At 61.6% G+C, this 115,343-nt stretch carries 97 protein-coding genes (1 of these 97 cut by a window edge); 58 read left to right on the plus strand and 39 right to left on the minus strand.

The genetic code is table 11. The annotated features are described in order from the left end of the window. Positions 1–321 precede the first annotated feature (321 nt). Positions 322–1,695, plus strand: a complete 1,374-nt coding sequence (radA, locus tag E4656_RS16270; protein ID WP_135484369.1) for a DNA repair protein RadA — start codon at positions 322–324, stop codon at positions 1,693–1,695. 377 nt (positions 1,696–2,072) lie between these two features. Here radA and E4656_RS16275 read toward each other — a convergent pair whose 3' ends face one another. Beyond that, entirely contained in the window at positions 2,073–2,906 is an 834-nt protein-coding gene (locus E4656_RS16275; protein ID WP_167856097.1) for a cyclic nucleotide-binding domain-containing protein, read from the minus strand. Positions 2,907–3,080: 174 nt separating this feature from the next. Between E4656_RS16275 and E4656_RS16280 the strand changes: the two genes are divergently transcribed. Beyond that, on the plus strand, positions 3,081–3,494 hold the full coding sequence (locus E4656_RS16280) for a response regulator (protein WP_135484371.1): 414 nt from the start codon (positions 3,081–3,083) through the stop codon (positions 3,492–3,494). Here E4656_RS16280 and E4656_RS16285 read toward each other — a convergent pair. Beyond that, complete coding sequence (locus E4656_RS16285) at positions 3,382–4,074, minus strand: hypothetical protein (protein ID WP_135484372.1); 693 nt, start codon at positions 4,072–4,074, stop codon at positions 3,382–3,384. The two genes, E4656_RS16280 and E4656_RS16285, sit on opposite strands and share 113 nt — an antisense overlap. Before the next feature lie 134 nt (positions 4,075–4,208). Between E4656_RS16285 and E4656_RS16290 the strand changes: the two genes are divergently transcribed. The 3 genes from E4656_RS16290 (at position 4,209) to E4656_RS16300 (ending at position 5,594) form a co-directional block, all read left to right on the plus strand. Further along, a complete protein-coding gene (locus E4656_RS16290; RefSeq protein WP_135484373.1) occupies positions 4,209–4,811 on the plus strand; it encodes a hypothetical protein in 603 nt (200 codons plus the stop codon). An 82-nt stretch (positions 4,812–4,893) separates the two neighbouring features. Further along, entirely contained in the window at positions 4,894–5,313 is a 420-nt protein-coding gene (msrB, locus tag E4656_RS16295) for a peptide-methionine (R)-S-oxide reductase MsrB (RefSeq protein WP_205849248.1), read from the plus strand. Next, entirely contained in the window at positions 5,310–5,594 is a 285-nt protein-coding gene (locus E4656_RS16300; protein WP_135484375.1) for a hypothetical protein, read from the plus strand. Before msrB ends, E4656_RS16300 begins: the two co-directional genes overlap by 4 nt. Here E4656_RS16300 and E4656_RS16305 read toward each other — a convergent pair. Both E4656_RS16305 and E4656_RS16310 read right to left on the minus strand, forming a co-directional pair. Beyond that, complete coding sequence (locus tag E4656_RS16305; RefSeq protein WP_167856098.1) at positions 5,591–7,570, minus strand: ATP-dependent helicase; 1,980 nt, start codon at positions 7,568–7,570, stop codon at positions 5,591–5,593. The two genes, E4656_RS16300 and E4656_RS16305, sit on opposite strands and share 4 nt — an antisense overlap. Positions 7,571–7,710: 140 nt before the next feature. Continuing rightward, positions 7,711–7,932 carry an RSP_7527 family protein gene (locus E4656_RS16310; RefSeq protein WP_135484377.1) on the minus strand — a complete coding sequence of 74 codons (222 nt, stop codon included), beginning with the start codon at positions 7,930–7,932 and terminating at the stop codon, positions 7,711–7,713. 175 nt (positions 7,933–8,107) lie between these two features. Here E4656_RS16310 and gcvA point away from each other — a divergent pair, with 175 nt between their 5' ends. Beyond that, on the plus strand, positions 8,108–9,019 hold the full coding sequence (gene gcvA, locus E4656_RS16315) for a transcriptional regulator GcvA (RefSeq protein ID WP_135484378.1): 912 nt from the start codon (positions 8,108–8,110) through the stop codon (positions 9,017–9,019). After that, the gene (locus tag E4656_RS16320) at positions 9,016–10,464 is read left to right on the plus strand and encodes a methyltransferase domain-containing protein (protein WP_135484379.1); all 1,449 of its coding nucleotides are present in this window, start codon (positions 9,016–9,018) and stop codon (positions 10,462–10,464) included. Before gcvA ends, E4656_RS16320 begins: the two co-directional genes overlap by 4 nt. A gap of 10 nt (positions 10,465–10,474) precedes the next feature. Here the strand turns inward: E4656_RS16320 and E4656_RS16325 are convergent, their stop codons facing one another. Then, positions 10,475–11,035: a glutathione S-transferase N-terminal domain-containing protein gene (locus E4656_RS16325; RefSeq protein ID WP_135484380.1), complete on the minus strand. Its 561-nt coding sequence runs from the start codon at positions 11,033–11,035 to the stop codon at positions 10,475–10,477. Positions 11,036–11,245: 210 nt separating this feature from the next. Here E4656_RS16325 and E4656_RS16330 point away from each other — a divergent pair, with 210 nt between their 5' ends. After that, positions 11,246–12,565, plus strand: a complete 1,320-nt coding sequence (locus tag E4656_RS16330; RefSeq protein ID WP_135484381.1) for a DEAD/DEAH box helicase — start codon at positions 11,246–11,248, stop codon at positions 12,563–12,565. 20 nt (positions 12,566–12,585) lie between these two features. Here E4656_RS16330 and E4656_RS16335 read toward each other — a convergent pair whose 3' ends face one another. The 4 genes from E4656_RS16335 to tal form a co-directional block, all read right to left on the minus strand. Continuing rightward, a complete protein-coding gene (locus E4656_RS16335; RefSeq protein ID WP_167856099.1) occupies positions 12,586–13,026 on the minus strand; it encodes a universal stress protein in 441 nt (146 codons plus the stop codon). Positions 13,027–13,114: 88 nt separating this feature from the next. Continuing rightward, complete coding sequence (locus E4656_RS16340; RefSeq protein WP_135484383.1) at positions 13,115–13,630, minus strand: DNA-deoxyinosine glycosylase; 516 nt, start codon at positions 13,628–13,630, stop codon at positions 13,115–13,117. An 11-nt stretch (positions 13,631–13,641) separates the two neighbouring features. Beyond that, on the minus strand, positions 13,642–13,968 hold the full coding sequence (locus tag E4656_RS16345) for a DUF2288 domain-containing protein (RefSeq protein WP_135484384.1): 327 nt from the start codon (positions 13,966–13,968) through the stop codon (positions 13,642–13,644). Between the two features lie 97 nt (positions 13,969–14,065). After that, positions 14,066–15,019, minus strand: coding sequence for a transaldolase (gene tal / locus E4656_RS16350; RefSeq protein ID WP_135484385.1), 954 nt, complete (start codon positions 15,017–15,019; stop codon positions 14,066–14,068). 143 nt (positions 15,020–15,162) lie between these two features. On the opposite strand from tal, the gene xylB reads away from it, so the two are divergent. From xylB to E4656_RS16375, 5 genes are all read left to right on the plus strand, one after another. Continuing rightward, positions 15,163–16,632: a xylulokinase gene (gene xylB / locus E4656_RS16355; protein ID WP_135484386.1), complete on the plus strand. Its 1,470-nt coding sequence runs from the start codon at positions 15,163–15,165 to the stop codon at positions 16,630–16,632. Positions 16,633–16,643: 11 nt separating this feature from the next. Beyond that, positions 16,644–17,969, plus strand: a complete 1,326-nt coding sequence (gene xylA, locus E4656_RS16360) for a xylose isomerase (RefSeq protein ID WP_135484387.1) — start codon at positions 16,644–16,646, stop codon at positions 17,967–17,969. A 217-nt stretch (positions 17,970–18,186) separates the two neighbouring features. Further along, positions 18,187–19,221 carry a D-xylose ABC transporter substrate-binding protein gene (gene xylF / locus E4656_RS16365; protein ID WP_135484388.1) on the plus strand — a complete coding sequence of 345 codons (1,035 nt, stop codon included), beginning with the start codon at positions 18,187–18,189 and terminating at the stop codon, positions 19,219–19,221. Positions 19,222–19,288: 67 nt separating this feature from the next. After that, on the plus strand, positions 19,289–20,569 hold the full coding sequence (locus E4656_RS16370) for a sugar ABC transporter permease (RefSeq protein WP_135484389.1): 1,281 nt from the start codon (positions 19,289–19,291) through the stop codon (positions 20,567–20,569). Next, positions 20,566–21,381 (plus strand): ATP-binding cassette domain-containing protein, encoded by an 816-nt coding sequence (locus E4656_RS16375; protein WP_135484390.1) that lies wholly within the window; start codon positions 20,566–20,568, stop codon positions 21,379–21,381. Before E4656_RS16370 ends, E4656_RS16375 begins: the two co-directional genes overlap by 4 nt. Before the next feature lie 14 nt (positions 21,382–21,395). Here E4656_RS16375 and E4656_RS16380 read toward each other — a convergent pair whose 3' ends face one another. Next, positions 21,396–21,767 (minus strand): hypothetical protein, encoded by a 372-nt coding sequence (locus E4656_RS16380; protein ID WP_135484391.1) that lies wholly within the window; start codon positions 21,765–21,767, stop codon positions 21,396–21,398. Positions 21,768–21,784: 17 nt separating this feature from the next. Then, positions 21,785–22,975 carry an ROK family protein gene (locus E4656_RS16385; protein ID WP_135484392.1) on the minus strand — a complete coding sequence of 397 codons (1,191 nt, stop codon included), beginning with the start codon at positions 22,973–22,975 and terminating at the stop codon, positions 21,785–21,787. A gap of 249 nt (positions 22,976–23,224) precedes the next feature. Here E4656_RS16385 and E4656_RS16390 point away from each other — a divergent pair, with 249 nt between their 5' ends. The 12 genes from E4656_RS16390 (at position 23,225) to E4656_RS16445 (ending at position 39,499) form a co-directional block, all read left to right on the plus strand. Next, complete coding sequence (locus E4656_RS16390; RefSeq protein WP_135484393.1) at positions 23,225–24,493, plus strand: extracellular solute-binding protein; 1,269 nt, start codon at positions 23,225–23,227, stop codon at positions 24,491–24,493. An 83-nt stretch (positions 24,494–24,576) separates the two neighbouring features. After that, positions 24,577–25,524, plus strand: coding sequence for a carbohydrate ABC transporter permease (locus tag E4656_RS16395; protein ID WP_240754006.1), 948 nt, complete (start codon positions 24,577–24,579; stop codon positions 25,522–25,524). Between the two features lie 18 nt (positions 25,525–25,542). Next, positions 25,543–26,382, plus strand: coding sequence for a carbohydrate ABC transporter permease (locus tag E4656_RS16400; RefSeq protein WP_135484394.1), 840 nt, complete (start codon positions 25,543–25,545; stop codon positions 26,380–26,382). 12 nt (positions 26,383–26,394) lie between these two features. Then, positions 26,395–28,008, plus strand: a complete 1,614-nt coding sequence (locus tag E4656_RS16405; RefSeq protein ID WP_240754007.1) for a glycoside hydrolase family 43 protein — start codon at positions 26,395–26,397, stop codon at positions 28,006–28,008. 43 nt (positions 28,009–28,051) lie between these two features. Then, on the plus strand, positions 28,052–29,068 hold the full coding sequence (locus tag E4656_RS16410; RefSeq protein ID WP_135484395.1) for a Gfo/Idh/MocA family protein: 1,017 nt from the start codon (positions 28,052–28,054) through the stop codon (positions 29,066–29,068). 561 nt (positions 29,069–29,629) lie between these two features. Next, positions 29,630–31,597 (plus strand): acetate--CoA ligase, encoded by a 1,968-nt coding sequence (gene acs, locus E4656_RS16415; protein ID WP_135484396.1) that lies wholly within the window; start codon positions 29,630–29,632, stop codon positions 31,595–31,597. Continuing rightward, a complete protein-coding gene (locus tag E4656_RS16420; RefSeq protein WP_135484397.1) occupies positions 31,590–32,234 on the plus strand; it encodes a response regulator transcription factor in 645 nt (214 codons plus the stop codon). The genes acs and E4656_RS16420 overlap by 8 nt, the downstream gene beginning before the upstream one ends. 113 nt (positions 32,235–32,347) lie before the next feature. Then, the gene (ptsP, locus tag E4656_RS16425; protein WP_135484398.1) at positions 32,348–34,828 is read left to right on the plus strand and encodes a phosphoenolpyruvate--protein phosphotransferase; all 2,481 of its coding nucleotides are present in this window, start codon (positions 32,348–32,350) and stop codon (positions 34,826–34,828) included. Continuing rightward, entirely contained in the window at positions 34,821–35,810 is a 990-nt protein-coding gene (gene pfkB / locus E4656_RS16430; RefSeq protein ID WP_135484399.1) for a 1-phosphofructokinase, read from the plus strand. The genes ptsP and pfkB overlap by 8 nt, the downstream gene beginning before the upstream one ends. A 14-nt stretch (positions 35,811–35,824) precedes the next feature. Next, positions 35,825–37,267, plus strand: a complete 1,443-nt coding sequence (locus tag E4656_RS16435) for a fructose-specific PTS transporter subunit EIIC (protein WP_135484400.1) — start codon at positions 35,825–35,827, stop codon at positions 37,265–37,267. Between the two features lie 252 nt (positions 37,268–37,519). Next, positions 37,520–38,485 carry a hypothetical protein gene (locus tag E4656_RS16440; protein WP_135484401.1) on the plus strand — a complete coding sequence of 322 codons (966 nt, stop codon included), beginning with the start codon at positions 37,520–37,522 and terminating at the stop codon, positions 38,483–38,485. A 30-nt stretch (positions 38,486–38,515) separates the two neighbouring features. Further along, the gene (locus tag E4656_RS16445) at positions 38,516–39,499 is read left to right on the plus strand and encodes a substrate-binding domain-containing protein (protein WP_135484402.1); all 984 of its coding nucleotides are present in this window, start codon (positions 38,516–38,518) and stop codon (positions 39,497–39,499) included. Positions 39,500–39,506: 7 nt separating this feature from the next. Here E4656_RS16445 and E4656_RS16450 read toward each other — a convergent pair whose 3' ends face one another. After that, the gene (locus E4656_RS16450; RefSeq protein ID WP_135484403.1) at positions 39,507–40,364 is read right to left on the minus strand and encodes a substrate-binding periplasmic protein; all 858 of its coding nucleotides are present in this window, start codon (positions 40,362–40,364) and stop codon (positions 39,507–39,509) included. Positions 40,365–40,493: 129 nt separating this feature from the next. Here E4656_RS16450 and E4656_RS16455 point away from each other — a divergent pair, with 129 nt between their 5' ends. Further along, entirely contained in the window at positions 40,494–41,255 is a 762-nt protein-coding gene (locus tag E4656_RS16455; RefSeq protein WP_135484404.1) for a polyamine aminopropyltransferase, read from the plus strand. Between the two features lie 35 nt (positions 41,256–41,290). Here E4656_RS16455 and E4656_RS16460 read toward each other — a convergent pair whose 3' ends face one another. Continuing rightward, positions 41,291–44,764: a PAS domain-containing hybrid sensor histidine kinase/response regulator gene (locus tag E4656_RS16460; protein ID WP_135484405.1), complete on the minus strand. Its 3,474-nt coding sequence runs from the start codon at positions 44,762–44,764 to the stop codon at positions 41,291–41,293. 170 nt (positions 44,765–44,934) lie between these two features. Here E4656_RS16460 and E4656_RS16465 point away from each other — a divergent pair, with 170 nt between their 5' ends. From E4656_RS16465 to E4656_RS16510, 10 genes are all read left to right on the plus strand, one after another. Further along, positions 44,935–45,216: a DUF4212 domain-containing protein gene (locus E4656_RS16465; RefSeq protein WP_135484406.1), complete on the plus strand. Its 282-nt coding sequence runs from the start codon at positions 44,935–44,937 to the stop codon at positions 45,214–45,216. Positions 45,217–45,234: 18 nt separating this feature from the next. Then, a complete protein-coding gene (locus E4656_RS16470) occupies positions 45,235–47,001 on the plus strand; it encodes a sodium:solute symporter family protein (RefSeq protein ID WP_135484407.1) in 1,767 nt (588 codons plus the stop codon). Between the two features lie 161 nt (positions 47,002–47,162). Beyond that, positions 47,163–49,010 (plus strand): DUF294 nucleotidyltransferase-like domain-containing protein, encoded by a 1,848-nt coding sequence (locus tag E4656_RS16475; protein WP_167856100.1) that lies wholly within the window; start codon positions 47,163–47,165, stop codon positions 49,008–49,010. Positions 49,011–49,103: 93 nt separating this feature from the next. After that, positions 49,104–49,793 carry a 3'-5' exonuclease gene (locus E4656_RS16480; RefSeq protein ID WP_167856101.1) on the plus strand — a complete coding sequence of 230 codons (690 nt, stop codon included), beginning with the start codon at positions 49,104–49,106 and terminating at the stop codon, positions 49,791–49,793. 156 nt (positions 49,794–49,949) lie between these two features. Further along, positions 49,950–51,518 (plus strand): methyl-accepting chemotaxis protein, encoded by a 1,569-nt coding sequence (locus tag E4656_RS16485; protein WP_167856102.1) that lies wholly within the window; start codon positions 49,950–49,952, stop codon positions 51,516–51,518. Between the two features lie 417 nt (positions 51,519–51,935). Continuing rightward, complete coding sequence (locus E4656_RS16490) at positions 51,936–53,762, plus strand: ABC transporter ATP-binding protein (RefSeq protein WP_135484482.1); 1,827 nt, start codon at positions 51,936–51,938, stop codon at positions 53,760–53,762. A gap of 42 nt (positions 53,763–53,804) precedes the next feature. Then, positions 53,805–55,328 carry an ABC transporter substrate-binding protein gene (locus tag E4656_RS16495; RefSeq protein ID WP_135484411.1) on the plus strand — a complete coding sequence of 508 codons (1,524 nt, stop codon included), beginning with the start codon at positions 53,805–53,807 and terminating at the stop codon, positions 55,326–55,328. A 73-nt stretch (positions 55,329–55,401) separates the two neighbouring features. Then, positions 55,402–56,325 carry an ABC transporter permease gene (locus tag E4656_RS16500; protein ID WP_135484412.1) on the plus strand — a complete coding sequence of 308 codons (924 nt, stop codon included), beginning with the start codon at positions 55,402–55,404 and terminating at the stop codon, positions 56,323–56,325. A 3-nt stretch (positions 56,326–56,328) separates the two neighbouring features. Then, positions 56,329–57,186, plus strand: a complete 858-nt coding sequence (locus tag E4656_RS16505; protein ID WP_135484413.1) for an ABC transporter permease — start codon at positions 56,329–56,331, stop codon at positions 57,184–57,186. Next, positions 57,183–58,943, plus strand: a complete 1,761-nt coding sequence (locus tag E4656_RS16510) for a M14 family metallopeptidase (RefSeq protein ID WP_240754009.1) — start codon at positions 57,183–57,185, stop codon at positions 58,941–58,943. Before E4656_RS16505 ends, E4656_RS16510 begins: the two co-directional genes overlap by 4 nt. On the opposite strand, the gene E4656_RS16515 is transcribed toward E4656_RS16510, so the two are convergent. Continuing rightward, positions 58,940–59,266, minus strand: a complete 327-nt coding sequence (locus E4656_RS16515; RefSeq protein WP_135484414.1) for a GIY-YIG nuclease family protein — start codon at positions 59,264–59,266, stop codon at positions 58,940–58,942. The two genes, E4656_RS16510 and E4656_RS16515, sit on opposite strands and share 4 nt — an antisense overlap. 69 nt (positions 59,267–59,335) lie before the next feature. On the opposite strand from E4656_RS16515, the gene E4656_RS16520 reads away from it, so the two are divergent. The 3 genes from E4656_RS16520 (at position 59,336) to putP (ending at position 65,484) form a co-directional block, all read left to right on the plus strand. Continuing rightward, positions 59,336–60,115 (plus strand): AraC family transcriptional regulator, encoded by a 780-nt coding sequence (locus E4656_RS16520; RefSeq protein ID WP_135484415.1) that lies wholly within the window; start codon positions 59,336–59,338, stop codon positions 60,113–60,115. A 620-nt stretch (positions 60,116–60,735) separates the two neighbouring features. Continuing rightward, positions 60,736–63,915, plus strand: a complete 3,180-nt coding sequence (putA, locus tag E4656_RS16525; RefSeq protein ID WP_135484416.1) for a bifunctional proline dehydrogenase/L-glutamate gamma-semialdehyde dehydrogenase PutA — start codon at positions 60,736–60,738, stop codon at positions 63,913–63,915. A 111-nt stretch (positions 63,916–64,026) separates the two neighbouring features. After that, positions 64,027–65,484, plus strand: a complete 1,458-nt coding sequence (gene putP / locus E4656_RS16530) for a sodium/proline symporter PutP (RefSeq protein ID WP_135484417.1) — start codon at positions 64,027–64,029, stop codon at positions 65,482–65,484. Positions 65,485–65,851: 367 nt separating this feature from the next. Here putP and E4656_RS16535 read toward each other — a convergent pair whose 3' ends face one another. The 5 genes from E4656_RS16535 to E4656_RS16555 form a co-directional block, all read right to left on the minus strand. Then, on the minus strand, positions 65,852–66,874 hold the full coding sequence (locus E4656_RS16535; protein ID WP_135484418.1) for an ABC transporter ATP-binding protein: 1,023 nt from the start codon (positions 66,872–66,874) through the stop codon (positions 65,852–65,854). Beyond that, the gene (locus tag E4656_RS16540) at positions 66,871–67,857 is read right to left on the minus strand and encodes an ABC transporter ATP-binding protein (protein WP_135484419.1); all 987 of its coding nucleotides are present in this window, start codon (positions 67,855–67,857) and stop codon (positions 66,871–66,873) included. Before E4656_RS16540 ends, E4656_RS16535 begins: the two co-directional genes overlap by 4 nt. Positions 67,858–67,882: 25 nt before the next feature. After that, positions 67,883–68,836, minus strand: coding sequence for an ABC transporter permease (locus tag E4656_RS16545; RefSeq protein ID WP_135484420.1), 954 nt, complete (start codon positions 68,834–68,836; stop codon positions 67,883–67,885). Positions 68,837–68,865: 29 nt separating this feature from the next. Next, on the minus strand, positions 68,866–69,840 hold the full coding sequence (locus E4656_RS16550; RefSeq protein WP_135484421.1) for an ABC transporter permease: 975 nt from the start codon (positions 69,838–69,840) through the stop codon (positions 68,866–68,868). Between the two features lie 121 nt (positions 69,841–69,961). Continuing rightward, positions 69,962–71,551 (minus strand): ABC transporter substrate-binding protein, encoded by a 1,590-nt coding sequence (locus E4656_RS16555; RefSeq protein ID WP_135484422.1) that lies wholly within the window; start codon positions 71,549–71,551, stop codon positions 69,962–69,964. A 310-nt stretch (positions 71,552–71,861) separates the two neighbouring features. Here E4656_RS16555 and E4656_RS16560 point away from each other — a divergent pair, with 310 nt between their 5' ends. Beyond that, on the plus strand, positions 71,862–72,254 hold the full coding sequence (locus E4656_RS16560; RefSeq protein ID WP_135484423.1) for a hypothetical protein: 393 nt from the start codon (positions 71,862–71,864) through the stop codon (positions 72,252–72,254). A 673-nt stretch (positions 72,255–72,927) separates the two neighbouring features. On the opposite strand, the gene E4656_RS16565 is transcribed toward E4656_RS16560, so the two are convergent. From E4656_RS16565 to E4656_RS16585, 5 genes are all read right to left on the minus strand, one after another. Further along, a complete protein-coding gene (locus E4656_RS16565; protein WP_135484424.1) occupies positions 72,928–73,695 on the minus strand; it encodes a FadR/GntR family transcriptional regulator in 768 nt (255 codons plus the stop codon). 17 nt (positions 73,696–73,712) lie between these two features. Next, positions 73,713–74,735 carry an ABC transporter ATP-binding protein gene (locus E4656_RS16570; protein WP_205849251.1) on the minus strand — a complete coding sequence of 341 codons (1,023 nt, stop codon included), beginning with the start codon at positions 74,733–74,735 and terminating at the stop codon, positions 73,713–73,715. Then, a complete protein-coding gene (locus tag E4656_RS16575) occupies positions 74,732–76,663 on the minus strand; it encodes a dipeptide/oligopeptide/nickel ABC transporter permease/ATP-binding protein (RefSeq protein WP_135484425.1) in 1,932 nt (643 codons plus the stop codon). Before E4656_RS16575 ends, E4656_RS16570 begins: the two co-directional genes overlap by 4 nt. Positions 76,664–76,671: 8 nt before the next feature. After that, positions 76,672–77,631 carry an ABC transporter permease gene (locus E4656_RS16580; RefSeq protein WP_135484426.1) on the minus strand — a complete coding sequence of 320 codons (960 nt, stop codon included), beginning with the start codon at positions 77,629–77,631 and terminating at the stop codon, positions 76,672–76,674. Positions 77,632–77,716: 85 nt separating this feature from the next. Continuing rightward, positions 77,717–79,273 (minus strand): ABC transporter substrate-binding protein, encoded by a 1,557-nt coding sequence (locus E4656_RS16585; RefSeq protein ID WP_240754010.1) that lies wholly within the window; start codon positions 79,271–79,273, stop codon positions 77,717–77,719. Positions 79,274–79,460: 187 nt separating this feature from the next. On the opposite strand from E4656_RS16585, the gene E4656_RS16590 reads away from it, so the two are divergent. The 3 genes from E4656_RS16590 to E4656_RS16600 are packed head-to-tail and all read left to right on the plus strand — an operon-like array spanning position 79,461 to position 82,413. Further along, positions 79,461–80,153 (plus strand): DUF1028 domain-containing protein, encoded by a 693-nt coding sequence (locus E4656_RS16590; RefSeq protein WP_135484428.1) that lies wholly within the window; start codon positions 79,461–79,463, stop codon positions 80,151–80,153. Continuing rightward, on the plus strand, positions 80,150–81,382 hold the full coding sequence (locus E4656_RS16595) for an allantoate amidohydrolase (protein ID WP_135484429.1): 1,233 nt from the start codon (positions 80,150–80,152) through the stop codon (positions 81,380–81,382). Before E4656_RS16590 ends, E4656_RS16595 begins: the two co-directional genes overlap by 4 nt. Then, positions 81,379–82,413: a M20/M25/M40 family metallo-hydrolase gene (locus E4656_RS16600; protein WP_135484430.1), complete on the plus strand. Its 1,035-nt coding sequence runs from the start codon at positions 81,379–81,381 to the stop codon at positions 82,411–82,413. The genes E4656_RS16595 and E4656_RS16600 overlap by 4 nt, the downstream gene beginning before the upstream one ends. Before the next feature lie 13 nt (positions 82,414–82,426). Here E4656_RS16600 and E4656_RS16605 read toward each other — a convergent pair whose 3' ends face one another. Next, entirely contained in the window at positions 82,427–82,648 is a 222-nt protein-coding gene (locus E4656_RS16605; protein WP_135484431.1) for a hypothetical protein, read from the minus strand. 205 nt (positions 82,649–82,853) lie between these two features. Between E4656_RS16605 and E4656_RS16610 the strand changes: the two genes are divergently transcribed. Further along, a complete protein-coding gene (locus tag E4656_RS16610; protein WP_135484432.1) occupies positions 82,854–83,522 on the plus strand; it encodes a hypothetical protein in 669 nt (222 codons plus the stop codon). 6 nt (positions 83,523–83,528) lie between these two features. Here the strand turns inward: E4656_RS16610 and E4656_RS16615 are convergent, their stop codons facing one another. The 6 genes from E4656_RS16615 to E4656_RS16640 form a co-directional block, all read right to left on the minus strand. Next, on the minus strand, positions 83,529–83,717 hold the full coding sequence (locus E4656_RS16615) for a hypothetical protein (RefSeq protein ID WP_135484433.1): 189 nt from the start codon (positions 83,715–83,717) through the stop codon (positions 83,529–83,531). A gap of 196 nt (positions 83,718–83,913) precedes the next feature. After that, the gene (locus E4656_RS16620; RefSeq protein WP_135484434.1) at positions 83,914–85,200 is read right to left on the minus strand and encodes an ABC transporter substrate-binding protein; all 1,287 of its coding nucleotides are present in this window, start codon (positions 85,198–85,200) and stop codon (positions 83,914–83,916) included. A gap of 11 nt (positions 85,201–85,211) precedes the next feature. Beyond that, the gene (locus tag E4656_RS16625; RefSeq protein WP_135484435.1) at positions 85,212–86,246 is read right to left on the minus strand and encodes a LacI family DNA-binding transcriptional regulator; all 1,035 of its coding nucleotides are present in this window, start codon (positions 86,244–86,246) and stop codon (positions 85,212–85,214) included. A 148-nt stretch (positions 86,247–86,394) separates the two neighbouring features. After that, positions 86,395–87,558: a carbohydrate ABC transporter permease gene (locus E4656_RS16630; RefSeq protein ID WP_135484436.1), complete on the minus strand. Its 1,164-nt coding sequence runs from the start codon at positions 87,556–87,558 to the stop codon at positions 86,395–86,397. Between the two features lie 10 nt (positions 87,559–87,568). Beyond that, positions 87,569–88,570, minus strand: a complete 1,002-nt coding sequence (locus E4656_RS16635; RefSeq protein WP_135484437.1) for a carbohydrate ABC transporter permease — start codon at positions 88,568–88,570, stop codon at positions 87,569–87,571. Between the two features lie 141 nt (positions 88,571–88,711). Further along, the gene (locus E4656_RS16640) at positions 88,712–90,061 is read right to left on the minus strand and encodes an ABC transporter substrate-binding protein (protein WP_135484438.1); all 1,350 of its coding nucleotides are present in this window, start codon (positions 90,059–90,061) and stop codon (positions 88,712–88,714) included. A gap of 318 nt (positions 90,062–90,379) precedes the next feature. Between E4656_RS16640 and E4656_RS16645 the strand changes: the two genes are divergently transcribed. From E4656_RS16645 to E4656_RS16660, 4 genes are all read left to right on the plus strand, one after another. Continuing rightward, positions 90,380–91,246 carry a YicC/YloC family endoribonuclease gene (locus tag E4656_RS16645; protein WP_135484439.1) on the plus strand — a complete coding sequence of 289 codons (867 nt, stop codon included), beginning with the start codon at positions 90,380–90,382 and terminating at the stop codon, positions 91,244–91,246. 19 nt (positions 91,247–91,265) lie between these two features. After that, positions 91,266–91,895, plus strand: coding sequence for a guanylate kinase (gmk, locus tag E4656_RS16650; RefSeq protein ID WP_135484440.1), 630 nt, complete (start codon positions 91,266–91,268; stop codon positions 91,893–91,895). A gap of 76 nt (positions 91,896–91,971) precedes the next feature. Continuing rightward, complete coding sequence (gene rpoZ, locus E4656_RS16655) at positions 91,972–92,190, plus strand: DNA-directed RNA polymerase subunit omega (RefSeq protein ID WP_135484441.1); 219 nt, start codon at positions 91,972–91,974, stop codon at positions 92,188–92,190. A gap of 140 nt (positions 92,191–92,330) precedes the next feature. Beyond that, positions 92,331–94,454 carry a RelA/SpoT family protein gene (locus E4656_RS16660; protein WP_135484442.1) on the plus strand — a complete coding sequence of 708 codons (2,124 nt, stop codon included), beginning with the start codon at positions 92,331–92,333 and terminating at the stop codon, positions 94,452–94,454. Positions 94,455–94,484: 30 nt separating this feature from the next. Here E4656_RS16660 and glnK (E4656_RS16665) read toward each other — a convergent pair whose 3' ends face one another. From glnK (E4656_RS16665) to glnK (E4656_RS16675), 3 genes are all read right to left on the minus strand, one after another. Then, positions 94,485–94,823 (minus strand): P-II family nitrogen regulator, encoded by a 339-nt coding sequence (glnK, locus tag E4656_RS16665; protein WP_135484443.1) that lies wholly within the window; start codon positions 94,821–94,823, stop codon positions 94,485–94,487. Positions 94,824–94,984: 161 nt separating this feature from the next. Further along, a complete protein-coding gene (locus tag E4656_RS16670; RefSeq protein ID WP_135484444.1) occupies positions 94,985–96,214 on the minus strand; it encodes an ammonium transporter in 1,230 nt (409 codons plus the stop codon). A gap of 20 nt (positions 96,215–96,234) precedes the next feature. Further along, entirely contained in the window at positions 96,235–96,573 is a 339-nt protein-coding gene (glnK, locus tag E4656_RS16675; RefSeq protein WP_135484445.1) for a P-II family nitrogen regulator, read from the minus strand. Between the two features lie 427 nt (positions 96,574–97,000). Between glnK (E4656_RS16675) and E4656_RS16680 the strand changes: the two genes are divergently transcribed. Continuing rightward, positions 97,001–97,264: an accessory factor UbiK family protein gene (locus E4656_RS16680; RefSeq protein WP_135484446.1), complete on the plus strand. Its 264-nt coding sequence runs from the start codon at positions 97,001–97,003 to the stop codon at positions 97,262–97,264. 4 nt (positions 97,265–97,268) lie between these two features. On the opposite strand, the gene E4656_RS16685 is transcribed toward E4656_RS16680, so the two are convergent. Next, a complete protein-coding gene (locus E4656_RS16685; protein ID WP_135484447.1) occupies positions 97,269–99,473 on the minus strand; it encodes an ATP-binding protein in 2,205 nt (734 codons plus the stop codon). 145 nt (positions 99,474–99,618) lie between these two features. Between E4656_RS16685 and E4656_RS16690 the strand changes: the two genes are divergently transcribed. Beyond that, the gene (locus E4656_RS16690) at positions 99,619–100,752 is read left to right on the plus strand and encodes an ABC transporter substrate-binding protein (protein ID WP_135484448.1); all 1,134 of its coding nucleotides are present in this window, start codon (positions 99,619–99,621) and stop codon (positions 100,750–100,752) included. A gap of 105 nt (positions 100,753–100,857) precedes the next feature. Next, the gene (locus E4656_RS16695) at positions 100,858–102,354 is read left to right on the plus strand and encodes a YifB family Mg chelatase-like AAA ATPase (RefSeq protein ID WP_135484449.1); all 1,497 of its coding nucleotides are present in this window, start codon (positions 100,858–100,860) and stop codon (positions 102,352–102,354) included. On the opposite strand, the gene E4656_RS16700 is transcribed toward E4656_RS16695, so the two are convergent. After that, the gene (locus E4656_RS16700; RefSeq protein ID WP_167856103.1) at positions 102,351–104,036 is read right to left on the minus strand and encodes a putative bifunctional diguanylate cyclase/phosphodiesterase; all 1,686 of its coding nucleotides are present in this window, start codon (positions 104,034–104,036) and stop codon (positions 102,351–102,353) included. The two genes, E4656_RS16695 and E4656_RS16700, sit on opposite strands and share 4 nt — an antisense overlap. Positions 104,037–104,318: 282 nt before the next feature. On the opposite strand from E4656_RS16700, the gene rep reads away from it, so the two are divergent. Further along, positions 104,319–106,340, plus strand: coding sequence for a DNA helicase Rep (gene rep / locus E4656_RS16705; RefSeq protein ID WP_135484451.1), 2,022 nt, complete (start codon positions 104,319–104,321; stop codon positions 106,338–106,340). A gap of 54 nt (positions 106,341–106,394) precedes the next feature. On the opposite strand, the gene E4656_RS16710 is transcribed toward rep, so the two are convergent. Beyond that, positions 106,395–107,120: a hypothetical protein gene (locus E4656_RS16710; RefSeq protein WP_135484452.1), complete on the minus strand. Its 726-nt coding sequence runs from the start codon at positions 107,118–107,120 to the stop codon at positions 106,395–106,397. A 102-nt stretch (positions 107,121–107,222) separates the two neighbouring features. Here E4656_RS16710 and E4656_RS16715 point away from each other — a divergent pair, with 102 nt between their 5' ends. Further along, the gene (locus E4656_RS16715; RefSeq protein ID WP_167856104.1) at positions 107,223–108,407 is read left to right on the plus strand and encodes a PQQ-dependent sugar dehydrogenase; all 1,185 of its coding nucleotides are present in this window, start codon (positions 107,223–107,225) and stop codon (positions 108,405–108,407) included. Here E4656_RS16715 and E4656_RS16720 read toward each other — a convergent pair. After that, entirely contained in the window at positions 108,388–108,819 is a 432-nt protein-coding gene (locus tag E4656_RS16720; protein WP_135484454.1) for a hypothetical protein, read from the minus strand. The genes E4656_RS16715 and E4656_RS16720 overlap by 20 nt on opposite strands. Before the next feature lie 146 nt (positions 108,820–108,965). Between E4656_RS16720 and hslR the strand changes: the two genes are divergently transcribed. The 4 genes from hslR to gshA all read left to right on the plus strand — a co-directional run bounded on the left by hslR (position 108,966) and on the right by gshA (position 114,237). Continuing rightward, entirely contained in the window at positions 108,966–109,373 is a 408-nt protein-coding gene (gene hslR, locus E4656_RS16725) for a ribosome-associated heat shock protein Hsp15 (RefSeq protein WP_135484455.1), read from the plus strand. A 69-nt stretch (positions 109,374–109,442) separates the two neighbouring features. Beyond that, complete coding sequence (hslO, locus tag E4656_RS16730; protein ID WP_135484456.1) at positions 109,443–110,318, plus strand: Hsp33 family molecular chaperone HslO; 876 nt, start codon at positions 109,443–109,445, stop codon at positions 110,316–110,318. Positions 110,319–110,343: 25 nt separating this feature from the next. Next, a complete protein-coding gene (locus tag E4656_RS16735; RefSeq protein WP_135484457.1) occupies positions 110,344–112,662 on the plus strand; it encodes a Tex family protein in 2,319 nt (772 codons plus the stop codon). Between the two features lie 18 nt (positions 112,663–112,680). Next, entirely contained in the window at positions 112,681–114,237 is a 1,557-nt protein-coding gene (gene gshA / locus E4656_RS16740) for a glutamate--cysteine ligase (protein ID WP_240754011.1), read from the plus strand. A 10-nt stretch (positions 114,238–114,247) separates the two neighbouring features. Here the strand turns inward: gshA and E4656_RS16745 are convergent, their stop codons facing one another. Beyond that, positions 114,248–114,733 carry a flagellar basal body-associated FliL family protein gene (locus E4656_RS16745; protein WP_167856105.1) on the minus strand — a complete coding sequence of 162 codons (486 nt, stop codon included), beginning with the start codon at positions 114,731–114,733 and terminating at the stop codon, positions 114,248–114,250. A 95-nt stretch (positions 114,734–114,828) separates the two neighbouring features. Between E4656_RS16745 and E4656_RS16750 the strand changes: the two genes are divergently transcribed. Next, a protein-coding gene (locus tag E4656_RS16750) for a disulfide bond formation protein B (RefSeq protein WP_135484459.1) crosses the window boundary here: on the plus strand, positions 114,829–115,343 show its 5' portion. It continues 10 nt past the right edge of the window; only the first 515 of its 525 coding nucleotides appear in the window; its start codon is at positions 114,829–114,831; its stop codon lies off the right edge, out of view.

A 115,343-nucleotide genomic window follows, 5' to 3' on the forward strand; every position in this document is an offset into this window, starting at 1 on the left:
CCGTATGAAGGGCGGCTGACGCCGCCATCGCGACTCGCGTCGCTCGCTACAAATGAGACGCAGCACCCTGTAGAGAGGCGCGTGTAGTGAGGGACGCAAGTCCCGATTGAAGGCCACAGGCCCGTATGAAGGGCGGCTGACGCCGCCATCGCGACTCGCGTCGCTCGCTACAAATGAGACGCAGCACCCTGTAGAGAGGGACGTGTAGTGAGGGACGCAAGTCCCGATTGAAGGCCACAGGCCCCGATACGCTCACCGTTGCCTCTGGACCCATCCGGGCGGTAGAGTACCCTCTCTCTTCACAGCCGGACCCTCCAGCCCATGGCCAAGAAAAAGGACATTGCCTTCGTCTGTACCGAATGCGGAGCGGAGTACTCCAAATGGCAGGGCCAGTGCGGCGAGTGCAAGGCCTGGAACACGGTGCAGGAGTTCCGCCCGGCCAAGGCCACTGCCGGTGCGCGGCGTCAGGGCTTCGCGGGCGCCTTGTCCGAGGTCAAGACCCTCAGCGATGTCGACCTGGCCGAGATGCCCCGGCTCAATACCGGCATCGGCGAATTCGACCGGGTGCTGGGCGGTGGCCTGGTGGCCGGCTCGGCCATCCTGATCGGGGGCCACCCCGGCGCGGGCAAGTCTACCCTGTTGCTGCAGACCCTGTGCGCGCTGGCCCAAAAGCACAGTGTGCTCTATGTCACTGGTGAAGAAAGCCTGCAGCAGATCGCCATGCGGGCGCAGCGCCTCAACCTGCCCACGGACCGCGTGCAGGTCATGGCAGAAACCAATGTGGCGGCGATTCTGGATCAGGCCGAGGCTCTGAACCCCGATATTCTGGTCGTGGACTCCATTCAGGTGGTGCATCATCCGGATATCGAATCGGCACCGGGTTCGGTATCACAGGTGCGCGAAAGCGCCGCCATGCTCACCCAGTATGCCAAGCGCCAGCAGACGGCACTGTTCCTGATCGGTCATGTAACCAAGGACGGCTCGCTGGCCGGACCCAAGGTGCTGGAGCACATGATCGACTGCTCGGTTATGCTGGAAAGCGCCCACGACAGCCGCTTTCGCACCCTGCGGTCGATCAAGAACCGCTTCGGGGCGGTCAATGAACTGGGCGTCTTTGCCATGCTGGAGCAGGGTCTGAAGGAGGTCACCAACCCCAGTTCCATCTTCCTGAACCGGCAGGCCGAGGCCAGCCCGGGTTCACTGGTTACCGTGCTGTGGGAAGGCACCCGGCCGCTGCTGGTCGAACTGCAGGCACTGGTGGACGACAGTCCCGGTGGCTATCCCAAGCGGGTCACCCTGGGTCTGGATCAGAACCGTCTGGCCATGATGCTGGCCGTGCTGCACCGGCACGGGGGTATCTTCACCGGTGATCAGGATGTCTATCTCAATGTGGTGGGCGGCGTGAAAATCAACGAGACCAGTGCCGACCTGGCCAGTCTGCTGGCGATTTTGTCGAGTCTGCGCAACCGGGCCTGGCCCAAGAGTCTGTGCGTGTTCGGGGAGGTTGGGTTGTCCGGTGAGGTGCGGCCGGTGCCGTCTGGCCAGGAACGGGTGACGGAGGCCGCCAAACACGGCTTCACCCATGCGGTGGTGCCGCGCGCCAACGCGCCGCGCAAACCGGTGGAAGGCCTGACGGTACTGGGGGTCAGCAGCCTGCAGGAGGCGCTGGATCAGGTGACGTCACTGCTGGAGTAGCGAGCGACGCGAGTCGCGATGGCGGCGTCAACTGCCCTTCAATCGGCACTTGCGTGCCTCGCTACAGGGTGTTGTGCCTCATTTGTAGCGAGCGACGCGAGTCGCGATCAAGTGTGCGGTGTGGAAGTCCTTTTCCCTTGGTGCATCCTGCTGCGCTCCCTGCCTGCCCTCCGACAGGACTCAATCCTGAGCCTGTGCCGTGGGTCTGTTCCATCCGCTGGAACTCTCGGTCCTGCCAGGTTCCGATGAAGAAATCACGTCCTGTGCAGGCATCCTGCCTGTTGTCCTTCTGGCTCTCCCTGAGCACAGGCATACCCTAACAGGGTTACAGAAGCGGCGGTGATGGCAAAGTTCGGTCAGCCGCTGTAGGAAATTGCCTACAATGCATGCCGGTCAGGGTCCATGTCGGACTGCGGCTGTTCGGAGGCGCTCTCCGCACGCCCTTGCATGCGGACATTGAGGTCATTGATGGTGCGCGACATGTTCTCCATCAGAGTCACGGCAGTTTCCGGGTGGCGTTGAATCAGTGCCTGGAAATCGGCCTGCGGCACGGCCGCCACCAGGGCATCTTCTCGGGCTACCACGGTGGCCGTGCGCGGGGTGCCGCACAGCATGGCCATGGCGCCAAACAGTTCGCCCGGGGGTACTTCACCGACCACCACGCCGTTGCGGTATACATCGGCATGACCCTGGACCATGTGGTAGACCTCACCGGCCGGATCGCCTTCGCGGATGATGGTTTCACCCGCAGCGAACTCGAGAAAGCCGGTACTGTTGTGGTCGTGCACCGGATCAGGCAGCAGGCCCTGCTGGCACAGGCTCAGTTGGGTCAGCAGAAAGGCCGTCCACTGGGCCGCGCGGTCACGTGTCTCATGAACATAGTGCAGCACCTGGTCAATCGAATAGAGGGCCACCTCGGCATGAGACTGTGACACATAAGTCAGGTCCGGCAGACCGTAGCCTCCGGTCAGACCGAGCAGATCGCCCCGCTCCATCTGAATGACAGCCCGCTCCTGAAGCAGCCCGCGAACATCGCCATTGCGCAGCCAGGCCCATTTTTGCGCCGGCATGGCCGTGTGCAGGGACTCACCCGGATGCAGCTCGATGATCCGGTCGGGCTTGTCCAGAGTCTGAAAAATGAGCTCATTGAGTTGCCGCAGCCGGCTGGCCAGTTGCTGCGGTACCTCGGAAGTGGCGGCCAGTAGAAGCATCAGAATCGGTCCCCCTTGGTGTTTGTTGTCCACTCTAGCAGGCTGGACGCGTGGACAACATGAACCGGTTGGCATTACAGGCACACCGGATAACGGACTGTAACCAATTGCCACAATGACTGAATCAGTTCTGTTCTATGCTCATTGGCAGAAGCCGTCAATGGGAGGTGCGTCATGCTGTCACCCAATGTGTTGCTGCACAGCGAGCTGCCGGTCGTGCGTCGGCAGGTGGAAGCGGCCCTGCTCAGTCAGTCGCCCCACACGACGCTGTTCGAGGCGACGGACTGGCATGCGGCGGAAATGCTGGCCGAGCAGCATGCGCTGGACATCATCATAGTGACGCACACCAGGCTGGACCCGGTCGAGGTGGATACGCTGATTGCGTTGCGCCGCCTGCAGCCGGGTGTGCGCATGATCCTGCTGACCCTGGACCCGTTGCCGGCCGATTTCCCGGCGCTGCTGGAGCGGCTGGATATCAGTCCGGTATCACTGCGCCATCTGGCCGGTACCCTGCTGCGGCCGCCGGCATTCCAGAACAGTGGTAGCCCGTTCCGGATGGTCCCGGACATTCGAGGCTTTGCGGGCTGAACGGCAGGGTCGGCTGCTCCAGTTGCTGTTGGCGCTCGAGTTCGGATTCGTGCGTCCGTTGCAGTTGCTCCAGTTCATCCTGGTGTGTCTGTTGCAGTTGCTCCAGTTCTTCGCGGAACTGCTGACGCAGCCTTTCGGCCTCCGCTTCGGCAGCGGCAAGGCGGGCAGACTGTTCCTCATATCGTGACTCCAGAGCGGCATGGCGTTGCCGCAGTGCAGCCAGATCGGCCTGCAGGTCGGCCAGCGCTTCGGTGCTCAATTCGGCCGAGGTGACCTGCTCCCGCGCCTGCTCCGACAGCTGCTGCAGGGCCTGGCGCAGCTGATCCCTGGACTGTCTGAGGGCCGTCAGTTCCTCGGCATGCTGTGCTTCCAGAGCCTGCACCGACGCCCGCTCGGCCTGGCTGGCAGTGCGTTCGGCCTGCCCCTGGCCGGTGGTGAAGCCGACCGCATAACCCAGCCCCAGCAACAGCAGGACCACGACTGCAATCCAGGCCACGGGCGGTACCTCCGACCACTGCTGGCGCAGTTTGCGGGCAAGTCGATACAGGGGTTGCAGACGTCTTTCAGGGGTCTCCGGCATGCGGCAGAGTCTAGCATGGGCCGGCGGCGAACCGGCAGCCGCTACTGTGAACGGGTCCACGACCGTGCGCAAAATTTACCTGTTGGTATGAGTTGTGCACAGTAAGTGGGTACTCGTTCAAGGGCGTCAATTCAATGACAGGACAGGTTGTGCGTGATCGTTTGCGGACCCGACCGCGTGTCGTCTGGCTGCTGGTGCTGGCTCTGCTGGTGCTGGCGCCGCTGGCGCAGGCCGTGGAGGTGCGCTTCAACCCCTACCGCCTGTGGCAGGGGCTGGAAGGCTGGACGGGAGACGACGATGATCCTGTGATGTTCGATATCGCCATTGATGTGCCGCTGGAAGACGCCATGTGGGGCCCGCAGTACACCTTCTATCAGGATGTCGGCGGCAGCTTCCATACGCTGGGGGTGCAGTGGACACGCATGCAGGAGCGCGAGTCGGGCTTCTATTATGGCGCCGGCCTGAACTGGCTGAGCATAGTGCCGGATGCGGATTTCGAGGACGAGCTGGCCGATGTCTGCCGGCCACTGGTGCCGCTCAATGTGCAGGCCCGCTGGGGCTACCGCTGGCAGTTCAACCCCGTGTTCAGTGTGCATCTGGGCGCGGATGTCTCCGCCGGTGAGGTGACCGCGCGGCAGGGCGAACGCTGCGTGACCGATGGCGAGGAAGTCGATCTGGGCACGGTGCAGAATTTTGTCGACCCGCGGCTGGATTTCCGTTTCTCCTTTCGCCTGTAATGTGGCGGGTTCCATCCCGACTTGTATCAGGCTGCCGGAGTTTGTAGAGTCTGCGCCACCGGCATAACGCCTGGAGTCGATCATGGCCAAGCTCAACAAGTCAGACGCGGAATGGCAGGCTGAACTGCCTGCCGAAAGTTATCGGGTGACCCGGCATGCCGGCACCGAGCGGCCGTTCACCGGCGAGTACTGGGATCATTTCAAGCCGGGTACCTACCATTGCATCTGCTGTGATGCGCCGCTGTTCACCAGCAGCACCAAATTCGATGCTGGCTGCGGCTGGCCTTCCTTCAGCGAAGTCATGGCCAGTGACCAGGTGATCAAGCGCGATGATCACAGCCTGGGCATGCATCGTGTGGAAGTGCTGTGCGCCCAGTGTGAAGCGCATCTGGGCCATGTATTTCCCGATGGCCCGGCGCCGACCGGGCTGCGCTACTGCATCAACTCGGTGGCGCTCAACTTCCGGCCCAGTGCCGACAGCAAGGAGTCCGATTCGGCATGACTGTGGTTTATCTGTTGTTGTTTGCGGTGCTGCTGGCCTCGCCCGCGCTCTGGTTTCGCTGGTGGCGCCTGAACCGCTTTACCGCCTATGCCTGGGGCATGATGGTCTTCATGGCCTGCTTCGGCATTGTCTTTATCGGTTTTGGTGAGGTCGAATGGGGGCGCACCATCGGCCTGTTTGCACTGGTGCTGATACTGTCGATCGCCAAGCAGCTGCATGCGCGCAAGCGCGCCGACGAAGCGGCCGAGAAAGCCGCTGCTGACAAGGCCGGCGAAGCCTAACGCTGCGCCGTCAGCCCCAGCTCTGACACAAACAGGCTCTGATCACTGCGCGCGGTCGGGGTGATCAGGTGCAGGGCCTGGACGGCGCGGGTAATGCCGACATAGAGCAGGCGCCGTTCGCTTTCTTCGTCCACCGGCAGGCGCAGATGCCCCTCCGGATGATAGGGATAGAAGTGTCGGTTCAGCCCCGGCACGATCACCCGCTGCCATTGCCGCCCCTTGGCCTTGTGCAGGCTGGTCAGGCAGACCTGGCCAGCGGTCGGGTCCGCATTGTGCGCCTGGCGTTCTGCCAGCAGGCTGTCCAGCCAGTCACTGACGGCTGCCGCCGGGCGGTCCTGTTCGCGCATGAAAGCCACAAACCCCCGTACCGTTTCTTTCTGCTCATCGGCCTGCTGCGCCGAGAAGGCACTGTCGTCGAAGCTGTTCAGGTAGTCGGTCTGGTTCAGCCAGCTGCTCAGCAACTGGCTGGCGCCGGTGGTGCCTTGTTCGGCGAGGCGGATCACGTCGGCGCGCAGGGCCAGTTGGTCCTGCTGCCAGTAGGAGAGCTTGTCCGGCAGATGCGCCATCAGGGCCCGGTAGGGTGGCAGCTCGGAGGTGGCGAGCGCGCGCGCCATGTTGGTCAGCAGACGCCGCTGAATCTTGGGATAGGGTTGGGTCAGCAGGCTGGTCCAGAGCGCGAGCCGCGTCTCGGTGGTGGCGCCGTCGAGGCGGCCGCCGGCAACCTGGCACAGGGCGAGCAGGGGTTGCAGTTCCTGCCGCTGCAGCACCGAGCCGCCATGCTCGAGGCGAAACGGGATCTGTTCCGTCAGCAGTTGCAACTCCAGACGCCCGGCCTGGGCCCAGAGGCGGTGCAGGATGGCCACGTCCTCCAGTTCTCCGGCGGCGGACCAGTCACGCAGCAGGCGGCCGATCAGCGCGACCTCATGCTCGGTCTCATGCAGGACCACCTGCGTATCCGGCGTCGACGGCGCGGATCGTGTCTGCACCGGCTCACGCTGGCGGTTGTGGCGAATCAGCCGGTTGGCGCAACTGGCCAGGTTCGGCCCGTAGCGGAAGCTGGCGCTCAGGGTGCGGGTGGTGGCGTCCGGATAGCGCGCCGGAAAATGATGCAGCATGAAGCCGGGGTCGGAGCCGCGAAACTCATAGATGGTCTGATCCGGGTCGCCCACTATGGTGACCCGGGCGCGCTCACCGGTGACGGCCTCCAGCAGTGCATGCTGGCAGGCATTGATGTCCTGGAACTCGTCGACAATGACGTGGTCCAGATGGTCGGCGAAGCCGGCGGCGATATCGGGGCGGCTGCTGAACAGCCGCACCGGATCATAGATCATGTCGGCAAAGGTCAGGCGGCGATGGTCCCGGCGCCAGCTTTCCAGTTGTTCGAACAGGCGGACAAAGGGGCGGGCCTGCAGATTCAGGTTCAGCTGTTCGAACACCTGTTCCGGTGAGTCCAGCCCTGCCTTGACGCGTTCGATAAAGGTCATGGCCGGTTCCACCCATTTGCGGCGGTTGGCCTGCATGTCCTGCGCCTGCTCGCCCGTGGTGGCCAGCTCCTGCAGCCAGCGCCAGACGCGCGGTTCCAGTTCCCGGTCACTGAGCAGGTCGCCCTGCCAGGCGGACAGATGCCCCTGTCGGACCAGGGTCCGGTAGATGCTGAAACCGAGCGCATGGAAAGTGCGCACATCCGGCAGCGGGCCGGGGTAGAGGCTGCGAAAGCGCTGTTCGAAGTCTGCGCGGGCGCTGCGGTTGTACATCAGTACCAGCAGGCGTTTCGGGGGCACGCCATCCTGCAGCAGGGCGTGGGCCTGTTCCATCAGGGTGGCGGTCTTGCCGGAACCGGCAACGGCAATGATGCGTTGATGCTGTTGTCGACCCTGAATGGCAGCGGTCTGTTCATCGGTCAGGCGCAGGGACAGGCCGTGGGCACGGGAAGCAGAGGTCGGGGCATGGTCTGGTGGAGCAGGTGTCTGGGCCAAAATACCGGTCAAGTACGAGAGTGACTGTGGGCCGGCAGGATAAAGGAATCGGGGTGGGAATGCACTCGACCTGGGTGCAGTCTGGTGGCGACTGCACCCGGTCGGAGTGCCTCAGGGGATCAGCCCCTCAGGCATCAACTTCAGGCCTGACGGGAGACTGAACCGACTGAGCCGCTGTGGCTCAGCTTCTTGCCAATGGCAGTGCCCAGATCGACAGCAGCGGTGCGTACGGTGCGCGCCAGTGTCTGCAGACCATGGAAAAAGGCTTCGGAGCGCATGCGGCGAGCCTTTTCTTCGTAGAACTGGACGTCTACGTTGCCAAAACGGTCAAGAACAATTGCGGGATCATAGTCAACTTTCATTTAAGGTCAGGTCTCCTTCAACCGGTAAAAATGGATTGCAGAGCGCGTATAACCTCGTCTCTACGGTGTTGTATGATAAGGACTGCCCGCAGGGTGACAAACGATCGTTTTTCAGCCCATGGATTAGTAAAATTCATCCATATAGAATGATCACCCGCTACCCCAGGAGAAGAGCATCAAACGACTTCCACCCCTGAACAGTCTGCGCAGCTTTGAAGCCGCCGCCCGCCTGGGCAGTTTCCAGCAGGCTGCAGGCGAGTTGCATGTCACGCCATCGGCCGTGAGTCACCAGGTCAAGTCGCTGGAGACCTTTCTGGAGCTGGAGCTGTTCGAGCGCCATACGCGGCGCGTCGAACTGACGTCGGCCGGGCGTCTCTACCTGCAGACGGTGCAGAAAGCCCTGCAGGACATCGAGCGCGCCACCCAGCGCCTGCTCAGTGAACACACCAGCGGTGAGCTCAAGCTGGCCGTGGCGCCGGCCTTTCTGAGCCGCTGGCTGCTGCCGCGCATGAGTCACTTCTACGAGGAACATCCGAATATCGAGCTGGATATTGCCGCCTCCACAGGGCTGATTGATTTTGCGCACAGTGATACGGATATGGCGGTCTACTATGGCGACGGGCGCTGGGACGGCGTGGAAGCCCACTTTCTGAAGGATTCCGTGCTGGTACCGGTCTGTGCGCCGGAGTTGCTGGAGCGTCATCCCATCGAGACGCCGGAGGACCTGAGCTGGCATACGTTGCTGCATGTCAGTCGGCGGCCGGACGAGTGGCATCTGTGGTTCGCCGCTGCCGGGGCGGAGTATCAGGAGCGGCGCAAGGGCATGGTGTTGTCCAGCTCGCTGCTGACGGCCCGCGCGGCTGCCAAGGGGCTGGGGGTGGCGCTGGCCGACGTCAATCTGGTCACGGACGAGATTCAGTCCGGGCAACTGGTGATTCCGCTGGAGCAGACGCTGGGCAAGGACAAGTCGTTCTATCTGGTCTACCAGAAGGACCGCCCCATGAGCTATGCCATGCGCGAGTTTCGCAACTGGATCATGGCTGCCATGGCGCTGGATGCACTGACGGCAGGCTCGGGCAAACCATGAACCGGTTGTGGGGTCGACTGTTCTGGCGCCGGGGCGGTGACCCGGCCTTCGGTTCGGCGCTGGCGCGTGACCCGGCGCTGCAGGCGCTGAACGAGGCGGAACTGCAGGAGATCGACGATCACCTGCCGGATCTGACCGGCTATCGGGTGCTGGACCTGGGCGCCGGCATCGGTCGCTTTACCGGCCGCCTGGCCGAACGTGCGGAGCGGGTGCTGGCACTGGACCTGTCGGCCGATGCCATTGCCGAGAACCGGCAGCGCCATGCGGCGCGACACAATATCGATTACCGGGTCGCCGATGCGGTGGCCGAAGATCTGGGCGCCGCGCAGTACGATCTGGTGTTTTCCAACTGGCTGTTCATGTATCTGGATGATGCCGATGCACGGCAGGTGCTGACGCATGTCCTGCGGGCGCTGAAGCCGGGTGGCTGGCTGTTTCTGCGCGAGAGTTGCCGACTGGAGGCCGCCGCCGGTTCGCCGTGGTGGCGCTGGCCCGCGGTGCCGCGTCTGGCCTTGCAGCATGTGCCGGTGCCCTGGTGGCAGCGCTGGCGCTATCTGCTGCCGGGGCAGCGCCGCATTCAGCTGCACCGCAGACCGGAACAGTATGAACGGTTGCTGCAACAGGTCGGTTTCGAACCGGAAGCACAGGGCCGGCTGGGCAGTTACGAGGCCGCATTCGATTCGGCGCATCAGCAATACTGGCTGCTGCGCAAGCCGATTGCGCAGGCCGGCACCGATGCCGTGGGTGACGGCCTGTTTGCGCCGCCCCGGGCCTGGACCTTCGGCGGCGAGACCTGGCGCAGCTTTGATGACCATATCCGGCGTTCGATTCCCTTCTATGATGCCCTGCATGAACTGATTGCCGGGCTGGCGGTGGATTTTGCCCGGCCCGAGGGCTGGCTGCTGGAGTTGGGCTGTTCCACCGGCACCCTGTCGGCCCGCCTCAGTCAGGCCTGCCCGGACAGTCGCGTCTGCGGGGTGGATGCCGAGCCGACCATGATTGCCGCCGCGCAGCGGCAACTGCGGCCCAATCTGGAATACCACTGTGCCGACATCAGAAGCTTTGATCTGACTGCGGCGACAGGGGCCACAGACATGGTCGTGCTCTGCTACACGCTGCAGTTTCTGCCGGTTGCCGATCGACTGCCGCTGCTGTGCCGGTTGTGCGACACCCTGCGCCCGGGCGGCGGACTGATTCTGGCGGAAAAGGTACGGCGGCGTGACCCGGAGCAGGAAGCCCGCCTGCGGCGCGTGCATCATGCCTTCAAGCGCAGTCAGGGTTATACGCAGGCGGAGATCGACGCCAAGGACCGCAGCCTGGAAGGCATTCTGGTGCCGCTGCATGAGGACGAGAACACCGACCTGCTGGCGCAGGCCGGTTTTGCGCCGGTGCACACCATCTTCGAGAACACCTGTTTCAAGGCCTGGCTGGCAGTCAGGCCCTGATTCTGGCTGTTCAGGCCGGAGGCGGTGCGGTGGATTTGAACTCGTCGCGGGTGCTGGCCGTTTCCAGCCAGGTCAGCAGGGCCGGGCAGGCGGCGAAGTCGACGCGCTGCCGATACTGCGCCCAGGCCACAAAGCAGGCCACGCGCAGGGTGGCGTCATTCCACTGCAAGGGTTTTTCCTGCGCCCAGGCTTCCAGCGCCTCAACCGTGGTGCTGATGCGCGCCGACTGGCGTTTCAGGTAGTCATTGCTCTGCGGGTCAATCCCGGCGCGCTCCAGTTGAAAGACATTCACGGAGGCGTCCAGCACGGTGTTGGCCAGGCAGAACAGATCGAACTGCTTCACGTCCGGCAGCCAGGCCTGGCCGGCGCGCTCGCGAATGTACTTGAGGATGCTGGCGGAATCATAAAGGCGGACATTGCCATCCTCCATATAGGGCACTTTCTGCGCCGGCGAGCCCTCGGCACTGGCCTTGTTGTCGGTTTCGATCAGTTCGAACGAGGTGCCGGTTTCCAGCAGGGCAATGCGACAGTGTCGCACATAGGGTGAGGTGTAGCTGCCGTACAGTTGCATAGATGTCTCCTGCAATATGCGCAATGGGTGGGCCGACCCTGGCCCCGGGATGGCTCCAATATGGGCGGCTGTCGGCTTTTCGTCAATGTTGCAGCGAACACTGGCTATTGCCTTGAGGCTGCAGTAGACTGCGCCCTTCTTCCCGCCCGGAGTCAGTCAAAACATTGTACTCGCGCGCGGGGCCATCCCGTGACACTTCTTGAGAGTACTATGTCATTTGATACCCTGGGCTTGTCTGCAAGCCTGCTTGATGCCGTTCGTCAGAAAGGCTATACCCAACCTTCTCCCATCCAGGCCAAAGCCATTCCCGCTGTATTGCAGGGGCGTGATGTCATGGCTGCTGCCCAGACCGGCACCGGCAAGACTGCCGGCTTCACGCTGCCGGTATTGCAGCTGCTGTCCGCTGGTCAGCGTGCCAAACCGGGTGCCGTGCGCGCTCTGGTACTGACGCCGACCCGCGAACTGGCGGCACAGGTGGAAGACAATATTCAGGCCTATGGCCGCCATCTGCCGCTGCGTTCAGCCGTGGTATTCGGCGGTGTGGGCATTCACCCGCAGATTGCGGCGCTGAAAAAGGGCGTCGACATTCTGGTCGCCACCCCAGGCCGCCTGCTGGACCTGTTTCAGCAGAAAGCGCTGCACTTCCGGGATCTGGAAATTCTGATTCTGGATGAAGCCGACCGAATGCTCGACATGGGCTTTATTCACGATATCCGTCGCATCATCAAGGTGTTGCCGACTCAGCGTCAGAACCTGATGTTTTCGGCGACGTTCTCCGATGATATCCGCAAACTGGCGCGTACCATTGTGAACGATCCGGTGGAAGTCGATGTCAGCCCGCGCAACTCAACGGCGGAGCTGGTGGTGCAGACCATCTTCCCGGTCGACAAGAAGCGCAAGCCGGCGCTGCTGAGCCATCTGATCAAGGCTCGGAAATGGCATCAGGTGCTGGTGTTCTCGCGCACCAAGCATGGCGCCAACAAGCTGGTGAAGCTGCTGGAAGCCGACGGCATTCCGGCCGCCGCGATTCATGGCAACAAGAGCCAGACTGCGCGCACCAAGGCCCTGGCCGACTTCAAGGCGGGCAAAGTCACCACCCTGGTGGCCACGGATATCGCCGCGCGCGGCATTGATATTCAGCAGTTGCCGCAGGTGGTCAATTTCGATCTGCCCAATGTGTCCGAGGACTATGTGCACCGGATTGGCCGTACCGGCCGTGCCGGCGCCGACGGGCAGGCGTTCTCGCTGGTTTGTGCGGATGAATTCGATGACCTGAAAGGCATCGAACGACTGATCAAGCGCACCCTCGAGCGGGTGGAGATTGAAGGCTTCGAGCCATTGAACAACCTGCCGGCCTCACCGGACCCCACGCAGCCTCGTCGTGGCAGCCCGCCGCGACGCAGCGGTCCCGGTAACGGCAACAACAATGGTGGTCGCAACAACTCCGGCCGTGCGCAGCAGCGACGCGGTGGTGGCGGTGACAGCAACGGCGGCAGCCGCAGTGGCAACCGCCGTCGTCAGGTCGCCTAGACGGTCAGGCTGAATGACCGCTAGCGCACCACAACGCAGGTGCAGGGCGCGTGTTGCATTACCTTGTGTGACACGCTGCCCACCAGCAAGCTCTTGAAATCGCCCATTCCGCGTGACCCCATGACAATCAGATCCGCCTTCAGGTCCTTCGCCTTGTCGGTGATCTGTTGTGCCGGGTTGCCGATGCTCACGGAACCCTCCACAGCGGTAAAGTCCTTCGCACGCACCATGTCCATGGCTTCTGCCACTATGTCCTGGCCAATCATCTCCAGGCGTTGTGTGGTTTTGCTGACATCGATGGAGTAGCGGTCCACGAAGGCCAGTTCGCTGGCGCTGGGCAGATCGGGTACGTGCAACAGATGTAGCTTCGCATCATGATTGCGCGCCCAGTCGACGGCAAATTCGATAGCCTGCCGGGCATGTGCGGAACCGTCTACCGGTACCAGTACGAGTTTGGTCATGTCTTTTCCCTCCCGAGGCGCTTTTTTGAGTGGCCTCAACTCCACTCTAGTCTTCCTGCAGTCGGGGACATTGATCCAGATCAGTATTTCAACCGAACCAGGGGGCCAGTGCTGTCTGCCAGGCTTGCTGCTTGTTGGCCCTGGACATGGCCGCATGGGCCGGACTGGTGGAGGGCAGGCGCTGCAGCGGCAGGTCAGCCCAGGGGGCGGGCAGGGCCGGCAGCACATGGCGGCGGTAGCTTTGCCAGGCCTTGCTGCCATTGCAGAACACGGCCTGCGTATGCGGGTGGCGCTCGAACCAGCCAGCGAAATCATTGGGCACTATGCTGTCTTCGATGATGTCCGAGTCCAGACTGGAGCTGCGGGTGCAGGTCTGCAGGACATCCCAGAGACCGATGCCGGCGGCGCGCAGATGCTCCAGTCGCTGGTCATAGGGCAGTACCGGGTCGAAGTCGAGCAGGGCGCCCATGATGGGCCAGAACGCATTGCGCGGATGCGCATAGTAGCGCTGCGCCTGCAGCGAGGCCCGACCCGGCATGGAGCCCAGGATCAGCACGCGGGCAGATGCAGGTTCAATGGGCAGGAAGCTGTGGACCCGGCTCATGGCAGGATCGCTCAGTGTGTGGTCGGCGCAGCGGTCTGCACCAGCACCCAGGGCGCCACCACCACGGCCCAGACATCGGCTTTCTGGTCATACCAGGCCTGGGCCTGTTCATTGCTGACGCCGGCCACCTGGCCGCGTTCTGTCCAGGTTTCGAACTGCGCCTTGTTGTCCCGCACCAGTTCCTTCGCCACGGCCACCAGATCCAGCTCGGCATCCACCTGAATCACCTGGCCGCGGGCGAAATGCGGCTGCAGCTCCAGCCAGTTGATGCGGGCGGTCTCGGTATTCAGCACGGCGTTGAGTTCGTCATCGGTCAGTTGGCGACGGTCCTTGCTCATTTCGGGGCGATACTCCGGCAGCAGGTGAGTGGGCGGGCCTGCCGCAGGCAGGCCCTGCCCGCCATTCTACCGTCCGTGGCGGCGGGCTGAAACCGGTTCAGCCCAGCATGGGCCGCAGCAGGTCGCGCAAGGCCTCGGCATCACGATGGAAGGTGCGAATGCCCTCGGCCAGCTTTTCGGTCGCCATGGCGTCTTCATTCATGGCCCAGCGGAACTCGGCCTCGTTCAGGGACAGCCGGGGCAGGTCGGATGTCTGCTCGGGGGCCAGCACGCGGGTCAGGGTATTGTCACGCTGCTGCAGGCTCTCCAGCAGGGCCGGACTGATGGTCAGACGATCACAGCCGGCCAGCTGTTCTATCTCGCCCTCGTTGCGGAAGCTGGCGCCCATCACGATGGTGTCGTAGCCGTGGGTCTTGTAGTAGCGGTAGATGGCCTGCACGGACTGCACGCCTGGGTCTTCGGTGGCGCTGTAGGTGCGGTCGTTGGTTTTCTGGTACCAGTCCAGAATGCGGCCGACAAAGGGCGAGATCAGCGTTACGCCGGCTTCGGCACAGGCAATGGCCTGCGGCAGCGAGAACAGCAGCGTCAGGTTGCAGCGAATGCCGGCCTGCTCCAGCTCGCGGGCGGCCTGAATACCTTCCCAGGTGGAGGCCACCTTGATCAGGATGCGTTCGCGGCCCACGCCGGCGGCTTCATAGAGCGCCATCAGACGATGCGCCTTGTCGACAGTGGCCTGGCGATCAAAGGACAGGCGGGCGTCCACCTCGGTCGACACATAGCCGGGTACGACCTGTGTCAGTTCCCGCCCGAAGGCGATAGACAGGTGATCCATGGCGGCTTCGAGCCTCTGTTCCGGGGTGTTCTGTTCGGCCCTGGCGGCGGCGACTGCCGCTTGCACCAGATGCTGATATGACGCCTGTTGCGCTGCCTTCAGCAGCAGCGAGGGGTTGGTGGTGGCATCTTCCGGCTGATAGGTCTTGATGGCATCGAAGTCGCCGGTGTCGGCCACCACTGTGGTGTACTGGCGCAGCTGCTGCAGGCAGTTCATGATCTGCGGGTCTCCCTGAATAGTTTGAGACAGAAAATATTTGACTCGGTATGGATTCTGTCACATTATAATTTCGAGTAGCAAATTAATTTGAGTGGCGCATATAACGCACAAGCAAAAAGGCGCCACTCAGTCGGGAGGAAATCATGTATCTCGGACTGGATCTGGGCACATCCGGCCTCAAGGCCGTGCTCACTGGGGCGGATGGATCAGTGGTTGATTCCGCATCGGCCTCGGTGCAGACGCAGTACCCCTCACCTTCGCAGGTAGAGCAGCAACCGGAAGACTGGTGGGCGGCTCTGCAGCAGGCGCTGGCTGAACTGGGCAGGCGGCAGGATCTCGGCGCGGTCAAAGCGATCGGGCTGGCCGGCCATATGCATGGCGCGGTATTGCTGGACAGTACCGGTGCGGTGATTCGGCCCTGCATTCAATGGAACGACGGGCGCAGTGCCGAACAATGCCGGGTACTGGAAGACAGCCTGGACGACTTCCGGGTTCGCAGTGGCAATGTGGCCATGCCGGGCTTTACCGCGCCCAAGGTGCTGTGGGTGCGTGAGCACGAACCCGAGAACTTTGCCCGCATCGCGCGTGTGGTACTGCCCAAGGATTATCTGCGCTTCCGTCTGACCGGTGAATACTGGTCGGAGATGTCCGATGCGGCCGGTACGCTGTGGCTGAACCCGCAGACCCGGGACTGGGATGATGAGCTGCTGCGCATCAGCGGGCTAGAGCGTCATCACATGCCGGCACTGACCGAAGGCAGTCGGGTGACCGGCCGCGTCAGCGCGGCCGCGGCGGCAGAGCTCGGCCTGCGGGAGGTTCCGGTGGTGGGCGGTGCCGGTGACAATGCCGCCGGCGCCATTGGCGTCGGGGTCACCCGACCTGGCCAGGGTTTTATCTCGCTGGGTACTTCGGGTGTCTACTTCGTGGTCAGCGAAGCGCATTGCGCGGCGCCGGAACAGACCGTGCACGCATTCTGTCACTGTCTGCCAGAACGCTGGCACCAGATGTCGGTCATGCTCAGCGCAGCTTCCTGCCTGGATTGGCTGGCCAACCTGACCGGCGCCACGGTATCCGAGCTGCTGGCCGAGGTGGAAGCCAGTGATGTGCGGGAGACCCCGGTGCTGTTTCTGCCCTATCTGACCGGCGAGCGAACGCCGCACAATGACCCGAACCTGCGCGCCCAGTTCTTCGGCCTCTCCGGCTCCACCCAGCGCGCGGAACTGACGCTGGCGGTGCTGGAGGGCGTGGCCTACGGCATTGCCGATGGCGAAGACGCGCTGAAGGCCGCCGGTACCCCGCTGCAGGATATTTCACTGATCGGCGGCGGCGCGCGGTCGGCGTTCTGGCGTCAGCTGATCGCCGATGTGCTGCAGCGCACCCTGCATTTCAGGGAAGGTGGCGAGGTCGGCCCCGGCCTGGGTGCGGCCCGCCTGGCTCACCTTGGGTTGGCCGGTGATGACGATGCCAGTATCGAAGCCATCTGTCCGCCGCCACCCATTGTTCAGACTCATGAGCCGGACTCCGGGCGTGCGGACCATCACCGCCGCCGTCTGGCCCTGTTCCGCCGCCTGCACCAGCAGACGGCCTCACTTCATCATTCACCGGAATATTGAGAGGAAACACCATGTCCGGCTACTTCGATCATATTGCACCGGTCCGCTACGAAGGACCGGACTCCGACAATCCGCTGGCATTCCGGCACTATGACCCGGAGCGCATTGTCCTCGGCAAGACTCTGAAAGAGCAGCTGCGCTTTGCCGTCTGCTACTGGCACAACTTCTGCTGGGACGGTGCCGATGTCTTTGGTGAAGGCACCTTCCAGCGTCCCTGGCACAGTGGTGCGGATGCACTGTCTCTGGCCGAACAGAAAATGGACGTGGCGTTCGATTTCTTCGCGCGCCTGGGCGCGCCGTTCTGGACCTTCCATGACTATGACATAGCGCCGGAAGGCAGCACCATTCGCGAGAGCCGGGAAAACTTCGCCCGCATGATCGATCGGGCGGCGCAGAAGCAGGAAGAAACCGGCCTGCAACTGCTCTGGGGTACGGCCAAGAACTTTGGCGCCCGCCGCTATATGGCCGGTGCGGCGACCAACCCCGACCCGGAAGTGTTTGCCTATGCCGCTGCCCAGGTGCAGCAGGCCCTTGAGGCCACACACAAGCTGGCCGGTGCCAACTATGTGCTGTGGGGGGGGCGCGAAGGCTACGAAACCCTGCTCAATACCGACCTGAAGCGTGAACAGGAACAGCTCGGTCGCTTCATGCAACTGGTGGTGGAACACAAGCACCGTATCGGTTACAAGGGCGCCATCCTGATCGAGCCGAAACCCCAGGAGCCGACCAAGCACCAGTACGACTATGATTCAGCGACTGTGTTCGGCTTCCTGCAGAAGTACGGACTGGAAAATGAAATCAAGGTCAATATCGAAGTCAACCACGCGACGCTTGCGGGGCATACTTTTGAGCACGAACTTGCAACGGCGTCGTCGCTTGGCATTCTGGGCTCTGTCGACGCCAACCGCGGTGACCACCAGAACGGATGGGACACCGATCAGTACCCGAACAACGTCGAAGAAATGACGCTGGCCTGCTACGAAATTATCAAGGCCGGCGGTTTCACCACGGGCGGGTTCAACTTCGATACCAAGCTGCGCCGCACCTCCATTGATGCCGAAGATCTGTTCCATGCGCATATCGGTGGCATGGACACCATGGCGCTGGCCTTCATGAAGGCAGCAGACCTCTACGAGCAGGGTGAACTGCAGCGTTTTGTCGACAACCGCTATGCCGGCTGGGAGCAGGATCTGGGGCAAAAGATTCTGGGTGGCAAGCTGGATCTGGCCGGTCTGGCCGACTATGCGGTGGACAAGAACATTGCTCCCAAGCCGGTGTCCTCGCGTCAGGAGATGCTGGAGAACATGGTCAATCGGGTGATTTTCAACCGCAATTGATTCGACTCGGGCACAAAATTAGGGGTGTTTTGTAAAGTCTGGTGCTTCGGCACCAGACTTTTTGCGTTAAAACGCCTGTTTTTTGACCTCCATGTGACGATTTTAGGGCCTGCACGCCGCATTTTTATTGACAAGCATGGTGTTTCTGCTTTAAATAAATTCAGGACCTGAAAATAAGGTCCGGCAAAACAACAACAAGATCTCCATGGAGAGTGCTATGAAACGGATACTGACGACTATTGTCGCAACTACTCTGACTGCTGCCCCCATGCTGGCGACAGCGGACATTACCATTGGTGTTTCCTGGTCCAATTTCCAGGAAGAACGCTGGCAGACAGACGAGGCGGCCATTCGCGAGGCGCTGGATCACCTGGGTGCACGTTATATTTCTTCTGATGCCCAGTCGTCAGCTTCCAAGCAGCTGACCGATGTCGAAAGCCTGATTGCCAATGGGGCGGACGCGCTGATCATTCTGGCTCAGGATGCCGATGCCATCGGGCCTGCTGTCGAAGCTGCGGCCGACGAGGGCATTCCGGTGGTGGGGTATGACCGCCTGATCGAGCATCCGGATGCGTTCTACCTGACCTTCGACAACCGTGAAGTCGGTCGTCTGCAGGCCCAGGCCGTGTTCGAGCAGCAGCCGACCGGCAACTACGTATTCATCAAGGGCTCGCCGGCCGACCCCAATGCCGATTTCCTGCATGAAGGCCAACTGGAAGTGTTGCAGGCGGCACTGGACAGCGGCGATATCGTCAATGTCGGTGAAGCCTATACCGACGGCTGGCTGCCGGCGAACGCGCAGCGCAACATGGAGCAGTTCCTCACTGCCAACAACAACGAAGTGGATGCGGTGGTGGCGTCCAATGACGGCACCGCGGGTGGTGTTGTGGCCGCGCTGAGTGCGCAGGGTCTGGACGGTGATGTGCCGGTGTCCGGCCAGGACGGCGACCATGCCGCGCTGAACCGGATCGCACAGGGCACCCAGACCGTGTCGGTCTGGAAGGATGCCCGTGATCTGGGCCATGCAGCAGCCAATATCGCTTTCCTGTTGGCCAATGGCACGCCGCTGCACCGGGTACCCGGTGCGACAGTGTGGGCTGATGGCCCGCGCGGTGTAGAGATGCAGTCCCTGTTCCTGGAGCCGGTGCCCATTATGCGCGACAACCTTGATGTCGTGATCGACGCCGGCTGGGTTGAGAGAGATGTGGTCTGTCAGGGGGTAACGGACGCCTCAGTGGCTGTCTGTAACTGACGCCTGCTTGTGCCGGGCCTGCGGGCCCGGCTTTTTTTAGGCTTTCTCGGTAACCCGGAGTACCCCTATGTTCAAGCCATTGTTGGCCCCGCTGAAAAAGGCAGCGGCGGCGACAGAGGTTGATACGCGCCTGGTGGGCATGATTGCCGTGCTGGCACTGATCTGGCTGGGCTTCAATGCCGTGACCGGCGGCGCCTTTCTGACCCCGCGCAATCTTTGGAATCTCAGTGTTCAGAGCGCCTCGGTCGCGGTAATGGCGACCGGTATGGTGCTGGTTATTGTTACACGTAATATCGATCTGTCGGTGGGCTCCGTACTGGGCGTCACCGGCATGATCATCGGTGTCACCCAGGCTGAAATACTGCCCCAGATGTGGGGCTATGGCCATCCGTTCACCTGGGTAACAGCCCTGCTGGTGGGCATCCTGGCCGGTGCCATGATCGGCGCCCTGCAGGGCTACATCATTGCCTACATGAAGGTGCCGGCATTTATCGTCACTCTGGGTGGTCTGCTGGTCTGGCGCGGTGCTGCCTGGTGGGTCACGTCGGGCCGCACGGTAGCGCCGATGGACGCCCAGTTCCGCATGCTCGGTGGTGGCCCGACGGGCTCGGTGGGGGAACTCGCCACCTGGCTGATCGCCGCTGCCATCTGTGTGGTGGTGGTGTATGGGCTGGTACGCAACCGTCGGCAGCGTCGGCGCCACGGCTTTCCGCTGCGACCGCTGTGGGCCGAGTGGCTGGTGGGTCTGTCCGTCAGCGGCATCACCATTGGGGCGGCGGCGGTGGCCAATGCCTACCCCTGGCCGACCCGCGTGGCCGAGCGCTACGCGGAGGCTCAGAGCATCCCGGTGCCTGATGGCGGTCTGGTGATCGGGCATGGCTTTGCCATACCGGTGCTGGTCGCACTGGCGGTGGGCGTCATCATGACCTTTGTCGCCACCCGAACCCGCTTTGGCCGCTATGTGTTTTCCATCGGCGGCAATCCTGAAGCGGCGGAACTGGCCGGTGTGAATACACGCCGGGTCATCATGCAGGTGTTCATCATCATGGGTGTGCTGGCAGCCATTGCAGCGGCCATTTCCACGGCGCGCCTGAATGCGGCCACCAATGCGCAGGGCACGCTGGACGAACTCTATGTCATTGCCGCCGCCGTGATCGGCGGCACCTCTCTGGCCGGCGGTGTCGGCAAGGTGGCGGGTGCCATGCTGGGGGCGGTGATCATGCAGTCACTGCAGTCGGGCATGGTGCTGGTGGGTATCGAGACGCCATTGCAGAATATCGTGGTCGGCTCGGTGCTGGTTCTGGCCGTCTGGGTCGACACACTGTATCGACGGGGGACTTCCACATGACAAGCGCTGAGACACCTCTGGTCGAGATGCGGCATATCTCGCTGTCCTTCGGTGGTATTCGGGCCGTGGATGATGTGAGCCTGGACCTGCATCCCGGTGAAGTGGTGGGGCTGCTGGGGCACAACGGTGCCGGCAAGTCGACGCTGATCAAGATACTGTCCGGTGCCTATGCGAAGGACGAGGGCGAGATACTGATCAACGGCAAGCCGGTCAGTATCGACAACCCGCGTGATGCCAAGGCGCTGGGTATCGAAACCATCTATCAGACGCTGGCGCTGGCGGACAACGTGGATGCGGCTGCCAACCTGTTTCTGGGGCGGGAAATCACCACCCGCTGGGGCACGCTGGATGATGGCGCCATGGAAGCGGCCTGCCGGCAGGTGATGGGTCGCCTGAACCCCAATTTCAAGCGTTTCAGTGATCCGGTGAAGTCACTGTCCGGCGGGCAGAGGCAATCCGTGGCCATTGCGCGGGCGCTCTATTTCAATGCCCGCATTCTGGTCATGGACGAACCCACGGCCGCTCTGGGGCCGCAGGAAACGGCCCAGGTGGCGGATCTGGTCAAGCACCTGAAAACACAGGGCATTGGTATCTTCATGATTTCGCATGACATCCACGATGTGTTCGATCTGTCGGATCGGGTGGTGGTGATGAAAAACGGTCAGGTGGTTGGCCGGGCGCCGGTGGAGCGGGTGACCAAGGACGAGGTGCTGGGCATGATCATACTGGGCAAATGCCCAGGCGGCGCCGAGCCCGGGCCGGGTGCCATTCCGGCGGAGGAACTGCCAACCGAGGGCGTGCCCGACCTCTGATCAGGTGGCGGGCTTCAGGTCTGGCCCCAGGCCGGGATGACGAACAGCGCATTGGCGCCCAGCATCAGGGCGCCGCAGATGATTTCCAACCAACTGAACCAGCCCGGATAGCCCGCATCCAGCCCCTGGCGGGTGCGGGTCTCTACCATGGTGGACAGTGCGGCGGAAATCAGAAAATGAATCAGCAGGGCCATGCTGGCCACCGCCACCGGATTCATGCCGAACAGGGCGCTGATCAGAATGACTGCAATAATGGTCCACAGAAACTCGATGCCTTCCAGCAGCCGCCGTCCGCGCATGGGGCGGCCCGCGTTGCGCAGCCCCTTTATGCCGGCGAGCAGAATCACCAGCCCCAGGACGGCCTGACCGTAGAAATACAACAGCATGGCAGGGCTCCTTGTGGCTATCCGAAGTGTTTCAGCGCCAGGGCGATAATGCCCTTGCCGGTCATGTCTTCCGACCAGGGCAGATGTTCTATGGCCGTGCCGCTGGACAGTTCGTTGACCAGGGCATTGCGAATGCCTTCCCGCACCCCGTCTTCCAGCAGGTCATAGGCGCGCACACCAGGCCCGGTGACAACGACCCGCTCCGGGCTCATCAGGGCCAGCATGTTGGCAATGCCGTAGCCCAGTACCCGACCGGACTGCGCAAACAGCTCCCGAGCCGCCTCGTTGCCGGTACGTGCCAGTTCGGTCAGCTTCTGCATCTGCTTTTCCGACGGGTGCCGACGGTCGGTGGCCGGCAGGTTCATGATGGCGCTGGCATCCCGGTACAAGGCGTAGTCGGACACATAGGCCTCGATGCAGCCGCGCTTGCCACAGGCGCACTGCGGCCCGTCGTGGGAATACTTGGTGTGGCCGAATTCGGCCGCTGCGCCCAGATGGCCGGTATACAGCTCGCCGTTCATGATCAGACTACCGCCGACACCATAGCCGAGCATGACCACGATAAAATCGCGGCACTCGACGTATTGCTGCTGCATCTGCACGGCATAGGCGATGCAGTTGGCGTCATTGGCCAGTTCCACCGGACAGCCCAGATGCCGCTGCAGGTGGTTGGTCAGGTTGATGTGCTTGACCGAGAGCGCTGGACTCCAGACCACATTGCCCTGATGGGCATCGACAAAACCCTGAATCGCAATGCCGGCGCTGACCAGCAACTGCTGGTGGCCGGGATGCTGGGCCAGAAAATGTTCGGCTTCCTTGAGCAGGACCGCATTCAGGCTCTCGGCGTCCTGGTCCAGGGTGCGCACGGCGACCACGGCTTCGCTGATGATGTTGCCCTTGAGGTCGCCCAGCATCAGGCGCAGTTCGTTGATGGACAGCTTCAGACCCAGCACCGAAGCCTTGTCGGGGTTCAGGTCGATCATGACCCGCGGCCGACCCCGGCCGGAGCTCTCGCGGGGGGCCTGCACTTCCTGAATGATGTTGTGCTCGGCCAGTTCCGAGGTGATGGCAGTGACGGTAGCGGGGCTGAGCCCCGTGATACGGCCAATGTCCACCCGCGCTACCGGGCCATACACCCGCAGGGCGCTGATCACCTCGGCACGATTGGCGGCACGGATCTGTTCAGTATCGGTTTTTCTGTTGCTCATGAATCTGCCGAGAAATGCTGCTTTTATGGCTGAGAGTGTACAGTGCGCTTTTTTTTAAGTCGACTCTCGAAAAAATTTTGACAGCGCCGCTTCCCTGTGTTTTATTTAGTTTGAGACACAAAATTAGTTTGGAAGTCTTCCTCAAGACCCACCAGACCCGAAAGCAGTGCTACCGACCGCCAGTGCTCGTGTCTTCAGTCAGAGCGGTCAAATGAATATAACCACAAGAAACAAACAGAGGACATCGCAATGATCACTTTCCAACGCTTGCTGGCGGGCGCTTGCGCTACCAGCGTACTCATGATGACAGGGGCCGCCACGGTCCACGCGCAGGAGCGGGTTCACGTTCTGCACAATCAGCAGGACGCTTTTATCCGTGAAGTCTGGGATGAACTGCGTCAGGATTTCCAGGCGCAGAATCCGGATATCGAAGTTGAACTCGAGTTCATGGACGACCAGGCGATGCAACAGCGTCTGCCCACGCTGCTGCAGGCTTCCGTCAAACCCAACCTGTACTGGAGCTTCGGTGGTGATGACTACCGCATGCGTGCCCAGTCCGGTCTGCTCGGTGACATCACCGACATGGCCGATGGCCTGCGCGGCAATATCCCGGAAGGTATTCTGGAGGCCTATGAAGTTGACGGCCGTCTTTACGGCGCCCCCTACCGTCTGGCCGGCGTAGGCTTCTGGTACAACAGAGACCTGTTTGAAGAGGCTGGTGTCAGCTCTGACGACATCGAAACCTGGGATGACTTCCTGGATGTGGTTCAGGCGCTGCAAGATGCCGGCATCACGCCCATCGCGGCGGGTGGTTCCGAGCGCTGGCCGCTGCACTTCTACTGGACCTATCTGGCCATGCGTACCGGTGGTCAGGAGCTGTTCGAGGCCATCCTCAACGATGAAGCCAGCTTCGTCAACGAGCACTACATCCGTGCCGGCGAGGAACTGCAGCGTCTGGCCGACCTGGAGCCATTCCAGTCGGGCTACATGGGCTTCGCCTATAACGAAGCGGCCGGTGTGTTCGGCAACGGCAATGCCGCCATTCACCTGATGGGCGAGTGGGATATCGGTGTGCAGACTTCCGAGTCCGAAAGCGGTGAAGGTGTGTCCGGTGACCGCCTGGGCTACTTCAACTTCCCGGCAGTGGAAGGTGGTGAGGGTGATCCGAGCGCTACCATCGGTGGTGTGGACGGTTTTGCCTTTACCTCGGGTCGTGCTACCGAGGAATCGGTCAAATGGCTGGAATTCTTCCTGGCCCCCGAGCAGCAGTCACGTCTGGCCGCTGAGGGCATCATCATTCCGGTTGCCAATGGTGCGCAGGAACACATGGAAGACCAGCACCTGCAGATGGTGGCCGAGACCATTGCCAACTCCTCCTGGCACCAGGTGTTCTGGGACCAGGCTCTGGGTGCCTCAGTGGGCGGTGTGATCAACGACATGTCGGCCGATCTGGTGGCCGGCCGCGTCACCCCGGAACAGGCTGTTCAGCAGATCCAGGAAGCCTGGGAATTCCGTTGATCTGACCTGATCCGAGTCACTGCAGCATACCGCCCTCTGGGCGGTATGCTGTCCTCCTGCCTTCAGCCCATTGGTAATCAAGCATGAGTACGCATTCTCCGACCACCCAAGCTGGCCTGATGGGGCGACTGCGCGACTGGCTGTACGTTCAGAACACGGGCGGACGCCTGACCACGCTGCTGTTGTTTCTGCCGCCGGCGCTGATGATTTTTACGCTGTTTGCGATTCTGCCGATTGCAGAATCGGGTCTGTACAGTTTCTACAACTGGAATGGTTTTGTGCCGCTCGCCGACGGCGGGCGCTGGGTTGGTCTGCGCAACTATGAGCAGATCCTGGGTCACAGTGTGTTCCATCAGGCAGTGTGGAATACAGCGCGCATCGTCATCATATCGATGCTGATCCAATTGCCGCTGGCCATGGTGCTGGCGATGCTGATCGCCAGCAAGAGCGCGGTGAACAACGTTTTCCGCCTGATCTTCTTTCTGCCCTTCATCCTGGCGGATGTGGTCGCGGGCCTGATCTGGCGCTTTATCTATGATGGCAATTATGGTCTGGTGGCCGCCATCACCCATCTGTTCGGTCTGGAGCCCTTTTATCCGCTGGCCGATCAGTCCTGGGCCTTCAATGCGATTCTGGTGGTGGTGGTCTGGAAGTACTTCGGCTACCACATGATGATCTATATCGCCGGCTTGCAGAGTGTGTCCGACGATCTGATCGAGGCGGCCAAGCTGGACGGCGCAACACCGATCCAGATTGCGCTGCGCATCAAGCTGCCGTTGATCTGGCCGGCCATTCGCCTGTCCATCTTTTTCAGTGTTATCGGTGCCCTGCAGTTCTTCGAAATGGCAGTGCCGCTCGTGCAGTCCGGTGGTCCGGGCGGCTCGGCACACACCATTGTCACCTATCTGTACGAGTACGGCATTGTGCGTTCGCGCGTTGGCTTCGGCAGTGCGGTTGGGGTCATTCTGTTCCTGGTTTGCGTGGTGTTCGCGTTTACCTATCAGCGCTATGTCATGGCCAGCCACAAGTAGGAGCCGGGAGAAGTTATCATGCAACATATCGAACAATCATCACTGGTATCCCGGTCGGCCAAATGGGGTCTGCTGTTGCTGACGGCCCTGTTCGTACTGCTGCCGTTCTGGATCACTGTTCTGGGCGGTTTCAAGACCCTGGGTGAGCTGCGCGTGGCGCCATTGGCGCTGCCGCGAACCTGGGATACCACGGCCTACATGGATATCCTGTTGAGTCCGACCACCTGGCGGATGATGATGAACTCGCTGATCATCACTGGCTTCACCGTCAGCATCGTGCTGATCACAGCGTCCATGCTGGCCTTCACCTTCTCGCACATGAAGTTTGCCGGGCGCAACTACATCTATTCCTATGTCATTCTGGGCATGATGTTTCCCGGTGCCACGGCCATACTGCCACTGTTCATCAAGGTGCGGGACCTGGGCCTGCTCGATACCTATGCGGGTGTGATCCTGCCGCAGGTGGCCTTTGGACTGGCCATGAGTGTGCTGCTGTTCCGCACCTTCTTCGAGCAGTTGCCCAAGGACCTGTTCGAGGCCGCGCTGGTGGATGGCTGCAGCTATGGTCGCTTCTTCTGGACCATTGTCATGCCGCTGTCGCAGCCGATACTGGCGACCGTGGGCGTGTTCATTCTGGTGCAGAGCTGGAACAACTACATCTTCCCGCTGATCATGCTGAATGACCGCGCGGTCTACCCCTGGCCATTGGGGCTGATGGAGTTCCGCGGCCAGTACGGGGCCGAGTGGAACCGCATTCTGGCCTACATCACGGTGACCATCATGCCGGCCGTGGCCTTCTTCCTCTATGCACAGAAATACATCGTGGCCGGCCTGACCGGCGGCGCTGTAAAGGGTTGAACAGGAGTTGTCATGTCGACTGAACCCATGATTGAAAATCCGATCCTGCCCGGCTTCAATGCCGATCCGTCCATCTGCCGGGTAGGGGATGACTATTATATTGCCACCTCCACCTTCGAGTGGTATCCGGGTGTGCAAATCCATCACTCGAAGGATCTGGTCAACTGGACCCTGGTCACCCGACCGCTGAACCGGGCCGACCTGCTGGACATGCGCGGCAACCCGGATTCCTGCGGGATCTGGGCACCCTGCCTGACCTGGAGTGATGGCCGCTTCTGGCTGGTCTACACAGACGTCAAGCGACATACGGGCAGCTTCAAGGATGCGCACAACTACATCACCACCTGTGACCGTATTGATGGCGACTGGAGCAAGCCGGTCTATGTGAACAGCAGCGGTTTCGACCCGTCGCTGTTCCATGATGACGATGGCCGCAAGTGGTTTCTCAACATGCGCTGGGACCACAGACCCAACCGGTCGCCGTTCAGTGGCATTCTGCTGCAGGAACTGGACCCGGACACCCTGGCCCTGACCGGCGAGGTGCACGAGATCTTTCATGGCAGTGAACTGGGCATGGAGGAAGGGCCGCATCTGTATCGGCGCAATGGCTACTACTACTTGCTGACTGCCGAAGGTGGCACCGAGTATGACCATGCCTGCACGCTGGCGCGCTCGCGTTCGATCACCGGGCCCTATGAGCTGCATCCGCTGACGCATATCACCACATCCCGGACCAACCCCGAGGCACGGCTGCAGCGGGCGGGTCACGGCGACATCGTGGAGACCCCCGAGGGTGAAACCTTTCTGGTGCACCTGTGCAGCCGACCCCTGCGCAACCGGGGCCGCAGCCCGCTGGGCCGTGAAACCGCTATCCAGCGCATGGAGTGGCGCGATGACGACTGGCTGTGGCCGCTGGAGGACGACCCCACCCCGCGTGACCGGGTGGTGGCTCCTGTCACAGGGCACAGCAGTCCGGCGCGGCCGACGCATTGTCGCTATGACTTTGCCGAGGCTGAGCTGCCACTGGATTTCCAGTGGCTGCGCACACCCCAGCCGGAGCAGATTTTCAACCTCAAGGCCCGGCCGGGCTATCTGCGCCTGCTGGGGCGTGAATCACTGGGCAGCCTGTTCACTTCCTCGCTGGTGGCGCGGCGGCAGCAGGCGCTGTGTTTTACCGCCACCACCGAGCTGGACTTTGCACCGCAGACCTTCCAGCAGATGGCGGGCCTGGTCTGCTACTACAACAGCCGCAAGTATCATTACCTCTATGTATCGCGGGATGCAGACCAGGGGCGCCAGTTGAACGTGATGAGCTGCCTGGCGCGGCTGGATGGCCAGTCCGAGTATCCGCTGGAGCCTGATCCCGTAGCGCTGCCCGAGCAGGGTGCCATCCTGTTGCGTGCCGAAGTCCGCTACGAACACCTGTATTTCTCCTGGGCGCTGGCCGACCATCCGCATGACTGGCACCAGTTGCCGCTGAAACTGGAATACAGCCTGCTCAGCGATGAAGCGGGTACGGGGGCCGGCAACAATTTCACCGGAGCCTTTGTCGGCATGGCCGCGCAGGATACTTCCGGGCAGGCGCTGCCGGCGGATTTTGCCTGGTTTGAATACGAAGAAAAGTAGTATGCTGAGCGGTCTGTCGTTCTTGAAACAAGGAATCTGAGCCATGGCTGTATCTGACCCGATATTCAATTGGGGCATCATCGCCCCGGGTCGCATTGCGCGCAACTTTGCACTGGGTCTGCAGGTGGTGCCGGAGGCTCGGCTGGGCGCTGTGGCCAGCCGCAATGCGGAGCGCGGTCAGGCCTTCGCCGACGAGTTTGGTGAAGCGGGGCATGTGCCGACAGTGCATGGTGATTATCAGGCGCTGCTGGATGATCCCGCGGTCGACGGTGTCTACATTGCCAGCCCGCACCGGTTTCATTTCGAGCAGGCCCTGATGGCGCTGCAGGCGGGCAAGCCGGTGGTGTGCGAGAAGCCGCTGACGGTGACTGCCGGGCAGGCCGAGCAGTTGATGGCGGCGGCGGAGAAGCAGGGCGTGTTTCTGATGGAAGCGCTCTGGTCCCGTTTTCTGCCGGTGTGGCAGCAGGTTCGCCGCTGGCTGGACGAAGACCGTATCGGCCGCGTGCACACCCTGCAGTCGGAGTTCTGCATGCTGGCACCGCGCGATGATTCGGATCGCCTGCTGAACCCGGAACTGGCCGGTGGCAACCTGCTCGATATGGGCATCTACTGTATTGCGCTGAGCCGATTTGTCACCGGGTGTGATCCGGACCGAATCCAGTCTTCGGTGCTCAAGGGCCCGACCGGGGTGGATGAGCGCACGGCGGCGATTCTGGATTATGGCGATACGGTCAGTCAGTTCACGGCCAGTTTTCTGACCGCGCGGCCCAATCATATGCTGATCGAAGGCGAGTTGGGCCGTATCGAGGTCGAGGGGCCGTTCTGGGCCTCCGAGCGCGCGCGGCTGGTACTTGACCCGGCCGGTGCAAATCCGGTCACGGAAGAGTTTGACGGCACGCACCGGGCCAGCGGTTTCGAGTACCAGATCGAGGCCGCCACGGCCGCCATCCGGGCCGGCCAGCTCGAGTGCCCCGGCATGCCCTGGGCCGCCACCCTCGGCACTGCCCGCGTGATGGACCAGATCCTGCGCGAAGGCGGCGTCACCTACCCCTTTTTGTAGGCCGTGGCCCCTGGCCACGCACGGCGCCGATCTCACCAGGGCACCTTTTCTGCCTGTGCTAATCGGACCGTCGCCAAGCTCGGGTACATGCCCTGTGAGACACGCAAAAAACGGCATCCATGCCAGCTCGGTTGCGGCCGTCCCTGGCCGCAAACGGTCTCACAGGGCATGCACCCGGCAGGCGACTCCAACCGTGCCTCCCAAGCCTGGTAGGCGGTGGCCCTTGGCCACGCATGCGTAAGCAAGCCTCGAAACTTCGCACTGTTCCCGCTACATGTGCTCCATTGCAGATGGAGTGCCTTCATGAGGATGGCACTGCAGGTGTGGCCGCCGGGAGTGGGTGCTGGGTGAGCAGGCCCACGGACATGTACCCGAGCCTGGCGACGGTACAGTGGCAGAAGCAGTTTTCGGAGCTGCAATACCATGCGTGAGCAAGGCTCACAGCCCACAATGGAGGCTGCGGCGCCCACCCTCAGACCAACGTCTAATGGGCACGGTACCCCTCAGGAGCTATAACGTCGGCTACAAATTTAACAAGACGCTATAGAAGGGGACCCTACCATGTCAGCGACCGTACCCATGCCCAACCCACTGGGCCGCCGCACCCGCTACAACCCCGACAGCTATGCCGAACTCCATGCCGCCTCACTGAACAACCCCGAAGGGTTCTGGTCCGCACAGGGCGAGCGCATCGACTGGTTTCAGCCCTATACCAAGATCAAGCATACCTCCTACGACCCGCACAACGTCGACATCCGCTGGTACGAAGACGGCACCCTGAATGCCTGCTACAACTGCCTGGACCGACACCTGCCCACCCATCGCGACAAGGCCGCCTTTATCTGGGAGGGCGACAGCCCGGACGTGCAGGCCACCATCACCTATGGTCAGTTGCACGAGCAGGTGTGTCGCTTTGCCAATGGCCTGAAGTCATTGGGCGTAGCCAAGGGCGACCGGGTCGCCATCTACATGCCCATGGTGCCCGAAGCCGTGGTCGCCATGCTGGCCTGTGCCCGCATCGGTGCAGTGCATTCGGTAATCTTTGCCGGCTTCTCGCCCAACGCCATCGCCGATCGGGTGAATGACTGTGGTGCCAGGGTGGTAATCACCAGCGACGAGGGCAAGCGTGGCGGCCATCGCATTCCGCTCAAGGCCAATGTCGATCAGGCACTGAAGAACGACGCCTGTGCCAGCATTACCAATGTAGTGGTATTGCGTCACACTGGTGCCGATGTGAACTGGACCGACGATCGGGATGTGGACTGGAAGACCCTGGTCGAGGCCGCCGACGTGCAGTGCCCGGCCGAGGAAATGGGGGCGGAAGACCCGTTGTTCATCCTCTACACCTCGGGTTCGACCGGCAAGCCCAAGGGGGTATTGCATACCACCGGCGGCTACATGGTTTATGCTGCGCTGACCCACGAGGCCATCTTCGACCTGCAGGACGACGACATCTACTGGTGCGCCGCCGACGTCGGCTGGATCACCGGCCACACCTATATCGTCTATGGCCCGCTGGCCAATGGTACGACCAGTATCCTGTTCGAGGGTGTGCCCACTTCCCCGGGTCCGGGTCGGGTGGGTGAGATCATCGACAAGCATGGCGTGACCATCCTTTATACCGCGCCGACTCTGGTACGTGCCCTGATGGCCAAGGGTAACGAAGCCACCTACACCAGCTACCGGGCCACCCTGCGCCTGCTGGGCAGTGTCGGTGAGCCGATCAACCCGGAAGCCTGGAACTGGTACTTCGAGAAGATGGGCAATGGTCAGGCGCCCATCGTCGATACCTGGTGGCAGACCGAAACCGGTGGCGCCCTGATGACACCGTTGCCCGGCGTCTGCGACATGAAACCGGGTTCGGCCATGCTGCCGTTCTTTGGTGTGCGCCCAGGGCTGGTCGACAATGAAGGCAACGAACTGACCGAGCGCGGGGAGGTGCAGGGCAACCTGGTACTGCTGGACTCCTGGCCTGGCCAGGCGCGCACCCTCTGGGGTGATCATGACCGCTTCGTGCAGACCTATTTCAGCAGCTACCCCGGCATGTACTTTACCGGTGACGGCGCGCGGCGCGATGCCGACGGCCACTACTGGATTACCGGCCGGGTGGATGACGTGCTGAATGTCTCCGGGCACCGTCTGGGCACCGCCGAGATCGAGAGTGCGCTGGTGGCCCATGAGTCAGTGGCCGAAGCGGCCGTGGTGGGCTATCCGCACGACCTCAAGGGGCAGGGCATCTATGTCTATGTGACCCTGAGCGAGGGCGTCGAACCGAGTGACGCGCTGGAACAGGAACTGCGCCGGTGGGTGCGCTCCGAGCTAAGCCCGATCGCCACGCCGGATGTCATCCAGTGGGCCGGCGGCCTGCCCAAGACCCGTTCCGGCAAGATCATGCGGCGCATCCTGCGCAAGATCGCCACCAACGAATATGACAGCCTGGGGGATACCTCTACGCTGGCTGACCCCTCTGTGGTAGAGTCGCTGATTCAGGAACATGAACGGCGGCAGACCACCGAGGCTGATGGCTAGATTCCTTGTAGCAGATGATCATCCACTGTTTCGTGAGGCCCTGCAGGGGGCACTCGCGAAGCAGTTTGCTGCCCTGGAGTTGCGTGAAGCTGACAGCCTGGAAGCCACCCTGGCTGCCCTTGAGGACGACGACGATGTCGACCTGCTGCTGCTTGATCTGCATATGCCGGGCAGTGGTGATCTCTATGGCCTGATTCGGGTCCGTGAAGACTACCCGCTGTTGCCGGTGGCCATCATCTCCGGCAGTGAAGACCCGGATGTCATGGCCCGCTGCATCGGCTTCGGTGCGCTGGGGTTCATTCCCAAGTCACTGCCTTCCGGCAACATTGCCGAGGCCATTCAGACCATTCTGGATGGTGACACCTGGGTGCCCGAGGGTGTGGCCGACCGCCTCGCCGGCCTGTCGCAGGAAGATCAGGACCTGGCCCACAAGGTCGCCGAACTGACGCCGCAGCAATACCGTGTGCTCTGCCATCTGCACGAAGGCCTGCTCAACAAGCAGATTGCCTATGCTCTGGGCATCACCGAAGCCACCGTCAAGGCTCATATCACTGCCATTTTCCGCAAGCTCGACATCAACAACCGCACCCAGGCCGTACTGATGGCCGAACGGCTGCAACTGACGCCCTCCGAATAAGCCCCCTCTCGACCCCAATCGATCTGTAACAATTGAAACAGAATTGAAATCTCCGGTTCATTTTCCCGCGCCACAGTTCCTCATCGCAATTATCGAACGCTTGAGGTGATACTGTGTTGCATGTAACGGCTGATGCCATTGCCCTGGGACGTGAGGTCGCAGACAAGGATGCTGCCATAGCGCAGGTGGGCGACCTGATGGTGCAGGCCGGATTCATGGACCCGGGCTATATCGACAGCATGCGCGGTCGTGAGCAGGAGGCCAATACGCTGCTGGGCAATGGCATCGCCATCCCGCACGGGCTGCAGAAGGACCGGGAACTGATTCACCGTACCGGCGTGGCCGTGCTGCAGGTACCGGCCGGGGTGGACTGGAAGGACGGCGAGAAGGCGCATGTCATTGTCGGTATCGCAGCGCGGTCTGATGAACACATTCGGATACTCTCCAATCTGACCGATGTGCTGGCGGATGAGACTCTGGCGCGGGACCTGGCACAGACCGATGACGTCAACCTGCTGCTGGCCGCGCTCAATGGTGACACAGCACCAGCGGAACCAGTGCGGCTGTCGGATTATGAATATCAGAGCGTTGTGCACTATCCGGCCGGGGCAGGGCTGCACGCCCGGCCGGCCACTTTTTTTACCGAACTGGCGGCCACATTCGAGGCCGATGTTAGGGTGCGCAATGGTGATCGGTCGGCGGACGGACAGTCCATGTCGGCCCTGCTGCGCCTGGGGGTGACCGGCGGCTGTGAACTGGTGGTGTCGACGCAGGGGCCGCAGGCCGAAGAGGCGTTGGCCGCTCTGACTGCAGCCATCCGGGACGGGCTGGGTGACAGCGGCGAGCCTGAAGAGGCGCCGGTGGCTGCGACCGAGCGGGCGTATGCCGGGGTCTGTTGCCGGGGCATTGCCGCGGCGCCCGGTATCGCTGTGGGTCCACTGATGACCTGGCACAGCACGGAAGTGGTTCTGCAGGAAGAGGCCGGCGAGCCCGCCGTCGAGCAGGCTCGCCTGCGCCAGGCCGTGGCGGCTGCGACCGCCGAAATCGACGATCTGGTGCGGCATGCTGAAGCGCATCAGCAGCGGGATGAAGCCGGCATCTTTAGTGCCCATCGCGGCCTGCTGGCGGATCCGGACCTGTTGCAGCGGGCCGAGCAGGCATTGACCGCAGGGGTTTCAGCGCCCGTAGCCTGGTGGCACTGCATTCAGAAAGAGGTCGAGAGTCTGCGCGCCCTGGTGGACGAGCGGCTGGCGGGTCGGGCCAGCGACATGGAGGACGTCGGCGTGCGCGTATTGCGTCACCTGGACCCTTCTGCCGTCAGGACCCGGGCACTGGAACTCGGTGAACCCGGGATTCTGGTGGCCCATGACCTGACCCCCACCGAAACCGCCACCCTGGACCGAGATCGGGTGCTGGGCTTCGTCACGGCTGTGGGCGGGCCTACTTCGCATACCGCCATCCTGGCCCGATCATTGGGCATTCCAGCTCTGGTCGGTATGGGCCCCGAGGTGCTCAATCTGCGCAGTGAGCAGGCCATCGTGGATGCTGCCGCCGGCCTGCTGGTGACCGATCCTACCGACCAGGACCTGAAACTGGCCGAAGTCGTCTGCGCCCAGGCCACGCGTGACCATCAGCGTGCCTGGGACAGTCGTTTCGAGCCGGCCCTGACCAGAGATGCAGAGCGCATCGAGGTGGTAGGCAATATCGGTTCTGCTGCCGAGGCACAGGCGGTGGTCGATCACGGCGGTGAGGGCGTGGGGCTGCTGCGCACCGAATTCCTGTTTCTGGGGCGGGACAGTGCCCCGGATGAAGACGAGCAATATGCCGAATACCGGGCCATGATCGAGGCCCTGAACGGCTTCCCCCTGATTATCCGCACGTTGGATATCGGTGGGGACAAGCAGGTGCCCTATCTGAATCTGCAGGCGGAGGACAACCCCTTCCTGGGCGTACGGGGCATCCGACTCTGTCTGCGTGAAGAAGCGCTGTTTCGCACCCAGTTGCGGGCTATCTACCGGGCCAGTCGGCACGGGCCGGTCAAGATCATGTTCCCCATGGTCGGCCTGCTGGAGGAACTGCGTCAGGCCCGGGCTCTGGCCGAGTCGGCCCGTATCGAGGTCGGTGCTGATCCGGTGGATCTGGGCATCATGATCGAAGTGCCTTCGGCCGTGGCTCTGGCGGATGCGTTCGCACAGGAGGCGGACTTCTTCTCTATCGGCACCAATGACCTGACGCAGTACACCCTGGCCATGGACCGCATGCACCCGGCCCTGGCCGCACAGGCCGATGCCCTGCACCCGGCCGTGCTGCGCATGATTCAGCTGACCTGTGAGGCCGCCGCCCGCCATGGCCGCTGGGTCGGTGTCTGTGGTGGTGTGGCCGCCGAGCCACTGGCCGCGTGCATCCTGGCCGGCCTGGGGGTGAACGAACTGTCCATGAATGCCGCCGCCATTCCGGCGGTCAAGCTGGCGCTGCGGCAAGCCCGGCTCAGTGACTGCCGGACCCTGGCCCGACAGGCCCTGACCCGGACGACTGCCGCCGAGGTGCAGGCGCTGGACCTGCAGGCGGACGCCGGGGAGGCCGACCATGACTGAGGTGCTGGACGTCATGACCCTGACCCTGAACCCTGCGGTCGACTGGACTCTGGAAGTGTCCGACTTGACGGTTGGCCAGGTCAACCGGGTGGGGTGTCAGAGTCGCAACCCGGGCGGCAAGGGTATCAACGTGGCCGCGCGCCTGGCCGCAGCCGGTCATGTCACTGCTGCCACCGGACTGCTGGGCGAGGCCAATGACGCTCTCTTTCGGGATCTCTTTGCCACGCATCGGATCGCGGACCACTGTGTTCGGGTGGCCGGTGAAACCCGCACCAATGTGAAAGTGGTCGACCCGCAGTCGCAGACTGTCACCGACCTGAATCAGCCTGGACTGCCCCCTTCGAATGCCGCCATGCAGGCGCTGGAACAGGTGCTGTTCGAAGGACCGGTGCCGGCCTGGTATGTGCTGTCCGGCAGTTTGCCCCCCGGCCTGGATGATCGGGTCTATGCCGACTGGATTCCCCGGCTGCAGGCCCGTGGTGCCCGTGTGGCGGTCGATGCCAGCGGGGTCGCACTGAGTGCGGCGGTCGCCGCACGGCCCGATCTGATCAAGCCCAATCATCATGAACTGGCTGAACTGACCGGCCAGCCCACCGACACGCCGGACCAGTGCCTGCAGCAGGCCCGTGAACTGGTGCGCAGCGGTATTGCCCGGGTGGTGGTCTCCATGGGCGCCGACGGGGCTCTGCTGGTGACAGCGGATACGGCGGTGCGGGTGGTGCCGGGCCCGGTGCAGTTGCGCACCACTGTCGGTGCCGGTGATGCGATGGTGGCCGGGGTACTCAAGGGCCTGCTCGATGGCGGCTCACTGGCCGAAGCAGGCCGGCTCGGTACGGCCTTCGCAATGTGTGCACTGGAACAGATCGGCCTGGCAGTGCCCGATGCGGCAGCGCTGGCCCGTTACCGGGCGGGCATCGGCGTGCAGACACTTGCCGCTGACCGCCTGTCCCCGACCATCCACCAACAACAAAAACCTGCGTAACAGAGGAGGCCAGCATGGCCAATATCGTTGCTATCACATCCTGTCCAACCGGGATTGCACACACCTTCATGGCGGCTTCCGCCCTGGAGAAAACTGCCCAGGCTCAGGGCCACACCATCAAGGTGGAAACCCAGGGCTCAGTGGGTGCAAAGAACCAACTGACCGAGGAGGACATTGCCGCTGCGGATCTGGTGATCATTGCGGCGGATACGCATGTCGAGATGACCCGTTTCGCCGGCAAGAAGGTCTATGAAACGTCCACCGGTGAAGCGGTCAAGAACACGGCGGCGGTCATCGAACGGGCACTGGCCGAAGCCAGTGTCCAGGGGGGCGATGCCCAGCAAGGTTCGCTGGCGGACGAAGTCAGCGCCATCAAGGCCGACCGCAAGGCCAGCATGGGTGGTCCCTACAAGCATCTGCTCACCGGTGTGTCCTACATGCTGCCGATGGTGGTGGCCGGTGGTCTGATGATCGCCCTGTCGTTCATGTTTGGTATCACGGCGTTCGAGGAAGAGGGCACTCTGGCCTGGGCACTGATGGAAATCGGCGGCGGTGCAGCCTTCCATCTGATGATTGCAGTGCTGGCCGGTTATATTTCCTTCTCCATTGCCGACCGGGCCGGTCTGGCACCGGGTCTGATCGGCGGCATGCTGGCGACCAATCTGGAAGCTGGGTTCCTGGGCGGTATTGTGGCCGGCTTTCTGGCCGGCTACACCACCAAGCTGATCATCGACAATATCCGCCTGCCCGAGAGTCTGGCGGGTCTGATGCCGGTGCTGGTAGTGCCGCTGCTGTCGAGCCTGGTGGTCGGCCTGCTGATGATCTTCGTGATCGGGGGCCCGGTAGGCTGGCTGAATGCCGCCATGGCAGACTTCCTGCAAGGCCTGACCGGTGCCAATGTACTGCTGCTGGGCGTGATCATTGGCGGCATGATGGCCATCGACATGGGCGGCCCGATCAACAAGGCGGCCTATACGGTCTCGGTCGGTCTGCTGGCAGAGGGCATTTCCGGGCCCATGGCAGCGGCCATGGCGGCCGGCATGACGCCGCCGCTGGGCATTGCGCTGGCCACCTTTGTGGCGCGGCAGAAATTCAATGCAGCCGAACGTGAAGCCGGCAAGGCGGCCGGGGTACTGGGTCTGTGCTTCATTACCGAAGGCGCCATCCCGTTTGCGGTCAAGGATCCGCTGCGTGTGATTCCGTCGCTGATGATCGGCTCGGCCGTGGCCGGTGCGCTGGCATTGGGCTTTGGGTCGACTCTGGCAGCACCGCATGGCGGTATCTTCGTGCTTGCCATTCCGAACGCCGTGGGCAACCTGGGTATGTACGCCGTCTCAATTCTGGCCGGCACCGTGGTCACCGCTGTGGCGCTGATCGTGCTCAAGCGCCCGATCGAGGAAGTGTCCGCCGGCAGCAGGGCGACGAAAGCTGGCGCCACCAAGGCTGAAACTGCCTGATCTCTGTGCCCGCGTCACTGCCTGGCAGTGACGCAGATATGGACCCGCCGGGACGCCTCAGGGCGTACCCGGCGTTTTTGCTGCCCGGCCATCCGGCGGCAGGTATAGCCAGGATGACCTGCATTCCGCTACATTGAGTGCAGGGGGAACAATTGATGACAGACGCAGCGCATGTTCTGGTGGTAAACAGGGACGCGAGTATCCGCACACAAGTTGCTGCGGATGATCGGGTTGCCGTCGAGGTAAAGTGCCTTGCGTAACTTCAATCTCGGTTTTTATCTGAATCTCGATCTGCCGCGGCGGGTGCGCCTTGCCATCATGGTACTGGGCGCCCTGCTGCTGGTACTGGTGCTGATCGGCTGGTGGGGGCTGGCCCAGGCCCAGCGCACGGCCGAAGAGTTGCAGACGCGCACCCTGGCCGATGTGTCCACCGCCCTGGGCCTGGCTGACAGTGCGGCGCAGATTGCGGCGCTGGGACCGCGGATCGCCGAAGCGACAGAGTCCTATCAGTTGCAGGCGGCACGACACCAAATGGACATGCGCTTTGCGGCCCTGAGCGAACAGGTGGATAGCCTGTCCGACCGTGCGTTCAGAAGCGCCCTGGAGCAGGAGGTGGATCAGTTGCAGGCCCAGTTCCGGCAATTGACGGAGCAGGTGGAGCAGGACCTGTTTGTACGCGACGACCTGATGACCTACCGATTCGAACTGGCGGACTGGCAACAGCGTGTACTGGCTCGGACAGAGGGTCGCGCAGCGCAGGATCTGGGCATGACACTGCAGATGTATCAGCAGGCGCTGCTGGCGGCCCCGCCGCTGCCTTCTTTGCCGAACGGCCTGCTCGCTGATATCCATGCCCGGATGGCCGACCAGGTGGCTCAGGCAGAGCTGGCTGACACCGCAGGTGCCGAGCTGGAGACGCTGGTGGAGGGGGCCTCCGAGCGCTTTCTGGCCCGGGCCGAGCTGCTGGACCACAGGCACGTACTGCTGGCGCGTACGCGCTACCAGTCCGAGGCGCTGACGGACGTGGTGCAGGGCTACGTCGGGCAACTGCAGCAAGTGCTGGGGTCCCAGCGTGACACCCTGCAGGGTACCTTGCTGATGGGCCGCACTGGCCTGTTGGTGGTAGCCTTGCTGGCCGTTCTGGCGCTGCTGGAAGGATTTCGACTCCTGGTCCGCATGACGCCGGAGCGCATGGAGCGCAGGAGCCCGAATGACTGATATCAAACGGGCGCAAACAGGTAGTTCACCATGTGGAAAATGATGCGCAAGTCTCTGCCCGGCCTGCTGGCGCTTGGCCTGCTGAGCGCCGGCCTGGCCCTGGCCAACACCGGCGGTGCGGACGCCGAAGGCAACGGCCAGCCCGAAGCGAGCCCGGTGTCGATTGCTGTCCTGGTCAATGATCTGGGCAACCCCTATTTTCAGGCACTGGCAGCCAGTGCGCGCGCAACTGCCCGGGCAGAACTGGGGGCGGACGCCCGGGTGACGGTGGTCTCCAGTGGCTATGGTATCGAACGTCAGCGTGCACAGTTGCTGGCCGCGCAGGCCGAAGGGCACCGTCTGATCATCATCTCGGCGGCACACCCGGCTGCCCTCAGCCCTGTCATAGATGAGCTGCGCGCGGACGACATCGCTGTGGTGGCGGTCGATGTGGCGGTGTCCGGGGCTCATATCACCATCACTACCTACAATGATCAGGCTGGCTTCATGTCCTGCGAGCATCTGGCGGTAGAACTGGATGGTGCCGGTCGAGTTGGCATCCTGAGTGGCCCTCCGACAGCATCGTTTCTGGCACGGGTGAGTGGCTGTGAAGAGGCGCTGGCCGATTTCCCGGATATCGAGATTGTCGCGCATGAAGATTCCGGTGCCAGCTATGTCGGCGGCATCGAGGCCATGACCCGGCTGCTGGCGCGGCACGCCGATCTGGATGCGGTGTTCAGTGTCAGTGATCTGGCCGCCCAGGGGGCAGCGACAGCGGCCCGGGTCAGCGATCGTGCCGAGGTCAGGATTGCATCAGTGGACGGGTCGCCGGCTGTTGTGCAGGCCCTGCAGGCCGGTGGTACACCCTTGCTCAACACGGCTGCACAGTTTCCCCGCCTGATGGGCAGTGCAGCGGTGGAGCGGGGCCTGCATTTCCTGCGCACCGGAGACGTCGCAGAGGATATGGTACTGATACGGGCCGACATCATTCATGCGGGCAATGCCGGGCGTTACTGTGACTGGCAGCGGTGTTAAAACCTCTTCAGGGCTGGAACCAGAGTTCCTCGCGGTCCAGCGGTGTGGCCGCAGGCAGCAGCGGGTTGTCCAGTTCCAGTATGACCCGGTTGCCCAGGTCGGCCCGTGCAATGGCATCGCCATACCAGGACTCGAACAGGGCCTGGAAACTGCCGTCGGCAATGGCGCGGTTGAGGCCGGTTTCCAGCGCTTCGGCGAGTGCGTCATCGTCCGGTGCGACAAAGAAGTAGACCGCTGCCGGGTAGCGCAGGGCCAGATGCGGGCTGACGATGATGTTGTCGGCTGCGTGGGTGTCCGCTTCGGCCCAGATTTCCAGCACGGAGCGCGGGAAATAGTCGAACCGACCGGCATTGAGCATGGGGAAAAGCTGGCGATAGTCCGACCCGGCCACAACCGGCAGCTCATTGGCCTGCAGAATGGTGGTGTCCGGCCAGCCATGGCCCTGACCGGCACGGAGTGCGCGCAACTCATCCATTGCAGTGATGTCGGCCAGCAGGTCCTCATTGTCGGCCCTGACCAGCGGAATACGCAGACCGATCAGGCCCCGGTAGATGGGGATGCGAATCGGCCGCAGCAGGTTTTCACGTTCGTCCGAGGTCATGGTCCACATGACATTGAGCTGGCCGCCCCGGGAGACTTCGAGCATGGCCCGCTGTTGCTGAATGCGGCTGGTATTGGGCACCAGATCGAATTCAGTTCCGGATTTCTGCAGCGCCAGCTGCAGCAATGCCCCAGGGTAGTCAAAACGCTGATCGTCGCTGTCCTGGGCGAGAAAGCGTACCGTTGGCGGGTCAGATTCAGTGCTGAGGGCAGGGGGCACCCACGTCAGCAACAGGGTCAAAAGTATCAGCAGCCGCAAATGCATGGGCGGACCTCAAGGGGCAGTCATGATCTTGTAGTTGTCGTACAGCCAGTCTAGCACCGGGTGACATTGTCTGCCCTGCAGACCATACTGCCGGGACCATTCTTTTGCCCGGATTGTGACTCAACTCTCATGTCTACGCCTGTGTTCCAGCAACTTGATCACCAGCCTTCCGCCATTGGCGACATCAGCCTGCGCCGCCGCCGTTACCCGGTCACCGGGGAAAGGGATATCTATGAAGTGAAACTGGGCGATGAATTCCTGATGTCCAGTCTGTTTGTCGAGGCCGAGGTGGCGCTGGCCGAGCTGGGTCTGAAGGCTGTCGCCGGTGATCAACTGCAGGTGGTCGTCGGTGGCCTGGGTCTGGGCTATACCGCCCGGGCGGCGCTGGACTGCGAGCGTGTGGTCAGCCTGCGGGTGGTGGAGTATCTGCAGCCGGTTATCGACTGGCATCGACAGGGGCTGGTGCCACTGGGGCCGGAACTGACCGGTGATCCACGCTGCACCCTGGTGTGCGGCGACTTCTTTGCGCTGGCAACCGAGCCCGACCAGGCCTTTGATGCCGATTTCCCCGACCGACGCTACGACGCCATACTGCTGGATATCGACCACACACCCGAAGCCCTGCTGGACCCGGCCAATGCCCGTTTTTACGGGCGTGACGGGCTGCGTGCCATGGCCCACCAGCTCAAGCCCGAGGGCGTGTTCGGCCTGTGGTCCGACGCCGCCGCCGATGAGCGCTTTCTGCAGGCACTGCGCGCCGTGTTCAGGGAAGTGCAGGACCACGAGATTCGCTTCGCCAACCCCTTCACCGGCGGCGAAGCCAGTAACCGGATCTATATTGCTCAGGGAACACTGAAAAATGAAGGAGACATCAACGCCACCGCCGTGTGACAAGCGTCATGCTGCAGTCCCGCCGACCCGGCCCATCAGGTAGAGGGCTCACGGGGGGTCTGCATGGCAGCGTGGCGCAGCAGCGCCCGCAAGCTGCCGGGCTTCACCGGTTTGCTCAGGACTTCCACCTTCTGTGCCCGGGCTGTTGCTTTCAGCTCCGGGTCGCGCATAGCGGTGACCAGAGCAGCGGGAATGTTGTGCTGCCAGTGTTCGCGCAGGGCCTGGCCCAGTTGCAGGCCGTCCATGTCGGCGCCGAGCTGGTAGTCGAGCAGCAGCAGGTTGGGAGCCTCGTGGTCCCTGGCCCAGTTCAGGGCGTCGTCGGCCGACAGGAAGCATTCCACCTGACAGGCCCACTTGCCGAGCAGGGCGGACAGTGCGGACAGGTTTTCTGCTTCGTCATCGACACAGACAATGGTCAGGCTGTCCAGGGCATCATGGGTATTGGAAGGCACCGCGCGGCGCTCGGTCTCGGCCGCATTGCCCAGTGGCACGCGGACGGTAAAGCAACTGCCGCGGCCTTCGTTCGAGGACAGGGTGATGGGGGTGTCCAGTTGTTCGCTCATGCGCTGCGCTACCGCCAGACCCAGGCCGACACCGCTGACACCACTCTGATGCAGTCGGATAAAGGCATCGAATACACGCTCCTGCTGGGCCGGCGAGATACCCGGCCCGGTATCCCAGACACTGATCAATACGGCGTTATCATGCGGACGCCGCCGGACTCCGAGCAGTACGCCGCCTTTTTCGGTGTATTTCACCGCATTGGAGACGAAATTCTGCACGATGCGCCGCAGGTAGGTGGCGTCGGTGTCTACCACTGCATCGTCCAGCAGGTGGGCCCTGAAGCCGAGCCCCTGTCGTTCCGAAAGCAGGCTGTATTCGGCCACCAGGGGTTCGAGGATATCGTTCAGCCGCACTGATTTGCGCTGCGGCATCATGGCCCCCTGTTCCATCTTGGCGATGGACAGCAGGGTCGACATCAGGTTCTCGGTGGAGTCCAGAGCGCTGTCCAGCTTCTCGGTCAGTTGCCGGTTCTTGTCGTCGAGCTGCTCTGTATCCAGGGCTGAAAGGTACAGCCGGGCCGCATTCAGCGGCTGCAGGATGTCGTGGCTGGCCAGGGCCAGAAAGCGTGTCTTGCTGGCGTTGGCGGCCTCGGCTTCAGCCTTGGCCTGCTGCAACTCGATCTCGGTCTGGCGGCGGCGTTCGATCTCTTCGCTCAGTTCCCGGTTGATCTCCTTGACCTCGTCGGTGCGGGTACGAATACGCTGCTGCAGGTCGATGTTGGCGTCTTTCAGCGCCTGCTGGGTTTCAATGTGTTCGGTGACATCGGTGAAACTGGTCACGAAGCCGCCGTTGGGCAGTGGGTTGCCGACCATCTCGATCACGCGGCCATCGGAGCGTCGGCGGATGAAACGGTGCGGGGAACCGGCTTCCATGTAGTGGAGGCGACGGTTGACCAGATCCTCCACCTCGCCGACACCGCACTCGCCGCGCTCGGCGTTGTAGCGAATCAGTTCGCTGATGTGCCGCCCCGGCTGTACCAGCCCTTCGGGATAGGGAAACATTTCCAGATAACGGCGGTTCCAGGCCGCCAGACGCAGGTCGGCATCGACCACGCTGATGCCCTGATCCAGATTTTCCAGCGAACTGAACAGAATCGACTGCTGGGTCTGCAGGGCCTGGGTGGTGTCATCGAAGAAGTTGACCACCTGCTCCAGATTGAGCTGCTCATCGGACAGCGCGGCACGGATCAGCGAGCGCGCAGTGGCCGCACCCAGAACCCCGGCAATGGACTTTTCCACAAAGTCGATAAAGGCAGGTCCGGCGCGTTCGGTGCGGCGCAGCTTGATATGCTCACTCTGTTCGAACGACTCGATCAACTGCTGGGCGCGCTCTCGCCCCAGAAAGGTGACCAGCAGCAGTTGCAGGTCTTCATTGCGCAGTCGGTGGTGGTCGGTGTCGGACTGTTGCGGCAACTGTGCGGTGGGCTGCACGAAGGCCGTGGCCTGAATGCGGTCGGTAAGCGCATGGGTGGCCTGCAGGGAGCCGATGATATAGGCGATGATGTTGACCGCCACACTGATCACCGTGCCCTGGGTGATGATCTGATCCGCCTGTACGCCGGGTTCCAGTATCAGCGGCCACAGCACGACCAGGGCCCAGGTGGCGGTACCCAGACTCAGGCCCCAGTAGACCCCGCGTGCGTGGCCGCGCATCCAGTAGAGCCCACCGAGCATGGGCGGCAGCAACTGCAGCACCAGCGAGAAGGCCAGCAACCCGATGCTGACCAGATCCATCTGCGCGGTCAGAAAGTGATAGCACAGCCAGGCCAGCAGCAGGATGCAGAGAATGGCGCCGCGCCGGATGCGCAGCAGGCGACGGTGAAAACGATGTGCCCGGGGCAGCGGGTTGGTGCGCCCCTGCAGCAGCATGGGCATGACCACATCATTGCTGATCATGGTGCTAAGGGTGACCGTGGCCACTATGACCATGGCCGTGGCCGCGGAAATCCCCCCGATGTAGACCAGCAGCATCAGCCAGTACTGCCCCTGCTGCAACGGCAGTTGCAGTGCGGTCATGCTGCGATCCTGGAAGTCGGGCAGCAGCATCTCACTGCCCACGGCCAGCACCATGATGGCGAGACTGGTCAGCCCCAGATAGAGCGGAAACAGCCAGCGGGCAGTTTTCAGATGATCAACGGTGCCGTTTTCCACCACCATGACGTGGAACTGGCGCGGCAGACAGAGTATGGCGCCGGCCGCCATGAACAGCTGGATCAGGAAGATGGACGAGGACCAGGTGGACCACGCCCAGCCTGGGTTGAGGTCGAACTGTCGAATCTGCTCGATCATTGATTGCGGATCGGACTGCCCCAGCATGACCCAGGCAAAGGCTGCCGCCAGCAACAGGGCAAACAGCTTGACCGTGGACTCGAAGGCCACGGCCAGCATCATGCCGCTGCGGTACTGGGTGACATCCACCCGCCGGGTGCCGAACAGCATGGCGAAGATGGCCATCAGAAAGGCCACCAACAGTTCCATCAGTGAGTACTCACTGCCGAGCATGGGGTTGCCGGAGGCGGCACTGAAACTCACGGCGACGGCTTTCAGTTGCAGGGCCACATAGGGAATGATGGCGGCGGCGGCCAGCGTGGTCACCGTCAGCGCCAGGCCCTGCCGCTTGCCGTAGCGCGAGGCAATAAAGTCGGCAATGGAGTTGATGTTCTGTTCCTTGCTGACCGTGACCAGCTTGACCAGCAGGCGCTGACCGAACAGGAACAGCAGTATGGGCCCGAGCAGGATGGGCAGGAAGGTCCAGCCGGTAGTCGCGGCGTTGCCCACGGCGCCGTAGTAGGTCCAGGACGTACAGTAGATGGCAATCGACAGTCCGTAGACCCAGGAATGGTGACTCCAGCGCTGGCCGGTGGAGCCGGAACGATCCCCCCAGCTGGCAACGGCGAAGAGCAGCGCAATGTAGGCCAGGGCGGCGAGGATCAGCAGGATGGTCATGTGTTGTTCTTGTTTGCCTGTGGTGCCTTGTCCGACCTAGCTTACCTGCCGCCTCGGGTGTCTGCCAGCGCCTAAGACTATGGTCGAATTTTTAATTTCCTTACAAAGCGTAAATTGGCCAGTGCACCAAAAGGTAACAACAACAATGAATAGCCCGGGGAGGGAAAATCATGTCTGAACCGCAACGCGATACAGCGCTGCAGTCACAGCGCCAGGAATACTGGAGCAAGAATCTGCGTATCATTTTCGGATGTCTGGTGGTCTGGGCCTTCGTGTCACTGGGCCTCGGCATTCTGCTCGCGGAACCCCTCAATGCTCTGAGTCTTGGTGGCTATCCACTGGGTTTCTGGTTTGCCCAGCAGGGTTCCATCTACACCTTTCTTGTCCTGATCTTCTTCTATGCCTGGCGCATGAACAAGCTGGATAAAGAATTCGAAGTCGACGAAGAATAACAATAAGGGGACAAGACAATGAGTCTGCAAGCAATGAGCTTCCTTGTAGTGGGCCTGACCTTTGCCCTCTACATCGGGATTGCAATCTGGGCCCGCACCGCGAGTACCAGTGAGTTCTACGTGGCCGGCAAGGGCATCAACCCGGTGGCCAATGGTATGGCTACTGCGGCTGACTGGATGTCAGCGGCCAGCTTCATTTCCATGGCCGGTCTGATCGCCTTCCTGGGCTACAGCGGCGCGGCCTATCTGATGGGCTGGACCGGGGGCTATGTACTGATGGCCCTGCTGCTGGCGCCTTACCTGCGCAAGTTCGGCAAGTTCACGGTGCCGGAGTTTATCGGGGATCGCTTCTACTCGAAGACCGCCCGCGTGATCGCGGTTATTTCCCTGCTCGTCATCTCCATCACCTATGTAATCGGCCAGATGCGCGGTGTCGGTATTGCCTTTTCCAACCTGCTCAACGTGCCGATCACCATCGGTCTGGTTTCGGGCATGGTGGTGGTCTTCATCTATGCGGTATTCGGTGGCATGAAGGGGATTACCTACACCCAGATTGCCCAGTACTGCGTGATGATCTTCGCCTATACCGTACCGGCGGTCTTTATCGCCCTGCAACTGACCGGCAACCCGATTCCGCAGCTGGCTCTGGGGTCGACAGCGGTCGGCACCGATACCTTCCTGCTGGAAGCGCTGGACAATACTCTGGTTGACCTCGGCTTTGCGGCCTATACCAGCCTGTCCGGGATGAGCCAGTTGAACATGTTCCTGCTTACGCTGTCGCTGATGATCGGTACCGCCGGTCTGCCGCACGTTATCGTGCGCTTCTTCACCGTGCCCAAGATCCGGGACGCGCGGAAGTCTGCGGGCTGGTCACTGGTCTTCATCGCCATTCTCTACACCACAGCACCGGCCGTGGGTGCGATGGCCATGTGGAACTTTGTCAATACGGTACAGCCGGGTGAAGTCGGCGCCGAAACCGGCAACATTCAGGTGGATGAACTGCCCGAGTGGACCGAGCGCTGGCAGCAGACCGGTCTGCTGGTCTTCGAAGACAAGAACAACGACGGCCGCATCCAGTACTATAATGACCAGAATGAAGAGTTTGCCGCCATGGCCGAGGAAGAATGGGGCTGGGAAGGCAACGAGGTCACCACGCTGGACCGCGACATCATGGTCCTGGCCAACCCCGGTATCGCCGGTCTGCCCAACTGGGTGATCGCGCTGGTGGCGGCAGGTGGTATCGCAGCGGCATTGTCGACGGCAGCCGGCCTGTTGCTGGCCATATCGTCGGCGATATCGCACGATCTGTTGAAAGGGGTCTGGATGCCCAATATCAGTGAACGAGGGGAGATGCGCGCGGCGCGTATCAGCATGGCGGGTGCCATTCTGCTGGCCGGTTATCTGGGTCTGAATCCGCCCGGTTTTGCCGCCGAGGTGGTGGCACTGGCCTTTGGTCTGGCCGCAGCCAGCCTGTTCCCGGTATTGATGATGGGCATCTTCATGAAGTCGATGAACAAGCAGGGCGCCATCGCCGGCATGCTGGCCGGTCTGATCAGCACCTTGCTGTATATCTTCGTCTTCAAGGGCTGGTTCTTCATCCCGGGTACCAACATGCTGCCTGACTCGGCGGACTACTGGCTGTTCGGTATCAACACCGGTTCCTTCGGTGCGGTGGGTGCGGGCATCAACTTCCTGGTGGCCTATCTGGTCAGCCGCGTGACGGCTGGTACACCGGAGCACATCAAGGCTATGGTGGAGGAGGTGCGCGTACCCCGTGCAGCCTAGGCATCACGACACAAATGCCTGCGCGGGCGATTCGCTGCGTTGCGCGGTGCTCGGAATCCTCACCTATGACCCTATAGACTGCGGATCCTGTGCTCCGTGCGCTTTGCGCCTCATCCCGCTCGGCGATTTGTGCCACGATGCCAACAAAGGGGGACAGACACTTGTCCATCAACCCTGACGGACCGGCAGGCTTCCTCGGCAGCCTGCCACCGTTTGACCGGCTGCCAGCGGCTGAGCGCGAACGTGCGCTCAGCCGGCTGGACAGCCTCTATCTCAACGCCTCCAATGCATCCGAGCTGCTGGCTCAGATGCCGGAGGCGTTTTTTGTTGTCTATTCGGGCGTGATCGATGTTCTGGGGCCGGACGGAGAGCCAGTGCAACGGCTGGAGAGTGGAGATTTTCTGGGGCCTGTCGTGGGTCTGCCGCTGGTGCCGGAAGCACCGGACTATCAGCCCCTGCAGGTGCGCCGTGACGGCATCCTCTACCGCCTGCCGACGGACACCCTGAAAGGTCTGCTGCAGCGTCAGCCCGGGCTCGCCGAGCAATTGGCCGAGTTGCATACCGGCCTGTCGGTGCGCCAGGCCGCCAGTGCCGATGATGTGGACTGGAGTCAGCAGCCGGTGGGCAGTCTGACTGGCCGGCCACTGGTCGCCGTTGAGCGGGATCTGAGTGTACAGCAGGCGGCGGCGCGCATGGCGGAAGCAGGCGTTTCCTGTCTGCCGGTGCTGGACAACGGCTCACTGTGCGGGCTCATTACCGACCGTGACCTGCGCAACCGGGTGCTGGCCGTGGGGCTGGACCCGCTGTCTCCGGTGGCAGATATCATGACGCCCGGACCGATAACCATCAGTGTGGATCAGCCGCTGTTCGAAGCGCTGGCGCTGATGAGCCAGTACAACATCCATCACCTGCCGGTGCTGGACCAGCAGGGCTGGCCGCTGGCGGTCATCACGACCACGGATCTGCTGCGCCAACAGCGCAACGCACCGCAGATTTTCAGCAAGAGCCTGCACAAGGCGCCTGATCTGGCCACTCTGCGGACCGTGGCCCGGGAACTGCCGGACCAGGTGCGCAGTTTTGCGCTCAATGCACGCGATGCAGCGACGGCCGGTCGGCTGGTCACGGCGCTGACCGATACCCTGACCCGCCGGCTGATCAGCCTCTACGGCGAACAGAACGGCGCGCCGCCGGCAGCCTATGCCTGGCTGGCCTTCGGCTCACAGGGGCGCGCCGACCAGACCCTGTACTCGGATCAGGACAATGGCCTGCTGCTGGCCGATGACCTGAGTGCCAGTGCCGAGCGCTGGTTTGCCGGCCTGGCCGACTATGTCTGTGATGGCCTGGCGGCCTGCGGCATTCCCTATTGCCCGGGCAATATCATGGCGAAGAACCCTGACTGGCGGCTGACTCGCCGCCAATGGGAACAGCGCTTTCGCAGCTGGATCATCGAACCCACACCCAAGGGCGTGATGCACAGCATGATCTTCTTCGACAGTCGCTGTGTGGCCGGGAACAGCAACCTGTATCGGCGCCACCGCCGCACCGTGGCTGAACTGGGGCAACAGAGCCAGTTCCTGGCCCAGGTCGCCGGTATCGTGGTCCGTATTCCGGTGCCGTTGGGTCTGTTTGACCGTTTGCGCACCGAATCACGCCAGGGGCAGGCCAGCATCGATATCAAGACCCTGGGCATTGCCGTGGCGAATGATCTGGTGCGGCTGCACGCGCTGCAGGCCGGTCTGACCGAACCGGGCACGCTGGCGCGCCTGCAGGCGTTGAAGAGTTCCGGTCGGCACGCGCCGGAAGATCTGCACAATCTGGCCGATACCTGGCGTTTCCTGACCGACCTGCGTCTGCACTGGCAACTGGGTGACCATGCACTGCCTGATGCGCCCAATGCCATCCTGCCGGAACATCTGAGTTCGCTGGAACGACAGCAGCTCAAGGCCGCCTTTCGGGTATTGAAGGAAGGCCAGGAGGCCGCCGGGCTGCACTACCGGCATGGGCTCTAGCTGGAGCACCTGTAAGACCAAGGTCTAATGGCTCATCCGCAGGGTGTCCGTACAGTGGTAGTGAATCCTGGAATCCAAGCGTGGAGTCAGGTCATGACTACACTGACCATGCCCGGCCTGCCGCAGAAACTGGCCGACCGTTATCAGAGCTGGCGTCAGCAGCGCAGCGCGTTGCAGCAGGACTGGCGGACGGTGCGCTGGCTGGCAGTTGACCTGGAAACCAACGGGCTTGATTGTGGTCCGGAAGGCATACTGTCCATCGCCTGGGTGCCCATGCAGGGCGGTGTCATCGGCATGGGCGAGGCACGCTATCATGTCATTCGTACCGATGTGCCCCTGAATCAGAGCGTGGTGCATCATCATCTGACCACAGGCGATATCGCCGAAGGTGCAGACTTGCGCTCGGTGATGGCTGAGCTGGCGGCAGCCATGACGGATGCTGTGCTGGTGGCGCATCATGCCGGTCTGGACTGGCGCCTGCTGAAAGCGGCCGGGCCCTATACGGGTGTTGCCGCTGACCCTCTGGCCGTGGTGGATACCCTGCAACTGGAGCGGCGGCGCAATGCTCAGCGCTATCAGCATGATCAGATGGGTGCGACCCCCTTTGATGCCTACACGCTGGCGGCCTGCCGGCAGCGCCATGACCTGCCGACGCGCACCGCCCACCATGCGCTGGAGGATGCCGTGGCCTGCGCGGAACTGTTTCTGGCGCAGGCCTGGAAACTGGCCGGCAGCGGCAGCCTGACTGCCTCACAACTGGTACGTCAGGGGCGGCCAGCCTGAGGCTGACCGTAAAGCAATCCTGCATAAGCTACCTCTTAAGTTATAATCCCTGCCGCCGTTAACACCGTAAGCGCCTCTGCACCATTGTCCCTGCCACAATCCACTGCAAGACATGGGCAGGGGTGACACAGGCGGATGAGAGGAGTACCCCCAGAAATGCGCAAGACAGGCCCAGTCACCCAGCGGGAAGTGTCGATACAGCCAGGTGAGCAGCTGATTTCTGCCACCGACCCGAAGAGCAAGATTACCCACTGCAATGACACCTTTGTCCGTGTCAGCGGGTACACGGAAGAAGAGCTCATTGGCGAAGGGCACAACCTGCTGCGGCATCCGGATATGCCCCAGGAGGCATTCCGCATGCTGTGGGATCGTATCCAGAACGGCCGCCCCTGGATGGGCCTGGTCAAGAATCGCTGCAAGAATGGCGACCACTATTGGGTCGATGCCTATGTGATGCCGGTGTGGGAAGGCAACACCATTGTGGGCTATGAGTCGGTACGTACCCCGGCCGACCCGGCGATGAAGGCCCGCGCGGTAACCCTGTACGAGCGTCTGAACAAGGGGCGCAGGGTATTTACCCTGCGTGAGCATATTCGAGCCGCCTTGCCCTTCGTCGGTGCTGGTGCTCTGGTGGCCGTGTTGCTGCTGTTGATTGTCAACATAACCGGTTATGGCAGCCTCAGTCTGTGGCGTCAGGGTGTGGCGGCACTGGCGGCGGGGGTTGCGGCCGGCCTGATCACCCCGGCGTTGCTGCGCAAGCGGCTGCAATTTGCCCATGATGTTATTCGCGACCCGGTGGCCCAGTATGTCTATACCGGGGATATCGGGGTGATGGGGGCATTGCGCCTGGCCATCATCGCCCAGCAGCACCATATTACGACCCTGCTGGGTCGTATGGGCAATCTGGCGACCGATCTGAGCGCAGCCAGTGAGCAGACCAGCGACCGCATCCGGCAGGTGGCTTCGCGGGTACATGCCCAGCGCTCCGATACGGATACTGTGGCGTCGGCGGTGCACGAGATGTCGGCGACCATCCGTGAGGTGGCCGAGAATACCCGCAATACAGCGGGGCAGACGCAGGGCGTCAGCGAACAGGTGCGCGACAGCAATCTGGTGCTGCAGGAGGCGGTGCAAAAGGTCAATGCACTGAATGCCGAGGTGGGCCGAGCCAACGAGGTGGTGAGCAAGCTGGCTACGGATTCGGGCGATATCAAGGCCGCTGTGGACAGCATTGGTGCCATCGCCGAACAGACCAACCTGCTGGCATTGAATGCTGCCATTGAGGCCGCCCGGGCCGGTGAACAGGGTCGGGGCTTTGCCGTTGTAGCCGACGAGGTGCGCAGTCTGGCCCAGCGCACACAGGAAAGCACGGTGTCCATAGCCGACCTGCTGAATCATCTGGCGCAGGCCACCCAGTCTGCCGTTACCGCCATCGAGAAGAGTCATGCCGAGGCGGAAGGCGGGGTGCAGGCCATTACCGATGTCAGTGGAAGGATGGAGGAGATTCTGCAGGCCATTGCCGAAATAGAGCAGGGTACCGAGAATATCTCCAGTGCGGCCAGCGAACAGGAGACAGCAGCCAGCGAGATTGCCCAGTCCACCCAGCGCATCGCCGAGGGTGCCGAGAGTACCCAGGAAGACATGGATCAGGGCGCCTCACAGGTTGATCATATCCGTCGCATGGCGCGCGAGCAGGCTTCCCTGATTGATCGTTTCAGCCGCTGATCATTGACCGGCGCCAGCGCCGGTTTCCATGCGCGGCAGGTGCCGCGCCAATTCTCTTGCCCTCGGCAGCAATACCTGTGCGCCCCCTTCGGTTCTTTGATCGCCAATACCAACAGTGCCTGTTGCCGCAAGGCTTTGGATGTCCTGCGTACCGAAGTAGCTCTGCGCTGCCTGCTCATCGATTTTGGTAAAACAAGAATGAAACAACAGTAAAACACCAACAAAAAATTGACAAAGTGTTATCGTACTGTTTAGTCTCTGCTCATCATGAGTCGGCCGTGGCCGGAAGCGCCTCATCAATTTCCCTTGCTGTCGAACATCTGACCTCAAGTCAGGAGTACTGTGTGGAATTTTCAGCGACTCGGCCTGGAACTGGCTCCGGACAGTACAGAACAGCCCGTCAAGAGGAACGTCTACGTGGCACAGGCACCACTGCTCTCAATTCAATCTCTGAGCGTGAATTTTGGCTCCAATTCAGTGGTACGGGATCTGTCTTTCGATGTCAGGGCAGGTCAGACCGTGGCGATTGTCGGCGAGAGTGGCTCCGGTAAATCCATTACCTCCCTGTCGATCATGCGTCTGGTTCATACCATGAATGCTGAGATTACCGGTGGGCGAATCGTCTTTCAGGGCGACAGCGGCGCGGTTGATCTGGTGGCTCAGTCGGAAAAGGCCATGCGCAGAATTCGCGGCAAGGATATTGCCATGATTTTTCAGGAACCCATGACCTCGCTTAACCCGGTTTACAGCATCGGCAATCAGATTGTTGAGGTGCTGCGGTTGCATGAAAATCACACCAGAGCGTCGGCGCGCGAAGAAGCCGTCCGCTTGCTGAAACTGGTGCGCCTGTCGGATGCGGAATCCCTCCTGAAACGTTATCCGCATCAGCTTTCGGGGGGTATGCGTCAGCGGGTCATGATCGCCATGGCGCTGGCCTGCAAGCCCAAGGTCCTGGTAGCCGACGAACCGACCACGGCACTGGATGTCACCATTCAATCCCAGATTCTCACCATCATGCGTGATTTGCAGCGCGAAATGGGTATGGCGGTGATTTTCATCACCCACGACATGGGTGTTGTGGCAGAAGTGGCGGATCAGGTCGTGGTCATGCGCGAGGGCGTAAAAGTCGAAGAAGCGCCGGTCAGCGAGTTGTTTGCACGCCCCCAGCACCCCTACACCAAAGCACTGTTGGCCGCCGTGCCCAAGCTTGGCAGCATGTCGGGGACCGATTTGCCCCGCATTGACCCGCTGGTTGTGATGGCAGGGGATGAGACTCGCTCGGTGGGCACCAGCCGTGTTCAGGATACCGCCAGAACAGGCGAGCAACCCATTGTGGAAGTGACTGACCTGGTCACCCGGTTCAACGTCAACAAGGGCTTCTTTGGCGGCGTGAGTCATCGCGTGCATGCGGTGGAAAATGTCAGCTTCAGTATCTACCCCGGCGAAACTCTGGCTCTGGTGGGCGAGTCTGGATCGGGTAAATCCACCATAGGGCGCACGCTGCAACTGCTGCAGGAGAGCACCAGTGGCGATATCAGATTCTCGGGCAAGGCGGTGGCAGATATGACCCGTGCCGAGAAGATGCGCCTGCGACAGCAGGTACAGTATGTATTTCAGGACCCCTTTGCGTCGCTGGACCCGCGCAAGACCGTCGGCTTCTCCATCGCCGAACCCATATATACGCACAGCCTTTTGACCGGGAAAAAGGCCGTGCAAAAGCGTGTGGAAGAGCTGCTGGAGCGTGTCGGGCTGAGCCCGGATAAAGCCGATCGCTATCCCCATGAATTTTCCGGCGGCCAGCGCCAGCGCATCAGTATCGCGCGCGCTCTGGCGTCGCGTCCCAAGCTGATTATTGCCGATGAAGCCTTGTCCGCGCTGGATGTATCCATTCAGGCACAAATCATCAACTTGATGATGGACCTCCAGCAGGAAGAGGGACTGGCTTATCTCTTCATCAGTCATGACATGGCTGTGGTGGAGAAGATGAGTCACCGGGTCGCTGTCATGCATCTGGGGCAGATTGTCGAAATGGGGCCGCGCCGTGCCGTGTTTGAATCACCTGCCCACAGTTACACCCGGCGGTTGCTGTCTGCAGTGCCCGTGGCTGACCCGGCGCGCCGTACCGACCGGCCGCTTATCGAGGGCGACATTCCCAGCCCCGTTCGAGCCATAGGCGATGAGCCTGAACGACTGATCTTGCAAGAAGTGGCGAAAGATCATTTCGCCTCCATTGAGATGCAGTAAAAAACGCCTGGCATTGTGATCAGGTGAAAAAGGAGTCATCAAATGAAAAACGGAAAAGTGTTGTTGAAAAGCCTGTTGGCCAGTGTCGCGCTGGCCGCCGCCATTTCAGCTCAGGCGGGTTCTCTGACCATTGCGTCGCCGCAGGACCCGGGCAGTTGGGACCCCATTGACACCTTCCTGGTGAATTGGGCATCTGTGGCCACCAATGTCTTTGACGGCCTGACCTATCGTGGTCCGGACATGGCGCTGGTACCTGGCCTGGCTACCGCCTGGGAAGAGAACGAAGACGGTACGCGCATACGTTTTACGCTGCGCGAAGATGTGACCTTCCACAACGGCGAGCCCTTCAATGCGGAATCTGTCAAGTTCACCTTTGATCGCTTGCTGGGCGAAGAAGGCGCACAGGGCCCGCAGCGTTCCAATTACACAGCCATTGATTCCATTGAGATTATCGATGATTACACCGTCGACATGCATCTGCATCAGCCTGACCCTGTCTTGCTGACCAAGCTTGCCGGTTACGGTGCCATGATTGTGCCGCCGCAATACATTCAGGAGCATGGCAGTGACCACTTTGCCATCCATCCGGTGGGTACCGGGCCGTTTCAGATTGTGAACTATGCTCGCCGTGAGCGCGTGGAACTGGAAGCCTACGCCGATCACTGGGGTGGCGCGCCGCGCCTGGACCAACTGACGTATCGGTTCATTTCCGAGCCTTCAACTGCCATCGCCGAACTGCAGTCAGGCGGTGTGCATATCGTGATTCCGCCGACGGTCCCCATCGGCATGATCGATACCATTGAAAACAACCGCAATACACATGTCGCCAGTGTGCCTTCACCCACGGTAGAGGCACTGCGTTTCAATACCGAATCCGGTATTACAGCGGATGAGCGGGTGCGCAGAGCCTTGATCATGGCGGTGGATCGTGAAGCCATTGTGGACTCCATTCTGGCGGGTCAGGGACAGGTGATTTCAAGCTTTCAGGGCGAGTTTTCCTTTGGCTACGATCCGGAGATGGAGCCCATCCCCCACGATATGGAAGGTGCACGGCAACTGCTGGCCGAGGCTGGTGTTGAACCCGGTGCCTCCTTGCAGATTGATGTGCGGGGCGGTGACGCCACCTTTGGTGAAGTGGCGCAGGTGGTGTCGTCCTATCTTCAGATGCTGGGTCTGAATGTCTCGATTCGGGGGTATGAGACCAATGTACTGTTGAACGACATCATTCCAGAAGGTCGAACCGGTGAAATGTTCCAGCAGAAGTGGGGTGGCTGGACCTTTGATTTCGACAATACAGCCTACCTGATGTACCACACCGGGGAGCGCTGGAACCCTTACGACAGTGACGAAGAGCTGGATGCCATGCTGAATGAGCAGCGCAGCATTACTGACCCGGCGCGTCGTGAAGACCTGCTGCAGTCCATTGCCCGCTACACCCAGGACAGAGCGCTCGAAATGCCGCTTTACAGCATCAATGCGCTGTATGGCGTGCGCAACGAAGTACAGAACTTCGAGGCCGCACCGGATAACCGCTTGCGCCTGACCGACGTCTACCTGGAAGACTGACGTGCAGATGCCCCTGTCAGCTCGTCGGGCTGACAGGGGCCATGTGTCCCGAGCCAAGATATAGGGTGTTGCCGTGGGAAAGTTTCTGTTCTATCGACTCCTTCAGGCGGTCTTCGTGATCATCGTGGTTACACTGATCGTTTCGTTTACTATCCGGTTGACGGGTGATCCGGCTGTGATGCTGTCACAGGGGTCTGGCAGTGTGACAGAAGCGGATCTGGAAATGATTCGTGAGGCGCTGGGTCTGAACCAGTCGTTTGCCGCCCAGTATGTGCAGTTCATTCAGGGCCTCGTGGTCGGCGATATGGGGCGGAGCTTTGTCGGCGGTGCACCCGTGATGGATCTGATCTCCAGAGCATTGCCGGCCACTCTGTGGCTGGCCTTTGCCTCCCTGGCAGTGTCCATCGTGGTGTCCATCCCTCTGGGCATCAAGGCCGCGACCTCACGCGGCACCTGGGTGGATCAGCTGATTCGCATAGTGTCGCTTGTCGGGCTGTCGTTCCCCAACTTCTGGCTGGCCATCATGCTGGTGTTGCTGTTCTCCATTGTATTGGGCTGGCTGCCTCCCAGCGGCATGAGCGGTATCGCCAGTTTCATTATGCCTGCCGCGACCATGGGTATCATTCTGACGGCAACCAATGTGCGTCTGGTCAGGACGACCATGCTCGACACCCTGCGCTCTCAATACATCATGGTGGCCCGTGCCAAGGGCCTGTCCAACACCGTGGTGCTGTACAAGCATGCGCTGCGCAACTGCGCTATTCCGCTGATTACCTACTTCGGGCTTCAGTTCGGAGGCCTGTTGGGTGGAATTGTCGTGGTTGAGCGCGTTTTCAACTGGCCGGGGCTCGGATCACTGGCCTTTGATGCCGTGGCCGCGCGTGATTATCCCGTACTTCAGGGGGTTATTACTGTTCTGGCCATGATGATCATTGTCATCAACCTGCTGGTCGACATTGCCTACGGTCTGGTCGACCCCAGAGTGCGCAAGGAGTAATTCATGACAACTGTGCAAACCAGGAGCGATACCCTCAAACGGTTCAAGAACCTGGAGTTCATACTGGGTGTATTGCTGGTCGGTGGGATTACCCTGGCAGTCGTCATCACCCATTGGCTGTTTCCTGACAGCGGTACCCAGGTAAACCTGACGCAACGTCTGGTGCCGCCCATGACCGAGCCGGGTATCTGGTTGGGCACGGATGCCCTGGGGAGGGACATCCTGGGCCGCGCCATTCTGGGTGGCGAAATCTCCCTCAAGGTGGGAGTGTATTCTGCCCTGGGAGCCGTGATTCTGGGCATTGTGATGGGCCTGATTTCCGGCTATTACGGCGGCTTCGTCGACGTGTTCGTGATGCGTTTTGCGGATGTACAGCTGGCCCTGCCCTTTATCCTGCTGGCCATCACCTTTATCGCGGTTATTGGTGGCGGCCTCACCAACATGATCATTCTGCTCATTGTGTCCCAGTGGGTGCAGTATGCGCGCCTGGTGCGTGGTTCCGTGCTGTCGTTGCGTGATCAGGAGTTCATTTTGTCCGCCCGGGCCATCGGCGTTCATGATATTCGCATACTGTTTCAACACCTGCTGCCGAACCTGATCGGTCCGGTCATTGTGTTGATGACCTTGAATGTGGCCAACAATATTCTGCTGGAAAGCAGTCTGACCTTCCTCGGCCTGGGTGTGGACCCGACCATCCCGAGCTGGGGTGGCATGCTGGCCGAAGGTCGTACCTACCTGCAGACGGCCTGGTGGCTCAGTGTCTTTCCTGGTCTGGCCATTCTGCTGACGGTATTGGGGCTCAATCTGTTGGGCGATTGGCTGCGCGATATTCTGGACCCGACAGGGAGGACATCATTGTGAGCACCAGTCTGTTTGCGCAGACCTTCATGCGGACCACGCTGGAACTGGTTCGTGATTATGGTCGCAATGAATACCAGGGGTATAGCCTGTATGCCTGGGTTCTCGATGATCGGCACGCACGTCGCCGTGCAGAAAAGGCGTTGTCTGCATGGGGTGTATCGGCCCGGATTCGCAGCGCGTACAAGCCTTTGGTGAACTTTGTAATGGAAGAGTTGCCTACGGTTGATTTGGCTGGCGTGACAATCAAGTACCCGGAGTTGCCTGATGCCCCCAGACGATTCCTGCTGGAGGCTTATCCGGCTGGCGCACTGCTGGGTGATGTGCCCGTGTCCTGGGAAGCGTTCAGTCCGGATGATGAGAAGACGCTGGTGTACCGGGTGGCCGCAACCCGGTCCACAGGCGCCGTCGATCACTACACGGTCGAGGCTCCGAACAAGACGCACAAGGATGTCATTGGGCAGCCACAGCGTTCGCCCTGTGGTTGGCTGCGGCTGGTGTCTGCCCAGGGCCGGGTCACCGACAAAGCTCTGAACACCGAGTACGAACAGATTTATGACGCGGCCATAGCCACACTGCAGGCGACCGACTGGAAAGGCGAGCCGCCCTACTTCGAGGAGCTGAATTTTTCCCTTGAATTGCCCGCGACCGATACGCCGGTCGACTACGGTCATGAAACCATCAGTCTCGCCGAAGCCATGCATGAAGATCTGTATTTCTCGGCGCTGGAGTTCTTTCAGAAACTGGCTGGTTTGCCCCTGGGTGATCGATCTCTGAAGCCGGGGCAGATCGTCCCGGATATACGCATTACGGATGGTTCAGAAGCCCGATTGCACATCAGGCTGCTGCCACTGAATAGCCGGAACCCAAAGCGCCCCAGAGTGGAGCAATTGGCTACGGCGCCGCATACTCTGGCCGCTCAGCAGATAAGCGAACTGGTTGCGGAACTGGGTGGTGAATCCTTGCACAGCCGGTCACGAGCCGGGCGCGTTGTCGAGGCAAGATACAAGGCAGGGACAGATCGGCCAGTGATGATCAGTGCGGCTCAGCATGCCAATGAAACCTCGGGTCTTGTGGGTGCGTTGCGTGCCGCTCAGTCGCTGGCGCAACAGGAAGAGTCACACTTTGTTATCTCGCCGTTGGAAAACCCCGACGGTTATGCCGTTCAGGGGCGATTGACGGAGACACAACCCCATCACATGCATCATGCGGCCCGCTATACTGCATTTGGTAATGATCTGGAGAGTCAGCCTCGGGGTGGGCCGTTTGAACACGCTATCAGGGAGCAGGCATTTCAACGCAGTGGCGCCAAACTGCACCTGAATCTGCACGGCTATCCGGCTCATGAGTGGACGCGACCGTCGACGGGCTATATCCCGCGTGGTTTCGAGATGTGGACAATCCCCAAGGGCTTCTTCCTTGTTGTTCGTTACCACAGTGGCTGGCGGGATGCGGCCATGGCATTGCTGGATCAGGTTACGCAGCGCCTGTCGCAGGTGCCGGGCCTGGCAGATTTCAATCGCCGCCTGATTGAGTTGTTTGAAATTCACGCTGGTGAGCTGACGTTTCCGATCCGGCACGGCTTTCCTTTCGTGGCCTCCGAAGATAACCAGCAGTTGGCTCCCCTGATGCTGATCACCGAGTATCCCGATGAAACGCTGACCGGTGATGCATTTGTGCAGGCACACACAGCGCAAATGCACACTGTGCTGAGTGCCTACGAGGTGTTTCAGACTCTGGCCTTGCCCGTTGGACACTAGGTCCCCTGTTTCAACAGGACCAGCTTGCGCTCCGGCGACAGGCGGCGTACCCGGTACTCTTCCCGGCTGGCCTCCGAACGAGTATTGCAGGTACAACACCAGGCCAGATGCACAGGGCGTCGCGAACGTGTGTAACGGGCCCCACCGGCGAGTTCCCCATTGTGTTGCCGGAGACGTCGCGCCAGATCTGTTGTGATGCCGGTGTAAAGCGTGCCGTCGTTGCAGCGTACCAGATAGACCCACCATTGCTGTCCTTCGGGTATCGAATCTGACTGGTTGTCAGGGTACTCGGCAAGGGTATTCGGCTTGGGTTGTGTCGGCATGGATTGTCAGAAGACTGTCAGTTGACTATGCTCGGTACAGGGTAACAGAAACCACAGCGCGGCGAAGCCATGTCGACGGACACCCAGATTCAACAGCTGCCTACCAGTGGCCAGACTCATCACCATGCCCATCATCAGATGGTCTTTGGGCTGCGCGGCCGGGCCGAGTTCGAGCTGGAAGGCCCGGGCGGCCATGAGGTCACGCCCTGGGTCGGTTGCTTGGTGCCTTCGGAATACAACCATGCCTTTCAGGGCATCGGTGACAACCAGATGCTCATCGTCAATATTGATCAGACTGCGGAGGCTGCCGCTCTGGTGCATCCGGAGCTGATCGAGCCCCTGTTCGAACAGCCGCGCTATGTGGAACTCGATCTGGATTTTGTGCGCCTGCTGCGCGTGGTCGGTGCGGAAATGGCGCGGGCGCCGAGCGACCCCTGGTTGGGCTCCCATCTGACCGGCTCCTTGCTGCATGCGCTCTATCATCGGCTGTATGATGGCCGCCTGCTGAATGCGCCGCAGCGCGAACGGCTGCAGCTGAACCGCATTGATGCCTGGCTGCACCAGCATTTGTCCGAGTCCGTTCGGGTAGCCGATCTGGCGCAACTGTGCTGTCTCAGTGTCAGCCAGTTTCAGGAGGTGTTCCGGGAGAAGACCGGGCGCTCGCCCTATCAGTACGTGCTGAAGGTCAGGCTGGAAACCGCCGCCTGGCTGCTGCGGCACAGCCGTCAGCCGATTGCGGATATTGCCCTGCAGGTCGGCTTTGCCAACCAGAGTGCCCTGACCAAGGCCATGAAAGCCCAGATGGGCCGCACCCCCGCCGACATTCGCCAGCAGGCGCGTTTGCACTGATTCGCAAAGCGCCTAGAGAGTGCCTGACAAGGAAGTTCCATGTGGCTCTATTGCCGTCGCCAAGCTCGGGTATATGCTCCTCGTATTACCCACCAGATGCCGCCTCTGCGGGGTACCCTGACCGCAGACACGCAAAAAACGTCGTATCAGGCCCGTCCCTGGCCGTGCGGCCCGACGTTTCGGGGCTTGCTCACACATGCGTGGCCAAGGGCCACTGCCTACAGAAAAGCCTCCGTTGTAGCGAGCGACGCGAGTCGCGATGGCGGCGTAGCCGCCTTTTCCGTGGGCCTGTCGGCCCAATCGGCACTTGCGTGCCTCGCTACAGAGAGCTGGGAGGCACTGTTGGAGTCGCCTGCCGGGTACAGGCCCTGTGAGACCGTTTGCGGCCAGGGATGGCCGCAACCGAGCTGTCATGGATGACGTTTTTTGCGTGTCTAACAGGGCCTGTACCCGAGCTCGGCGACGGTCCGATTGGCACCGGCACCCCGACCACGGCGGCACGGCTCCGATCACGACCAAACCGTTGCTTTTGACAACACCTCCCTCCGAATTGACAAGAACCCATGCAGACGCGGGAGTAGCTTTGCCTCTAACAAGATGAATATTAGAGGTGGAGCACCATGCGCCTGTCCTTCGCACCGGCCGATCTGCTGGCCGGGAAGTACGATAACTGGACCGATTCCGACTGGCTGAACCATCTTACCCGGCTCTACAGCATCGATGAAACCACCTGGGTGAACGCCCTGCTGCCGGTAGCCGAGGGTTCCGCCAGTGAAGATCAGGCCATAGTGCAGCGCGCCGAGCGCATTGTGCGGCGCGTGCGCAATGAAACCGAGGTCGCGCATGCGGTAGACAAGCTGCTGCAGGAATACAGCCTGGACAACGAAGAGGGTGTCATCCTGATGTGCCTGGCTGAAGCCCTGATGCGGGTGCCGGATGCCGAGACCGCCGATGACCTGATTCGCGACAAGCTCTCTCCCGCCGACTGGAAAGCCCACCTGGGCAAGTCCGATTCGCTGCTGGTCAATGCCTCGACCTGGGGACTGCTGCTGACCGGCAAGGTTACCCAGCTTGAAACCCGTGAGAAGAACGCGGGCAATCTGCTGGAAAAACTGGTCAACCGTGCCGGCGAACCGGTGATTCGGCAGGCCATGCATCAGGCCATGCGCATCATGGGACGGCAGTTCGTGCTTGGGCAGACCATTCAGGAGGCGCTCAAAAACGGCAAGTCCTACCGCGAGAAGGGTTATACGTATTCCTTTGACATGCTGGGCGAAGCGGCCATGACCGAACCGGATGCCGAGCGCTACCTGACTTCCTACCGCGAAGCCATCGAGAAGCTGGCTGCCTTCAAGACCAAGTGGCCTGATCAGGTACCCCTGCCCACCATCTCCATCAAGCTGTCCGCCCTGCATCCGCGTTACGAAGCCTCGCATGAAGAGCGGGTGCTCGACGAGCTGGCCGAGCGCGTCCTCAGCCTGCTGCGCGTGGCGGTGCCGGAAAACATCGGGGTCACCATCGATGCCGAGGAGGCTGACCGGCTGGAGTTGTCACTTAGGCTCTTTCGCAAGGTCTATGAGCACCCTGAAGTTCGTGGTTTCGGCAATTTCGGCATGGTGGTGCAGGCCTATTCCAAGCGCGCGCTGGCGGCACTGGGTTACCTGTCGCATCTGGCCCGGCGCCAGGGCGACCTGATCCCGGTGCGCCTGGTCAAGGGCGCCTACTGGGACAGCGAGATCAAGCTCTGTCAGCAACTGGGTACCGCCGGCTACCCCGTGTTCACCCGCAAGGAAAACACCGACGTCGCCTACCTGGCCTGCGCCCGCTACCTGCTCAGTGATCAGGCCCAGGGCTTCCTGTTCCCGCAGTTTGCCACTCACAACGCCCACACCGTGGCTGCGGTCGAGCTGATGGGTGAGGGCCGGCAGTTCGAGTTCCAGCGTCTGCACGGCATGGGTGATGCGCTGTACGACACCCTGATCGAGGATACCGAGCGCTCGGTACGGATCTATGCGCCGGTCGGTGTCCACAAGGACCTGCTGCCCTACCTGGTGCGCCGACTGCTCGAGAACGGCGCCAACTCCTCGTTCGTGCACCGGCTGGTGGATGCCCGCACACCGGTGGCGGACCTGATCGAGTCGCCGGTAGCGCGCGTGCGGGGCCGGGAGGACCACAAGAACACCCTGATTCCGCTGCCGCCCGAGATCTATGGCCCGGAGCGACGCAACTCGCGCGGCCACAACCTGATGATAGATGGTGAAAGGAGTGCATTGATGGCGACCATTGACCGTTTCCATGACCACCGCTGGGTCGCCAGGCCGTTGATAGACGGCGCGGCGCAGGACAGCCCGACAGTGGTGACTGTCACCAGCCCGCAGCGCCGTTCGGATGTGGTGGGTGAGGCGCACTATGCCACGGCCGAGCAGGCCCTGGCGGGGCTGGACAGGGCGGAAGCCGGCTTCCGGAGCTGGTACCAGACCCCGGCGGCGCAGCGGGCCGCCGTGCTGGAACGGCTGGCTGACCTGCTGGAAGAGAACGAGGCCGAACTGATTGCGCTGTGCGGTCGCGAGGCCGGCAAGACCCTGCAGGACGGCATCGACGAAGTCCGTGAAGCCGTCGACTTCTGCCGCTTCTATGCGCGTGAAGCGCGCCGGCATTTCAGCGAGCCCATGGTACTGCCCGGGCCCACCGGCGAAAGCAACGAGCTCTACTACGAAGGGCGGGGCGTCTTCCTCTGCATCAGCCCCTGGAACTTCCCGCTGGCCATCTTCCTGGGGCAGGTCAGCGCCGCTCTGGTGGCCGGCAACGCCGTGATCGCCAAGCCGGCGGAAACCACCTCCCTGATTGCGGCGCGGGCCATCGAACTCTATCACCAGGCCGGGGCGCCGGCAGACGCCCTGCAGTTGCTGCCGGGCGAGGGGGCCACCATTGGTGGCGCCCTGATTCCGGACGAGCGCATTACCGGCGTGGCCTTTACCGGTTCCACCGAGACGGCACACCGCATTCATCGCCAGTTGGCCGAGCGCGACGGGGCCATTCCGACCCTGATTGCCGAAACCGGCGGCCAGAACGCCATGGTCGTCGATTCCACGGCCCTGCCCGAACAGGTGGTGACCGATGTGCTGCACTCGGCCTTTGCCTCGGCCGGCCAGCGCTGTTCGGCGTTGCGGGTGCTCTGTGTGCAGGAAGACATTGCCGAGCGGGTGCTGGCACTGCTGACCGGCGCCATGGACGAGCTGACTATCGGTGACCCGATCGAGTTCAGGACCGATGTCGGACCGGTGATCGACGACAAGGCCCGGCAGGGGCTCAGTGCTTATCTGGACGAACAGAAAGCCGCCGGGCGTCTGCTGCATCAGGTGCAACTGCCGGCAGAATGTGCCGCTGGCACCTTTGTGCCACCCACGGTACTGAAGATCGACAGCTTCGACGACCTGGGGCGGGAGCAGTTCGGCCCCATCCTGCATGTGATGACCTACCAGGCGCGCGAACTGGATGCCGTGATCGACGGTATCAACCGGACCGGCTATGGCCTGACGCTGGGCATTCATACGCGTAACGAGGCCACGGCCGCCTATATCGAAAAACATACCCGGGTCGGCAACTGTTATGTGAACCGCAACCAGATCGGTGCCGTGGTCGGCGTGCAGCCGTTCGGCGGTCGCGGGTTGTCCGGAACCGGGCCCAAGGCGGGTGGGCCCAACTATATTCTGCGCTTTGCGACCGAACGCACGCGCACCATCAACACGACTGCAGTCGGTGGCAATGCCACCCTGCTGTCCTTGTCCGGAGAGGCCTGAGCGCAGCCTGTGCTGTGGTCAGGCCTCTGCGGTCTGTGTGACGGGAGGCATTGGTGATCGGCCTGCGGGCTGAGCCTTGCCGAAAACAAGTAAAACAATGAGGAAGAAACCATGGTTGGTAACAGTATCACCATTACCATAACCTTTATCATCTACCTGGCAGGTATGATGGCCATAGGGGTTTGGGCTTATCGCCGTACCAATAACCTGGAAGACTATATTCTGGGCGGTCGCTCTCTGGGGGCCTGGCCTTCGGCGCTGTCGGCCGGTGCGTCCGACATGTCGGGCTGGCTGTTGCTGGGTCTGCCCGGGGCGGCCTTTGCGTCGGGTCTCGGCGCCGGCTGGATCGGCGTCGGTCTGCTGGCCGGTACCTATCTGAACTGGCTGATTGTGGCGCCGCGTCTGCGTACCATGTCGTACAATGCGGGCAATGCACTGACGCTGCCGCAGTATTTCGCCAATCGCTTTGAAGACCATCCCTCGCTGCGGATCATTTCGGCCATCTTCATTCTGCTGTTCTTCCTGTTCTACACCAGTTCCGGTCTGGTCGCAGGTGGCAAGCTGTTCGAAACGGTATTCGGTCTGGACTACACGTTGGCGGTGGCCATCGGTACCCTGGCCATTGTCTCCTATACCCTGTTCGGTGGTTTCCTGGCCGTGTCCTGGACCGACCTGGTGCAGGGGCTGCTGATGGTCGCTGCGCTGCTGATCGTGCCCGTGCTGGCGATGAATGCCATGGATGTCTCGCCAATGTCAGCCATCAGTGCCCAGAATCCGGCGATGACGGATATATGGACCGATGGCACCGGGACTGCGCTCGGCTTTATCGGCATCGTGTCCTCGCTGGCCTGGGGTCTGGGCTATTTTGGTCAACCGCACATCCTGGCGCGTTTCAAGGGCATCAAGAGCCGTGAAGCCGTCAAGTCGGCGCGCCGCATCGCCGTGACCTGGACCGCTCTGGGCCTGTTCGGCGCCATGTTTGTCGGTGTGGTTGGTGTCGGCTATTTCAGCGACGGGCTGGCTGATGGGGAAACCGTGTTCATCATGCTGGTGGAAGCGGTCTTCCATCCGGTCATTGCCGGCTTCCTGCTGGCAGCGATCCTGGCGGCCATCATGTCGACTGCGGACTCCCAGTTGCTGGTGTCCTCTTCGGCCCTGACCGAGGATTTCTATCGCGCCATATTCAACCCGAATGCCGATTCCGAATCACTGGTTCGCATCGGTCGTATCGCGGTAGTGGTGATTGCGTTGATTGCCTTTGCCATCTCGCTGGATGACGAGAGCGTGGTACTGGAACTGGTGGCCTACGCCTGGGCCGGCTTTGGTGCGGCCTTCGGTCCGGCCATTATCCTGTCGCTGTTCTGGGAACGCATGAACCGTCAGGGCTGTCTGGCCGGTATCATTGTCGGTGGTTCCACCGTGGTGATCTGGGATCTGATCGGCGGCCCGTTCGGCCTGTACGAAATCGTGCCCGGCTTCATCCTGGCCACCATTGCCATTATCGTGGTGACCCTGATGACCCCGCCGCCGTCCAAGAAGATGGAAGAGGTGTTCAACGACTCCATCTGATGACCGGTAACGGGTGAAAGCAAGACCAGAAAGGGCGCCTCCGGGCGCCCTTTTTTGTGGCCCTTATTGTACGCAGAGGCCAAGTCCTATTGGCGAATTTGCGCTGGGCGGCGATTGAGCCATCGCGCACGGGGTGCGCTCCTACGGGCACGAACGGTTACTTTCGCCGTAGGAGCCCAGCCCCCTGGGCGATTCGTGATTATGGCAGCGTTGGAGTCGCCAGCCGGGTGCATGCACGGTGAGACCGTCTGCAGCAGGGATGCTGCAGTCGAGCCTACATGGACGTATTTACGGCGTGTCTCACCGGTATGTACCCGAGCTGGCGACGGTCCTGCGCTGTGGCCCGCGAATCAGCCCGGTCTGGCGCTCAGGCGATGGCTTCGGCCTTCGGCAGCCGGCCTTCTTCCACTGCAAAGCAGGAGGCATAGTGATCACTGGCAGTGGCGATCAGGTGCGGTACCTCGGCCTTGCAGCGGTCGTTGGCGTACTCGCAGCGCGGATGGAAGGTACAGCCACTGGGCGGATCGATCGGATTGGGGATCTCGCCCTTGACCGGCTTGCGCTTGCGGCCGGTCATCTCGTGGTCCGGAATGGCATCAAGCAGCATCCGCGTGTAGGGGTGCGACGGGTTGCGGAACAGCTCCTGCGCCGGTGCATTCTCCACCAGCGCGCCGAGATACAGCACACCGATGCGATCCGCCATATGGCGCACCACCGACATGTCGTGACTGATGAACAGATAGGTCAGTCCCAGTTCTTCCTGCAGATCCCGCATCAGGTTCAGAATCTGCGCCTGCACCGACACATCCAGCGCCGAGGTCGGTTCGTCACAGACCAGAAAGTCCGGCATCGCCGACAGCGCCCGCGCAATGGCGATACGTTGGCGCTGACCGCCGGAAAACTCGTGCGGGAACTTGTGGCGGTCGCGGCCGGCCAGACCCACGGTTTCGAGCAGTTCTTCCACCCGCCTGGTCACGGAGGTCTTCAACTGGCTGGTCAGGTCGAAGGCATAGATCGGCTCCGAGATGATGTCACCCACCCGCCAGCGCGGATTGAGGCTGGCAAACGGGTCCTGAAAGATCATCTGCACGCGGCGGCGCAGTGTGATGAACTCCCGCCCCCGTGTTTCGGGCAGATTCTTGCCATCGAACAGAATACGGCCCCGGGTCGGCCGGATCAGATCCACTACCAGCTTGGCGATGGTCGACTTGCCGGAACCGGATTCGCCCACCAGGGCAAAGGTTTCGCCCCTGGGAATATCGAAGGACACATTGTCGACCGCGCGCAGATGCTGCTCGGGCAGACGTTCGATCACCCGGTTCAGCCAGGGTTTGGATACATCGAATTCGCGCGACAGGTTTTCGACGTGCAGCAGCGGTTGTGAACTCATGATGATGCCCTCTCGTCGAACAGCCAGCATGCTACCTGATTGTCCGGCTTGCTCTCGACGGCAATCAGGTTTGGACGATCCCGGTAGCAGCGGTCATGTACCTGGCTGCAGCGCGGGTTGAACGCACAGCCCTGAGGAATGTTGTCCAGACGGGGCATGGAGCCCGGAATCTGGGTCAGGCGGTCGATGTCATGCACCACGGACGGGATGGAGCCCATCAGGCCCACGGTGTAGGGGTGGCTGGGGTCCTTGACCACCTGGCGTACCGGACCGATTTCGGCCACGCGACCAGCATACAGCACTGCCACCCGGTCAGCGGCCTCGGCGATGACACCCATGTCGTGTGTCACCAGAATGACCGAGGCACCCCGGTCGCGACACAGGCGTTTCAGGACGTCAATAATCTGCGCCTGTACCGACACATCCAGAGCCGTGGTGGGCTCATCGGCAATGATCAGGTCGGGTTCGCCGGCCAGGGCCAGAGCAATGACCACCCGCTGGCGCATGCCGCCGGAAAAATGGTGCGGATAGTCATCCAGGCGCCGCCGGGCGGCCGGGATGCCGACCTCCTCGAGCAACTCCACGGCACGCTCGCGAGCCTGCTTCTCGTTCATCGGCAGATGGGTGCGGATGGTTTCGATCAACTGCTCGGCAATGGTCAGTATGGGGTTCAGAGAGGTCAGCGGGTCCTGAAACACCATGCCGATCTTGCGGCCTCTAATGCGCCGCATCTGGCCATAGGGCAGGTTGTCGATACGCTGGCCGTCCAGCACGATCTCGCCATGGGCAATGCGGCCGGGGGGTTCCAGCAGGCCGATGATGGCGGCGCCGGTCAGCGACTTGCCGGCACCGGATTCACCCACCATGCCGAGGATCTCGCCCCGGCGTACTTCCAGGTTGATATGGTCCAGGGCGGTGAGCACCTTGTCCCGCTTGGGGAACTCCACCACCAGATCCCGGACTGACAATAGGACATCATTCATAATCGATAATCACCTTGTTCCAGGATCAGCGCAGTTTCGGATTCAGGGCATCACGCAGCCAGTCACCCAGCAGGTTGACCGACAGCGCCAGTACCAGCAGTGTCAGGCCCGGGAAGATAGTGATCCACCACTCGCCGGAGAACAGATAGTCCTGCCCGATACGGATCAGTGTGCCCAGGCTGGGCTGGGTCGCCGGCACGCCCACGCCGAGAAAGGACAGGGTGCTTTCCAGAATGATGGCCAGCGCCAGACCAATGGTGGCAATGACCAGTATCGGGCCGGTGACGTTGGGCAGAATGTGCTTGAGCAGGATGCGGTGCGCCGGCACGCTGAACAGACGCGCGGCCTGCACGTATTCCTTGTTCTTTTCGGCCATGGTGGAGCTGCGCACGGTGCGTGCATACTGCACCCAGTCACTGAGACCGATGGCCAGAATCAGCACATAGATGGCCATCTGGTCCTGCTGCTGCGGCGGAATCACACCGCGCATGACCCCGAATATCATCAGCGCCACCAGAATGGCCGGAAAGCTCAGCTGCACGTCGGCCACGCGCATGATCAGGCTGTCGACCCAGCCGCCCTTGTAGCCGGCCAGCAGGCCCAGACCCACGCCCAGAATCATGGCAAAGGCGACGGCGGAAAAGCCGACCAGCAGCGAGATGCGGGCGCCATACAGTATGGCCGAGAACACATCGCGGCCCTGGCTGTCGGTGCCGAGAATAAAGGTGTCGCCGGTGAACTCGTTGGCGCTGAACGGTGGCGTAAAACCATTCATCAGGTTCAGCGAGGCCGGGTCAAACGGTGTGTGCGGGGCGATCCAGGGCGCCAGCACGGCGGCCAGGACAATGATCACGGTCAGCACAAAGGACACGATCACAACAGGCTTGCGCAGAAAGCTGTACAGCAGATCACTGTCCAGAATACGGCGCCAGAGTGAGGGTCGCAGTGGCTGATCCCCGGCGGTTTGCTCAGTAGTCATGGGTTCAGTTCCTTGGTTCACTCAGGGCTTCAGTGTTTGGTGGCCCGCAGTCGCGGGTCCACAACAAAGTACAGAACATCAACAATCAGGTTGATGACGACGAATACCAGCGCGATCAGCACCAGGTAGGCGGACATCATGGGCACGTCGACAAACCGAATGGCGTTGATGAACAGCAGGCCAACGCCAGGCCACTGGAAGACGGTTTCCGTGATGATCGCAAAGGCGATGATGGTACCCAGTTGCAGGCCAGTGATGGTGATCACCGGCAGCAGGGTATTTTTCAGCGCATGGTGGAAATGAATGGAGCGCTGCGCCAGGCCTCGGGCCCGGGCAAACTTGATGTAGTCGGTGCGCAGCACCTCCAGCATCTCGGCGCGCACCAGACGCATGATCAAGGTCAGTTGGAACAGGCCCAGAGTGATTGCGGGCAGAATCAGCGATGCGCGTCCCGAGGGTGTCAGCAGGCCGGTGGTCCACCAGTCGCTGATGCGTACGACCTGGCCGCGCCCGAAAGAGGGTAGCCAGCGCAATTCCACGGCAAAAATATAAATCAGCAGAATACCGATCAGAAAGGTCGGCAGTGACACCCCGATCAGCGATACGGTCATGATGAAATTGCTGAGTACGCCGCTGCGTTTGAGTGCCGTGTAGACACCCAGCCCTATGCCCATGCTGAGAGCAAAGAAGGCAGAAATCATGGCCAGTTCCAGAGTGGCCGGCAGGCGTTCGGCGATCACCGCAGACACCGGACGTGCCATGCGATAGGAAATGCCGAAATTGCCCTGGGCAGCGTTGCCGACAAAGCGCATGAACTGAATCGGTATAGGGTCGTTCAGGCCCAGTCGTTCACGCAGTTCGGCCCGTTCCTGAGCGGAGGCTTCCTGGCCCACCATATTGTTGATGGGGTCACCCACAAACTGAAACAGACTGAATGCGATAAAGGCGACCACGAGCATGACGACGATAGACTGTATCAGTCGTCGGATCAGCATCGCGAGCATGGCGGGAGATCCTCTGAAAAACGGCGTGTTGAGTCATGAAGGCGGCGCCGATGAACCCGGCACCGCCTTGTTTATAATAATGGAATAAGCTGACTGCTCCCGCAGGAGCAGTCAGAGTACCTCACTCGAAAGTCAGGTATTTGATCATGGGTTGATCTTCCGGGTGAACGTCCATGACAACATCGCTGCGCATGGCCCAGTTCAGTACCTGATGGTGAATCGGCAGATAGACGACTTCTTCCTGCGCAATGCGCCAGGCCTGAGCAATCAGCTCGTTGCGGCGCTCCAGGTCGGTCTCGGTCGGCAACTGACGTGACAGGGCGTCGAACTCTTCGTTGGACCAGCCAGTGAAGTTCCAGGCACCGCTGTTGTCAGTCTTGGTTTCGAGCAGGAAGTCGAAGACATAGTGGCTGTCCAGCGTCGGAACACCCCAGCCCAGCAGGTAGAAGTCCAGCTCACCGTTCTGCAGTTCGGCGAAGTGAATGCTGTTCGGGCGAGCGTTCAGGTTCACCTGCACACCGATCTGACCCAGCATGCCGGTGACGGCCTGGCAGATGCCTTCGTCTTCGATGTAGCGGTCATTGGTACAGGTCATGGTGACGCTGAAACCATCTTCATAACCGGCTTCGGCCATCAACTCGCGTGCCCGGGCAGTGTTGGTGCCGGTGACGCGATCCAGCTCTTCTTCATAACCGTTGACGAAGGAAGGCGCGATCATGCCGGCCGGTGCAGACTGACCACGCATGACGATGCGCTGGATGGCGTTGCGATCAATGGCGAGATCCATGGCCTGACGGACGCGACGGTCGGCAAACGGGTTTTCACCCTGGATGTTGCTGGTGCGCAGTTCGCTGCGGCCCTGATCCATGCCGAAGAAGATGCTGCGGTTCTGGGGGGCATTGCGTACCACGATGTCATTGGCGGCCTGCAGACGGTTCACGTCCTGTACCGGCGGATCCTGCAGGAAGTCGATTTCACCGGACAGGATGGCGGCGGCACGAGTGGAGCCGGACTGGATCGGCGTAAAGACGATGCGGCTGACTTCCAGCGGGTACTGGTCCATGCCCCAGAAGTCTTCGAACAGTTCCATTTCGGTGCGCACGTCGGCTTCACGGCTGACCAGGCGGTAGGGGCCGGTGCCATTGGCGTTACGTACGGCGTAGTTTTCTTCACCGCCAGAGTAGTCCTGCACCTCGGTGACATTGTTGGCTTCCGCCCATTCCCGGCTCATGATGAACAGGTTGGTCAGATTGTTGGCCAGCAGCGGGTTCGGACCATCGGTGCGCATGCGCACGGTGTAGTCGTCCTCGGCCCAGATCTCGACAATGGTGTTGATCAGGGGGCGCATGTCTGAATTGGGCTGCAGCGCCCGCTCGAAAGAGAAAACGACGTCATCGGCGGTCAGTGACTGGCCTTCATGGAAGGTCACGCCTTCACGCAACTGGAACTCCCAGACTTCCGGGTCGTCATCGAGAATGTACCAGTCGGTGGCCAGGCCTGCGGTTTGGGCGCCGGTGTGGTCGGAGTAGATCAGTGAGTCGTAAACCTGGTGGGAAATGGTATGAGTCTGGCCGTGGTTTTGGGCGTGCGGGTCGAAGGTCAGGGAGTCGCCTACGTTGGCCCAGCGCAGGGTTTCTGCGGACACGGCGGTGGATAGCGCCAGTGCCGTGGCGGCTACACCGCTGACAACGGCTCTCAGAGTAATGGTCATGCTACGTTTCCTCTATTTTTTGATGTCTTGCTTCAATGCGGCTTGCAAAGGGTGCCGGGCAAGCACATCCCGATATTTTTGTTGTATTCAGAACGGGTTGCGTGTCACTTGTTTATGCAACCTGCACATTAGGCCGGGTCCGGGTGCAGGTCGTCAAGGCAAGTACCCGCCCAACCCCGGATGGCGGTTTTCGGCCGTGTAATCCCTGGTTTACGGGTTACGGCGGCCTCCTGTACCCTGTGTTCCAAATCGGCAGCCACTTGAAATATGGGTGCCACAGACAAGTTAAGCACGAATATCGGAGTTGTCCATGAGCCAGCAGCTTTCAGACCTTGATCTTAGCCTAGACGCCAACAATCTTTACCGGGATGAGGTCATTACTGACCTGCGTGCCGGCACTCTGCGTCAGTTGACGCCGGTGACGGTGAACGGCGAGCGTGATGAAAATCGGGCAATTCGCTTCCACGGTCAGACCCAGATCATGACCCAGGCCGGCGCGCTGCCGGTGAACTTCGATATCGAGGCGGACAGCCTCGAAGAGGCGGTGGAGAAATTCGGCGCGGCTGCCAGGCAGGGCATGGAAGACACCATCAAGCAGATCGAAGAGATGCGCCGCGAGCAGGCCTCTTCCATCGTCGTGCCCGGGCAGGAAGGCGGTGGTTTCGGCGGTGGACAGGGCGGAGGCAGCGGCCTCAAGTTCTGAGCTGCCGCATCCGCCGCCTGAACCACCTGTGGGCTGTGGCCCTTGGCCACGCATGGCGTCGCCAGAGGCCTTTGGCCTGTTTGCCTGCCGATCCACTGTAACCCTCTGCCAACCCGCCGTGGTCGGGGTACTGGGTTTGCAGACACGCAAAAACTCGTATCAGGCCCGTCCCTGGGCCTGACCCTGCGGGCTCGCTGCGCTCGTGCAAAATTGCTCCCAGCAATTTTGTCCCTGACAGCTCGGTTGCGGCCATCCCTGGCCGCAAACGGTCTGCTCACCCAGTACCCACTCCCGGCGACCGCACCTGCAGTGACATCGTTTAAAACGCACCTTGCACAAGATGGCGTAGTAAGGACATTCAAGTGCGATCGGCCACGGGGTGGCCTCCTACGAAGGGTGGTGCCGGAAGAGTCGCCTGCCGGGTGCATGCACTGTGAGACCGTCTCCGCACAGGGATGTGTGGAGTCGAGCTGTCAGGGACGACGTTTTTTGCGTGTCTCACAGGCATGTACCCGAGCGTGGCGGCGGTCCGCTGGGCACAACATTGGAAGGGCCCTTAGGAAGATGGCGCCCGTGCGTGGCCAAGGGCCACAGCCCACACAAGGGCTGGGAGGCTCGGTTGGAGTCGCAGGCTGGGTGCTCACCGTCGACTGTCTACTGTCGACTATAGTCGTCAGTGAAACCGGTCAAGCACGATGGTTTCCTGCGCTTCCATCAGCGCCTCGGCGCGCAGCATGTGCTCGCGCATGATCTGGCGCACGGCAGGCTCGTCTTCGCGTTTCAGCGCTTCCAGCAACTGCATCTGATAATGCTTGCCCGTCTCCCAGAGCTCGGGATTCGGCAGGTCATAGATGTCGTGGCACAGGCGCAGGTTTTTCAGTAACCCGAGCAGAAAGTGGCAGGTGAAGGAAAGGATCGGGTTGGGGCACAGCGACACCAGCACCTCATGAAAGCTCAGCTCGGCCAGGCGGAAGTTGTGCTCTTCCTCCTGTGTCGTCGGCGGCGCATGATAGATGGTCATGGTGGTCTGCAGACGATCGAAGTCTTCAGGTGTCAGACGCCCCACCACACTGGCCGCCATCTCCGGCTCCAGATGCACGCGCAACTGGTAGATGTCGTGGATGGTGATGTCCTTGAAATAGAAGTAGTTCGAGAGCAGTGACATGGCGTGATCAGGCGGCACGTCGGCCACAAAGGCACCGCCGCCCGGGCCGGTGCGAGTGACCACCAGGCCCTGGGATTCCAGGCCCTTGAGTGCCTCCCGGATGGTGCCCTTGCTGGCGTTGAACTGCTCCAGCAGGTCCTTCTCCTGCGGCAGTCGGTCGCCCGGCCGCAGCTGGTGTTCGGTGATCCAGTCCTTCAGGGCTTCCATGACGGAATCGGAACGCTTGCGTTCCCGGCGCGGTGCTCCTCCTGAGCCTGGGGCTGTCGGTCTGGTCATGATGTCGGGTCGGTACCTCAGTCTGCGGACTCACCGGCCGGATGATAACATGCCACCTGCTGCCCGTCCTGACGCCGGGTGTCCAGTTCCGGGTCGCTTTGTCTGCACTGTTCCGATGCGGCAGAGCAGCGCGGTGCGAAGGCACAGCCAGTGGGCGGATGAAAGGGATCCGGCAGTTCCGCATTGGCGGCTTCATCGGGCAGGGTGCCGTCGCGCGCGCCGGGCACACTGTCCAGCAGCAGCCGGGTGTAGTGGTGCTGCGGGTTGTCGAACAGGGCACGGGTCGAGCCTGTCTCCACAATGCGCCCGAAATACATCACCGCGACCCGATCACACAGGTTGCGTACCACACCCAGGTCATGGCTGATAAACACATAGGTCAGGTTGAACTGCCGGCGCAGGTCCTGCAGCAGATTGAGCACCTGAGCCTGGACCGACACATCCAGTGCCGACACCGGTTCATCCAGCACCAGCACCTCCGGCTCGGCCGCCAGCGCCCGGGCGATGCCGATGCGCTGCGCCTGACCGCCGGAGAACTCGTGCGGATACCGGTCCAGAAATTCCGGGCGCAGATTGACCGCCGCCATCAGCTCCTTGAGCCGTTCGGCGCGTTGGCTCTCGGTCATGCCGCGCAGGTAGTAGAGGGGTGCCGAAAGAATCTCGCGGATCGTCTTGCGCGGGTTCAGAGAGCTGATCGGGTCCTGAAACACATACTGGATCTTGCGCGCCAGCACAGTGCGCTTGATTGGCTTGCCCGGCTCCGCCAGCGGTTCCTCGCGCAGCGTGATGCGGCCCTCGGTCGGTGATTCCAGGCCGACCAGCATGCGCGCCACGGTCGACTTGCCGCAGCCGGACTCACCGACAATGCCCAGTATCTCGCCCGGTCTGACCTCGAAGGAGAGGCCGCGCACTGCGTGCACGGCCGGCAGCGGGCGGCCCAACAGGGAGCGCCCACCGCCAAATTGCTTGATCAGGTCGGTGACCTGCAGCGCCGTTTTCGTGGTATCAACAGGGGCGCCGGTTTCGGTAGCCATAGTCATGCGCTGACCTCCCGTGCAAAAATGCAACGTGCCTGATGGCGTTCGTTCAGGGTGTCCAGTTCAATGGGCGCGGCCCGGCACTGGTCCGTGACCTGGTCGCAGCGGTCGGCAAACTTGCAGCCCACCGGCAGGTTGCTGACCTGCGGCGGCAGGCCGGGGATTTCCGCCAGTCGGCCACCCTCGTAGTCAACACTGGGCACACAGCCGATCAGGCGTCGGGTGTAGGGGTGCGCCGGTCTGGCCAGAATCTCCTCGACCGGGCCGATCTCGACGATTTCACCGGCATACATTACCGCTACCCGATGGCAGATCTGCTTGACCACCCCGAAGTCGTGGGTGATGAACATCAGGCTGGCCTGCTTCTGCTCGCGCAGTCGGTTGAGCAGTTTCAGTATCTGCGCCTGCACCGTCACATCCAGCGCTGTGGTGGGTTCATCGGCAATGATCAGTTGCGGATCATTGGCCAGCGCCATGGCAATACTGACGCGCTGGCGCATACCCCCGGAGAGCTGATGCGGATAGGACTTCGCCCGCCGCGCTGCGTTGGGCATGCGGACTTCCTCCAGCCGTCTGACCGCTTCCTGCCAGGCGGCCCGATAGCTCAGCGGCCGATGTGCCCGTAGGGCTTCTACCAGTTGATCACCGACCGTGAACAGTGGGTGTAGGGTCGACAGCGGGTCCTGAAAGATGTAAGCCAGTTCACCGCCGCGATAGCCCCGCAGTACCGGGTCGGAGACACCGAGCAGGTTCTGGCGCTGATAGTTGACCTGTCCGTTCTGGATGATGCCGGGCGGCGAAGCCACCAGCCCCAGCAGCGACATGGCGGTGACCGACTTGCCGGAACCGGATTCACCAATGATACCCAGACACTCACCGGGCTCGATATGGAAGGTGGGGCCGTTGACGGCCTGATGCACCTGGCCGTCCAGATGAAACTCGGTGCGCAGGTTGTCGACTTCCAGCAGGCCCTTGGGCTCTCCCGTTGGCTGCTGGCGTGCCGCAGGTGCGGTACGGGTACGCGCTGCCGGACGGCGCAGGGCGCCGGCTTTCAGGCGCGGGTCCAGGGCATCGCGCACGCCGTCACCGAGCAGATTGATGCTCATTACCAGCAGGAAGATCATCAGGCCGGGAATGGTGGCCACATGGGGGGCAGTCGAAATCAGCCGCCGGCCCTCGCCCAGCATGGAACCCAGATCCGCCTGAGGTGGCTGCGCGCCAAGGCCGAGGAAGGACAGGCCGGCCGTCTCCAGAATCATCCAGCCGACGGTGGTCGACATGGTGATCACGATGACGGGCAGCACATTGGGCAGAATCTCGGTGAGCAGAATCCTGGCGTGCCCCTTGCCGGACAGCAGGGCCGCGTCAACAAACTCCCGGTTGCGCAGGGTCACGGTGACCCCGCGCACATTCCGGGCAAAGAAGGGGATGTTCACAATGGCGATGGCATAGAGGGCATTGAGCAGACCCGGCCCCAGCACGGCGACAATGGCCAGGGCCAGCAGGATGTAGGGGAAGGCCATGACCATGTCGATGCCGCGCATCAGGATGTTGTCGACATGGCGGCCGAAATAGCCAGCCAGTATGCCGAGTATGGAGCCGACCGTGGCGGCCACGAGAGTAGCGGAAATACCGACTGACAGTGACACCCGGGTGCCCCAGAGTATGCGCGCCAGAATATCGCGCCCCAGATGGTCGGTACCCAGCAGGTGACCGTCAGACCCCGGCGGCAGCAGGCGATTGCCCAGCGCGGTCTGATTGGGGTGATGCAAAGGCAGCCAGGGCGTGATCAGGGCCAGAATACAGACCGCGATCAGTACAATCAGGCCGGCTGCGGCCAGCCGATTGCGCAGCAGCAGTTGCAGCGGCGAGGTACGGCTGTGGCGGTGGCCGAACCAGCGGGCGAGGGGCAGGGCGTTGCTTATATTCATGAAGCGGCTCATGCGGTCACCCTCGGGTCCAGAATGAATTGCACCACGTCGGCGAGCAGGTTGAACACCACATAGGCCGCTGCCACGATCAGCACGCCGCCCTGTACCAGCAGCAGATCACGCTGGGAGATGGCATTGACCAGCATGCTGCCGATACCGGGCCACTGGAATACGGTTTCCACATAGACGGCACCGCCGAGCACGAAGCCAGCCTGGATGCCGATCACCGGCACCACGCTGACCATGGCTGCCTTGAACGCATGGCGGTAGATGACCCGACGCTCATGCAGGCCCTTGGCGCGGGCGGTGCGGATATAGTCCTGACGCAGCACTTCCAGCATGCTGGCGCGGGTCAGGCGGGCAATGACGCCGGTGGCGATAAAGGCCAGCGTCGAGGCCGGCAGAATCAGGTGGCGCAGCAGGTCGAGCAGGCCGCCACCGCCCCACATGGAATACATGCCGCTGGCCGGCAGCCAGCGCAGATCAACGGCGAAGAACATGATCAGCAACAGGCCCAGCCAGAAGGCGGGCATCGAGATGCCGATCAGCACAATGAAGGTGATCATCTTGTCGGCCAGGCCGTACTGGCGGCTGGCGGAGATGATGCCGGCCAACAAGCCGAAGATGGAGCACAGCACCAGAGCGGTGCCGGCGAGAATCAGGGTGGCGCCAAAGCGCTCGGTAATGATGTCGAGCACAGCGCGGTTCTGGGCGTAGGAGCGGCCGAAATCGCCCTGCAGAATATTGGTCAGCCAGGTGATGTACTGCATGGGCAGTGGCTGGTCCAACCCCAGTTGGGTATTGATGCGGGCCACATTGTCGGGTGTCGCGTAGGCGCCCAGAATGGCCTGTGCCGGATCACCGGGAATCAGTGCCATGATCAGAAAGACGATGATGCTCAGCCCGAACAGCACCGGGATCATGAGCAACAGGCGCTTGCCAATATAGCGCCAGAGCTGGGTATGCATGACAGGCTCTCCCTGTGATCGGCAGATTGAACAACGAGACGGGTCTGGCGCGGTCAGTGACCGGCCAGACCCGTTTCAGGGTGCCTTACGGCTTGCTCACATCCCGCAGTTCCAGCAGGAAGGACGGCTGCAGACGGAAGTTCTGCACCTGGTCCGTGGCCACGGCATTCTGCTGCCAGTTGGCAATGAACGCCCAGGGCGCGTCTTCATAGACGATTTCCTGCATGGCCTTGTACAGCTCGGCACGTTCTTCCAGATCCGTGCTCTGGCGGGCCCGGGTCAGCAACTCATCGACTTCCGGATTGCTGTAGTAGCCGGAGTTGAAGCCGCCTTCTTCAGGCCAGGCTTCGGTGCGCAGCGCCAGGAAGGGCAGGGTGTCCGGGTCATTGGTCATCCAGGCCATCTGGGCCATGTCGGCCTTGCCTTCGAGACCGGGGTTGACCAGGCCAAGAAAGGTATTCCACTCATAGGTCTCGATGCTGACATTGAGGCCGATGTCGTCCAGATCAGCCTGAATGGCGGCGCCCATGGACAGCGGGTCCAGCATGCCGGAGCCGCCTTCAGTGACATAGAAGGTCAGATCAGCGCCTTCGTAGCCGGCTTCGGCCAGCAGTTCACGCGCCCGCTCCGGGTCATGCGGATAGGGGTCCAGATCTTCATTGTAGGCCCAGTTGAAAGCCGGTGGAGTCGGGCCGGCAGCAACCGTGGCCGTGCCCTGCAGAACGTCATTGACCAGAGCCTCCTTGTCGATGGCGTAGTTGATGGCCTGCCGCACTTCGCGGCTCTGCATCGGGCCCTCCTTCATGTTGAGGATCAGGAACCAGAGGTGCGGACCGGCTTCCTCGTAGACCGTGAAACTGGCGTCATTGGCGAAGGTGGCAACATTGTCCGGTGGTACTTCCACCATCATGTCGATACCGCCGGCCATCATCTCGGCAACACGCGTGTTGGCATCGGTGATCGGACGGAAGATGACGGCCTCGAGATCCGGCGCACCTTCCCAGTAGTTGTCATTGCGGCTGACCGTTACCCGCGAATTGCTGACCCACTCCTCGAACTGGAACGGACCGGTGCCGGCCGGCGAGCGGCCCACATCTTCGCCGTGTTCACGCACGGCCTCGGGCGAAATGATCAGCCCGGTCGGGTAGGCCAGGTTGGACAGAAACGGCGCGAAGGGTTCGGACAGGTTGAAGGTCACTTCATGGTCGCCCGTGGCTTCCACGGTATCGACTTCACCGAAATAGAAGGCCAGCGGGAAGGGACCGGTGTCGTGGTAGGGGTGATTTTCATCCAGCATGCGTTCGAAGTTGAATACCACGGCTTCGGCATTGAACGGAGTTCCATCGTGGAACTCGACACCCTCGCGCAGTTGGAAGGTATAGGTGATGCCGTCGTCGCTGACATCCCAGCTTTCGGCCAGGGCGGGTTCGACTTCAAGCGTGCCGTCCGCATAGCGAACCAGGCCATCATAGATGTTGACCAGAATACGGAAGTCATTGACCGCAGTTACGGCGTGCGGGTCGAGGGACTGGGGTTCGGCAATCTGTCCGACCACCAGTACGTTGGGTGGCGTCTGCGCCCAGGCCAGCGAACTGGCCAGAGCCAGCGCAGCCAGTGCGGTGCGTTGAAGTTTTGCGCTCACGGTGTGGTGCCTCTCTGTGTTTTTCTTCTGAATAGTCCGGGCGATAGTGCCGGCAAGTGGATGCATTTTCGCTTGCAGTTCGGCCAGACTGACCTGAACAGATTTATCATTATAAATAGTTAGACGCAATAGTATTTATAGTGATAAATTGAACTGACAGTGCAGAGATAACAGACAAGAAGGTGATATGACCTATTCCATCATAGCCCATGATGCCGACCATGGCGCCATGGGCGTGGCGACGGCGACTGGCAGTGTGGCTGTCGGCGGTTTCGTGACTCATGCAAGAATCGGGGCAGGGGTCATTGCCACTCAAGGTGCATTTACCAACTGGCTGTATGGTGAGTGGGGCCTGAAGATGCTGGAAGACGGCTTCAATGCTGGCGCCGTGCGCGATGAACTGATACGCATGGACGGCGGTTCCGACTACCGCCAGGTGGTGGTGTGTGATCGCTGGGGCCAGACAGCTGGCCATACCGGCAGCGCCAATCTGGGGCAGATGGCGCACCATTGTGAGGACCACCTGGCTCTGGCCGGCAATATGCTGAGTGACGCGGCGGTGCTGCAGGTCATGCAGGCCTGCTATCTTGAGCGACCGGAGTTGCCCATGCATGAACGACTGCTGGCCGCTCTGCAGGCCGGCGAGCAGGCCGGGGGCGATTTTCGCGGTTCACACAGTGCATCACTCAAGGTGCTGTATCCGGATCAGCCGCCGGTTGATCTGCGTGTGGACTGGGCAGACCAGGACTGTACGCTGGCTCTGGAAGCGGTTTATCAGAAAACCAGAACACCTGCTTTTCAGGGGTTTCTGGCGGGTGTTCCTACCCCGTCCGAGCCCGATAAGCGGGGTCAGGTCAGTGATCAGGAGGTGGATCAATGAGTTCAATGGGCCGTGAGGCGATGACATTGCTGGATCAGGCGGCAACCTTTTCCGAGCCTGGTCCGGGCGTGACCCGGGTGCTCGGCTCGGCCGAGCATCAGGCGCTGCTGGTGGAAATGCGTCAGTGGTTCGAGAGCGCCGGTGCCGAGGTATCGCTGGATGGTGCGGGCAATCTGGTGGGGCGCTGGGCCGGTACAGATCCGAGCGCACGCACCCTGATCATCGGTTCGCACCAGGATACCGTGCGTCAGGGTGGCCGCTATGACGGCATCATGGGCGTGCTGTTGCCGCTGGTGGTATTGCAGCAGCGCCAGGCCGAAGGGCGGCCACTGCCCTACCCGGTGGAACTGGTCGCGTTCAGCGATGAAGAGGGCACCCGTTTCTCCTCTACCCTGGTGGGCTCGGCGGCGCTGGCCGGCACCTTTGACCCGACTCTGCTGCAGGCTACCGATGCCGACGGCGTGACCATGGAGCAGGCGCTGCGCGACCTGGGCGCTGATCCGGCCATCATTCCGGCGGCGGCACGGGACCCACAGCAGGTGTCCGGGTTTCTGGAATTGCATATCGAGCAGGGGCCGTTGCTGGAGGCAGAGAATCTGCCGGTCGGCATTGTGACTGCCATCACCGGCATAGAGCGCCATGATCTGCGTATCATCGGCAAGGCGGGTCATGCCGGTACCACGCCCATGCATCTGCGGCGAGATGCGCTGGTCGGTGCCAGTGAGGTGGTGCAGTTGCTGGATCAGCTGTGCCGGGACACCGATGAACTGGTCGGCGTAGTAGGCCAGTTGAAGGTGATTCCGGATGCGGTCAATGTCATTCCGGGTGCCGTCGAAATGAGCCTGGAATTGCGCTCACCGCAAACACGCATTCGGCGCCGGGCTCGGGACATCTTGCTGCAACAGATCGAACAGGCACTCAAGGCGCGCCATCTGGACTGGGAGCACCGGCTCAACTATGAGCAGACCGAGGTCAGTTGTTCGCCGCGCATTCAGTCGACCCTGGCCGCCGCAATACAGGATCAGGGGCTTGAGACGCGCTATCTGTTCAGTGGCGCCGGCCATGATGGCCTGGCCATGGAGAGTCTGACCGACATCGGCATGCTGTTCATGCGCTGCGAGGACGGCCTCAGCCATCACCCGGATGAAGCCGTGACGATAGATGACCTGGACGTGACGGCACAGACGCTGGACCGCTTTCTGGACCACTGGGCGGAGGCCAATCAGTGATCAAGCCTGATGCGCAGCGCCTGCTGAAAACGTTGCATGAACTGCTGCTGATCGACAGCCCGGTCGGTGCTACGGCAGCCATTGAAACCGACATGATGCGGCGCCTGGCCGCCTTCCCGGTGGCCGTCGAACAGGGCGCTCGCGGCAACGTGCTGGCCACCTGGGGGGAGGGGCCGCCCAGACGCGCCATAGCAGCCCACGTGGATACGCTCGGTGCCATGGTGCAGTCGGTACGCGCCAATGGGCGGCCGGAACTGACCCCACTCGGCACCTGGTCGGCACGCTTTGCCGAGGGCGCGCGCGCCACAGTGCGCACGGTGCACGGCGAGGTCCGGGGCACCATACTGCCCCTGCTGGCTTCAGGGCATGCCTGGAATGATGGAGTGGACCAGCAGCCCGTGGGCTGGCAGCAGGTGGAACTGCGGCTGGATGCGCCGGTGGCGACGCGGGAAGATGCCGTGGCGCTGGGTATACAGCCCGGCGATATCGTCTGCATCGATCCGCAGCCCGAGTTCCTGCCCAATGGCTATGTGGTCAGCCGGTTTCTGGACAACAAGGCTGCTCTGGCCTGTGTGCTGGAAGCGCTGCATGGCCTGCAGGAAGCCGGCATCACACCGGCTGTGCCGGCCTGCTTCGCGTTCACCAATGCCGAGGAGACCGGCCACGGAGCAGGCAACATGCTACCGCGCTCGGTAGAGGACCTGATCAGTGTCGATATTGCACCGGTGGCGTCCAACCAGGCCAGTGATGAGCAGCGGGCGACGCTGGGTTTCAAGGATGCCTCCGGGCCGCACAGCCTGACCTTGCTGACGCAGCTCGAAGAACTGGCCGCCGGGCAGAACATCCCCGTGGTGCGGGATGTGTTTCGCCACTATCACAGCGACTGCAGTTCGGTCATGAAAGCCGGTTATGACACCCGCACGGCTCTGGTGGGGTTTGGTACCGACAGCACCCATGGCCATGAACGGACGCATCTGAACAGCCTGCTGGCCGTGACCGCCTTGCTGACGGCCTGGCTGTGCAGCGCCTGAGTGGCGGGCCGCGTCAGTTGCCCCGCTGGCGCTTTGACCCACTCTCATCGTCGTCATCGGTGTCGTCGCCCTGCAGGCGCTGCCATTCCTCCCAGTCATGCGGCGTGCCCGCATTGGGACGCTTCAGATGGCGGGCCCGGTCACGGGCCTGCCGCTCCAGCGAATGGTCTTCTTCGTCTGCCGTGTCCTCTTCGTCAAAACCGTATTTTTTCAGGAATTCATCAGGTTTGATCATGGTCTGGCCTCCGGGGCCCGTCTGCTGACGATGGCTGCCGGTATAGCCGCCCAGCGGGCCCTCTATCGAAGGATATGGCCTCGCCGGAGCGACTTTTCAAGCACCGGTGCCAGAGCTGGCAGCAGCGCGACTACCGTTTTCAGAGCGGGGATGGCATCATGCCGGCATGAGCGAACACACTGCCCCGACTCGAAAGGAACCTCTGTTGCGAAGGCTTGCGCTATCGACCCTTTTCTCCGTCAGTACCCTGTCCCTGCTGTATCTGGTCGCCGTACCGGCGCAGGCCAACCCGGTGATCGCCTCCGAGGAAGCTCAGGTTCCAACCCTGTTTGACCGTCTGCAACTGCGACTGGGTGGCATTGCCATGCAGCCGGCGGATGACCTGGACGGCATTGGCTATCAACTGGGCCTGTCCGGCTACTGGATGCTGTCACCCTGGGCCGTGCTTGAGCTCGGGGGGGCCTATCAGGGCGAACGTTTCAGCTATGACAGCAGTGATGACTATGACGTGACCAGTTACTGGGGTCACTACGGTGGTCGGCTGTTGTGGCCGCCCGCAGAGCCGGTTTACCTCAGTGTGGCGGCGCGCTGGCACCGGGGGCGCCTGACGGTGCACGATGCCGGCAGTGCCTATGAGAACATGCGTCTGGCGTACGAGTGGTACGAAGGTGGCCTGCACCTGAATCCGTCCTCGTTCGGGGCCGAAGTCGGGGTGTCTCTGCGCTACTACGACTGGGCCAACGATGACCGGGAGTGGTCGGTGGTGGCCGAGTGGTTGCTGCCCGGCCGTGATTGGCTGGTGGGTATCGATGGCGAGACCACCATGAACCAGAATCGGGTCCATGTCGGCCTGTCGGTCAATCGCCGCTTCTGATCCATGTCACTCGAAGCGATTGCGAAACGGCAGGTAGGAAAAACCGCTGTGTTCCATGTATTGCAGCAGTGACTCCCGGTCCACCGCCTGTTGTTCCAGCCACTGTTCCAGAGTCATCTGTTCCTGCGCCAGAGCCTCATTGAGTGATTCCGCCAGCTTTGCCGGAGGCTGGCTCAGCAGTTGATCTGTGGTCATACTGGTCTCCTTCCAAACGTCTGCTATATGGTTACAGTCGTGATGTAGAATCCAGTGTAGTCTCCGTGGTCGGAATAAAGTGTGAAGTCGTTAAAGCTTCGATGAAAATGAAGCGCCGATTACACAGTTTGTGAACCATGCCACGAAACACCCGGACAGGTGCCGGGCAGGGCGAACCCGGCCCGGCGCTGCCTGCTCAGGGTATGGGCTGGTGCCCAAACCAGTGGCTTTGTCTTACCAGTTGCGAATGCATGTTCTGCAGTGACTCCTCCGGAGACACTGTGCCACTCAGGGCCCGGTGTACATTGCGCTGAATGATGCGGGATACCAGCGGGTAGCCGCGTCCAGTGGCACTGGCGGGCCGCGCTACGCCGCCGTGAAATATCTGGACCAGTTGTTCGAACTGGGGAAAGGCGGCCAGCAGCTCGGGGTCGTCGTAGAGTGCAGGAATGGCGGGATTGTACCCGGACTCGAGCGCCCGGGTTTTCTGGGTGTCCTCTCCGGCAAGAAATCTGACCAGCTCCACTGCCAGCTCCCGGTTTTCCGAATAGCGCGACACTGCCAGTTGCCAGCCTCCCAGCGTGGCTGCAGATTCCCCGTCCGGGCCACTGGGCAAGGGGGCAATACCCACTCTTCCCTGCACCGGACTGTCCGGTTGCTGCGCCGTGTTCCAGGCGTAGGGCCAGTTGCGCATGAAGACGGCATCGCCACGCTGAAACAGCTCACGGCTGTCTTCTTCCTTGTGCTGCAGTGTTTCCTCGGGGCTGATGGTGCCGATCCAGGAAGCTGCAGTGGCCAGAGCGTCGACATTGCCGGGCTGATTGATGGTGACGGACAGGTCTGTCTCGACGAAGGAACTGCCGGTGTGGCTGTGGAACCATTCCAGCGCATCACAGGTCAGGCCCTCATAGCTGTCACCCTGCCAGGTGAAGCCCCAGAGTTTGTCGCCGCTCAGACCGGTCTGCTCCCGATCCATGATGTAGGCCGCCGTGTCGGTCAGTTCATCCCGGGTTTGCGGTACGCGCCGGCCATGCGCTTCCAGCAGGTCGCTGCGATAATAGAGCAGGCCGGTGTCTATGAACCAGGGCAGGGCGATGAGCCGGTCCTGCACCGTGTTGTTGCGGATCAGACTGTCAAAATAGACCGGATCATCGGGTTCCAGATACGGCTCCAGATCGATCAGGTCGTGTGCCAGCAATCCGGCCCAGACGACGTCCAACTGATAGATATCCAGCTCCGGTGATTCACTGTTGAGCAACTCCTGATATAGGTCCAGTCTTTCATTGGTGGCGTCCGGCAGGCGCAGGATATCGACGCTGTGGCCGGTTTTTTCTGCCCAGGCCTGCACATCGGCCTGGCACTGTTCGAACTCGGTACCCACGGCACCGCAGGCGATCGTGAGGGTGGAGGCCTTGACCAGGCCGCCAAGCAGGACAACGGAGGCTGCCAGAGCCATTATTTGCTGCATTGTCTTGAAAGTCATATCGGTTCTTCTCAGCAGGAGTCACGCACGATCAGTCTGGCATCCAGTACAATGTCACGACTCCGGTTGTTCAGCCCCAGCACCATGCGGGCAGCCTGTCTGCCTTTCTCATGCTGGGGCTGATGAATGGTGGTCAGGGCCGGCCGTTGATAGGCTGCTGTAGGAATATCATCGAAACCGATAACCTTGAGGTCGTCAGGAATCACCAGCCCCATGTCCTGTGCTGCGGCCACCGCGCCCAGCGCCAGGCGGTCACTCATGCACAGCAGCAATTCGGGTCTGGGTGTGCAAAGCAGCGCTTCGCGGGCGGCCTGATAGCCCAGCTCATAGCGGCTCTCAGGGGCATTCCAGATCCAGTCAGGGTTGAGCTCGCGCCCGGCTTCCAGCAGCGCTGCCTGATAGCCATCCAGGCGGCGCCGGGACACGGATTCTTCGGCTGTGGTCAGTGGCTGGTCACCCACCCGGCTGATCTGGGTCGCATCACTGATCAGGCGCAGGCCGAGTACGGCAATCTGGCCGGAGGCATGGCGTATGCCGTGCGCGGCTGCCAGGTGGGCGCCGGCAAAGTTGTCGATATTGAGCGAGCGCACACCTTCCAGATTGAAATCGACGGTGACCGAGGGTTTGCGCCGCGCCGTTACCTTGTCGAGTATCCGGCCGTCGCGCGGCGGGCCATAGATGATATAGCCGTCGGCCAGGCTGTCGAAGCTCTGCCCCAGATAGAACTCGCTGCGACTGGGCAACAGCAGCATGTTGACGTTCTGCTGGTCAAATACCTCTGAAACGCCGTGCAGAAAGCGGGTAGCCACCGGGTCTTCGAAGTTGTATTGCAGTCGATCGGCCAGAATCAGCCCGATAATACCCGTGCGCCCGCGACGCAGACTGCGTGCGGTGGCATTGGGCCCCTGATAGCCAAGGCGCTGGGCCTCGGCGAGAATGCGTTCCCGCAGTTCGGCGGACAACTGATCCGGCCGACTGAAGGCATTGGATACGGTAGCCGTAGATACGCCCAGCTCACGTGCCAGGTCTTTTAATGTGAGTCTCATTCGGTGTACCTGTGCAGGGTAGACAGCGCCCCTTGCCAGACCCAGGGCCGGCAAGGATGCTGTTTGACGATCCATTGAAGAGTCGTCCCTTGTACACGTCGGAACAGCCGGGCTTGTTCTCGTTGTAGCCCGGCTGTCCGCCTCAGGTTCAGCCGCCTTTGACTGAGCCGGCCAGCATGCCGCGCACGAAGTAGCGCTGCATGGAGATAAACACGACCAGCGGTACGATCATGGTGATGAAGGCCCCTGCGGTCAGTATCTCCCAGTTGTCGCCACGGGAGCCAAGCAGCTCACGCAACTGGGCTGTCAGCACGGTCCGTCCTTCACCCTGTCCCAGGAAGACGATGGCGACCAGCAGATCGTTCCAGACCCAGAGGAACTGGAAGATGGCGAACGACGCCAGTGCCGGTATGGACAGCGGCAGCACGATCGAGATGAAAATCTTGAAGTGCGTGGCGCCGTCCATACGGGCCGACTCCATGATTTCCTTGGGCAGACCGACCATGTAGTTGCGCAGCAGGTAGACCGCCAGTGGCAGACCGAAGCCGGTGTGAGCCAGCCATATACCCAGATAGGATCGGGGCTCCCAGCCCAGGCTCGATATCCAGGTCTGGCCCAGCCAGTTGTAGGTACTCAATACCGGTATCAGAGCCATCTGCAGCGGCACCACCAGCAGACCGACGATGGCCGCCAGGAAGAAGGTACGCCCCCAGAAGGTCATCCAGGAGAGGGCATAGGCTGCAAATGCGGCGATCAGTATGGGTATGAAGGTAGCCGGCAGCGTTACCGTCACCGAGTTGATAAAGGCACGCCCGATCCCCTCTGCCTCCAGTACCCGCTCATAGTTGGCCAGCGTGAAGCGCGGCGGTATGGCGGCGATATAGAACAGTCGGATACCTCTGGTATGCTCAAAGGGCTCGTCCGACAGCCAGGTATAGCTGCCATCCGACTCTATGGTGATGCGGGAACCGTCGTCGCGCTCCCAGGTTCCACCCGGCTCATATTCTTCCAGTGTGCGCGGGCCGGTACCCCAGGCAACGACCGAGCGTCCCGAGCCTTCGCGGAACAACTGGCCATCAATGCGGAACATCCCGTTCTCTTCCACCTGGGCATCCGCCGACTGGGTTCGATGCGCTTCGTTGCGTTCGGTGGGGACCAGTGCAGTCCACCAGCCGGAGACGATCAACTGGTCGGCATCGCGCACCGAGCTGACGAGCAGGCCTGCCGTAGGCAGAGTCCACAGCACGACAAAGGTGAGCACGATGAGGTGCTTGATGGCGTTACCGACCGTGAATTTCTGTGCTTTGATCATGGTCTTCCCCTCACCCCATTTCCTTGCGTGCCTGACGTACGTTCCACCACATGATGGGCAGTACGGCCAGCATAATGAACACGGCGACAGTACTGCCGCGCCCGAAGTCACCAGCCCGGAACATGATATCGAACATCAGGTTGGCCAGTACCTGGGTCTGCCACTGACCATTGGTCATGGCGAGTACCACATCGAAGATCTTGAGCACCAGTACCGTTATGGTGGTCCAGACCACCACTATGGTGCCCCAGACCTGGGGAATGACGATCTTGAACAGCATCTGGATTTCGTTCGCGCCGTCCATGTTCGCCGCCTCGATGGTGTCTTCCGGCACGCCGCGAATGGCGGCACCCAGCAGCACCATGGCAAAGCCGGTCTGAATCCAGACCATGATGGCCATGAGCAGGAAGTTGTTCAGCGGCTGCAGGGCGATCCAGGCTTGCGGATCGCCGCCCAGAGCCACCACCACGGCATTCAGCAGGCCGATCTGATCATCACCCGGACCACGATAGTCGTAGATGAAGCGCCAGATCACGCTGGCCCCGACGAACGAGATCGCCATGGGCAGGAAGATCAGCGAGCGGGCAATGTTGCGCCACCACATGCGGTCTGTGAGGTAGGCAATCAGCAGGCCGAAGATGGTGCTGAAGGTGGGTACCACAAACAGCCACAACAGGTTGTTGCGGACCGAAATCTGGAAGCCCCGGTTGTTGAAGGCCCACAGATAGTTGGCAAAGCCAACGAACTCGCCACGGCTGTTCAGCGACAGCCACAGCGTGTAGAAAACAGGTACGACCAGATATAGCGCGAGAAGCAGCAGCGCCGGGCCGATAAAGATCCAGGGGCGAATGGATTCCCGGATATCATCCCGCTGCGAGCGGGCGTCATCATCCCTGAGGTGGTCGCTGGTGAGAACACGATCAAGGAGCAGATTGGAACCGATAAAAAACAGGGCTGACAGGCCAATGGCTAAAACGATAGCCCACAAGGCCAGAATCAATTGCTGAAGCACAGTAAGCCTCCGGGAGCGATGAGGATTATGGTTATGGGGTCAGACTGTGGTCGAAGAACAGCCCGAGGGCGACGGCAGTACACCGGCGCCCTCGGACTCACAACGTCAGGTTGTGATCACAGTCAGTGACTGTGGCTTACCTTACAGCTCGTCCCAGCTACGCTGGATCGCATCGGCAACATCCTGTGCGGAAGTACCGCCCACGAAGTCGACCATGCCGGTCCAGAACGTACCTGCACCGATTGCACCCGGCATCATGTCGGAAGCATCGAAGCGAACCGTGTCTGCTTCCAGCAGTATTTCACCCTGGCGGCGCAGAACATCGGAGGCATAGGCGTCGACATTGGCACCCAGGTGAACAGTCAGGAACTGACCCTGAGCCATCCACAGCTCGTGTGCCAGCGGCGTCTGCAGGAACTGCAGCAGGGCGCGCGTGGCATTGGAGTCACGCGTGATGGCCATCATGGTACCGGCAGACAGTACCGGATCGCCCAGGTCCCTCTCTTCATAAGACGGCATGTAGAAGAAATCCACATCTTCACCGATGACGACGTCATCCGGGAAGAACGCCGGGATGAAGTTGGCCTGACGGTGCATGAAGGCACGCGGCGGAATGTCGAACAGCGCCTGCGGGGCATCACGGAAGTCGGTAGTAGCGACAGCTTGCACGCCACCGGCTACATAGTCCGGGTTGCGAGCGAACTTGCCGAACTCTTCGATGACTTCCACGACACGCGGATCATTGAACGGAATGTCGTTCGTAACCCAGCCGTCATAAACTTCCGGTGGGTGCATGCGCAGCATCAGGTCTTCGACCCAGTCGGTGGCCGGCCAGCCGGTGGCAGCACCTGAACCCAGACCGATGGTCCACGGAGTTTCACCGTCAGCGACCATCTGATCACTCAGGGCGATCATCTCTTCCATGCTGGTGGGTACTTCGTAACCGTAGTCTTCGAAGTTGTCCGGTACGTACCAGACCAGAGACTTCAGGTCGACGCGATACATGACGCCATAGAAGTGCTCTTCACCGGCACGGTTCTCGAAGGTGCCCAGGTCGGCCCAGCCATCGCCATCAGAGAAGTTCGCGCGAACCCAGTTGGCGGCGTTGGAGCCCAGCGGCACCAGCAGGTTCTGCGCGGCGAGGTCTTCAGCCAGGCCTGGCTGCGGGAAGATGGCCATGTTCGGCGGGCTGCCCGCCTGGGTGTCTACCTGGATCTGCTGCTCAAAGCTGTCCGAGCCGGCATAATCCACATTGGCACCGGTGGCTTCTTCAAAGTAGGCCAGTACGCGGCGGAATGACGTCTGCTCGTCACCCAGCCAGGGGCCGGCAACGGTTACGGTCTGGCCGGACAGATCCATAGTGGAGAATTCATCCATCCATTCCCAGCTGAACGGGCCTTCACCTACCGGGAAGTGCAGGTTCTGGGCCATGGCGCCTGAAGCCAGGGCGGCGGATGCGATTGCAACTGCGAGCGTTCTCTTCTTTATCATTGTTGTGTTCCTGTTGTGTTTGTACGTGAACCAACATCTGGCCGTAGATACCGATGTCTCACCGGACATCTTCGGCCGACATGGTTTCTACTGGTGTCAGCAGAAACTGTCATGGCTCATCTTAAACGATTAAGTCGATCTCTGAGAAATTCAGTAATGGCTTTTTTTAGAACGATTTATTATAACAGACCATTCTGATCATGCGGATGCTGTTGTCGACGGTCTGCGTTATCATCATCAGCCAGCCTTTGCCCGCCCCGGTACGGCAAAGAACGGCTTCCGGCCCACCCGCGCATGACGGAAGGAGTGAACTGGCCCATGACACTGAGCATGACCGGCTTTGCCCGCAGTGCAGCCCCGACCGAGCAGGGTGAACTGCAAATAGAGATTCGCACCGTCAATCATCGGTATCTGGATGTGTCCTGCCGCTTACCCGAGGCGCTGCGCTTTCTGGAGCCCTGGCTGCGCGAGCGTGTGCGGGCCCGGCTGTCGCGGGGCAAGGTCGATATCGGTCTGCGCTGGCAGAACAGTGCGGCCGTGGCCGCTTCGCTGCAGATCAACCGGCCGCGCCTGGAGGCTGTGTACGCCGCCTTGGATGAAGTGGCCTCTGTGGTGCCGGACAGTCAGCCGCCCACGCGCACCACTCTGCTCGGGTGGCCCGGCGTGGTGCAGGAAGAGGGCGTTGACGAGGCGGCGCTGCAACAGGCGGTGGCGCCGCTGCTGGAGCTGGCGCTGGATGAACTGCAGGCCCACCGGCAGCGCGAAGGTGAGGCGATGGCGATGGCCATCAGACAGCGGCTGGACGAGATCGAACAGATTGTGGCGCGTCTGCAGCAGGATGTGGGTGGCCTGCAGGCTCATTTGCAGGCGCGGTTGGAAGAACGCCTGGCGCGCCTGCAGGCGGAGCTGGACCCCGAGCGTCTGCAGCAGGAGGTGGCCCTGCTGCTGCAGAAGGCCGATGTGGCCGAAGAACTGGACCGCCTGCAGACCCATGTGACCGAGACCAGACGGGTGCTGACGCTGGACGAGCCGGCCGGACGACGGCTGGATTTTCTGATGCAGGAGTTCAACCGGGAAGCCAATACCCTGGCCTCCAAGGCCAGTCAGAGCAGCTATACTCAGGCCGCCATTGATCTGAAGGTGCTGATCGAGCAGATGCGCGAGCAGATACAGAATATCGAGTAACGGGTGAGGATTCCTGATCATGTCCAGCGCAACGGCCGCCGCGCGCGGTGTTCTCTATATAGTGTCCGCGCCCTCGGGCGCAGGCAAAAGCAGTCTGGTCAATGCGCTGATCAAGCGCCTGTCCTTTGTGTTCCTGTCCATTTCGCACACCACGCGCCCCATGCGGCCCGGGGAAACGCAGGGCGAACACTATCATTTCGTGACCAGCCGCGTGTTTGAGCAGATGGCAGAGCAGGGCGACTTTCTGGAGTATGCCCGCGTGTTCGACAACCATTACGGCACCTCGCGCAGCTATGTCGAGCGTGAGCTGGACAAGGGTCATGATGTCATTCTGGAAATAGACTGGCAGGGCGCTCGCCAGGTGCGCGCACAGATGCCGGAGGCGCAGAGCATCTTTATTCTGCCGCCGTCGCTGGAAGCGCTGCAGGAGCGCCTCGAGAAGCGTGCTCAGGACAGCGCCGATGTGATCGCCCGGCGCATGCGGGACGCGCGCAGTGAGATGTCGCACTATGACGAATACAACTATCTCGTCATCAATGATGACTTCTACAAGGCGCTGGACGACCTGTGCTCCATCTTCATTGCCCAGCGCATGCGTACGCCGATGCAGCAGCGCCTGCGGGGTGATCTGCTGGATGGCCTGGTCTGACAGTATTGAGCCGGGGGCAGGGTTCAGGTATGATTCCGCTCCTTTTCTGAACAACCGGTACAGAGGATTTTTCCGCATGGCGCGTGTAACCGTTGAAGATTGCCTGCAGCACGTCGACAACCGCTTCGAGCTGATCATGGTGGCGTCCCGTCGGGCGCGTCAGATTGCCAGCCAGGGTGCGGATCCCCGGGTGTCGGAAGACAACGACAAGCCGACCGTGCTGGCGTTGCGTGAACTGGCAGAGAACAAGATCTCCGTCGACGAGATCATGTCGACACCGACCGAAGAGTCCTAGTACCTGGGCTGCTCACAGCGAGCAACCGGTAAAGACGGCGCCAACTGGGCGCCGTTTTTATTGCAAGTTCATTGTGGGCCTGCCGCGGTTTCAATAGAATCAGCAGTGAGTGTTACTGGTTTCATTGAGCGGATGATGTTGTGCCCACAGTCGATGCGTTAGCCGAGCGCCTGGAAAGCTATCTTGCTCCGGAGAAAATCAACCGGATCAAGCGGGCCTATTATTTCGCCGAGCAGGCCCATTACGGGCAGAAACGGGCCAGTAACGAACCCTACATCATTCACCCGCTGGCGGTTGCCAACATCCTCGCCCGCATGCACATGGATCATCAGAGCCTGATGGCCGCCATGCTGCATGATGTGCTGGAAGACACCCCCATGACGCGCGAAGCCATGGCCGTGCAATTCGGCGATGGCGTGGCCAGCCTGGTGGATGGGGTCAGCAAGCTGACCCATCTCGAATTCGAAGACAAGCGCCACGAGATGGCGGAAAACTTCCAGAAAATGGCCATGGCCATGGCCAAGGATCTGCGGGTCATTCTGGTCAAGCTGGCCGACCGATTGCACAACATGCGTACCCTGGCGCCGCTGAAACAGGAAAAAAAGAAACGCATCGCCCAGGAAACGCTGGATATCTACGCGCCCATTGCGCAGCGTCTCGGTATCAACGATATCCGCATCGAACTGGAAAACCTGGCCTTTGCCGCCCTCTACCCGATGCGGGCCCGGCGCATTTCGTCCGCCATTACCAAGGCCAGAGGCAACCGCAAGGAAATCGTGGAGCAGGTAGAGACCGCGCTGGCCAAGCGGATGACTGAATTCAGCATTGACGGGGTCACGGTCTACGGGCGCGAAAAGCATCTGTATGGCATCTACCAGAAGATGAAGGAGCAGCACAAATCGTTCCGCGACATCATGGACGTCTATGCTTTCCGTATCGTCACCGATTCGGTGGAGGACTGCTACAAGGCACTGGGCGCGGTGCACAGCCTGTTCAAGCCGGTGTTCAAGCGGTTCAAGGACTATATCGCCGTGCCCAAGGTCAACGGCTACCAGAGCATTCATACCACGGTGATCGGCTTCAACGGCATTCATATCGAGGTGCAGATTCGCACCCGGGACATGGATGCCATGGCCAACAATGGCATCGCCGCGCACTGGCTGTACAAGGAGAACGACTCGGAGAACCCCACGCCGGCCCAGGCTCGCGCCCGGCGCTGGATCAACAGCCTGCTGGAGATCCAGCAGCAGGCCAACAGCAGCATCGAATTCATCGAGCACGTGAAGGTCGATCTGTTCCCGGACGAGATCTATGTGTTCACGCCCAAGGGCCGCATCATGGAACTGCCACGGGGCGCCACGCCGGTCGATTTTGCCTATGCCGTGCATACTGATGTCGGCAACAGCTGCGTGGGCTGTCTGGTCAATCGCAAGTACTGGCCGCTGAGTCAGCCGCTGGAAAGCGGCGATTCGGTCAAGATCATCACCACCAAGACGGCCCGCCCCAACACGGCCTGGCTGAATTTTGTGGTCACCGGCAAGGCCAAGAGCGCCATCCGCCACTACCTCAAGAGCGTGCACAAGGAAGAGTCGGAAGACATCGGACGCAAGCTGTTGGTCAAGGCCCTGCAGCAGTTCGGCCTGTCGATGGAGCGGGTCACGGGGGCCCAGTGGGACCAGCTGCTGCAGGACCTGGAGCTGCCCTCGATGGAAGTCCTGTATCAGGACATCGGCCTGGGTACTCGCCTGGGTTATGTGGTGGCCAAACGTCTGGCCCAGCAACTGGATCATCGGGCGCCGGATGGCACGGACCAGAAGGCGTCCCCGGTCGCGCTCAAGGGCACGGAAAAACTGATTCTGAACTATGCCCGCTGCTGTTCACCCATTCCGGGTGACCCCATTGTCGGGATCATCACCAAGGGCAAGGGCCTGGTGATTCATCGGGAGAACTGCAACAACATTGCCGAATTCCGGGGTGATCACCAGCGCTGTGTGCATCTCGAGTGGGATGATGACATGGGCGGCGACTTCCATGCCGATCTGCGCATCATTGTGCACAGTCAGCGCGGCGTGCTGGCCAATGTGGCGTCCACCATCGCCCATGGCGGTTCCAATATCGAAACGGTCAACATGGAAGACAAGGACGCCGTGGTGAGCCAGATTCAGGTCAGCGTCAATGTGACGAATCGGAAACATCTGGCCCAGGTGATGCGGCGCCTGCGGCGTCTGCAGGAAGTCGTGCGGGTGTATCGGATCAGCCGCTGAACACGGAGATTCAGCGGCCCGAGAGAGTTCTCAGAGCGCCTCGTCGCCGGTTTCACCGGTACGGATGCGCAGGACCTGATCCAGGGTGCTGACCCAGATCTTGCCGTCGCCGATCTTGCCGGTATTGGCGGCCTTGGTGATAGCATCAATGACGCCTTCCAGCTTGTTTTCCGCGACCGCGATCTCGACTTTCACCTTGGGCAGAAAATCCACCACGTATTCGGCACCGCGATACAGTTCGGTATGGCCCTTCTGGCGCCCGAAGCCTTTGACTTCAGTGACGGTGATGCCCTGCACACCCATTTCGGACAGGGATTCCCGGACATCGTCCAGCTTGAACGGCTTGATAATGGCGGTGACGAGTTTCATGGCTGACTCCTGACAGGATTACTCGCAGCTAAGTTACCACCTCGGGTCCGACCTGCACAGTCTGCAAGCGCCTTTCAGATTGTCCACAGAACGAAAAAAGGCACCCGAAGGTGCCTTTCTGCAAGGTCTGTCACTGTATGGACAGACGCTGTCACATCGACTTACTTACCTGAAGTGGTGAACTCCGGATAAGCTTCCATGCCACACTCGGACAGGTCGACGCCTTCGTATTCCTGCTCTTCGCTGACCCGAATGCCCATGATGGCTTTCAGGATGAACCAGACGATCAGAGAGGTCAGGAAGACCCAGCCGAAGATGGCACCGATGCCGATCAACTGAGCGCTGATACTGGCACCACCGAAGGTGACGGCCAGGATGCCCCAGATACCGGCGCTGCCGTGTACAGAGATGGCACCGACCGGATCGTCGATCTTCAGCTTGTCCAGAGCCACGATGGACAGGACAACCAGGATACCACCGACACCACCAATCAGGGTGGCGACGAACGGAGTTGACCACTCGGGGCCGGCAGTGATGGACACCAGACCAGCCAGTGCACCGTTCAGGATCATGGTCAGGTCAGCCTTCTTGAACAGCAGCCTGGACAGGACCAGAGCCGTCATGGCGCCACCGGAAGCCGCCAGGTTGGTGTTCATGAACACCACTGCCACTTCGTTGGCGGTATCAGAGGCTGCGGTAGCCAGTACCGAACCACCATTGAAGCCGAACCAGCCCATCCACAGGATGAAGGTACCCAGAGTCGCCAGCGGCAGGTTGGCACCGGGGATCGCATTGATCTGACCGTCCTTGCCATACTTGCCCTTGCGGGGGCCGAGGACGATGACACCGGCCAGAGCTGCAGCAGCACCTGCCATGTGCACGATACCGGAACCGGCAAAGTCGGCATAACCCAGCTCATCGAGGAAACCGCCGCCCCAGCTCCAGGCGCCCTGAATCGGGTAGATGAAGCCGGTCATGATGACTGCGAAAGCCAGGAAGGCCCACAGCTTCATGCGCTCGGCGACTGCACCGGAGACGATGGACATGGCGGTTGCCACGAACACGACCTGGAAGAAGAAGTCCGCAGACGGCGCAAAGGTGGCCTCGGCTTCATATTCAAAGCCGGCCTCGACACCAGAACCGGTAATGCCGGCCAGCAGGAAGCCGCCGTCATACATGAACTGATAACCCACCACCATGTACATGATGCTGGCGATGGCAAACAGTGAGAAGTTCTTGGTCAGAATTTCCGTGGTGTTCTTGGCGCGCACCAGACCGGCTTCCAGCATGGCAAAGCCAGCGGCCATCCACATGACCAGTGCACCACAGACCAGAAAGTAGAAAGTATCCAGGGCGTACTGGACTTCAAATACAGTTTCTAAAGCTTCCATTGTTATTGAGCCCCCTCGACTTAAATGGCGTCTTTACCGGTTTCACCGGTACGAATGCGGATGGCCTGCTCCAGTTCGGAGACAAAGATCTTGCCGTCGCCGATCTTGCCGGTATTCGCAGCCTTGGTAATCGCCTCCAGGACCTGGTCCAGAGAGCTGTCATCAACAGCGATCTCAACCTTGACCTTGGGCAGGAAATCCACGACATATTCAGCGCCGCGGTACAGCTCAGTGTGACCTTTCTGACGACCAAAGCCTTTTACTTCAGTCACGGTGATGCCTTGCACACCGATGTCAGACAGGGCTTCACGCACATCGTCAAGCTTGAACGGCTTGATAATCGCAGTGACCAGTTTCATAGCACCCTTCTCCGTTTTCGCTCTGGGGACTTGCCGCAGGTGATCGGCAAGCCGTTTCGAATCGGTCCGCACCTCGCCTGCTCGGGGCAGGCTTGCTACACTGTTGGGCTGTAAGGGCCGGTGAGTGTGGCAATTTCGGCGGACGCATCCGGTAGGGGTAAAGCATCGGTTGTGCCAACTTGGTCAATGCCGCGTAAACACTGGCTTCAGTCGCCCTGCAGAGTCGCCGCGTCTGACCAGCCATGCAGGTTGTGCACATAAAACGAGCAGCATTCCACGCTATCGCACCACATTGGTGCTTATGGGGGTAATGGGCGTCTGCAGCAGCCCGATTTCAGGGCATGACGCCTTGGAATAGTGCGACAGTGGCCGTAAGGCCCGATTGGCAGCAGCGTGAAATCGACCGAATGAGCAAGAGGCGGAGACAATGGCCACACTGGATGAACTGACAGAACGCCTGGCCCGCAGCCTGGCGAAAGCAAAAGAGCAGGGTGATGCACTGAAGGCGGGCGTCGATGACAATCTGCAGGCGCTGATTCGAGCCCAGCTTGACCGCCTTGATGTGGTGACACGGGAAGAGTTTGCGGCGCAGCAGGCCCTGTTGCACAAGGCCAGCCAGCGGCTCGACAGCCTGGAGGCCGAGGTGGCCAGACTGCGCGCTATTGTGGAACAGCAGAACACCGAGGAGTAGGCATTCAGGCCTGTTGCTGGCCTGTCTGAGTGGTGTTGTCCGGCCTGAGTACTTCGTCCAGGGTCTGATGCAACGTGCTCAGGTGCAGCGGTTTGGTCAGATAGCGGTCCATGCCGGCGCCCAGCGCCTGGTCGATCTGCTCCTGCAGCGCGTGCGCACTCAGGCCGACAATACAGGGCTGTCTGGACAGCTGCAGGCGGCGAATGGCTCGGGTGGCTTCATAGCCATCCAGAACCGGCATTTCACAGTCCATGAAGATCAGATCAAAGGTATGCTTGCGGCAACAGCCGACAGCCTGAGCGCCGTCGGTTACGCAGGTCGGGCTGATCTGGCATCGCTTCAGCATGGCTACCAGCACCTGCTGGTTGACCGCATTATCCTCGACGACCAGAACCCTGGGTGTCCATTGAGCCTGCGGCGCCTGCTCTGCAGGCGGCTGCGGTGTGGGGGCGGGGGCCGGCAGTGCTTGCGGGCCAGTTGGCCGGACCGGAAGATCCGCCGGCTCACTGCAGAGCGCGTCCAGCAACTGCTGCAGGACCACCGGGTAGTCAATGGTTATGGCGTCAGCCGGCATCGCCGCTGCCAGAGCCCCATGCTCGCGTTCATGCAGCAGGCTGATCAGGCGCGTGTCCTGCAAGCGATGGCGCCACCGCTGCAGCGCGGTCTGCAACTGCCCGATTTCTACTTCACTGCGGTCTCTGTCCGGCACGGCGGTGATCATCAGATGTGACCAGTCCTGACTGAGCAGGGCTTCGGTGACGGCCTCCTGGCTCTCCGCCCAGGTGACCTGACAATGGGGCTGGCTGTCGAACAGGCGATGCAGTGGGTTCAGGCGGCCACCGGGACTCCAGATCAGCAACTGCCGGTGCGGTCGTTGTCGGGACACCGGCTGGCGCCATTGCCCGGGTACGGCAAACCAGAAATCGGTGCCTTCGTTCGGCTGGCTGCGCAATTGCACACTGCTGTCCCACAGGGCGGTCAGGCGCTTGACTATGGCCAGACCGAGCCCGGTACCGCCAAAACGGCGGGTGATTGAGGCATCGGCCTGGGTGAAGGCTTCGAACAGGCTCTGCTGCTGAGCGGCGGCTATACCGATGCCGGAATCGCTGACCCGTACTCTGACCGGCAGGCGGTCATCCTCGCTGGCCCCGGGTACGGGTTCCACAGTGACCAGCACATGGCCCTGTTCGGTGAACTTGCAGGCATTGCCCACCAGATTGATGATGACCTGGCGCAACCGCGTGCGGTCGGCGCGTATGCGCGGGCTTACCGTCGGCTCGCGCCAGTAGCCGAGAAACAGCCCCTTGTCCTGCGCTGGTTTGCGAAACAGGCGCAGGCACTGGGCCAGCAGGTCGTCCCAGTCCAGCCACTCCGGCTCGAGCTCGACCTTGTCGGCCTCCAGCTTGGAATAGTCGAGAATATCGTTCAGCAGCACGGTCAGCAGGTCACCGTTCTCGCGCAGCACATTCAGGTGCTCGCGCTGGCGCTGATCCAGCTGTGTCTCGGCCAGCAGCTCGGCCATGCCGATAATGCCGTTCATCGGGGTGCGAATTTCATGGCTCATGTTGGCCAGAAACTCCGTCTTGGCGCGCGCTGCGCGCTCGGCAGTATGGCGCGCTTCCACCAGTTCCGTCTCGTGCTGCTTGCGTTCGGTAATATCGAAGTAAAGCCCGGACAGGCGTCGGGGACGCCCGTTCTTGCGCACCACAAAGCCGAACTGATGCAGGTGACGCTGGATGCCGTCAGGGCGCTGAATGCGGAATGTCAGGTCGAGCGGCAGGCGCTTGTCCAGTGTGCGGTTCAAAGCAGCGCGCAGGGCGGCCTGATCGACCTCGGGAACAAGCTGCAGCCATTGTTCGGACGTGACCCAGCCGGCACTCTTGCCGAGGCCGAACAATTCCATCGTGTACTGGTCCCAGAATACGCGATCGCTGTCCAGATCATGGTCAAAGGTGCCGGCACCGGCCGCACGGATGGTCAGATGGAGCTTGTGTTCCTGCTCTCTGGCCCGGCGCACTGTTTCCGCCATTTCCCGGCTTTTGCGGTGGTAGCGATCTTCCAGCAGTCTGAGACGCTGAAAGTTGCTGTCGGCACGCTGGTCGGCCAGACGCTGCGCCCGACGCGCGCGGGCCAGGCGGCTCTGCAGCAGCAGTATGATTACTGCTGCCGGTAATCCGACCGCAGCGGCAGTCAGCAGAGAGGCAAGCATGCTGGAACACCCATAGTCATTCCCTGGTCGAGTTGGCGTCCGCGCCGGTGTTTTGCCTCCGGGCGGCCGATGCTATACTGCCCGGCCAATTCGAGGCTGATTGTCAGTCTTCCAGTCTAACCGACCGCTACCGGGAAACAAGCCCATGCCTGCGCTCTCAGTTACCACCCGCCCCGTTCTGACTCTGCTGCTGGCAGTGATCCTGTCTGCCCAGGTGCTGGCAGACAGCGAGCCGGTGTTGCCCATTGCCCTGATCAATGACAGCGAGGATGTGTTTGCAGACTACTCGGCGGAACGCAATCTGGGTTTTCGCCTGGGGCTGGAATTTGGCACCGAAGGTACAGACGTGCGCAATGGCTGGCGGATAGAGCTGGCCGAGTATGTGCTCGACCCTGAATTGTGGGAAGCCAACCTGCTGCCGGGCGCCGATCAGTTGCCCTCGGAGCCGGTCTGGCTGACGCCGGTACAGGCCCGCAAGGCGCACCGGGTGATTCAGTACGCCGGCTATCTGGACCATCTGGCGCTGGTGGCTGCAACCCCGGCCAACAACCTGCCGGTGGCGGACGAATCATTGGCATTCCGTACCTTCTATCGCTGGCAGGACGTCGAACAGGCCCTGCTCGACTGGACGCACGGTGAATCCCGTCTCTGGGTGACCGCCGTCAACAGCAGCCTGGAGCTGCCGGCTGCCATGCGGCTGATCGAAGTCTCGCCGCGCAGTTCCGGCGCTTCGGTGGTGGAAGACATCAGCTCCGAGTCGGCGCTGCGCAATGGCGGCCGCCTGACCAACAGCTGGCCGGTGTTGCTGGACTGGCTGGATGTGCTGGAGCGGGAAGCCGGGCTGGCGCCGGAGCAGATCACCACCTGGCTGCCGGATATCGCGGGTCTGGTGGCGCTGCGCGATCACCCCGGCCTCTATGGCGTGGCCTACTACTATTACGATCTGCCTGACAGCGCTGCCAACGACTGGCTGGTGCGCACCATGCTGGAGCGCGAAGACAGGCTGCCCAGCCACTATGTTGTGGCTGGCATGAACAGTGCCCTGGCCCTGCTCGCGGCGCTGGATGAACAGGACCCGGAGGCGGCACTGGATGCCGCCACGCTGGCCGATATCCTGGCTGACCTCGAGTGGCAGGGCGTACAGGGCGCAATGAGTTTCGATGCGCAGGGTGAGGCCCGCCAGTCACTGTTTCTGACCCGGCTGCGCCAGCAGCCGCAACTGGACTGGGCGCGTCCAGTATTGATCGAGGGCGGTCGCGTCAGCACCCGGCCAGACTGAACCTGAGTGGTGTTGCAGCCCGCTGGCTCCGGTTTCATCATGGCGTGACACGCAGATGGAAACAGGCCTGTCGGGGGTCTGTCAGCAAGGGAGCCGCAACGGACCATGGGCCTGGCCACACTCAGAACACGGGCGGTGATCGGCGTCGAGGCGCCGCTGATTCAGGTGGAAGTGCATCTGGCGGGTGGTCTGCCCAACATGACCATCGTTGGTATGGCGGAAACCGCCGTCAAGGAAAGCCGCGACCGGGTCCGCAGCGCCCTGATCAATTCCCAGTTCGAATTTCCGGCCAGCCGTATCACGGTAAACCTGGCACCCGCCGACCTGCCCAAGGGCGGCGGGCGCTATGACCTCGCCATCGCGCTGGGCATTCTGGTGGCCAGCGGGCAGATCCCCGCCGAGAGTATTCGCGCTACCGAAGTCATGGGCGAGCTGTCCCTGTCCGGAGAACTGCGCCCGGTACATGGGGCCCTGCCGGCCGCCATGGCCGCGCGCGAAGCCGGCCATGAACTGCTGCTGCCTGCCGCCAATGCGGAAGAGCTGGCGCTGCTGCCCGATTGCACCGCCATTGCTGCCGATCATCTGCTGACCCTGTGTGGCCATCTGCGCGGTCAGGCCCCCTTGTCGCCGGTTGTGTGCGCGCGCCCGGACAACCCGCAGCCGCTGCCGGACATGGCCGACATCCGCGGCCAGCCGCAGGCCAGACGAGCGCTGGAAGTGGCCGCTGCCGGCGGCCATAACCTGCTGTTTTTCGGGCCGCCCGGCACCGGCAAGACACTGCTGGCCAGCCGATTGCCCGGCATATTGCCCGGTCTGACCGATGCACAGGCGCTGGAAGTGGCGGCCATTCAGTCCATCAGCGGCCAGCCGGTACGCTGGGGCGAACGGCCCTTTCGCTCGCCCCACCATACCTGTTCCGGCGTCGCCCTGGTGGGCGGCGGGTCGGTGCCCCGGCCCGGCGAAATCACCCTGGCGCATAACGGCGTACTGTTTCTGGATGAACTGACCGAGTTTCAGCGCGCGACACTGGATGTGCTGCGGGAACCGCTGGAATCGGGCGAGATCCATATTGCCCGGGCGGCGCGGCAGACCCGGTTCCCGGCCCGCTTCCAACTGGTGGCAGCAATGAACCCGACCCCAGGGGGTTACCACGCCAGCGATCCGCGCAGTCAGCAATATTCACCGGAGCAACTGCGCCGCTATCTGAACCGTCTCAGCGGACCCTTTCTGGATCGTCTGGATCTGTATGTCGAGGTGCCGGCGGTGCCTCCAGAGGTCTTGCAGACCCGTCGCCAGAGCGAAGCCAGTGCCACCATTCGCCAGCGGGTGCAGGCTGCCTGGGATCGGCAGCAGGCCCGGCAGGGTTGTCAGAACCGGGATCTGGGCAGCGCGCAGCTGGGCGAACTGGATATGACCGCGCCGGCAGAGCGGCAACTGCTGATCGAGCTGTCGGAGCGTCTGGGTCTGAGCGCTCGGGCCCAGCATCGCATCGAGCGGGTGGCACTGACCCTGGCCGACCTGGCGGGGACGCCGACCATCGAACGGGCACATATTATGGAAGCGTTGAATCTGCGTCAGCTGGATCGACTCGGAATCGGCTAGGCGGAGCGTGAGGCGCTGCCGCTGCGTTCGGCGGCAAAATGACGCAGGGTATGATCGATCATCTGCAGGGTTTCCCACAGTGGTCTGGGGTGGCTGAACAGGAACCCCTGTACCTGGTCGCAACCGTTGCTGATCAGGAAATCGAGCTGTTCCGGGTTTTCCACCCCCTCGGCGACCACCCGCAGTTGCAGGTCGTGGGCCAGGTTGATGATGGAGCGCACGATGGAGTCGGCTTCCCGGTCCAGGGTGACCCGCTGCGTAAAGCTGCGATCTATCTTCAGCAGGCTGATGGGGAACTGGCGGATATGGGTCAGCGACGAGTAGCCGGTGCCGAAGTCGTCCAGCGACAGTGTGGCGCCCATGTCATTGACCGCACGCAGTGCCTTCATGGCCCGCGCGGGGTCGGTCAGGACGGCGGTTTCTGTCAGCTCGAATTCCAGCATGCGCGCATCGGTGCCCGAGCGGGACAGCAATCTGGGCATGACCTGACAGAACTGCTCATCCTGCAGTTGCCGGAACGACAGGTTGCTGGCTACGGTGACTTCGGTCAGTCCGTGGCTCTGGATGACCTGCAAGTCATGGCAGACCTGATCGATGATCCAGTAACCCAGCGGCACAATCAGACCCGAGTGCTCGGCCGCCTGAATGAACTCACTGGGGCTGAGCAGGCCATGTTCGGGATGATGCCAGCGGATCAGCGCTTCCAGCCCCAGCAGTCGATGCGTGCGCAGACAGACGCGGGGTTGATAGAACAGTTCGAACTCGTTGCGCCGCAGGCCCTGGCGCAACTCCTGTTCGATATTGACGCGGGGCGCTGGCCCCAGCCCCTGCTCGTGTCGATACAGGGTACTCTGGCTTGACTTGGCCCGGTGCATGGCCGTATGCGCATGCCGCAGCAGTTCTTCGGCACTGCCCAGAGTCTGCGGGTAGCACACCAGACCCATGTCCACTTCCAGTTTCAGGGGCCGGTCGCGGGTGTCCAGAGGCTCGTCGAACAGGCTGAGAATGCGGTTTACCAGACGCTCGGCTGATTCGCGGTCGGCCAGGTTCTCCAGCAGAATCAGAAATTCATCGCCACCCAGGCGGGCGATCTTGGCCAGGGGGCCCAGGGCCCGGCGCAGGCGCTCGGCCACCTGGGTCAGCACCAGGTCGGCATAGCTGAAGCCATACTGGGCGTTGAGATCGTTGAAACGTCTGATGTCCATGGCCAGCAGGGCCACCAGCCGCCCGTTGCTGGCGACATTGAACAGGGCCTGATCCGTGACTTCAAGAAAACCGCGGTTGCTGTACAGGCCGGTCAGGCCGTCATAGCGGCTGAGTTGCTGCAGCGAGTGCTGTGCATACAGGGCCCGGCCAATGGTGCGCCGCAGCCGGTGCGGTGCCAGTTCATCGACATAGAGTATTTCCCGGATGCCCTGGGCCCGATAACCATCCACATCGGCAGACGGGTGGGTCTCCGAGTAGGCTACCCAGGCCTTGCGTGACCCATATTCGTTGAGATAGTGCGCCGTGCGTGCCGAGGGCTGGAAAATGACGACCTGAGCCCGTGCCATGGCATTGCTGTCGTCGGCGATGCTCTGGACTGGGAACCCGGCCCTCTCCAACGCCTTGACCAGAGTGGAATGCGTCTCCTCATTATCCAGGCACAGACAGACCGGTACAGCTTCTGGGCGTGTCAACATCCTGCTCTCACTCGGGAGCCTCGCATGAAAAACGGGAGTCTTGCAGGCACCTTCGGCAGCCATAGGCAGGTATGCAGAGAAGGCGGGCCTGGAGACCCGGGTTACTGCCGCAGCAGAGGTTGTTCGGAATAATGCCTGTTCTGTACAGCAAGCGTCAACAACCGGCCCGGAATCGTGAAAACGCTTTCGCCAATAAGACTTTACAAAGTCGATAAGCGGGCGCTGGCTCCATAATGTACAATTCGCAGTTCCTGAGTCATCGCAAACCCGTGGAGTTGAGGCTTGTCCAGACTGAACGAACGCCAGGCTGACGCCGTGCACGATATTGATGGTCCCATGCTGGTCCTCGCCGGCGCCGGCAGCGGTAAAACCAGCGTGATTACCCGCAAGATCGCCTGGCTGATACAGGACTGCGGCTATCAGGCGCGGCATATCGTGGCACTGACCTTTACCAACAAGGCTGCACGGGAAATGAAAACCCGCGTGGCACAGTTGGTTCAGGGCAAGGCGGCGCGCGGACTGACCGTCTCCACCTTTCATACGCTGGGGCTCAACATGCTGCGGCGCGAAACGGCCGCTGCCGGTCTGAAACCCAATTTTACGCTGTTTGATCAGGCCGACTCGCTGGCCCTGATCAAGGACATCCTGACCCGCGAATTCCCCAATGACATCGATCAGGCCGGCCATCTGCAGAACCTGATCTCTAACTGGAAGAATGACCTGCGCAACCCGGCCCAGGCGCGCAGTTATGCGCGCAATGCGGATGAGGAACTGGCAGCACAGGTCTACGAGCACTACGCGCGTCTGCTCAGTGCCTATAATGCTGTCGATTTTGATGATCTGATCCGCCGTCCGGCGGAACTGCTGCAGCAGAATGCCGAGCTCCGCGAGCGCTGGCAGAAGCGCATTCGCTATCTGCTGGTGGACGAGTATCAGGACACCAACAGCAGCCAGTATGAACTGGTCAAGCTGCTGGTCGGCGACCACCCCAGGTTCACCGTCGTGGGCGATGATGACCAGTCTATCTATTCCTGGCGTGGAGCACGGCCGGAGAATCTGGCTCAGTTGCAGGAAGACTATCCGAACCTCAGAGTGGTCAAGCTGGAGCAGAACTATCGCTCGACCGGGCGCATACTGAAGGCGGCCAACCACCTGATTGATCACAACCCGCATGTGTTCCAGAAGCGGCTGTGGAGCGACATGGGCTATGGCGAGCCTATTCGCATCATCCGCACGGCCAATGAGGAGCAGGAAATAGACCGGGTGGTGACCGAGATCATCACCAATCGACTGCATCACAAGCTGGAGCACCGTGACTTTGCCGTGCTCTACCGGGGCAATCATCAGTCCCGGCTGCTGGAGCTCAAGCTGCAGGAAGCGCGTATTCCCTACAAGCTGTCCGGCGGTACTTCATTTTTCGCCCGCGCCGAGATCAAGGATGTGATGGCCTATCTGCGCCTGCTGATCAATCCGGATGATGATGCCGCCTTTCTGCGCATCATCAATACCCCGCGTCGTGAAATCGGCGCTGCCACACTGGAGAAGCTGGGGCTCTTCTGCGGCGCCCGTCACGTCAGCCTCTATCAGGGCGCCGGTGACCGGGAACTGGACGGCGTGTTGAGTGGTCGGGCCCTGATGCACCTGCACAGCTTTGTGGAATGGCTGGATGACAAACGACACAAGCTGAGCGTGTCAGCGGCGCCGGTCGACATCATCCGGGAACTGCTGTTCGACATCGACTACGAAAGCTGGCTGCGCCAGGAGGCCGGCAATGCGCGGGCGGCTGAGAAGCGAATGGCCAATGTCTGGCAGCTGATCGACAGTCTGCAAGGCATGCTGGACCGGGGTGATGAACAGGACGATTCCGAAGTGGCGATAGAAGATGCCATTACACGCCTGGTGCTGCGGGACATGCTGGAGCGTCAGGAAGAGGAGGCGGAAACCAATGCGGTACAACTGATGACCCTGCATGCCGCCAAGGGGCTGGAGTTTCCGCGCGTGTTCATGATCGGTCTGGAAGAGGAACTGCTGCCGCACCGCAACAGCATCGAATCGGACGACATCGAAGAAGAGCGCCGTTTGATGTATGTGGGTATCACCCGCGCTCAGCGCGCATTGACCATTACCTATGCGGCCCGACGGCGTCAGTTCGGTGAGATAGTGGACTGCATGCCGAGTCGTTTTCTGCAGGAAATGCCACAGGACGACCTGGTCTGGGAAGGGCTGGAAGCGCCGACACAGCAGGAATCCCGTGCCGCGCGCCGCAGCACGCTGGATTCGCTGTATGCCATGCTGGATGACTGAGATCGATTTGTTCAGCCCGGTGCCTGCCGGAGCTGAACAAACCAGGGTGTCGCATCAGATCTGCATCATGTTGAGAGCCTGTTGGCGCTGTTCATCATCAACGGCATTCGAGGTGCGTGGCAGGTCGCTGGCCTGCTCCTGAATGCGCGACAATACGGCGTCGGCCTCTGAAGGGTTGGTGATCTGCTGGGCCGGCTGGGTGCGGAACTGCTCCGCCTGCAGGCGATCAAACTCCGACTGCAGGGTGATCTCCGCATTGTTCAGATCCTGCTGTACTTCGCCCAGACGCTCGATGCCGGCCGCCAGCTGTGCTTCTCCGGGCAGCGGCTCTGCGGCTCCGACCAGTTCACTGTCCTGCAGTTCGGCGGCCAGACCTGCAGCCGGTGTTTCAGCTGCTCCGGCCTGCAGGCTGGGGCTGTTCTCAACCACCTCCGTTCGGGCGGTCTGTATTTCCGCCTGCCGTTCCTCCAGTCCCGGACGTTCAGCAGCCGGGGCCTGGGCGGTTGCCTGTGCCAGTTCCCGCTGCTCTATCAGCGAATCCTGAACCTGATTGACGGCTTCCCGTGCCTGCTGGTTGGCACCCACCTGATCCAGCAGCGCCTGGCGCTGGTTGTCAGCCGTGCCGATATCCAGATTGATGTCCGGTGCGGTAACCGTCGGCGCAGCACCAGGCTGCCGGCTGTCGATAGTCGCAGCCGGGTTGATGGATTCGTCGCGGCGCGGAGCCTGATTGGGCACCAACCCCGTTACGGTGTTTGCCAGTGCCGATTCCACTGCCATGTCCAAAGCTCCTGTCAACTGAAGGATGTGGTGATATTATAGTCAATCTGCATCGTCAGGGTGTTACAGTTTGTAGTGTCAGAGTCGTACCGGATGCCAGTGATGTCAAAGTTCCGCTTCTCGCGCCCCGACCGTCGGTCGCCGCTGCCCTGCTGTCTGGCTCTGGTCCTGACCGGGCTGGCCGCAGTGGCTGCCGCCGCCGACCGGACGCCGCCGGTGGCCAATCCATCTGCTGAACAGATAGAGCGCACGCTGATCTGGGACGGCCTGCCCGGCGTTGTCGATGGCAGCTATCTGCCAGGGTCGGCGCAGCAGTTGCTGGTGGTTCAGCAGAGCGGTCGATTGTACTGGTTGCATGAAGGCAGTGGTCGTGCGCAGCGTATGCACGAGTTTGCCGTATCCGGCCGCGGTGACCTGGGGGTGCAGGCCATGGCAATACATCCGGATTACCCGGCTGATCCCCGCCTGTTTGTGCTGCTCAACCCGGCGGACGGACCGCTGCGCACACGCCTGGAGATGTGGCAGATGCGTACCGATATTCCCGGTCGACCTCGGCTCGAAACGCGGGAAACCCTGCTGTCAGTGCCGCAGGCAGAGCCCTGGCACAGTGGTCGCGGGCTGACCTTCGGGCCCGAGGGCTATCTCTATGCCGCTCTGGGTGATGGCGGTCACCGTGCCGGCGCCCAGCGCCTGGCGCAGTCTGTCGAGAGCCTGCGCGGCAAGATACTGCGGCTTGATGTCAGCCGGCGCGAGCCAGGCCGCCCCTATGCGATTCCGGCCGACAACCCCGATCTGAATGACCCGGCGGCAAGGCCCGAAATATGGGCGCTGGGGGTGCGCCACCCGGGGCGCCTCAGTTTCGATGCAGACGACAGCCTGTGGTTGGTGGATGCCTACGGTGATCACCGGGAGGAGGTGCATCAGGTCGCCGGTGGGGACAATCTGGGCTGGCGCTGCTATCAGGGGCGGCAGCGGCATCTGGATGATGCCGGCTGCGCGGACATTGAGCACCGCCCGCCGGTGTTCGACTATCGTTTGCGCGGCGATCAGCGCGTTGTCGGCGGTGGTTTCTACAGCGCGCGTCTGCTGCCGGGTCTGCAGGATCATTATCTGTTTGCCGATTTCCATGCGGGTACCGTCTGGGCACTTGGAGCGGCGTCCGAACCGGTGACACTGGGTCGCTGGGACTGGCATCCGTCGGCCCTGATTCCACGCCCCGAGGGTGACTTTCTGATCGCGGATTATGTCAGCGGACGCCTGTACCAGCTCAGCTCAGCACCACAATGATCTGGGTCAGCACCAGGCTGCCCATCTGCAGCCAGCGCAGGCGCAGGTACCAGGGCTGGATATAACGCGCGATACGACCCCAGCTTTCCTGCCAGACCAGCAGTACAACGGCGGCCAGTACAGGATACAGCGCCACCTCCGGCAGCAGCAGTGCCCACATGCCCAGCGTGATGGTGACCAGTGCCGTCAGCAACGAACCGGGCAGGCCGCGGCCCTCGCAGAGATCATCCTGCCATTGCACCATGGCCCAGTGATAACTGCCCAGGTGGATGATCAGGGCACCGCTGAGAACCTGGTAGAACCGGCCGACATGACCCTGTTCGGCCAGCGTGCTCAGCAGCAATGCCGCACACAGCCAGAGCGCCGCATGCAGCAGCAGGTGCACCAACAGGGTCAGTCTGATCAGTCGCATGCCGTTCCGGGCTCCGTGGATGCGCGCATGAGCACGGTTTGATGGGAATGTCGGGAATACGCAGCCCGGGCTGATCTGGTTCATGGCCGGAGCAGACAGCCAAGAAAATTCTTGTGATTCAATGGCCCGCCCCTACAATATCCGACATGACTTCGAGCACGACTGCCGAAGCCGTGCGCCTGGACAAGTGGCTCTGGGCCGCACGGTTTTACAAGACAAGAGGCCTCGCCAAGAGTGCGGTTGAGGGCGGCAAGGTGCACTATAACGGCGCCCGCGCCAAGCCGAGCCGCGCTGTCGAGATAGGGGCCGAACTGCGTCTGCGCCTCGGCTTTGAAGAGAGAACCGTGGCCGTGCTGGCGCTCAGCGAACGGCGTGGCCCGGCGCGGGAAGCCCAGCAGCTGTATGCGGAAACGCCGGAGAGCATCGAACGCCGGGAACGCAATGCCGAATTGCGTCGTCATTCCCGCCTGGCTCAGGTGACACCCGAGCAGAAGCCGTCGAAGAAGCAGCGGCGCGACCTGCAGCGCATGAAAAATCAGGCCCTGGACCAGTGACGGCAGGTCCGGCCGGCAACCTCCACGGCATAATCGTCAATTCGGTAATAACCAGCAAGAGTACCCAGCATGTCCCAGAGTGGCACCGATCAGTGTCAGCGTTTCCTGTTCGATCAGCTTGCCATCCGTGGTGAATTGACCCATCTGCAACAGAGCTATCGTGACGTCCTGTCCCAGCACAGTTATCCGGCGCCGGTGGCTCGGCTGCTCGGGGAGTTCATGGCGGCGGTCAGTCTGCTCAGTGATACGCTCAAGTTCCGCGGCCTGCTCAGTCTGCAGGCGCGTGGTGCCGGTCAGGTGCGTACCGTCATGGCCGAGTGCGAGCACCATGAGCGGCTGCGCGCCATTGCCCGCTACACTGATGACTTTGTCGACGGTGGTCCGATGCTGGGCGAAGGCCAGTTGGCGATCACCATAGAGCCGGAGCAGGGGCAGCGCTATCAGGGTATCGTCAGCCTGCGTGATCATGGGCTGGCACAGGCACTGGAGGATTATTTCCAGCAATCCGAACAGATTCGCACCCGGGTCTGGCTGGCCGCCGACGGTGTACAGGCGGCCGGCCTGCTGATCCAGGCCATGCCCGAGAGCGCTCATGAGAGCAGCCTGACCCATGACAGTGACGGCTGGGATCGGATCATCGCCCTGGCCGATACGCTGACGGATGCGGAACTGCTGACGCTGGACAGCGAACGCCTGCTGGTGCGCCTGTTTCACGAAGAAACCGTGCGTACCTGGCCGCCCGTGCCCCGCCATTTCGAGTGCACCTGCTCGCATGAACGCAGTGCGCGGGCGCTGCGCTCCATCGGCTATGCCGAGGCCCGGCAACTGGCCGTCGAACAAGGCAGTATTCAGGTAGACTGCCAGTTCTGTCGGGCCCGCTACAACTACACCGTGGAAGATGTCGAAGCCCTGTTCGAGGGCGATGACAATACGGCGCTTAACTGAACATCGACTTCGGAAAGGAATGATTATGCAACGTCTGGTACTGCAGTTGGCGAGTGAGTTGAGCATTCAGACCCAGCAGGTCGAGGCTACCATGGCCCTGCTGGATGAAGGCGCCACCGTGCCCTTTATCGCGCGTTACCGGAAAGAGGCCACTGGCGGGCTGGACGATACCCAACTGCGTGATCTGGAAGACCGCCTGCGCTATCTGCGTGAGCTGGAAGATCGACGAAGTGCCATACTGCGCAGCATTGGTGAGCAGGACAAACTGACCCCGGAACTGTCAGCGGCCATCGAGGCGGCCACCACCAAGACCGAGCTGGAAGACCTGTACCTGCCCTACAAGCCCAGGCGGCGCACCAAGGGGCAGATCGCCATCGAAGCGGGGCTGGAACCACTGGCCGACAGCTTGCTGGACAACCCGGACCAGACGCCGGAGACCTGCGCCGCAGCCTTTGTGGATGCGGATCGCGGCGTGGCCGATGTGCGGGCGGCCCTGGATGGCGCCAAGTTCATTCTGATGGAGCGCTTTGCCGAGCAGGCCGATCTGGTGGGCAAGGTGCGGGACTTCCTGCGTCAGCAGGGCGTGGTGGAAGCAAGGGTGGTCCCCGGCAAGGAAGCCGAAGGGCAGAAGTTCGCCGACTATTTCGAGCATCGGGAGCCCTGGCGCTCCATGCCCTCGCACCGGGCGCTGGCCGTGTTCCGGGGCCGCAACGAGGGCATTCTGCAGATGAGTCTGGTGCCCGACCCCGAACGTTATGACGCTGATCATGGCCAGGGGCTGATTGCCGACCACCTGCAGTTGCCGGTGAACGGTCGGGCCGCCAGTGGCTGGCTGTCGGAAGTGGCGCGCTGGAGCTGGCGCGTCAAGCTGCAGCCGCATCTGGAAACCGACCTGTTCAATACTCTGCGTGAACGGGCCGAGATGGATGCCATCCAGGTCTTCGGCCGCAATCTCAAGGATCTGCTACTGGCCGCCCCGGCCGGGCTGCGCGTGACCATGGGGCTGGACCCGGCCTACCGCACCGGCGTCAAGGTGGTGGTGATTGATGGCACGGGCCGGCTGCTGGACCATGTGGCGGTATATCCGCATCAGCCGCAGAATCAGCGCGCGCAGGCCCGGCAGGTGCTGGTCAGTCTGTGTCAGCGCCACGGCGTGGAGCTGGTCGCCATCGGTAATGGCACGGCGTCACGCGAAACCGATGAGCTGGCGCGTGAGATCGCACGCGAGCATCCGGAACTCAAGTTGCAGACGGTCATGGTCTCCGAAGCCGGGGCCTCGGTGTACTCGGCTTCGGCGCTGGCGGCACGTGAATTCCCGCAGTTGGATGTCAGTTTCCGCGGCGCGGTGTCCATTGCGCGGCGCCTGCAGGACCCGCTGGCCGAGCTGGTCAAGATCGACCCCAAGGCCATCGGGGTAGGGCAGTATCAGCATGATGTGTCCCAGGTGGCGTTGGCGCGCTCGCTGGAAGCTGTGGTGGAAGACTGTGTGAACGGCGTCGGCGTCGACTTGAACACGGCGTCGTCGGCGTTGCTGAGCCGGGTGTCGGGGCTCAACAGCAGCATTGCCGACAATATTGTGACCTGGCGTGAAAGTGCCGGGCGCTTCCGCAGCCGCAAGGAGCTGAAATCCGTGCCCCGCCTGGGCCCCAAGGCGTTCGAGCAGTGTGCGGGTTTTTTGCGCATCCGCGATGGCGACCAGCCGCTGGACGCCTCGGCGGTGCACCCCGAGTCCTACCCGCTGGTGGAGCAGGTAGTCAGTCAGACCGGGCGCAGCATCAGCAGCCTGATGGGTGATACGGCGGCCCTGCGCAGCCTGCAGCCGGAGCAGTTTGTCAGTGACCGGTGGGGCCTGCCCACGGTGCGCGACGTGCTGGCCGAACTGGAAAAGCCGGGGCGCGACCCGCGGCCGGAATTCCGCACCGCCACCTTCCAGGAAGGGGTGCATGAAGTGAAGCATCTGAAGCCCGGCATGATTCTGGAAGGTGTCGTCACCAACGTCACCAACTTTGGTGCCTTCGTGGATGTGGGGGTGCATCAGGACGGCCTGGTGCATATCTCGGCGCTCAGTCACAGTTTCGTGAAGGACCCGGCCAGCGTGGTGCGGGCCGGTGATGTGGTGCGGGTCAAGGTCATGTCGGTGGATGTGGCGCGCAAGCGCATCGGTCTCAGCATGCGGCTGGATGACGAGCCCGAGACGGCGACGCAGGCCGAAGCAGGCAAGGCTGCACCGCGCAAGGGCAGGGGTGGTCGTCGCCAGGCCCAGAGCAGCAAGCAGGGCGAGTCGAACCGCCAGGGTACCATGGGCGATCTGCTGCAGCAGGCGCTGCAGCAATCCAGACAGTAAGCACTTGAGGCAGAAGGCATGATGTCGACAGAACTCAGAGACTGGCTGCGGGATCAGCCAGCCGACCTTTTCCGGTTTCGACACGGAATCGAAAAGGAAGGCCTGCGCACGGATGCCAGCGGGCAGATCAGCCAGACCAATCACCCGCAGGCACTCGGTTCCGCTCTGACCCACCCGCAGATCACGACCGACTATTCGGAAGCGCTGCTGGAATTCATTACCCCGGCCCGCACCCGGCCGGAGGACACACTGCAGGATCTGGCCGATCTGCATCGGTTTGCGCTGCATGTGAATCCGCAGGAAGACATCTGGCCGGCCAGCATGCCCGCCGTGCTGGATGGCGAGCTGAGCGTGCGCATAGCCGAATACGGATCTTCCCATATCGGGCGCCTGAAAAACGCCTATCGACACGGGCTCTGGCATCGCTACGGACGTATCATGCAGACCATTGCCGGGGTGCATTTCAACTATTCCGTGCCCGATTCTTTCTGGCCGGCCTGGCAGGTGCGCCAGGGCTCGGACAGCAGCCCGAGTGATTTTCGCTCGCAGAGCTACTTCGGGCTGATCCGCCAGTTCCGCCGCCATTCCTGGCTGCTGCTGTATCTGTTCGGCGCCTCGCCGGCAGTGGATCGCAGCTTTCTGCGCGAGGGGTCCGCACGCATGCAGCAGCATGGTGAGTACTCACTGCTGATGCAGGATGCCACCAGCCTGCGCATGAGCGACATGGGCTATACCAACGCCGCGCAGCAGAGCCTGAAAGTCTGCTTCAACAGTCTGCCCACCTATATCGAGACGCTGCACCGGGCCCTGCACACGCCCTATCCGCCCTATCAGTCGATCGGGATCAAGAAGGGTGAGCAGTATCAGCAACTCAACGCCAATATCCTGCAGATCGAAAACGAGTACTACTCGGACATCCGGCCCAAGCGGAACGGCCAGTCCGGTGAAAAGCCGCTGGCCGCCCTCAAGCGGGACGGCGTCGAATATGTCGAGATCCGCTGCCTGGATCTCAATCCCTATCTGCCGCTGGGCATCGATGCGGATCAGATCCGCTTCCTGAACTGGTTCCTGTTCTGGTGTCTGGTCACCGAAGGGCGGCGTATTTCGGATGTGGAATGTGAACGCGTAGGTTTCAATCAGCGTCTGGCGGTACTGTATGGCCGGGATCCGAAGCTGCGTCTGGTGGGCGAGGATCGGGTGCAGACACTGCGCGACTGGGGGGCGAGCGTACTTGATGAAATCAGTGCTTTGGTCGAGGCTGCAGCCCCGGAGGATGCGGCGGCAGTGCAGTCGTCACTGACCCAGTACCGGCGCTGGTTGCAGCAGCCCGGACTGACGCCTTCGGGTCGCATGCATGACGAACTCAGAAACCGGCCGGCCGAGTTCCGTGACCATGCACGGACCCTGGCACGACAGCATCGCAGTGTACTGACCGAACAGGCGCCGGACCCGGATTTGCTGCAGCGCATGCAGGCCATGAGTGCGCGCTCGCTGGAGGAACAGGCCGCCCTGGAAGCGGCATCCGAAGGCTCTTTCGATGAATTTGTGGCGCGGTATATGGGGCAGTCTGCCTGAGGGCGCTCGACTACTGCAGGACCAGGTTGCTGAACAGTATGCCTTCGACATGGGAGGCGCCTGTTTCGCTCCTGATGAAGTCCCGCATTTCACTCAGAATGCGTTGGCGCAACTCGCGACGCCCGTCTGTCGTGTTGAGCTCGGCATGTGGCGCATCCGAGATATTCAGCACGATGATATGGCGCAGCGTCGGTGAATGATGATTGAGAATGGCTGCGCCATCAGGACCACTGGTGACCAGGTTGACCTCCATGCGCAGGAAGCGCACACGCCCGTCACGCCCGTAGTTGAGCACAAACTCCGGTTGCAGGTCGACATAGCGGGCCAGCGGCTGTTCTTCCGAAGTGTGGTCGACCGGGCCGTCGTCGAGTTCATCCGCGTCCTGTGCTGCCACACTGACCATGGCGGTCAGCAGGGCCAGCAGCAGAGTGCGGTAGATGATGGATTTCAGCTTGGGGTAAACCCCCTGTGTCTTGAACTGCTTTCTGCGTATCATGATGCCGGTCTGAAACCTCGGTGATGGATGGGCAGGCAGTCTGGCTGTTATCGGCAGATAGCTCGCCTGCATAAGTCTAGCAATAAACAGAAGGAATGAGCACCATGGTCCTGCCATCCGTCCGGTGGCTTAATGCCCTGGCCGCAGCTAGCGTTGTGGGCCTGCTGTTACTGGCCATACTGTATCTGCAAAACAGCCTGGGTCTGCCGCCCTGTCCGCTCTGCGTGTTCCAGCGGATCGCGTTCATGGCGGTGGGTGTGGTGTTTCTGGTCGCGGCACTGCATGGCCCAGGTCGCAAGGGGGTGCGTGTCTACGGCGGTCTGGCCCTGCTGGCTGCCCTGGTGGGCGCGGGTATTGCCCTGCGGCATCTGTGGCTGCAATGGTTTCCGCCTGCGGCCGTGGCGTCCTGCGGCCCCGGCCTGCAGTTCATGCTCGACAATTATGCGCTCAGCGAGGCCCTGAATGCCGTGTTCCGTGGCACCGGAGACTGCAGCAACCAGCACTGGACCTTTCTGGGCATCAGTATTCCGGGCTGGTCGCTGGTCTGGTTCGTGATTTACGCTGTATATGCAGGTATCCTGCTGTGGCAGGGTGGCTTTCAGCGTCGCAG

The sequence above is a fragment of the Natronospirillum operosum genome, assembly GCF_004768465.1.
GTDB classification, from domain to species: Bacteria; Pseudomonadota; Gammaproteobacteria; order Pseudomonadales; family Natronospirillaceae; genus Natronospirillum; species Natronospirillum operosum.

Bases quoted from the DNA above. Each gene is read 5' to 3' on its own strand.
- radA (WP_135484369.1), top strand. From the start codon at position 322: ATGGCCAAGAAAAAGGACATTGCCTTCGTCTGTACCGAATGCGGAGCG.
- E4656_RS16275 (WP_167856097.1), bottom strand. From the start codon at position 2,906: ATGCTTCTACTGGCCGCCACTTCCGAGGTACCGCAGCAACTGGCCAGC.
- E4656_RS16280 (WP_135484371.1), top strand. From the start codon at position 3,081: ATGCTGTCACCCAATGTGTTGCTGCACAGCGAGCTGCCGGTCGTGCGT.
- E4656_RS16285 (WP_135484372.1), bottom strand. From the start codon at position 4,074: ATGCCGGAGACCCCTGAAAGACGTCTGCAACCCCTGTATCGACTTGCC.
- E4656_RS16290 (WP_135484373.1), top strand. From the start codon at position 4,209: ATGACAGGACAGGTTGTGCGTGATCGTTTGCGGACCCGACCGCGTGTC.
- msrB (WP_205849248.1), top strand. From the start codon at position 4,894: ATGGCCAAGCTCAACAAGTCAGACGCGGAATGGCAGGCTGAACTGCCT.
- E4656_RS16300 (WP_135484375.1), top strand. From the start codon at position 5,310: ATGACTGTGGTTTATCTGTTGTTGTTTGCGGTGCTGCTGGCCTCGCCC.
- E4656_RS16310 (WP_135484377.1), bottom strand. From the start codon at position 7,932: ATGAAAGTTGACTATGATCCCGCAATTGTTCTTGACCGTTTTGGCAAC.
- E4656_RS16320 (WP_135484379.1), top strand. From the start codon at position 9,016: ATGAACCGGTTGTGGGGTCGACTGTTCTGGCGCCGGGGCGGTGACCCG.
- E4656_RS16325 (WP_135484380.1), bottom strand. From the start codon at position 11,035: ATGCAACTGTACGGCAGCTACACCTCACCCTATGTGCGACACTGTCGC.
- E4656_RS16330 (WP_135484381.1), top strand. From the start codon at position 11,246: ATGTCATTTGATACCCTGGGCTTGTCTGCAAGCCTGCTTGATGCCGTT.
- E4656_RS16335 (WP_167856099.1), bottom strand. From the start codon at position 13,026: ATGACCAAACTCGTACTGGTACCGGTAGACGGTTCCGCACATGCCCGG.
- E4656_RS16340 (WP_135484383.1), bottom strand. From the start codon at position 13,630: ATGAGCCGGGTCCACAGCTTCCTGCCCATTGAACCTGCATCTGCCCGC.
- E4656_RS16345 (WP_135484384.1), bottom strand. From the start codon at position 13,968: ATGAGCAAGGACCGTCGCCAACTGACCGATGACGAACTCAACGCCGTG.
- xylB (WP_135484386.1), top strand. From the start codon at position 15,163: ATGTATCTCGGACTGGATCTGGGCACATCCGGCCTCAAGGCCGTGCTC.
- xylA (WP_135484387.1), top strand. From the start codon at position 16,644: ATGTCCGGCTACTTCGATCATATTGCACCGGTCCGCTACGAAGGACCG.
- xylF (WP_135484388.1), top strand. From the start codon at position 18,187: ATGAAACGGATACTGACGACTATTGTCGCAACTACTCTGACTGCTGCC.
- E4656_RS16370 (WP_135484389.1), top strand. From the start codon at position 19,289: ATGTTCAAGCCATTGTTGGCCCCGCTGAAAAAGGCAGCGGCGGCGACA.
- E4656_RS16375 (WP_135484390.1), top strand. From the start codon at position 20,566: ATGACAAGCGCTGAGACACCTCTGGTCGAGATGCGGCATATCTCGCTG.
- E4656_RS16380 (WP_135484391.1), bottom strand. From the start codon at position 21,767: ATGCTGTTGTATTTCTACGGTCAGGCCGTCCTGGGGCTGGTGATTCTG.
- E4656_RS16385 (WP_135484392.1), bottom strand. From the start codon at position 22,975: ATGAGCAACAGAAAAACCGATACTGAACAGATCCGTGCCGCCAATCGT.
- E4656_RS16390 (WP_135484393.1), top strand. From the start codon at position 23,225: ATGATCACTTTCCAACGCTTGCTGGCGGGCGCTTGCGCTACCAGCGTA.
- E4656_RS16395 (WP_240754006.1), top strand. From the start codon at position 24,577: ATGAGTACGCATTCTCCGACCACCCAAGCTGGCCTGATGGGGCGACTG.
- E4656_RS16400 (WP_135484394.1), top strand. From the start codon at position 25,543: ATGCAACATATCGAACAATCATCACTGGTATCCCGGTCGGCCAAATGG.
- E4656_RS16405 (WP_240754007.1), top strand. From the start codon at position 26,395: ATGTCGACTGAACCCATGATTGAAAATCCGATCCTGCCCGGCTTCAAT.
- E4656_RS16410 (WP_135484395.1), top strand. From the start codon at position 28,052: ATGGCTGTATCTGACCCGATATTCAATTGGGGCATCATCGCCCCGGGT.
- acs (WP_135484396.1), top strand. From the start codon at position 29,630: ATGTCAGCGACCGTACCCATGCCCAACCCACTGGGCCGCCGCACCCGC.
- E4656_RS16420 (WP_135484397.1), top strand. From the start codon at position 31,590: ATGGCTAGATTCCTTGTAGCAGATGATCATCCACTGTTTCGTGAGGCC.
- pfkB (WP_135484399.1), top strand. From the start codon at position 34,821: ATGACTGAGGTGCTGGACGTCATGACCCTGACCCTGAACCCTGCGGTC.
- E4656_RS16435 (WP_135484400.1), top strand. From the start codon at position 35,825: ATGGCCAATATCGTTGCTATCACATCCTGTCCAACCGGGATTGCACAC.
- E4656_RS16445 (WP_135484402.1), top strand. From the start codon at position 38,516: ATGTGGAAAATGATGCGCAAGTCTCTGCCCGGCCTGCTGGCGCTTGGC.
- E4656_RS16450 (WP_135484403.1), bottom strand. From the start codon at position 40,364: ATGCATTTGCGGCTGCTGATACTTTTGACCCTGTTGCTGACGTGGGTG.
- E4656_RS16455 (WP_135484404.1), top strand. From the start codon at position 40,494: ATGTCTACGCCTGTGTTCCAGCAACTTGATCACCAGCCTTCCGCCATT.
- E4656_RS16460 (WP_135484405.1), bottom strand. From the start codon at position 44,764: ATGACCATCCTGCTGATCCTCGCCGCCCTGGCCTACATTGCGCTGCTC.
- E4656_RS16465 (WP_135484406.1), top strand. From the start codon at position 44,935: ATGTCTGAACCGCAACGCGATACAGCGCTGCAGTCACAGCGCCAGGAA.
- E4656_RS16470 (WP_135484407.1), top strand. From the start codon at position 45,235: ATGAGTCTGCAAGCAATGAGCTTCCTTGTAGTGGGCCTGACCTTTGCC.
- E4656_RS16480 (WP_167856101.1), top strand. From the start codon at position 49,104: ATGACTACACTGACCATGCCCGGCCTGCCGCAGAAACTGGCCGACCGT.
- E4656_RS16485 (WP_167856102.1), top strand. From the start codon at position 49,950: ATGCGCAAGACAGGCCCAGTCACCCAGCGGGAAGTGTCGATACAGCCA.
- E4656_RS16495 (WP_135484411.1), top strand. From the start codon at position 53,805: ATGAAAAACGGAAAAGTGTTGTTGAAAAGCCTGTTGGCCAGTGTCGCG.
- E4656_RS16505 (WP_135484413.1), top strand. From the start codon at position 56,329: ATGACAACTGTGCAAACCAGGAGCGATACCCTCAAACGGTTCAAGAAC.
- E4656_RS16515 (WP_135484414.1), bottom strand. From the start codon at position 59,266: ATGCCGACACAACCCAAGCCGAATACCCTTGCCGAGTACCCTGACAAC.
- E4656_RS16520 (WP_135484415.1), top strand. From the start codon at position 59,336: ATGTCGACGGACACCCAGATTCAACAGCTGCCTACCAGTGGCCAGACT.
- putA (WP_135484416.1), top strand. From the start codon at position 60,736: ATGCGCCTGTCCTTCGCACCGGCCGATCTGCTGGCCGGGAAGTACGAT.
- putP (WP_135484417.1), top strand. From the start codon at position 64,027: ATGGTTGGTAACAGTATCACCATTACCATAACCTTTATCATCTACCTG.
- E4656_RS16535 (WP_135484418.1), bottom strand. From the start codon at position 66,874: ATGAGTTCACAACCGCTGCTGCACGTCGAAAACCTGTCGCGCGAATTC.
- E4656_RS16540 (WP_135484419.1), bottom strand. From the start codon at position 67,857: ATGAATGATGTCCTATTGTCAGTCCGGGATCTGGTGGTGGAGTTCCCC.
- E4656_RS16545 (WP_135484420.1), bottom strand. From the start codon at position 68,836: ATGACTACTGAGCAAACCGCCGGGGATCAGCCACTGCGACCCTCACTC.
- E4656_RS16550 (WP_135484421.1), bottom strand. From the start codon at position 69,840: ATGCTCGCGATGCTGATCCGACGACTGATACAGTCTATCGTCGTCATG.
- E4656_RS16555 (WP_135484422.1), bottom strand. From the start codon at position 71,551: ATGACCATTACTCTGAGAGCCGTTGTCAGCGGTGTAGCCGCCACGGCA.
- E4656_RS16560 (WP_135484423.1), top strand. From the start codon at position 71,862: ATGAGCCAGCAGCTTTCAGACCTTGATCTTAGCCTAGACGCCAACAAT.
- E4656_RS16565 (WP_135484424.1), bottom strand. From the start codon at position 73,695: ATGACCAGACCGACAGCCCCAGGCTCAGGAGGAGCACCGCGCCGGGAA.
- E4656_RS16570 (WP_205849251.1), bottom strand. From the start codon at position 74,735: ATGACTATGGCTACCGAAACCGGCGCCCCTGTTGATACCACGAAAACG.
- E4656_RS16575 (WP_135484425.1), bottom strand. From the start codon at position 76,663: ATGAATATAAGCAACGCCCTGCCCCTCGCCCGCTGGTTCGGCCACCGC.
- E4656_RS16580 (WP_135484426.1), bottom strand. From the start codon at position 77,631: ATGCATACCCAGCTCTGGCGCTATATTGGCAAGCGCCTGTTGCTCATG.
- E4656_RS16590 (WP_135484428.1), top strand. From the start codon at position 79,461: ATGACCTATTCCATCATAGCCCATGATGCCGACCATGGCGCCATGGGC.
- E4656_RS16595 (WP_135484429.1), top strand. From the start codon at position 80,150: ATGAGTTCAATGGGCCGTGAGGCGATGACATTGCTGGATCAGGCGGCA.
- E4656_RS16605 (WP_135484431.1), bottom strand. From the start codon at position 82,648: ATGATCAAACCTGATGAATTCCTGAAAAAATACGGTTTTGACGAAGAG.
- E4656_RS16615 (WP_135484433.1), bottom strand. From the start codon at position 83,717: ATGACCACAGATCAACTGCTGAGCCAGCCTCCGGCAAAGCTGGCGGAA.
- E4656_RS16620 (WP_135484434.1), bottom strand. From the start codon at position 85,200: ATGACTTTCAAGACAATGCAGCAAATAATGGCTCTGGCAGCCTCCGTT.
- E4656_RS16625 (WP_135484435.1), bottom strand. From the start codon at position 86,246: ATGAGACTCACATTAAAAGACCTGGCACGTGAGCTGGGCGTATCTACG.
- E4656_RS16630 (WP_135484436.1), bottom strand. From the start codon at position 87,558: ATGATCAAAGCACAGAAATTCACGGTCGGTAACGCCATCAAGCACCTC.
- E4656_RS16640 (WP_135484438.1), bottom strand. From the start codon at position 90,061: ATGATAAAGAAGAGAACGCTCGCAGTTGCAATCGCATCCGCCGCCCTG.
- E4656_RS16645 (WP_135484439.1), top strand. From the start codon at position 90,380: ATGACACTGAGCATGACCGGCTTTGCCCGCAGTGCAGCCCCGACCGAG.
- gmk (WP_135484440.1), top strand. From the start codon at position 91,266: ATGTCCAGCGCAACGGCCGCCGCGCGCGGTGTTCTCTATATAGTGTCC.
- rpoZ (WP_135484441.1), top strand. From the start codon at position 91,972: ATGGCGCGTGTAACCGTTGAAGATTGCCTGCAGCACGTCGACAACCGC.
- glnK (WP_135484443.1), bottom strand. From the start codon at position 94,823: ATGAAACTCGTCACCGCCATTATCAAGCCGTTCAAGCTGGACGATGTC.
- E4656_RS16670 (WP_135484444.1), bottom strand. From the start codon at position 96,214: ATGGAAGCTTTAGAAACTGTATTTGAAGTCCAGTACGCCCTGGATACT.
- glnK (WP_135484445.1), bottom strand. From the start codon at position 96,573: ATGAAACTGGTCACTGCGATTATCAAGCCGTTCAAGCTTGACGATGTG.
- E4656_RS16680 (WP_135484446.1), top strand. From the start codon at position 97,001: ATGGCCACACTGGATGAACTGACAGAACGCCTGGCCCGCAGCCTGGCG.
- E4656_RS16685 (WP_135484447.1), bottom strand. From the start codon at position 99,473: ATGCTTGCCTCTCTGCTGACTGCCGCTGCGGTCGGATTACCGGCAGCA.
- E4656_RS16690 (WP_135484448.1), top strand. From the start codon at position 99,619: ATGCCTGCGCTCTCAGTTACCACCCGCCCCGTTCTGACTCTGCTGCTG.
- E4656_RS16695 (WP_135484449.1), top strand. From the start codon at position 100,858: ATGGGCCTGGCCACACTCAGAACACGGGCGGTGATCGGCGTCGAGGCG.
- E4656_RS16700 (WP_167856103.1), bottom strand. From the start codon at position 104,036: ATGTTGACACGCCCAGAAGCTGTACCGGTCTGTCTGTGCCTGGATAAT.
- E4656_RS16710 (WP_135484452.1), bottom strand. From the start codon at position 107,120: ATGGCAGTGGAATCGGCACTGGCAAACACCGTAACGGGGTTGGTGCCC.
- E4656_RS16715 (WP_167856104.1), top strand. From the start codon at position 107,223: ATGTCAAAGTTCCGCTTCTCGCGCCCCGACCGTCGGTCGCCGCTGCCC.
- E4656_RS16720 (WP_135484454.1), bottom strand. From the start codon at position 108,819: ATGCGACTGATCAGACTGACCCTGTTGGTGCACCTGCTGCTGCATGCG.
- hslR (WP_135484455.1), top strand. From the start codon at position 108,966: ATGACTTCGAGCACGACTGCCGAAGCCGTGCGCCTGGACAAGTGGCTC.
- hslO (WP_135484456.1), top strand. From the start codon at position 109,443: ATGTCCCAGAGTGGCACCGATCAGTGTCAGCGTTTCCTGTTCGATCAG.
- E4656_RS16735 (WP_135484457.1), top strand. From the start codon at position 110,344: ATGCAACGTCTGGTACTGCAGTTGGCGAGTGAGTTGAGCATTCAGACC.
- gshA (WP_240754011.1), top strand. From the start codon at position 112,681: ATGATGTCGACAGAACTCAGAGACTGGCTGCGGGATCAGCCAGCCGAC.
- E4656_RS16745 (WP_167856105.1), bottom strand. From the start codon at position 114,733: ATGATACGCAGAAAGCAGTTCAAGACACAGGGGGTTTACCCCAAGCTG.